The organism is bacterium (assembly GCA_026129405.1).
Classification (GTDB): Bacteria; Desulfobacterota; Binatia; order DP-6; family DP-6; genus JAHCID01.
This window is the reverse complement of sequence record JAHCID010000001.1, coordinates 225158-339840: the sequence shown is the minus strand read 5'-3', so window position 1 is coordinate 339840 and position 114683 is coordinate 225158. Positions and strand designations below refer to the sequence as shown.

Annotated in this window: 99 protein-coding genes (2 of these 99 running past the window's edge); 58 read left to right on the top strand and 41 right to left on the bottom strand. The window is 73.0% G+C overall.

From position 1 onward, the window contains the following. Positions 1-974, bottom strand: partial view of a cytochrome ubiquinol oxidase subunit I gene (locus tag KIT14_01555; GenBank protein ID MCW5889217.1) — the 5' portion only. 559 nt of this gene lie to the left of the window's left edge; only the first 974 of its 1533 coding nucleotides appear in the window; it begins with the start codon at positions 972-974; the stop codon falls past the left edge of the window. Between the two features lie 14 nt (positions 975-988). Beyond that, positions 989-1174 carry a hypothetical protein gene (locus KIT14_01550; protein MCW5889216.1) on the bottom strand — a complete coding sequence of 62 codons (186 nt, stop codon included), beginning with the start codon at positions 1172-1174 and terminating at the stop codon, positions 989-991. A 193-nt stretch (positions 1175-1367) separates the two neighbouring features. Between KIT14_01550 and KIT14_01545 the strand changes: the two genes are divergently transcribed. The 3 genes from KIT14_01545 (at position 1368) to ppc (ending at position 5663) form a co-directional block, all read left to right on the top strand. Then, positions 1368-2111 (top strand): nuclear transport factor 2 family protein, encoded by a 744-nt coding sequence (locus KIT14_01545; GenBank protein ID MCW5889215.1) that lies wholly within the window; start codon positions 1368-1370, stop codon positions 2109-2111. Beyond that, a complete protein-coding gene (locus KIT14_01540) occupies positions 2108-2707 on the top strand; it encodes a glutathione S-transferase family protein (GenBank protein MCW5889214.1) in 600 nt (199 codons plus the stop codon). Before KIT14_01545 ends, KIT14_01540 begins: the two co-directional genes overlap by 4 nt. Positions 2708-2882: 175 nt before the next feature. After that, the gene (gene ppc / locus KIT14_01535; GenBank protein MCW5889213.1) at positions 2883-5663 is read left to right on the top strand and encodes a phosphoenolpyruvate carboxylase; all 2781 of its coding nucleotides are present in this window, start codon (positions 2883-2885) and stop codon (positions 5661-5663) included. A gap of 18 nt (positions 5664-5681) precedes the next feature. On the opposite strand, the gene KIT14_01530 is transcribed toward ppc, so the two are convergent. The 5 genes from KIT14_01530 to KIT14_01510 form a co-directional block, all read right to left on the bottom strand. After that, positions 5682-6533: a zinc metallopeptidase gene (locus KIT14_01530; protein ID MCW5889212.1), complete on the bottom strand. Its 852-nt coding sequence runs from the start codon at positions 6531-6533 to the stop codon at positions 5682-5684. A gap of 42 nt (positions 6534-6575) precedes the next feature. After that, positions 6576-7727 carry a HupE/UreJ family protein gene (locus KIT14_01525; GenBank protein MCW5889211.1) on the bottom strand — a complete coding sequence of 384 codons (1152 nt, stop codon included), beginning with the start codon at positions 7725-7727 and terminating at the stop codon, positions 6576-6578. Beyond that, positions 7724-8590: a SurA N-terminal domain-containing protein gene (locus KIT14_01520; GenBank protein MCW5889210.1), complete on the bottom strand. Its 867-nt coding sequence runs from the start codon at positions 8588-8590 to the stop codon at positions 7724-7726. The genes KIT14_01525 and KIT14_01520 overlap by 4 nt, the downstream gene beginning before the upstream one ends. Positions 8591-8609: 19 nt before the next feature. Then, positions 8610-10841, bottom strand: coding sequence for a DUF3604 domain-containing protein (locus KIT14_01515; GenBank protein MCW5889209.1), 2232 nt, complete (start codon positions 10839-10841; stop codon positions 8610-8612). A 96-nt stretch (positions 10842-10937) separates the two neighbouring features. Further along, on the bottom strand, positions 10938-11624 hold the full coding sequence (locus KIT14_01510; GenBank protein MCW5889208.1) for a TetR/AcrR family transcriptional regulator: 687 nt from the start codon (positions 11622-11624) through the stop codon (positions 10938-10940). Between the two features lie 93 nt (positions 11625-11717). Here KIT14_01510 and KIT14_01505 point away from each other — a divergent pair, with 93 nt between their 5' ends. From KIT14_01505 to KIT14_01495, 3 genes are all read left to right on the top strand, one after another. Beyond that, the gene (locus KIT14_01505) at positions 11718-12845 is read left to right on the top strand and encodes a nitronate monooxygenase (protein ID MCW5889207.1); all 1128 of its coding nucleotides are present in this window, start codon (positions 11718-11720) and stop codon (positions 12843-12845) included. A gap of 4 nt (positions 12846-12849) precedes the next feature. After that, the gene (locus KIT14_01500) at positions 12850-14037 is read left to right on the top strand and encodes a cytochrome P450 (GenBank protein MCW5889206.1); all 1188 of its coding nucleotides are present in this window, start codon (positions 12850-12852) and stop codon (positions 14035-14037) included. A gap of 199 nt (positions 14038-14236) precedes the next feature. Next, positions 14237-16645 (top strand): hypothetical protein, encoded by a 2409-nt coding sequence (locus tag KIT14_01495; GenBank protein ID MCW5889205.1) that lies wholly within the window; start codon positions 14237-14239, stop codon positions 16643-16645. Between the two features lie 3 nt (positions 16646-16648). Here KIT14_01495 and KIT14_01490 read toward each other — a convergent pair whose 3' ends face one another. Continuing rightward, a complete protein-coding gene (locus KIT14_01490) occupies positions 16649-17047 on the bottom strand; it encodes an MGMT family protein (protein ID MCW5889204.1) in 399 nt (132 codons plus the stop codon). An 88-nt stretch (positions 17048-17135) separates the two neighbouring features. Between KIT14_01490 and KIT14_01485 the strand changes: the two genes are divergently transcribed. The 3 genes from KIT14_01485 (at position 17136) to KIT14_01475 (ending at position 19535) form a co-directional block, all read left to right on the top strand. Beyond that, a complete protein-coding gene (locus tag KIT14_01485) occupies positions 17136-17996 on the top strand; it encodes a pirin family protein (GenBank protein MCW5889203.1) in 861 nt (286 codons plus the stop codon). A 325-nt stretch (positions 17997-18321) separates the two neighbouring features. Then, positions 18322-18948, top strand: coding sequence for a DUF4160 domain-containing protein (locus KIT14_01480; protein MCW5889202.1), 627 nt, complete (start codon positions 18322-18324; stop codon positions 18946-18948). Positions 18949-19061: 113 nt separating this feature from the next. Further along, on the top strand, positions 19062-19535 hold the full coding sequence (locus KIT14_01475; protein MCW5889201.1) for a VOC family protein: 474 nt from the start codon (positions 19062-19064) through the stop codon (positions 19533-19535). Positions 19536-19541: 6 nt separating this feature from the next. On the opposite strand, the gene KIT14_01470 is transcribed toward KIT14_01475, so the two are convergent. Then, a complete protein-coding gene (locus KIT14_01470) occupies positions 19542-20960 on the bottom strand; it encodes a 3-oxoacid CoA-transferase subunit A (protein ID MCW5889200.1) in 1419 nt (472 codons plus the stop codon). Positions 20961-21342: 382 nt separating this feature from the next. Here KIT14_01470 and KIT14_01465 point away from each other — a divergent pair, with 382 nt between their 5' ends. Beyond that, positions 21343-21507: a hypothetical protein gene (locus KIT14_01465; GenBank protein ID MCW5889199.1), complete on the top strand. Its 165-nt coding sequence runs from the start codon at positions 21343-21345 to the stop codon at positions 21505-21507. Continuing rightward, the gene (locus KIT14_01460) at positions 21507-21692 is read left to right on the top strand and encodes a Cys-Gln thioester bond-forming surface protein (GenBank protein ID MCW5889198.1); all 186 of its coding nucleotides are present in this window, start codon (positions 21507-21509) and stop codon (positions 21690-21692) included. Before KIT14_01465 ends, KIT14_01460 begins: the two co-directional genes overlap by 1 nt. Positions 21693-21937: 245 nt before the next feature. On the opposite strand, the gene KIT14_01455 is transcribed toward KIT14_01460, so the two are convergent. Next, positions 21938-22708, bottom strand: coding sequence for a methyltransferase domain-containing protein (locus tag KIT14_01455; GenBank protein ID MCW5889197.1), 771 nt, complete (start codon positions 22706-22708; stop codon positions 21938-21940). A 76-nt stretch (positions 22709-22784) separates the two neighbouring features. Between KIT14_01455 and KIT14_01450 the strand changes: the two genes are divergently transcribed. Beyond that, entirely contained in the window at positions 22785-23705 is a 921-nt protein-coding gene (locus KIT14_01450) for a pirin family protein (GenBank protein MCW5889196.1), read from the top strand. A 3-nt stretch (positions 23706-23708) separates the two neighbouring features. Here KIT14_01450 and KIT14_01445 read toward each other — a convergent pair whose 3' ends face one another. Next, positions 23709-24518, bottom strand: a complete 810-nt coding sequence (locus KIT14_01445) for an amino acid ABC transporter substrate-binding protein (protein ID MCW5889195.1) — start codon at positions 24516-24518, stop codon at positions 23709-23711. Positions 24519-24624: 106 nt separating this feature from the next. On the opposite strand from KIT14_01445, the gene KIT14_01440 reads away from it, so the two are divergent. Further along, positions 24625-25302 carry an HAD family hydrolase gene (locus KIT14_01440; protein MCW5889194.1) on the top strand — a complete coding sequence of 226 codons (678 nt, stop codon included), beginning with the start codon at positions 24625-24627 and terminating at the stop codon, positions 25300-25302. Positions 25303-25404: 102 nt separating this feature from the next. After that, complete coding sequence (locus KIT14_01435) at positions 25405-27330, top strand: hypothetical protein (GenBank protein ID MCW5889193.1); 1926 nt, start codon at positions 25405-25407, stop codon at positions 27328-27330. Positions 27331-27409: 79 nt separating this feature from the next. Here the strand turns inward: KIT14_01435 and KIT14_01430 are convergent, their stop codons facing one another. From KIT14_01430 to KIT14_01410, 5 genes are all read right to left on the bottom strand, one after another. Beyond that, positions 27410-28915, bottom strand: coding sequence for a DegQ family serine endoprotease (locus tag KIT14_01430; GenBank protein MCW5889192.1), 1506 nt, complete (start codon positions 28913-28915; stop codon positions 27410-27412). A gap of 115 nt (positions 28916-29030) precedes the next feature. Then, complete coding sequence (locus tag KIT14_01425) at positions 29031-29864, bottom strand: RluA family pseudouridine synthase (protein MCW5889191.1); 834 nt, start codon at positions 29862-29864, stop codon at positions 29031-29033. Further along, entirely contained in the window at positions 29861-31219 is a 1359-nt protein-coding gene (locus KIT14_01420) for a C40 family peptidase (GenBank protein MCW5889190.1), read from the bottom strand. Before KIT14_01420 ends, KIT14_01425 begins: the two co-directional genes overlap by 4 nt. 5 nt (positions 31220-31224) lie before the next feature. Beyond that, positions 31225-32634, bottom strand: a complete 1410-nt coding sequence (locus tag KIT14_01415; protein MCW5889189.1) for a HAMP domain-containing protein — start codon at positions 32632-32634, stop codon at positions 31225-31227. Next, a complete protein-coding gene (locus KIT14_01410) occupies positions 32631-33332 on the bottom strand; it encodes a response regulator transcription factor (GenBank protein ID MCW5889188.1) in 702 nt (233 codons plus the stop codon). The genes KIT14_01415 and KIT14_01410 overlap by 4 nt, the downstream gene beginning before the upstream one ends. Positions 33333-33429: 97 nt before the next feature. Here KIT14_01410 and KIT14_01405 point away from each other — a divergent pair, with 97 nt between their 5' ends. After that, complete coding sequence (locus tag KIT14_01405; GenBank protein ID MCW5889187.1) at positions 33430-34440, top strand: aldo/keto reductase; 1011 nt, start codon at positions 33430-33432, stop codon at positions 34438-34440. Positions 34441-34561: 121 nt separating this feature from the next. Then, complete coding sequence (locus KIT14_01400; protein ID MCW5889186.1) at positions 34562-35578, top strand: glycerate kinase; 1017 nt, start codon at positions 34562-34564, stop codon at positions 35576-35578. Positions 35579-35582: 4 nt separating this feature from the next. Here the strand turns inward: KIT14_01400 and KIT14_01395 are convergent, their stop codons facing one another. Then, positions 35583-37802, bottom strand: a complete 2220-nt coding sequence (locus tag KIT14_01395) for an alkaline phosphatase D family protein (protein MCW5889185.1) — start codon at positions 37800-37802, stop codon at positions 35583-35585. A gap of 277 nt (positions 37803-38079) precedes the next feature. Beyond that, positions 38080-38541, bottom strand: coding sequence for a hypothetical protein (locus KIT14_01390; protein MCW5889184.1), 462 nt, complete (start codon positions 38539-38541; stop codon positions 38080-38082). Positions 38542-38807: 266 nt separating this feature from the next. Here KIT14_01390 and KIT14_01385 point away from each other — a divergent pair, with 266 nt between their 5' ends. Both KIT14_01385 and KIT14_01380 read left to right on the top strand, forming a co-directional pair. Next, positions 38808-39098 (top strand): hypothetical protein, encoded by a 291-nt coding sequence (locus KIT14_01385; protein ID MCW5889183.1) that lies wholly within the window; start codon positions 38808-38810, stop codon positions 39096-39098. A 48-nt stretch (positions 39099-39146) separates the two neighbouring features. Then, a complete protein-coding gene (locus KIT14_01380; GenBank protein MCW5889182.1) occupies positions 39147-40607 on the top strand; it encodes a M48 family metalloprotease in 1461 nt (486 codons plus the stop codon). Here the strand turns inward: KIT14_01380 and KIT14_01375 are convergent, their stop codons facing one another. Continuing rightward, entirely contained in the window at positions 40608-41039 is a 432-nt protein-coding gene (locus KIT14_01375) for a hypothetical protein (GenBank protein MCW5889181.1), read from the bottom strand. Positions 41040-41173: 134 nt separating this feature from the next. Further along, positions 41174-42208: a type I glyceraldehyde-3-phosphate dehydrogenase gene (gene gap, locus KIT14_01370; GenBank protein ID MCW5889180.1), complete on the bottom strand. Its 1035-nt coding sequence runs from the start codon at positions 42206-42208 to the stop codon at positions 41174-41176. Positions 42209-42330: 122 nt separating this feature from the next. Between gap and KIT14_01365 the strand changes: the two genes are divergently transcribed. The 3 genes from KIT14_01365 (at position 42331) to KIT14_01355 (ending at position 46827) form a co-directional block, all read left to right on the top strand. After that, on the top strand, positions 42331-43893 hold the full coding sequence (locus KIT14_01365; GenBank protein MCW5889179.1) for a glycerol-3-phosphate dehydrogenase/oxidase: 1563 nt from the start codon (positions 42331-42333) through the stop codon (positions 43891-43893). Continuing rightward, positions 43890-45197 (top strand): pyruvate kinase, encoded by a 1308-nt coding sequence (gene pyk, locus KIT14_01360; GenBank protein ID MCW5889178.1) that lies wholly within the window; start codon positions 43890-43892, stop codon positions 45195-45197. The genes KIT14_01365 and pyk overlap by 4 nt, the downstream gene beginning before the upstream one ends. A 187-nt stretch (positions 45198-45384) precedes the next feature. Beyond that, positions 45385-46827 (top strand): DUF1254 domain-containing protein, encoded by a 1443-nt coding sequence (locus KIT14_01355; protein ID MCW5889177.1) that lies wholly within the window; start codon positions 45385-45387, stop codon positions 46825-46827. A gap of 84 nt (positions 46828-46911) precedes the next feature. Here the strand turns inward: KIT14_01355 and KIT14_01350 are convergent, their stop codons facing one another. The 5 genes from KIT14_01350 to KIT14_01330 all read right to left on the bottom strand — a co-directional run bounded on the left by KIT14_01350 (position 46912) and on the right by KIT14_01330 (position 51065). Further along, positions 46912-47544, bottom strand: coding sequence for a membrane integrity-associated transporter subunit PqiC (locus tag KIT14_01350; GenBank protein MCW5889176.1), 633 nt, complete (start codon positions 47542-47544; stop codon positions 46912-46914). Then, positions 47544-48500 (bottom strand): MCE family protein, encoded by a 957-nt coding sequence (locus KIT14_01345; protein ID MCW5889175.1) that lies wholly within the window; start codon positions 48498-48500, stop codon positions 47544-47546. The genes KIT14_01350 and KIT14_01345 overlap by 1 nt, the downstream gene beginning before the upstream one ends. Then, positions 48497-49291 carry an ATP-binding cassette domain-containing protein gene (locus KIT14_01340; protein ID MCW5889174.1) on the bottom strand — a complete coding sequence of 265 codons (795 nt, stop codon included), beginning with the start codon at positions 49289-49291 and terminating at the stop codon, positions 48497-48499. Before KIT14_01340 ends, KIT14_01345 begins: the two co-directional genes overlap by 4 nt. Next, the gene (locus KIT14_01335) at positions 49291-50424 is read right to left on the bottom strand and encodes an ABC transporter permease (protein MCW5889173.1); all 1134 of its coding nucleotides are present in this window, start codon (positions 50422-50424) and stop codon (positions 49291-49293) included. The genes KIT14_01340 and KIT14_01335 overlap by 1 nt, the downstream gene beginning before the upstream one ends. Positions 50425-50507: 83 nt before the next feature. After that, complete coding sequence (locus KIT14_01330) at positions 50508-51065, bottom strand: superoxide dismutase family protein (protein ID MCW5889172.1); 558 nt, start codon at positions 51063-51065, stop codon at positions 50508-50510. Positions 51066-51189: 124 nt separating this feature from the next. Between KIT14_01330 and KIT14_01325 the strand changes: the two genes are divergently transcribed. The 9 genes from KIT14_01325 (at position 51190) to KIT14_01285 (ending at position 60183) form a co-directional block, all read left to right on the top strand. Next, positions 51190-53520 (top strand): acetylxylan esterase, encoded by a 2331-nt coding sequence (locus tag KIT14_01325; protein ID MCW5889171.1) that lies wholly within the window; start codon positions 51190-51192, stop codon positions 53518-53520. A gap of 98 nt (positions 53521-53618) precedes the next feature. After that, positions 53619-55922, top strand: coding sequence for a DUF4040 domain-containing protein (locus KIT14_01320; GenBank protein MCW5889170.1), 2304 nt, complete (start codon positions 53619-53621; stop codon positions 55920-55922). Then, positions 55919-56329 carry a hypothetical protein gene (locus KIT14_01315; protein MCW5889169.1) on the top strand — a complete coding sequence of 137 codons (411 nt, stop codon included), beginning with the start codon at positions 55919-55921 and terminating at the stop codon, positions 56327-56329. Before KIT14_01320 ends, KIT14_01315 begins: the two co-directional genes overlap by 4 nt. Before the next feature lie 2 nt (positions 56330-56331). Beyond that, positions 56332-56667 (top strand): Na+/H+ antiporter subunit C, encoded by a 336-nt coding sequence (locus KIT14_01310; GenBank protein ID MCW5889168.1) that lies wholly within the window; start codon positions 56332-56334, stop codon positions 56665-56667. Then, complete coding sequence (locus KIT14_01305) at positions 56660-58165, top strand: Na+/H+ antiporter subunit D (protein ID MCW5889167.1); 1506 nt, start codon at positions 56660-56662, stop codon at positions 58163-58165. Before KIT14_01310 ends, KIT14_01305 begins: the two co-directional genes overlap by 8 nt. Continuing rightward, the gene (locus KIT14_01300; GenBank protein MCW5889166.1) at positions 58162-58656 is read left to right on the top strand and encodes a monovalent cation/H+ antiporter subunit E; all 495 of its coding nucleotides are present in this window, start codon (positions 58162-58164) and stop codon (positions 58654-58656) included. Before KIT14_01305 ends, KIT14_01300 begins: the two co-directional genes overlap by 4 nt. Continuing rightward, positions 58641-58910, top strand: a complete 270-nt coding sequence (locus tag KIT14_01295; GenBank protein MCW5889165.1) for a K+/H+ antiporter subunit F — start codon at positions 58641-58643, stop codon at positions 58908-58910. Before KIT14_01300 ends, KIT14_01295 begins: the two co-directional genes overlap by 16 nt. Further along, positions 58903-59274, top strand: coding sequence for a monovalent cation/H(+) antiporter subunit G (mnhG, locus tag KIT14_01290; GenBank protein MCW5889164.1), 372 nt, complete (start codon positions 58903-58905; stop codon positions 59272-59274). The genes KIT14_01295 and mnhG overlap by 8 nt, the downstream gene beginning before the upstream one ends. 39 nt (positions 59275-59313) lie before the next feature. After that, complete coding sequence (locus KIT14_01285) at positions 59314-60183, top strand: GFA family protein (GenBank protein ID MCW5889163.1); 870 nt, start codon at positions 59314-59316, stop codon at positions 60181-60183. A gap of 7 nt (positions 60184-60190) precedes the next feature. On the opposite strand, the gene KIT14_01280 is transcribed toward KIT14_01285, so the two are convergent. Next, the gene (locus KIT14_01280) at positions 60191-60826 is read right to left on the bottom strand and encodes a GNAT family N-acetyltransferase (protein MCW5889162.1); all 636 of its coding nucleotides are present in this window, start codon (positions 60824-60826) and stop codon (positions 60191-60193) included. Positions 60827-60875: 49 nt separating this feature from the next. Further along, entirely contained in the window at positions 60876-61259 is a 384-nt protein-coding gene (locus KIT14_01275) for a flagellar basal body-associated FliL family protein (protein MCW5889161.1), read from the bottom strand. Positions 61260-61618: 359 nt separating this feature from the next. On the opposite strand from KIT14_01275, the gene KIT14_01270 reads away from it, so the two are divergent. Next, on the top strand, positions 61619-62050 hold the full coding sequence (locus tag KIT14_01270) for a GAF domain-containing protein (protein ID MCW5889160.1): 432 nt from the start codon (positions 61619-61621) through the stop codon (positions 62048-62050). On the opposite strand, the gene KIT14_01265 is transcribed toward KIT14_01270, so the two are convergent. Continuing rightward, positions 62051-62863, bottom strand: a complete 813-nt coding sequence (locus KIT14_01265) for a carbon-nitrogen hydrolase family protein (GenBank protein MCW5889159.1) — start codon at positions 62861-62863, stop codon at positions 62051-62053. It abuts the gene before it with no gap. 354 nt (positions 62864-63217) lie between these two features. Here KIT14_01265 and KIT14_01260 point away from each other — a divergent pair, with 354 nt between their 5' ends. From KIT14_01260 to KIT14_01220, 9 genes are all read left to right on the top strand, one after another. After that, complete coding sequence (locus tag KIT14_01260; GenBank protein ID MCW5889158.1) at positions 63218-63478, top strand: hypothetical protein; 261 nt, start codon at positions 63218-63220, stop codon at positions 63476-63478. A gap of 112 nt (positions 63479-63590) precedes the next feature. Next, the gene (locus KIT14_01255; protein MCW5889157.1) at positions 63591-64649 is read left to right on the top strand and encodes a polysaccharide biosynthesis/export family protein; all 1059 of its coding nucleotides are present in this window, start codon (positions 63591-63593) and stop codon (positions 64647-64649) included. Positions 64650-64652: 3 nt separating this feature from the next. Continuing rightward, positions 64653-66992, top strand: a complete 2340-nt coding sequence (locus KIT14_01250) for a polysaccharide biosynthesis tyrosine autokinase (protein ID MCW5889156.1) — start codon at positions 64653-64655, stop codon at positions 66990-66992. Next, on the top strand, positions 66989-69601 hold the full coding sequence (locus KIT14_01245) for an O-antigen ligase family protein (protein ID MCW5889155.1): 2613 nt from the start codon (positions 66989-66991) through the stop codon (positions 69599-69601). The genes KIT14_01250 and KIT14_01245 overlap by 4 nt, the downstream gene beginning before the upstream one ends. Continuing rightward, positions 69591-71003 (top strand): glycosyltransferase, encoded by a 1413-nt coding sequence (locus KIT14_01240; GenBank protein MCW5889154.1) that lies wholly within the window; start codon positions 69591-69593, stop codon positions 71001-71003. Before KIT14_01245 ends, KIT14_01240 begins: the two co-directional genes overlap by 11 nt. Then, positions 70903-71847, top strand: a complete 945-nt coding sequence (locus KIT14_01235) for a GDP-mannose 4,6-dehydratase (GenBank protein ID MCW5889153.1) — start codon at positions 70903-70905, stop codon at positions 71845-71847. The genes KIT14_01240 and KIT14_01235 overlap by 101 nt, the downstream gene beginning before the upstream one ends. A gap of 217 nt (positions 71848-72064) precedes the next feature. Next, positions 72065-73582 (top strand): hypothetical protein, encoded by a 1518-nt coding sequence (locus KIT14_01230; GenBank protein ID MCW5889152.1) that lies wholly within the window; start codon positions 72065-72067, stop codon positions 73580-73582. Between the two features lies 1 nt (position 73583). Next, positions 73584-75125, top strand: a complete 1542-nt coding sequence (wzy, locus tag KIT14_01225) for an O-antigen polysaccharide polymerase Wzy (GenBank protein MCW5889151.1) — start codon at positions 73584-73586, stop codon at positions 75123-75125. Further along, positions 75125-76453, top strand: coding sequence for a hypothetical protein (locus KIT14_01220; GenBank protein MCW5889150.1), 1329 nt, complete (start codon positions 75125-75127; stop codon positions 76451-76453). Before wzy ends, KIT14_01220 begins: the two co-directional genes overlap by 1 nt. A 77-nt stretch (positions 76454-76530) precedes the next feature. Here the strand turns inward: KIT14_01220 and KIT14_01215 are convergent, their stop codons facing one another. After that, complete coding sequence (locus KIT14_01215) at positions 76531-77676, bottom strand: glycosyltransferase (protein ID MCW5889149.1); 1146 nt, start codon at positions 77674-77676, stop codon at positions 76531-76533. Positions 77677-77995: 319 nt separating this feature from the next. Between KIT14_01215 and KIT14_01210 the strand changes: the two genes are divergently transcribed. Continuing rightward, on the top strand, positions 77996-78841 hold the full coding sequence (locus KIT14_01210; GenBank protein ID MCW5889148.1) for a class I SAM-dependent methyltransferase: 846 nt from the start codon (positions 77996-77998) through the stop codon (positions 78839-78841). Here the strand turns inward: KIT14_01210 and KIT14_01205 are convergent. The 3 genes from KIT14_01205 to KIT14_01195 form a co-directional block, all read right to left on the bottom strand. Continuing rightward, positions 78802-80028 carry a DUF222 domain-containing protein gene (locus KIT14_01205; protein MCW5889147.1) on the bottom strand — a complete coding sequence of 409 codons (1227 nt, stop codon included), beginning with the start codon at positions 80026-80028 and terminating at the stop codon, positions 78802-78804. The two genes, KIT14_01210 and KIT14_01205, sit on opposite strands and share 40 nt — an antisense overlap. A 428-nt stretch (positions 80029-80456) precedes the next feature. Continuing rightward, the gene (locus KIT14_01200; protein ID MCW5889146.1) at positions 80457-82115 is read right to left on the bottom strand and encodes an FAD-dependent oxidoreductase; all 1659 of its coding nucleotides are present in this window, start codon (positions 82113-82115) and stop codon (positions 80457-80459) included. 103 nt (positions 82116-82218) lie between these two features. After that, positions 82219-83397: a cytochrome P450 gene (locus KIT14_01195; GenBank protein MCW5889145.1), complete on the bottom strand. Its 1179-nt coding sequence runs from the start codon at positions 83395-83397 to the stop codon at positions 82219-82221. Positions 83398-83525: 128 nt separating this feature from the next. On the opposite strand from KIT14_01195, the gene KIT14_01190 reads away from it, so the two are divergent. The 3 genes from KIT14_01190 to KIT14_01180 are packed head-to-tail and all read left to right on the top strand — an operon-like array spanning position 83526 to position 89358. Beyond that, positions 83526-85658 (top strand): hypothetical protein, encoded by a 2133-nt coding sequence (locus KIT14_01190; protein MCW5889144.1) that lies wholly within the window; start codon positions 83526-83528, stop codon positions 85656-85658. Next, a complete protein-coding gene (locus tag KIT14_01185) occupies positions 85658-86779 on the top strand; it encodes a hypothetical protein (protein MCW5889143.1) in 1122 nt (373 codons plus the stop codon). Before KIT14_01190 ends, KIT14_01185 begins: the two co-directional genes overlap by 1 nt. Then, positions 86779-89358, top strand: a complete 2580-nt coding sequence (locus KIT14_01180; protein MCW5889142.1) for a hypothetical protein — start codon at positions 86779-86781, stop codon at positions 89356-89358. Before KIT14_01185 ends, KIT14_01180 begins: the two co-directional genes overlap by 1 nt. On the opposite strand, the gene KIT14_01175 is transcribed toward KIT14_01180, so the two are convergent. After that, the gene (locus KIT14_01175; protein ID MCW5889141.1) at positions 89355-90917 is read right to left on the bottom strand and encodes an alkaline phosphatase; all 1563 of its coding nucleotides are present in this window, start codon (positions 90915-90917) and stop codon (positions 89355-89357) included. The genes KIT14_01180 and KIT14_01175 overlap by 4 nt on opposite strands. Before the next feature lie 89 nt (positions 90918-91006). Between KIT14_01175 and KIT14_01170 the strand changes: the two genes are divergently transcribed. Further along, positions 91007-91999: a hypothetical protein gene (locus KIT14_01170; GenBank protein MCW5889140.1), complete on the top strand. Its 993-nt coding sequence runs from the start codon at positions 91007-91009 to the stop codon at positions 91997-91999. A gap of 195 nt (positions 92000-92194) precedes the next feature. Continuing rightward, entirely contained in the window at positions 92195-93313 is a 1119-nt protein-coding gene (locus KIT14_01165; GenBank protein ID MCW5889139.1) for an HtaA domain-containing protein, read from the top strand. Between the two features lie 85 nt (positions 93314-93398). On the opposite strand, the gene KIT14_01160 is transcribed toward KIT14_01165, so the two are convergent. From KIT14_01160 to KIT14_01145, 4 genes are all read right to left on the bottom strand, one after another. Continuing rightward, positions 93399-94859, bottom strand: a complete 1461-nt coding sequence (locus KIT14_01160; GenBank protein ID MCW5889138.1) for an NAD(P)/FAD-dependent oxidoreductase — start codon at positions 94857-94859, stop codon at positions 93399-93401. Positions 94860-94864: 5 nt separating this feature from the next. Continuing rightward, entirely contained in the window at positions 94865-96730 is a 1866-nt protein-coding gene (locus KIT14_01155; GenBank protein MCW5889137.1) for a hypothetical protein, read from the bottom strand. Between the two features lie 362 nt (positions 96731-97092). Next, positions 97093-98214 carry an amidohydrolase gene (locus tag KIT14_01150; protein ID MCW5889136.1) on the bottom strand — a complete coding sequence of 374 codons (1122 nt, stop codon included), beginning with the start codon at positions 98212-98214 and terminating at the stop codon, positions 97093-97095. A gap of 7 nt (positions 98215-98221) precedes the next feature. Continuing rightward, on the bottom strand, positions 98222-98860 hold the full coding sequence (locus KIT14_01145; protein ID MCW5889135.1) for a TetR/AcrR family transcriptional regulator: 639 nt from the start codon (positions 98858-98860) through the stop codon (positions 98222-98224). A gap of 189 nt (positions 98861-99049) precedes the next feature. Between KIT14_01145 and KIT14_01140 the strand changes: the two genes are divergently transcribed. The 10 genes from KIT14_01140 to KIT14_01095 all read left to right on the top strand — a co-directional run bounded on the left by KIT14_01140 (position 99050) and on the right by KIT14_01095 (position 111417). Continuing rightward, on the top strand, positions 99050-99982 hold the full coding sequence (locus KIT14_01140) for a hypothetical protein (GenBank protein ID MCW5889134.1): 933 nt from the start codon (positions 99050-99052) through the stop codon (positions 99980-99982). A gap of 114 nt (positions 99983-100096) precedes the next feature. Next, on the top strand, positions 100097-104374 hold the full coding sequence (locus tag KIT14_01135) for a hypothetical protein (GenBank protein MCW5889133.1): 4278 nt from the start codon (positions 100097-100099) through the stop codon (positions 104372-104374). A gap of 67 nt (positions 104375-104441) precedes the next feature. Next, complete coding sequence (locus KIT14_01130) at positions 104442-104951, top strand: methyltransferase domain-containing protein (GenBank protein ID MCW5889132.1); 510 nt, start codon at positions 104442-104444, stop codon at positions 104949-104951. Between the two features lie 46 nt (positions 104952-104997). Then, positions 104998-106017: a creatininase family protein gene (locus tag KIT14_01125; GenBank protein ID MCW5889131.1), complete on the top strand. Its 1020-nt coding sequence runs from the start codon at positions 104998-105000 to the stop codon at positions 106015-106017. A 350-nt stretch (positions 106018-106367) separates the two neighbouring features. After that, positions 106368-106619 carry a hypothetical protein gene (locus KIT14_01120; protein ID MCW5889130.1) on the top strand — a complete coding sequence of 84 codons (252 nt, stop codon included), beginning with the start codon at positions 106368-106370 and terminating at the stop codon, positions 106617-106619. Between the two features lie 48 nt (positions 106620-106667). Next, a complete protein-coding gene (locus KIT14_01115; GenBank protein ID MCW5889129.1) occupies positions 106668-107513 on the top strand; it encodes a DUF692 domain-containing protein in 846 nt (281 codons plus the stop codon). After that, the gene (locus tag KIT14_01110) at positions 107491-108279 is read left to right on the top strand and encodes a putative DNA-binding domain-containing protein (protein ID MCW5889128.1); all 789 of its coding nucleotides are present in this window, start codon (positions 107491-107493) and stop codon (positions 108277-108279) included. The genes KIT14_01115 and KIT14_01110 overlap by 23 nt, the downstream gene beginning before the upstream one ends. Before the next feature lie 172 nt (positions 108280-108451). Then, entirely contained in the window at positions 108452-108748 is a 297-nt protein-coding gene (gene groES / locus KIT14_01105; protein ID MCW5889127.1) for a co-chaperone GroES, read from the top strand. Between the two features lie 28 nt (positions 108749-108776). Continuing rightward, positions 108777-110408, top strand: a complete 1632-nt coding sequence (gene groL, locus KIT14_01100; protein ID MCW5889126.1) for a chaperonin GroEL — start codon at positions 108777-108779, stop codon at positions 110406-110408. A gap of 109 nt (positions 110409-110517) precedes the next feature. After that, positions 110518-111417 (top strand): LysR family transcriptional regulator, encoded by a 900-nt coding sequence (locus KIT14_01095; protein ID MCW5889125.1) that lies wholly within the window; start codon positions 110518-110520, stop codon positions 111415-111417. A gap of 16 nt (positions 111418-111433) precedes the next feature. Here KIT14_01095 and KIT14_01090 read toward each other — a convergent pair whose 3' ends face one another. The 3 genes from KIT14_01090 to KIT14_01080 all read right to left on the bottom strand — a co-directional run bounded on the left by KIT14_01090 (position 111434) and on the right by KIT14_01080 (position 113407). After that, on the bottom strand, positions 111434-112486 hold the full coding sequence (locus KIT14_01090) for a TerC family protein (protein MCW5889124.1): 1053 nt from the start codon (positions 112484-112486) through the stop codon (positions 111434-111436). 100 nt (positions 112487-112586) lie between these two features. Further along, on the bottom strand, positions 112587-113123 hold the full coding sequence (locus KIT14_01085) for a YbhB/YbcL family Raf kinase inhibitor-like protein (GenBank protein MCW5889123.1): 537 nt from the start codon (positions 113121-113123) through the stop codon (positions 112587-112589). After that, entirely contained in the window at positions 113120-113407 is a 288-nt protein-coding gene (locus KIT14_01080) for a hypothetical protein (protein ID MCW5889122.1), read from the bottom strand. The genes KIT14_01085 and KIT14_01080 overlap by 4 nt, the downstream gene beginning before the upstream one ends. Positions 113408-113538: 131 nt before the next feature. On the opposite strand from KIT14_01080, the gene KIT14_01075 reads away from it, so the two are divergent. After that, on the top strand, positions 113539-114009 hold the full coding sequence (locus KIT14_01075; protein ID MCW5889121.1) for a GtrA family protein: 471 nt from the start codon (positions 113539-113541) through the stop codon (positions 114007-114009). A gap of 10 nt (positions 114010-114019) precedes the next feature. Here KIT14_01075 and KIT14_01070 read toward each other — a convergent pair whose 3' ends face one another. Next, positions 114020-114529, bottom strand: coding sequence for a hypothetical protein (locus tag KIT14_01070; protein MCW5889120.1), 510 nt, complete (start codon positions 114527-114529; stop codon positions 114020-114022). Positions 114530-114613: 84 nt separating this feature from the next. Here KIT14_01070 and KIT14_01065 point away from each other — a divergent pair, with 84 nt between their 5' ends. Continuing rightward, a protein-coding gene (locus KIT14_01065; protein MCW5889119.1) for a cytochrome P450 crosses the window boundary here: on the top strand, positions 114614-114683 show its start. The gene runs 1187 nt beyond the window's last position; 70 of the gene's 1257 nt are visible here — the first part of the coding sequence; it begins with the start codon at positions 114614-114616; its stop codon lies beyond the right edge, outside the window.

Genomic DNA, 114683 nt, shown 5'->3' with positions numbered 1-114683 from the left:
CGGTCCTGCGGCCGGAAGCGGTCGAGGCCGACGACGGGCGCGTCGAAGCTGCCGTGGACGAGGAACGAGAGGCCGCCGGGGATGGCGAGATCGAAGCGCATCGACTCCGTCGCCGGATCCGGCCAGCCGACGACGCTCATGTCGGCGGGTCCGGTCCGGAAGTGGGCCTCGAACGCCGCGAGCTTCGCCGGCTGATGGCGGTAGACCATCTCGGCGTTCCCGTGCCCGGTCACGAGCGCGCCGAGCGAGGCGAGCGTCGCCAGCGCCAGCGCCCCGCGGAACGAGCGCTCCGCGAACGCACGATGCCGCCCGCGCAGGACGTACCAGGCGGAGATGCTCATCACGAAGAAGCTGCCCATGATGAAGCAGCCGACCCACACGTGCAGGAGCCGGTGCACCGACGACGGGTTGAAGACCATCGCCCAGAAGTCGACGATCTCCGCGCGCAGCACCGGCACGCCGTTCACGATCCACGGCACGCCGTCGCGCAGCACCGGCACGACGTGATGCCCCGCGGGCGTCTGCTGCCACGAGTTCGCGACCACGATCCAGATCGACGAGAAGATCGAGCCCAGCGCGACCATGCAGGTCGCGAAGAAGTGCATGCGCGGCCCGACCCGGTCCCAGCCGAAGACCAGGATCGCGAGGAAGCCCGACTCGAGGAAGAACGCGAAGATGCCCTCGGCCGCGAGCGCCGAGCCGAAGACGTCGCCGACGAAACGCGAGTACGTCGCCCAGTTGGTGCCGAACTGGAACTCCATGACGATCCCGGTCGCGACGCCGATCGCGAAGTTGAGCGCGAAGATGCGCGTCCAGAACCGTGCCGCCTGGCCGTAGACCGGGTCGCGCGTCCGCAGCCACATACCGTCGAGGTAGACGAGCACGACGCCCATCCCGATCGTCAGCGGCGGGAAGATGTAGTGCACCATGATGGTGAGGGCGAACTGGAGGCGGGAGAGGAGGGCGACGTCCATCGTCCGTGACCTCGTCAGACGCCGGCGCCCGCAGGGGGCACGCAGGCCATCCGCCGGTCGGGGACGCGGTCGCTGCGTGCCGCGATGCCGGCCGCGCCGCCGCGGCTGCCGGCGCGGCGGCCCGGTCGGACGAGCCGCAGGGCCGCGCCGGGACCGATCCGTACGCCGGCCGCGACGCCCGGCACGAGACACGCGTCCATCCGGCAGGGCGGAGCACGATCCGGGCCACCGGGAACGCCCGCGGCCACGCCGCGACGATCTCACGGATGCGGCGTTCGCAGGGTGCCGAATCCCGCATTCGCGAACGCGGGCGCCACGTCCCGAAAGTGGCCTCGGCCGGTCCGTCGGAAGTGGATTCTTGTGAGAGGCCACTCTCGCGTCTACGGCGGAGCCATGGACCCGTCCGAGAAGGTCGTTGCGCTCGTCACCCAGACGCAGGCCGTGCTCGAGGCGCAGCGCAGCCCGTTCGAGGCGCTGAACGCGCTCTTCGCCGGCAAGTCGCCCGCCGAGCAGCAGTCGCTGCTGGAATCGCTGGAGCGCGCGGGCGCCGGCGTCTACCGCCGCCTGGCCGAGGTCGCGCCCGATCCGGAGGTCCGCCGCGCGCTGCTCGAGAGCGCGGCGCGCGAGGAGGCGAACGCCGAGACGCTTGTACGGCTGCGGGGGCCGGTCGTGACCGGCGCCGTGCCGCACGCGGCCCGCACGCCGGCCGAGTTCGTCGACGCCTTCGCCCGCTTCTGGGCGGCCCCGTCGCCGGCGGGACTCGACGCGCTGCTGCGGCCGGACGTCGTGCTGACGCAGCCGCTCTCGCCGCCGGTCCACGGACGGCCGGCGGCGGAGGCGTGGTTCCGAACCCTGCTCGGGTGGATCCCGGACGTGCACGCCGAGATCGACGCTTGGGGCGGCACCGCGGACGCGCTCTTCATCGCGTTCCGGCTGATCGGGACGCTGGGCGGGCGCCCGATCGTCTGGCCCGCCGTCGACCACCTCGTGCTCGACGACGCCGGCATGGCGCGCTCGCGCGCGTCGTACTTCGACCCGCTGCCGCTCCTCGCCGCCACGGCGGCACGGCCGCGCGGCTGGCCCGCGCTCGTGCGCTCGGGCGTGCTGGCGACGATCGCCGGCCGGGGAACGCGATGATCACGCTGTGGTTCGCGCCACGCACGCGGGCGGTGCGCGTCCGCTGGGTCCTCGAGGAGCTGGGCGTGCCGTACGAGCTCCGGCGCGTGACGTTCAACGTCCCCGCGCGCGTGTTCGCGCAGGACACGCCGCTCGGCAAGCTCCCGGTCCTCGAGGACGGGGACACGACGATGCTCGAGTCGGGCGCCATGATCGAGTACGTGCTCGAGCGCTACGGCGACGGCCGGCTCGCTCCGCAGATCGGCTCGCCGGAGCGGGCCGAGTTCCTCCAGTGGATGCACTACGCCGAGGGCACGGCCTTCCCGCCGGTCGCCGTCATCGTCTGGCATCGCCTGTACCAGGGCGACGCCGACGCCGTCCCCACGGTCATCGCGAGCGCGCGCGAGCGGGCGCGTGCGGCGTTCGCGCTCGTCGAGCGCACGCTCGCGGACCGCGAGTACCTCCTCGCGAGCGGCTTCTCCGCCGCCGACTGCATGATGGGCTTCTCGCTGATGGCGGCGCGCCTCCTCGGCGTCCTGGGCGACGACTTCCCGAACGTGGCGCGGTACCTCGCGCAACTCGAGGCGAGAGCTGCATTGCAGCGATCGCTCGAGTGACGCCGTCCGTGGTGTCCGTCGCGCACAGCGTGCTAGCTGGTCACCAACCGTGGCAGGCACGCGACGCCGTCGCCGCGGCCGCGCGCGGGTGTACCGCGGCCGGCGTACGGGTGGGGGGCCCGTGCCTGGACGCGGTACACCCGCGACGCTACACCCGAGCCGCGAGGGCACGTCGATGCAGCTCGGAAACGTCTCACCCGTCGCTCCGCGCGAGGACGAGCGCGAGAAGGAAGCGCCGCTCCGCGACGACATCCGCCTTCTCGGGCGCATCCTGGGCGAGGTCATCCTCGAGCAGGCCGGCCCGCGCATCTTCGAGCTCGTGGAGTCGACCCGGCGCGAGGCGGTGGCCGCGCGGCGCGCCGGGACCGGCGAGGACGCCCTGGCCGCGCACCTCGACGCGCTGGAGGAGCGCGACGCGCTCCACACCATTCGCGCCTCGATCCTCTTCCAGCTGCTCGCGAACATCGCCGAGGACGTGCATCACGGCCGCCGGCGCCGGCATCACCAGCTGGCCGGCTCGCCGCCGCAGCCGGGCAGCCTGCGTTGCGCGTTCGACCGGCTCCGGGGCGAGGGCGTGTCCGGTGCGCACGTCGCCGAGGTGCTCGCCGGCGCGCTCGTCAGCCCCGTCATCACCGCGCACCCGACCGAGGTGCGGCGCAAGACGGTGCTCGACGCGCAGCGCGAGATCGTGGGCCTGCTGGCGCGACCCGACCGCCTCGTGCTGCTCGACGAGGAGCGCGTGGTGTGGGAGCGGAGCCTCCGGCGCCACGTCCTACTCCTCTGGCAGACCGCCATGCTGCGCCTGTCGCGCCTGCGCCTGCGCGACGAGATCAACGAGGCGCTCGGCTACTATCACCTGTCGCTGTTCGAGGAGGTGCCGGCGGTCCACCGCGTCCTCGTCGACGAGCTGGCGCATCACTGGCCCGATGCGCCGCCGCCGCCGCGACCCGTGCTGCGTATGGGCTCGTGGATCGGCGGCGATCGCGACGGCAACCCGTTCGTCACCGCCGACGTGGTCCGGCACGCGATCGACCGGCAGGCGTCGACGGCGCTCGCGCACCACCTGCGCGAGCTCGATCGCCTCGCGGTCGAGCTGTCGATGTCGACACGGCTGGTGACGCCGTCGCCCGAGCTGCTCGCGCTGGCCGAGGCGTCGGAGGACCATTCGCCGTTCCGGCGGGACGAGCCGTATCGGCGCGCGCTGCGCGGCATGTACGCGCGGCTCGCGGCGACGGCCGTGCGGCTCACGGGGCAGGTGCCCGGGCGCGCGCCGCACACCGTGCTCGCGGCGTACGCGACGGCGGACGAGCTGGCCGCCGATCTCGCCGTCGTCGACGCCTCGCTGCGCGGTCATGGGGCGGGGCTCATCGCCGACGACCGCCTGGCCTCGCTGCGCCGGGCCGTGGCGGTGTTCGGCTTCCACCTGTGCAGCCTCGACCTGCGGCAGAACGCCGAGGTGCACGAGGCCGTCGTCGCCGAGCTGCTCGCGCTCGCCGGCGTCACGACCGACTACCGCCGTCTCTCCGAGGACGCGCGCGTGCAGCTGCTGCTGCGCGAGCTGGCGACGGCGCGCCCGCTCACCGGCCCGCACGCCGAGCTGTCCGAGCAGACCGCGGGCGAGCTGGCGATCCTGCGCGCGGCCGCCGAGACGCTCGATCGGGTCGGACGCGACGCCCTGCCCAACTACGTCATCTCGAAGTGCGACGCGGTGAGCGACGTGCTCGAGGTGGCAATCCTCCTGCGCGAGGTGGGCATCGTGCGTCCCGGCGCCGCCGTGCCGCTGCCGATGCAGATCGTGCCGCTGTTCGAGACCATCGACGATCTCACCCGTGCCGGCGCGACGCTGCGCAAGCTGCTCTCGGTCGAGCGCTGGCGCCGCTGGGTGCTGGCACGCGACGGCGTGCAGGAGGTGATGCTCGGCTACTCGGACAGCAACAAGGACGGCGGCTACCTGACGGCGAACTGGGCGCTCTATCGGGCCGAGCTCGACCTCGTTGCGGCGGCGCGGGCGCACGACGTCCGGCTGCGCCTGTTCCACGGCCGCGGCGGCACGGTCGGCCGCGGCGGCGGCCCGAGCTACGACGCCGTCCTGGCGCAGGCGCCGGGCAGCGTCGCCGGCTCGCTGCGCATCACCGAGCAGGGCGAGATGATCGCCGCCAAGTACGCCGAGCCCGAGCTGGCGCGCCGCAACCTCGAGGCGCTCGTCGCCGCGACCGTCGAGGCGAGCTGCCTCGACGTCGAGGGGCTGGGCGAGGAGGCGACCATGGCATACGCGCTGATGGACGAGCTCGCCGAGCGGGCGCGGGCGGCGTACCGGCTGCTCGTCTACGAGACGCCGCGCTTCGTCGAGTGGTTCCGCGCCGCGACGCCGATCGGCGAGATCGCCGAGCTCAACATCGGCAGCCGACCCGCGTCGCGCAAGGCGTCGGACCGCATCGAGGATCTGCGCGCCATCCCGTGGGTGTTCAGCTGGAGCCAGTCGCGCATCATGCTGCCCGGCTGGTACGGCGCCGGCACGGCGTTCGAGTCGTGGGTCGAGGGCCACGCCCACCGGCTGGCACGCCTGCGCGACCTCTACGACCGCTGGCCGTTCTTCCGCACCGTCCTCTCGAACATGGGCATGGTGCTCGCGAAGACCGACCTCGGCATCGCGGAGCGCTACGCCGCGCTCGTGCCCGACGAGGAGCTCGGCCGGCGCATCTTTTCGCGCATCGTCGCCGAGCATGCGCGCACGGTCGACATGCTGCTCGCGATCACGCGTCAGCCCGCGCTGCTCGCCGACAACCTGCCGCTCGCGCGCAGCATCCACCATCGCTTCCCGTACCTCGACCCGCTGAACCACCTGCAGGTGACGCTGCTCCGCCGCTGGCGCGGCGGCGACCGCGGCCAGCTCGTCCAGCGCGGCATCCAGCTGACGCTGAACGGCCTCGCGACCGGGCTGCGCAACAGCGGCTGAAGGGCGGGGGCTCCCCCGTCACCCGCCGCCGAACGTATCGCACGCCTGCGGGTCGCCCGAGCGCAGCCCCTTCTGCAGCCACTCGACCCGCTGCGCCGACGAGCCGTGCGTGAACGACTCGGGCTGCACCACGCCGCCACCCATGCGCTGGATGCGGTCGTCGCCGATGGCGGAGGCGGCGCGCAGGCCCTCCTCGACGTCGCCGGGCTCGAGCACGTCGCGGCGGTCGGCGGCAAAGCCCCACACGCCGGCGAAGCAGTCGGCCTGGAGCTCCATGCGCACCGACAGCTCGTTGCGGAGGTCCGGGCGCTGCTGCTGCATCCGGCGTACGCGGCCCTCGACGCCGAGCACCTTCTGCACGTGGTGGCCGATCTCGTGGGCGAGGACGTAGGCCTGCGCGAAGTCGCCCGGTGCGCCGAAGCGGCGCTTCAGCTCCTCGTAGAAGCCGAGGTCGATGTACACCTTCTCGTCGCCGGGGCAGTAGAACGGGCCGGTCGCCGACTGGGCGAAGCCGCATGCGGACTGGACGGCGTCGCGGAAGAGCACGAGCTTGGCGGGACGGTAGCGGCCGGGGAGGAGCTTGCCCCAGGTGCCCTGCGCGTCGTCGAGCACGAAGGAGACGAAGTCGACCTGCTTCTCCTCTTCGGGCGTCGACTGGATCGGACCGCTGCGCTCCTCCTGCCGGGCCCCGCCCTGGGTCATGTCCTGGAACGTCGGATCGGAGAGGATCGCGAAGAAGTTCTGGCCGGTGAGCAGGCTGAGGGCGCCGAGGACGAGGATGCCGCCGACGCCGATCGGGATGCCGCGCCGGACGATCGTGCCGCGGCGGTCTTCGAGGTTCTCGCTGCGTCGCCCCGGCGTCCAGCGCATGCCCGGTCGATAACAGGAAGCCCCCGCTCTGCACAGAGGTTTCTAGCCGCCGCCGTAGGCGCGGCTGACGAACCAGAAGACGCCCAGGCCGGCGACCGCGGCCGAGCCGGCGTCGACCAGCGCCGGGCGCCAGCTCCCGGCGCGGGCGAGGAGCGGCACCACGAGCAGCACCAGGGCCACCTGACCCAGCTCGACGCCGAGGTTGAAGCCGAGCAGCACGCGGGCGAGCGCCGCCGGCGGCAGCGCCGCGTCGACCAGCACGGCGGCGAAGCCGAAGCCGTGCAGCAGCCCGAAGGCGAACGCCGCCGTCCAGCGCAGGCTGAGCGGATGGGCGGCGCGGCCGAGGCGGATCATGTGGCAGGCGGCGAACAGCGCCAGCCCGGCGAGCGCGAGCGGCGGCACCGTGCCGCCGCCGAGCGCGGCGAGGGCGAGCAGCAGCCCGGCGACGCCGAGCGGCAGCGCGAGCGAGCGGGCACCGCCGGCGAGCCAGACGTTCTCGGCGGCGACGAGGGCCACCGACAGGCCGATCAGCGCCTCGACGGGCGCCTGCTCGGGACGCACCCAGCCGAGCGTCGCGAGCGCCAGCGTCACGCTGTGCGCGATCGTGAAGCCGGTGACGAGGCGGACGGTCTCGCCGAGCGTGCCGCCGAGCAGCAGCAGCGCGAGCACGAAGGCGAGGTGGTCGACGCCGGTCGCGATGTGCTCGACGCCGAGCGCGACCGCGCCGAGGAACGACGGCGGCTCCGGATCGACCAGCGACCAGCCGCGCTCGCCGTCGGACAAGAGCCGCTCGGCGCTGCGGCCGTCGGGCCAGCGGACGCGCGCGAAGTGCACGTGCGAGGGGGCGACGTCGAGGAACGCCGTGCTGCGGAGCCGGGTCGGTGCGCCACCGTCGCAGCGCACGTGCCACTCGAGCGCGAGCCGCCCGGCCGACGCGGCCAGCGCGCGCGGCGGCGCGTCGGGAACGCACGGCGTCTCGTCCGCGAGGAGCAGGAGATGCGCGGCGAGGTAGTCGCCGAGCTTCGCCGCGTCGCCGACCGGCCAGGGCAGGCGCGAGGCCTCGAGCGTCGTCAGGCGCACCGTGACGTCGGCGCCGTCGGCGCCGAGCACCCAGGTGGAGAACGACGTGCTGCGGTCGTGCGCGTGGACCGCCGTCGCGAGCAACGCCAGCAGCGCGGCGAGGCGGAGGATCACGGCGCCGCCGCCACCTGGACGTCGGCGCGGGCCCGCAGGCCGTCGAGGTACGCCCGCAGCGCGCGCTCGCCGGCGCGGCGCTTCCACTCGGCGCGCACCTCGTCGCCGATGGTCTCGAGCGGCGGCGGCTCGCCCGTCTCGCGCGCGACGACCATGAGCACGGCCTGCCCGCCGCTGGTGCGCAGCGGCGCGCTGACGCCGCCCACAGGCAGCGTCAGCGCGCTGCGCAGCGCGCTCGAGCCGAGGTAGTCGGCGAGCTTCGCCGGCGGCAGCAGCGCGTCGGGCAGCGGCGTCGGCTCGGGGTCGCCGACGGCGGCACGCACGGTCGCGACCTCGTCGCCGGCGCGCAGGCGGGCCGCGGCCGCGGCCGCACGGTCCGCGGCCGCGCCCGCGGGTCCGCGACGCCGCCGGCGTCGTCCGCGATCCAGACGCTGCACCTGCACGCGGGCGGCGCGGGCGAAGAAGCCGCGCTCGGCGGCATAGAACGCGGCCAGCTGGTCGGGCGTCGGATCGGGCGCGTCGCCCGGCTGGGCGATCGCGGCCGCGATCACGGCGGCGGCCAGCTCGCGCCGCACGCGCGGGTCGACCTGGGCGAGCCCCAGCTCGAGGCCGCGCTGCACGAGCAGCTCCTCGTCGACGAGCCGCTCGAGGACGTGGCGGCGGAGCGCGCCGTCGGGATCCTCGCGCCGCCCGTCGGCGACGCCCGCGAGCGCGCGCTGGTAGTCGTCGGCGCGGATGGCGACGCCGTTCACGCGCGCGACCGCGCCGTCGGCCGCGTCGTGCGCGCCCGGGCGCCCGGAGCGCAGCAGGCCGGCCGCGGCCACGGCGAGCCCGATCGCCGCCCCCAGGCCGAGCAGTCGCATGCCGCGGTCGGCCACGACGTCACCGCCGCACGAAGATCGGCGACGACCAGGCGCGCTCCTCGGCGGGCGCGAGGCAGTCGTCGTCGTACGGCGTGCGGTAGTCGCCGAAGCACGGGTTCACCGAGACGCAGGCGCCGCTGGCGTCGTACTGGCAGCGCAGCCCCGCCGCGTTCACCGCCTGCGTCGGCTCCTGCACGGCGCGCGCGTAGTAGACGAACTCGCGGTCGCCGGCGGCGAACTCGGGATCGTCGAACTCGACGACGCAGCCGGCGGTGTTCGCCGGGCACTCGACGCGCTTCCACGGATCCTCGATGAGGCCGCCGACGTCCTCGCCCGGCGTCGCCTGCGGGCGGATGCGGACGATCTCGACGCGGGTGATGCGGTGGCGTGCGTCGCCGGGGTTGTAGCACTCGCCGCGGCAGAGGTGCTCCAGGCGCTCGGCGCCGATCCGCTCGGCGGCCCAGTCGGGGCAGCCGGGCTGCTGTACGAATGCGCCGCTCGCGCGTACGCGGAAGCGCGGCGCTTCCGCGAGCGTCACCTCCGAGCCCATCGGCGCGACGCCGCTCGGGGCGTTCAGGAGGTCGAACCACAGGAGGATGCGCGGCCCGCTGGTCGCGTAGACCTCGCGCCGCTGGAGGCCGTCCCAGATGCTGTCGCGGTCGCGGCCGGCGGCGTGGACGGCGACGAGTCCGCCGGTCATGAAGAACGACGCCTGCCGCTCCATGTCGAGGATCTGGAAGGCCATGGGGCCGTCCTCGTCGCCGGGCTGGGTCAGGACGAAGGGCCGCGACACGTCCGCGGGCGGCGGCGGCGTGCCCATCACGCGCGCCTGCCAGGCGGCGTCGCGGGCGCCGGCGGCCTCGGTGTTGATGCGCCGGCCGAACTCCTTGTAGCCGGTGCCGCCGCGCGCGGAGTGGTTGTCGCTCGAGCCGATGAAGCCGAAGCGGAAGCGGCGCGGGCTCTTCGTGGGATCGTCGAAGTTCGAGATCGCGAGCGCGTACTGGGCCGAGCTCTTCGGGCGCGTGTTGAAGGCGGGCAGGAAGCAGTCACGGCACTGGCCGCAGTCGAGCCACTCCTCGGCCGTCGCCCACGGCTGCGTCTGCCGGCCGGCGACGCCGGCCTGGATGAAGTTCCGCTGCGCGTCGACCACGCGCTGCTCGCACTCCGCGGCGGGGATGTCGCCGCAGCGCCGGCGGATCAGCTCGCCGGCCTGCCAGCAGCACGGCAGATACTCCTTCGTCGGTGCGGGACACACGGGATTGCCCTGCGCGTCGAGGCCCTCCGTCTCCCAGGCACGGTACTCCTCCGAATTGCCGTGGCCGGAGTAGACCTCGATGAGCGTCTGGCGGGTGGGATCGTGCTGGTCGCCGACGAGCTGCTTGTCCCAGCTCGAGCCCGGCGGCGTGTAGAAGCCCCACGTGTTGCCGTGCGGGATCACGATCGCCTCGTGGTGCCACTGGGCGAGCTTCTCGAACAGCTCGCGCGGGGTGTTCGCGGACTCGAGGCAGTCGGCGGGGAGATCGTGGACGTCGACGCCCTCGGGGCAGATCGGGGTGGCGCGTACCTCCTCGATGAAGACGCCGAGGTCGAGGTAGCGCTGGCGGTTCTGCCAGTCGAGCAGGGGGAACTGGACGCGCTGCCACAGCGGGGGGCGGCGGCGCAGCGCCCCGATCAGCTGCGGGCTCAGCGCGGCGATGGGGCGGGTCGGGATCTTGTCGTCGTCGGTGTGGCGCAGGACGACGTTCTTGTGGCCGTAGTGGTCGTCGGGCGTCTGCCCCACCTGCGTCCACTCCCAGCCGAGGAACGAGACCAGGTCGGGGTTCTTCGGGTCGCCGGCGACGGCGTTGCACTGGCGGATGGCGTCCTTCGTCTCCTGCCAGTGCTGCGGGGTGAGCGCCTCGGCGTGGTCGTTGATGCTCCAGAAGTCGAGCGCGGAGCAGTAGCGCGCGAAGTCGCAGGCGTCGGCCGGCGGATGCGCGCCCTCGCCCTGGAGCATCGGCAGGCTGCGCATGAAGGCGTCGGCGGAGAACGTGGTGTGGACGTGGAGGTCGCCGAAGAGGACCTGCTTCTCGGCCTCGGGCGTGCCGCCGAGGCCGGCGAGCGCGGTGCGCTCCGCGCTCGCGCGCGCGGCGATCGCGGCGTCGGGCGGGCGGGACGTCGCGGCCTCGCCGGGGCCTTCGTGGTGACCACGGCAGGCGGCGACGAGCAGCGGGACGGCGGCGAGGACGACGAGTCGCGGATGCGTGCGCATGGGCCCCTCCTTCTGGCGAGGCGCGACCATGCCAGCTCGGTAGTTGCACAGTCAATGCAAGTAGGCCGAGACGCCCGGGCGTCGGGCCGCGAGGCGCTAGCGCCGGGGCGTGCGGCCCGGCCGCGGCCCGGTGAACGCGCCGAGCATGCCGGTTACGCCGCGCGTCGCGTCGCGGACGGCCTCGTCGCGCGTCAGGCCGCCCGCGTACCAGAGGTCGAGCACCGCCCGGCCGGCGGCGACGATCATGCGCGCCAGCGCCGCGACCTCACGCTCGCTGGCGCCCGTGGTGGCCGCGATCCGCGCGTACCACGGCTCGACGAGCCGGTCCTGGATGGCCTGGCCGAGGCGCGCGATCTCCGGGTCGGGGCCTTTCGCGTCGAGGAGCTGCCACGCGCCGATGCCCTTGGTATCGATGGTGTCGCAGACGGCCTCGACGAAGATACGGGCGGCGTCGCCGAGGCTGCCGGGGATGATGCGCGTCGCGCCTTCGCCGAAGCGGCGCGTCAGCTCGGCCGCGAAGTCCTCGAGCACGGCCATGACCAGCGCCTGGCGGTTCGGGAAGAAGCGGTAGACGAGCTGCCGGGTGACGCCCGCCGCCGCCGCGACCTCGGCGAACTGCACGGCGTCGACGCCCTGCGCCGAGAGGAGGCGTGCGGCCGCGTCGAGGAGCGCCTGGCGGCGCTCGCCGGCGGCGAGACGCAGGCGGCGCGGCGTCGCGTCCGGGCGCACGGCGCGGCCGCGCAGGGCGAGCTTGCCGCGTCGGGCCGGGCCGGGGGAGCGCACGGGCAGGGCATGCGACATGGTTGACAACCTGTCAACACCTATTTTACAGCCCGTCACATCGCGGCCGCGGCCGCCCTCGGGAAGGAGACCCACGTGCGTACCCCGCTCTGCTCGAAGCTCGGCATCGAGTTCCCCATCTTCGCCTTCAGCCATTGCCGCGACGTGGTCGCGGCGGTGAGCCGCGCCGGCGGCTTCGGCGTGCTCGGCGCGGTCGGCTTCACGCCGGAGCAGCTCGAGGTCGAGTGCAAGTGGATCGACGAGCACGTCGGCGACAAGCCGTACGGCGTCGACGTCGTCATCCCCGGCAAGTACGAGGGCATGGGCGAGGTCGATCCGGCCAAGCTCGAGGCGATGCTGGTCGCGATGATCCCCGAGGAGCACCGCAAGTTCGCCGACCGCGTCCTCGAGGAGCACGGCGTGCCGAAGCTGCCGCCGGACGAGAAGCCGATCGGCGAGCTGCTCGGCTGGACCGCGGCCACGGCCAACCCGCAGCTCGAGGTCGCGCTGCGGCACCCGAAGGTGCGCCTCATCGCCAACGCCCTCGGCACGCCGCCCGCCGACGTCATCGAGCGCGTGCACGAGTCGGGCCGGCTCGTGGCCGCGCTGTGCGGCGCCGCCAAGCAGGCGCGCTCGCATCGCGACGCGGGCGTCGACATCGTCATCGCGCAGGGCACCGAGGGCGGCGGCCACACGGGCGAGATCGGCAGCATGGTGCTGTGGCCCGAGGTGATCGAGGCGGTCGCGCCGACGCCCGTGCTGGCAGCGGGCGGCGTCGGCACCGGCAAGCAGATCGCGGCGGCGCTGGCGATGGGCGCGCAGGGCGTGTGGACCGGCTCGATCTGGCTCACCGTCGCCGAGGCCGAGGCGCCGCCGGCGCAGCGCGACGCCTACCTCGCCGCGACCAGCCGGGACACGGTCCGCTCGCGCTCCTTCACCGGCAAGCCCTGCCGCATGCTGAAGAACGACTGGACCGAGGCCTGGGAGGCGCCGGACAACCCGAAGCCGCTCGGCATGCCGCTCCAGTTCATGGTGACGGCCGACGCCGTCGCCCGCACGCACCGCTACGCCGACAAGGCCAAGGCCGTGATGTTCAACCCGGTGGGCCAGATCGTCGGCACCATGAACACGGTGCGGCCGGTGAAGGACGTCGTCTACGGCCTCGTGCAGGAGTACCTCGAGTGCGTCGAGCGGCTCCAGCAGCTCTCCGACGCCGGCGCCTGAGCCGATGACGCCGAACCTCACCGACGCCACCTTCTACGCCGGCGATCCGTACCCCACCTACGCCTGGCTGCGCGCCAACGCCCCCGTCTACCGGGACGCGGCGAGCGACCTCTGGGTGCTCTCCAGGTGGGAGGACGTGGTCTCGACCTCGAAGAACGCCGAGGTGTTCTCCGCCGCGCAGGGCGTGCTGCCCGAGACCGACACGCCCGTGTCCATCGTCTGCATGGACGACCCGCGCCACAACCGTCTGCGCAAGCTCGTCAACCGCGGCTTCACGCCGCGCATGGTGGCGATGCTCGAGCCGCGCGTGCGCACGCTGGCCGCGGAGCTGATCGACGCCGTCCTGCCGCAGGGCCGCTGCGACCTCGTGCGCGACCTCGCCGTGCCGCTGCCGCTCTACATCATCGCCGAGATGCTCGGCATCCGCCGCGAGGACTTCGCGCGCTTCCACGACTGGTCGAACCGCCTCATCGCCGTCGCCGGCAACTACGACGACCCGGTGAAGATGGCGGACTCGACCTGCGCCTACGTGGAGTACGGCACCTACCTGAAGGAGGTCTTCGAGAACCGCCGCGTGTGCCCAAAGGACGACCTCGTCTCCATCCTCGTCGCCGCGCAGCAGGACGGCATGCTCGCCGAGGACGAGGAGGCGATGGAGAACGACGAGATCGTCATGTTCATGACCCTGCTCCTCGTCGCCGGCAACGAGACCACGCGCAACGCCATCTCCGGCGGCATGCTGGCGCTGATGGAGCACCCCGCCGAGCGCGAGCGCCTGCGCCGCCACCCCGAGCTGATCGACGGCGCGGTCGAGGAGATCCTGCGCTGGGTATCGCCCATCGTCTGCTTCCGCCGCACGGCGACGCGCGACACCGAGATCCGCGGCCAGGCGATCCGCGCGGGCGAGCGGGTGCTGATGCTCTACCAGAGCGCCAACCGCGACGCCGGCGTCTTCGCCGACCCCGACACCTTCGACATCGCCCGCGACCCGAACCCGCACGTGGCCTTCGGCATCGGTACCCACTTCTGCCTCGGCGCCAACCTGGCGCGCATGGAGCTGCGGGTGATGCTCCCGGCGCTGCTCGAGCGCCTCGCCGACATGCGTGTCGCACCCGGGTCGTCGCCCGCCCGGGAGGCGTCGACGCTGGTGCGCGGCATCGCCAGCCTGCCGGTGGAGTTCGCGCCGGCCTGAGGCGGATTTCGTCCCCCGTGCGGGTGGGTTCGTGCTACGGGGCGGCCATGCGCCCCGCGCCCGCTCCGCGACAAAAGGGCTTCCCCTCCGCGACGGCGATGCTAGCGAAGGAGATGTCCAGAGTCCCTCACGGGCGCCCCGGTGCTCGCGTCCCCAGCCGAGCCCGGGGCGCCGTCCCCCGCCGGTGGACGGTGTGGCGGTGAGGCGCCGGACCTTCCTGCGGCTGGCGACCGTGAGCAGCGCCGTGGTCGCGACTCGTGCCTGGCCCGCCGCGGCGGCCTCCGGCGGCGGTTCCGACGGTCGCTGGGGGCGCTGGGTGGTTCGCGGCGGGCTGCCCGCGTTCGTCTACCTCGCGGATCAGGAGGCGGTCCCCGAGGCGGAGTGGGATCCGATCGCGGCGCCGCGCACCCGGCGGCACTGGGTGATGCTCGGGAACCGCGCGCTCTCGATGCAGGTCGCGAACGACGGCGGCGTCGCCGTCTTCGACGAGCGTCACGGCCTGCGCTGGCTCACCGCGCCCGATCCGACCGGGACCGGCGTCTCGGTGCTCGACGACGCCGGCGTGCGCTGGGGCAGCGCGTTCGCGGATCGGGCCGGCGCGTCGCCGTCGCGGCGCACGTTCGGGCCTACGTGGTTCATGGTCGAGGACGCCCGCGACGGCCTTGCGCTCGAGCGCACGGTGCTGCTGCCCGACGGCGACGTGCCGTGGCTGCTCGTGCGCGTCCGTCTGACGCTCGCCCGCGGCGCTCGCGGCCCGCGCACGCTGCGCCACGTCGAGCGCTGGGCGCTGCGCCCGCGCTTCCTGAACCTGCTCGAGTCGGAGGCGCAGCGGCGCACGCGCGCCGGGCTCGCCGTCTCCTACGAGGTCGCGCCGACGGCCGCGGGACTCGTCGCAAGGGAGCGCTTCGCGACGCCGGGCACGCCCGGACCTGCCGGCGCCGCCGCCGCGTTCCTGATCGGGCCGCCGGCGACGCTCGTGCTGGAGCGTCTCGGCGCTACGGCCGGGACGTCGCGCCTCGTCCCCGACACGCCGCATCCGACGCTCGAGATCGAAACGCCGCTGGCGCTCGGCCCGGGCGACGCCCGCGAGCTGTGGTTCCGCTTCGGCCACGCCGACGCGGCGCCGATGGGCCCGCCGCGTCGCCTCTTCGCGACCTCGCTGCGCGCGCTCGCGCGCCGGCTGCCCGCGGCGCGTGCGCGCCGGGCGCCGGAGGCGCGACGCGAGGTGCCGTGGCACGCGGCGCTCCTCACCGGCGGACTCGGCGTCGATCGCGTGATCGGCGGCCATACGCTCGACCAGGCGTCGGCGTACTCGTTCCTGCTCGGCTTCAACGGCGCCGCGCGCGACCCCCTCCAGCACGCGCTGCCGCTCTGCTACCTCGAGCCCGACCTCGCGCTCTCCGTCCTGCGCAACACCTCTGCCTGGGCGACGCCCGACGGCGACCTGCCCTATGCGCTCGACGGCGCGAAACGGCCGACGAACATCATCTTCCGTCCCTCCGACCAGAACCTGTGGGCGCTCTGGCTCGCCGCCGAGTACGCCGCCGCGACCGGCGATCTGGCCGCGTTCGACGCCCCGCTCGCGTATCATCCCGCGCGCAGCACGCCCGCCGTGCCGCTGCGCGAGCACCTGCGCCGGCAGTTCCGCTTCTTCGTCGACGGCGTCGGCCGCGGCGAGCGCGGCCACGTACGCATCCTCAACGCCGACTGGAACGACGTCGCCATCGCCGAGTCGGGCGTCGATCCCGCGGTGATGATCGAGCACGGCGGCTCGGTGCTGAACTCGGCGATGGCGGCCTGGGTGCTGCCGGTGTTCGCCGCGCTCGCCGAGCGGCTCGGCGAGGCGGCGCTCGCCGCCGAGGCGCGCGCGCAGGCGGACGCGCTGCGCGACCTCGTGCGCCAGGCGTGGAACGGCCGTTGGTTCCACCGCGCCTACGCGCCGGGCGTGCCGCCGGTCGGCGAGGACGACTGCTGGCTCGAGGTGCAGCCGTGGGCGATCCTCTGCGGCGCCGCCGACGCGGATCAGGCGCGCGCGCTCCTCGCCACCATCGACGCCGGCAACCGCGTCCGCTCGCCGCTGGGCGCGCGCGTGCGCTGGCCCCCGTCGCCGGAGCAGCTCGCGAACGGCACCTTCGGCGAGGCGACGTCGGGCGGCATCTGGTACGCGATCTCGATGACGCTGGTGTGGGCCGCGGCGCGCGTCGACCCCGCGCTCGGCTGGGACGAGTGGCGGCGACAGTCGCTCGCCAGCCACACGGCCGCCTACCCCGACGTGTGGGAAGGCACGCTCTCCGGCCCCGACAGCTGGAACGCGCCCGAGTCGCGCCGGCCGGGCCGCACCTGGGGCACGCCGGCGCTGTCGATGCAGGCGTTCCCGGTGAACAACCTCCACAGCCACGCGCAGCCGCTGCTCGGCTACCTGCGTCTCCTCGGCGTCGAGCCGACGGCGCGTGGCACGCTCGCCGTCGGGCGGGGCGGGCGCTTCGCGAGCCGCACGTTCCGCGTCGCGGCGACCGGCCGCGGGCGGATGGAAGCGCGCGGACCGGTGACGCTCGAAACCTCGCATGGGCGGGTGTCGGGCAGCGGGCCGGGCCCGGTGCGCTGGTAGCGCTCACAGCTCGCGGCGCAGCTTCGTCACCCACTCTCGCTTCGGCCCCGCCCAGCGCACGCGTTTCAGGTCGACGTGACCGCGCGCGTCGAAGACGACGCCCTCGCGCTCCAGCAGGTCCTGCTGCACGCCGGCCATGAAGCCGTCGCGGTGGCTGCACCGGCCGGCGGCGTTGATGACCCGCTGCCAGGGCACGTCGTCGGCCATGCCGGGCCGCAGCGCTCCCAGCGCCATGCCGACGGCGCGGGCGCCGCGCGGCTGACCGAGGATGGCGGCGATCTGGCCGTACGTCGCCACCTTGCCGCGCGGGATGCGGCGCACGAGGCGCCATACCAGACGGTAGAACCGGGGCGGCACGTCGCGCGTGCGCCGCGGCGGCACCGGCGCTCGGCGTCGCTCCATCGTGCGCGGCATGCTGCCAGCGGGGCGGGCGCGGCGGTAGGGGGCGTCCCGGCTTCCCCCGGCCCGCCCGCGGCGTTAGCACGGAGCCATGCGGAAGCGGCTCCACGACGTCCTGCGCACGATCGACCGCCACTGGGTCGGCGACGGCTTCCCGGTCCGCACGCTGCTCGCCTACCCGGGCCAGGCGGCGACGATCAGCCCGTTCCTGCTCCTCGATTACGCCGGGCCCGCCGAGTTCGCGCCGACCACCGCGCGTCGCGGCGTCGGCGAGCACCCGCACCGCGGCTTCGAGACGGTGACCATCGTCTACGCTGGGGAGGTCGAGCACCGCGACTCGTCGGGCGGCGGCGGCCGCATCGGGCCGGGCGACGTGCAGTGGATGACCGCGGCCTCGGGCCTCGTGCACGAGGAGTTCCACGGCCGGCGCTTCGCGCAGACCGGGGGCGCGTTCGAGATGGTGCAGCTCTGGGTGAACCTGCCGCAGAAGGACAAGAAGGCGCCGCCGGGGTACCAGGGCATCACCAGCGACCGCATCCCGACGGTGGCGTTCCCCGGCGGCCACGCGCGCGTCATCGCGGGCCGCCTCGGCGACGCGACCGGGCCGGCGCGCACCTTCACGCCGATCGACGTGTGGGACCTGCGCCTCGACGGCGCCGGCCCGATCGACCTGCCGGTGCCCGACGGTCACACGACCCTGCTCGTCGTGCTGCGCGGCACGGTGCGTATCGACGACGGCACGACCCTCGGCGCGGCCGAGGTCGGCGTCTACGACCGCGCCGGCGAGGGTCTCCGGCTCGCCGCGGCCGAGGGCGCGACCGCGCTGCTGCTCGCCGGCGAGCCGATCCGTGAGCCCCTCGTCGGGCAGGGGCCTTTCGTCATGAACTACGCCGGCGAGATCAAGCAGGCGATGCTCGACTACCAGAGCGGCCGCATGGGTCACCTGAGCTAGAGGGCCGCGTCGGAAGGCTCGGGACTACGGCGTCGGCTCCCCTCGTGCGGACGCCCGAGGTCGATGGCCCCGCGGCGCGCGCGGCGTGCCGCGTGCTCGGCCGCCCGCCGCGCCGGCGGCCGAGCCTGTTCCGCACGAAGGGGTAGACAGCTTTTCGCGGGGCGCCTGCTTCTTCGCCCGTCCTCACACCAGACGCCTCTTCCCGCGCACGCAGCACGACGCTTGCGCGCGCGCTCGCGCAGCGCCGCTGGCGCGAACCCATTCGGCGCCCGCGTCCCGCTCGCGCCATCGGACGGCGTCCGGAACCCCATGCTATGCCTCGTGCATGACCTACGCCGACAAGGAGCGCCTCGGCGACGAGATCGCCGCCCACCTCGACGCCGCCACCCATCGCCTCCTCGTCCTGATCGGCGACTTCGACGCCGCACACCTTCGTGCACGAGTACGGGATGCGGGTCGTGGCGGGCGAGGCGGGGACGCTGCAGTTCCTGCGGCGGGACGGCACGCCGGTGCCGGCGTGCGACCAGCGGGACGGCGGCGGCGCGGAGGCCGTCGCCGCGCTGCGGACGGGGAATGCCGGCGTCGCGATCGATGCGATGACGGGGTCCTCGCAGTGGGACGGGCGGCGGCCCGACTATGCGCACATCGTCTGGGCGCTGCTGCCCACGCCGCCGGCCCCGGCGTAGCGCCGCGGTGGGCGAGGAGCGACCGGCCCGAACCGGCCCATGTGCATGTCGAAGGCCGCGGGGGAATCGCCGAGTTCTGGCTTCGACCGATTCGGCTGGCGGCAAGTCGCGGTCGCTCCCGCCATGAGCTATCTCGACTCGCAGGCATCGTCGCGAAGCACCAAGGCCACTCCGTGAGAGCGTGGAATGATTACTTCAAGGTGGCTAGAGAGCCGAGGCCCGAGCGCGAAGAAGCGGATGCAGCCGGCGCGCGCGAAGGTCGGTAAGGCCGTGGCGCGTCGCCGAGCGCGCCGGTGACTCGGCACGTCGTCACGTGGTGCCGTTCTCGCTCTGACACATGACGACAGTCGCACTGGTCTTCGCCGCCAAAGGAGCCACCATGACCGTCAAACGTCTCGACAACGTCGGCATCGTCGTCGAAGACCTCGACGCCGCCGTCGCGTTCTTCACCGAGCTGGGTCTCGAGCTCGAGGGGAAGGCCCCGATCCAGGGGGAATGGGCCGACGGCGTCACCGGGTTGCGCGACATGCGCGTCGAGATCGCCATGATGCGTACGCCGGACGGTCACGGCCGGCTCGAGCTGTCGCGGTTTCTCGCGCCGGCGGTGATCGCGGATCATCGCCGCGCGCCGGTGAACTCACTCGGGTATCTCCGCGTCATGTTCGCCGTCGACGACCTCGACGAGACGCTCGCGCGGCTCGGGAAGCGCGGCGCCGAGGTCGTGGGTAGGGTCGTTCAGTACGAGGACTCCTACCGGCTCTGCTACGTCCGCGGGCCGGAAGGAATCCTCATCGGGCTCGCGGAGCAGCTCGGGCAGCAGGCGTCCCGCACCAATCCGCTCGACGACGCGTAGGGGCGCTCAGCCGAACGTCATCTCGCCGACGTCCGACGCGACCCGCAGCGGTGCGCCCGTCGCGGCGCGGATGTCGTCGACCGTCAGGCCGGGGGCCAGCTCGCGCAGGAGGAAGCCGTCCTGGTCGACGTCGATCCAGGCGAGGTCGGTGACCACGCTGGTGACGCAACCGAGCGCGGTCGGCGGGTAGGTCAGCTTCTCGACCAGCTTCGAGCGGCCGCCGCGCTCGAGCTGCCAGCAGACGGCGATGACGCGCGCGCCGCCGGCGGCCAGGTCCATCGCGCCGCCGATGCCGCCGCCGACCTGGCCGGGGATGCTCCAGTTCGCGAGGTCGCCGTTCTGCGCCACCTGGAAGGCGCCGAGGACGACGGTGGAGACGCGGCCGGTGCGCGCCATCGCGAACGAGACCGTCGAGTCGAAGTACGCCGACCCCTCGAGCGCCGACACCAGCTGGCCGCTGGCGTTGTAGAGGTCGATGTCCTCCTCGCCCTCGGGCGGGAAGGGGCCGTAGCCGAGCATGCCGTTCTCGGCGTGCAGGGTGACGCCGCGGCCCTCGATGAAGTTCGAGACCATCGTCGGCAGGCCGATGCCGAGGTTCACGTACTCGCCGTCGCGCAGGAGCGCGGCGACCTTCATGGCGACGAGGTCCGGCGGTAGGCCGCTCGGGCCGCCCTCGCGGATGGCGCGGCCGCCGGCGTCCGTGGTGCGGCCGACCATCATGAGGATCTGGCGCAGGACGGCCGGGTCGAACGCCTGCGTCGTCTGCACGATGCGGTCGACGAAGATGCCGGGCGTGACCACGGCCTCGGGGTCGAGGGCCCCCGTCGGCACGATCTCCTTCACCTCGGCGATGGTCGTGCGCGCCGCCATGGCGAAGGCGGGGCCGAAGTTCCGCATGCCGCGGCGGTAGACGAGGTTGCCGGCGTGGTCGGCCTGGTGTGCCTGGAGCAGCGCGTAGTCGCCGCGGATGGCGCGCTCGAAGACGTGCGGGCGGCCGTCGAACTCGCGCACCTCCTTGCCCTCGGCCGCCTTCGTGCCGACGCCGGTGGGCGTGAAGAAGCCGGCGAGCCCGGCGCCGCCGGCGCGGACGCGCTCGATGAGCGTGCCCTGGGGCACCATCTCGAGCTCGATCTCGCCCGCCTGCACCTGGTCGCCGATGGGGGTCGTGAAGCTCGGATTGGCGACGAAGCTGCAGATCAGCTTGCGGACCTGCTTCTTGTCCGCGAGGACGTTGAGCGACGTCGGGCCCCCGGCCGGGGTGTTGCAGACGACCGTCAGGTCCTTCACGCCGCGCTCGGCGAGGGCCAGCAGGCAGTCGGTGGGCCATGCCTGCGGCGGGCCGAAGCTGTGGACCAGCAGAGTGGCGCCGTCGGGAACGTCGGCGACGGCGGTGGCGGCGGTATCGCAGATGGTCTTCGAAGCCATGGCCCCCCGCGCTTTCCACGCCGGAGCGGCACGGTGCAAGGGTCGGCGCGGCGGGTGCGGGCGTGGCGCTGGCATCCCGAGCCGGAGCGCCGGCGGGCGGAGCGCGCCGGGTTCCCGGGGCCTGCGGGGCGCCGGCGGTGCGTTCATGCAGAAACCGCTTGACAGGAGGGCGGAAAAAGCAAGTTAGCTCTTGCTAACTAGTGATATCCCTAACTCGTGGCATACGGCATTGGGGGCTCCATGCTCCGCGGGCGGATGTGTGCGAGGGCGCTGTCATTGCTGGTGCTGGGCGGACTGCTCTCGGCCGGGGCGGCGCTCGGGGCCGACGCCAAGATGGTCGGCCTCAGCCAGGGCACGGCGATCAGCGGCACCATCGGTCGGTATGACGGTCGAGAACGTCGGCTTCGCCGGCACGTTTCTCATCGAGATCGGCCCTCCCTTCGGCGGGCCCGACAACCCGGCGTACTGCGTCGACATCCACAACCCGATCGGCACGGGCGACATCGTGCCGCAGGTCCCCTTCGACTACCCCTGCGAGGTCGCCTGATGGTCAGCAACGCCTATCCGAACGCGGCGCCGGTCCTGGCGGTCGCGAAGGAGGCGGCGGCCGTGCAGGCGGCGATCTGGTTCTTCACCGACGGCTTCACGATCACCTCGCCGAGCGACATCAAAGCGCGCGCCGAGGAGCGGCGCCCGCGTCTTTCGCGACCACAGGCGGACCGCTGCGGCTGAACGTCGGCGGCCGCAAGGTGCGGCTCAGCCAGGGGCGATCCTCGAAGCCGCGGTCGTAGCCCCGAACGCGCAGATGACCTTCGGACGGTGGGCGGTGCTCGACGGCTGCTTCTGCGCCGGCCGCGGCAAGACCGACAAGGACATCCGGCTCCAGTGCACGCACCCCTGAGCAAGCCTCCGGGACGGGTGCGGCGTCGCCGCCGCCCTCGTCCCGGGAGGCCGCGCTCCGGACCGGGCGCGCTTCGTCAGCCGCGCTTGGTGGCCTTCCACACCTCTTCGCTCGGCCAGCGCCGCGCCCAGTCGAGGTCGGCGAAGGCGTAGCGCGTCGTCGCCGTCGCGGGCGGCCGCACCTCGATGAGATCGTCGACGACGAAGCCGCTCCCGCGCAGCAGCCGGACCCAGTCGCCGTGGAGCAGGTGGAACTCGACGCCCGGATCGCCCGTCCACTGCACGCGGTGCATGCCGAAGCCCGGCCGCAGCAGCTGCGTGTCGACCGTGCCGTCGGCCGCGTCGGGCAGGCAGAGCGTGAGCAGGATGCCGTTGGTCAGGAAGACGAGCCGGCCGCCCGGGCGCAGGAGCCGCGCCGCCTCCGGGACCCAGCGGTAGGGGTCGGCCCACAGGCAGGCACCGTACTCGGAGATCGCGAGGTCGAAGCTGGCGTCGGGGTAGGGCACCGCCTCGGCGTTGCCGTGCAGCAGCGGAAAGTCGAGTCCGTGCTCCGCCTGGAGCCGGCGCGCCGCCGCGAGCTGGGCGGTGGAGTTGTCGATGCCGACCGGTCGCGCCCCGCGCCGCGCCAGCCACGCGGACACGTAGGCGGTGCCGCAGCCGAGCTCGATCACGTCGCGGCCGGCGACGTCGTCGAGCATGCGGAGGTCGGCTTCGGGCACGCCCCAGATGCCCCACGTCGGCTCGTTCGTCGCCCAGTTGTGCTCGCCGGGCTGGACGTACTGCGCGGCCCACTCGTCCCAGGCCTCGCGGTTGCGGCGCACGTGCTCGGGCAGATCGTCGGTGCTCATGGCGCGAGCCTCGGTCATCGTGGCGCGCGGATCAACGGCGGCTTGCCTCGCGTCCCGCGACACGAAACACGAAGACATGAGCTGGCAACCTGCAGAGCCGCCCGACGTCGAGCCGCGCGGCTGCCCCGCCCTCGAGCTGGTCCTCGCGCCGCGCGAGCGCGACCTCGGCGGTTTCTCGGTACGGCGTGCGCTGCCCGCACCGCAGCGCCACATGGTCGGCCCGTTCATCTTCTGGGACCAGATGGGGCCGGCGCGCTTCGCGCCGGGGCGGGGCATCGACGTGCGCCCGCACCCGCACATCGGGCTCGCCACGGTCACGTACCTCTTCGAGGGCGAGATACTGCACCGCGACAGCCTCGGCACGGTGCAGCCGATCCGGCCCGGCGCGGTGAACTGGATGACCGCCGGCCGCGGCATCGTGCACTCCGAGCGCACGCCGCCCGCAGCGCGGGCCGCGGGGCCGGCGCTCTCGGGCATCCAGGCCTGGGTGGCGCTGCCGCGCGAGCACGAGGAGACGGCTCCGGCCTTCAGCCACCATGCGGCCGAAGCGTTGCCGGTCCTCGACGACGCCGGCGCGAGGGTGCGCGTGATCGCCGGCACCTTCGCCGGGGCGCGCTCGCCGGTACCGGTGCGATGGGAGACGCTCTACGTCGACGTCCAGCTCCGCCCGGGCGGGCGCTTCGCCCTGCCGTCCGAGCACGCGGAGCGCGCGCTGTACGTCGCCGAGGGCCGCGTCGTCATCGCCGGCGACGACGCGCCCGCCGGGCGCATGCTGGTCTTCCGGCCGGGCGACACGATCGTGATCGCCGCGCCTGCCGACACGGCCGCGCGCGTGCTCTGCCTCGGCGGCGCGCCGATGGACGGTCCGCGCCACGTGTGGTGGAACTTCGTGTCGAGCTCGCGCGAGCGCCTCGACGCCGCGGCTGCCGACTGGGAGGCGGGACGCTTCCCCGCCGTGCCGGGCGAGACCGAGCGCATCCCCCTGCCGGCGCGCTGAGCCCTACCGGGTGCCGCGGGAGCGGTCCTGCTCCGGAATCCAGCGCACCAGGATGCGGGCCAGCGTGCCGTCGTCGCGCATGCGCGCCAGGGCGGCGTTCGCGGCGTTGCGCAGCTCGACCTCGCCAGGCCGGAAGGCCCACGCGAGCGACTGCACGCCGAGCTGGGTCTCGACGACCTCCAGCTCGGCCGACGAGCTCGACGACAGCCAGCGCAGCACGGGGGCGTCGTGGACGACGGCGTCGACGCGGCGCTGCCGCAGCTCGAGCACGGCGTTGGCGGCTTTGGGATAGAGGCGCGGGATCACCGCCGGGCAGCGGTCGCGCAGCTCCATCTCCGGCACCGAGCCCATGAGCACGCCGACGTCGATCGGGCTCGTGCAGACGGCGGCGCGGTCGCGGAACTTCTGCCGGTCGGTGCGGCGGATCAGCGCCGCGGTCGCGGCGCGGAAGTAGGGATCGCTGAACGCGAAGCGCACCTGACGCTCGGGCGTGATGGTGATGCCCGCCATCGCCACGTCGATCTTGCCGGCCTCGAGCGCGTTCAGGAGGTCGTCCCAGGCGATCGGTACGAACGTGATGGGACGGCCGGTCGCCTGGAACAGGCGCTGCGCGAAGTCGATCTCGAGACCGACGAGCTCGCCGTCGCGGCGGAACGCGTACGGCGGCGAGTCCTCCAGCGTGCCGATGCGGATCGGCGGCGGCGGAGGCGGCATCGCCGGCTGCGGCGCCGCGCCGCCCGTCGAGCAGGACGTCGCGCCGAGCACGACGAGGAGCGAGACGACGCCGAGGGCGAGCCGCTGGCGAAGGCGCATGCGCGTTCATACGGACCGGACCCCGGGTGGGCAAGTGCGAGGCGGAGCGGCGCCGCCGGCGGCGGCTTGACCCGCTCCCGGCCCGGTGCGAAGCGTGCGCCCGCCGATGCCCCGTGCGCCCGTCGTCTTCCTCGTGGACGTGGACAACACCCTCCTCGACAACGACCGGCTTCTCGCCGACATGTGCGCCCGGGTGACGCGTGCGGAAGGCGCGGCGGGGTTGCGGCGCTTCTGGGAGCATGTCGAGGCGCTGCGGGCGGAGCTCGGCTACGCCGACTACCTCGGCGCGCTCCAGCGGCTGCGCCGCGAGCGTCCCTATGCGCCGAGCCTGCTCGCGATCGCCGATTGGATGCTCGACTACCCGTTCGAGCGCCGCCTGCATCCGCACGCGCTCGCGGTGCTCCGTCATCTGCGCCGGCGCGGCCGCACGGCGCTGCTCACCGACGGCGACGTCGTCTTCCAGCCGCGCAAGGTGGCGCGCTCCGGACTGCTGCACGCGGTCGGCGGGCAGGTGCTCGTCGCCGTGCACAAGGAGCGCGAGCTCGACGCCGTGGCGCGGCGCTGGCCGGCGCGCCACTACGTGCTGTTCGACGACAAGCTCCACATCCTGGCCGCCGCCAAGGCGCACTGGGGAGCGCGCCTGACCACCGTCTTCGTGCGTCAGGGGCAGTACGCGCACGACCCGGCGATCGTCGGCGCGAACCCTCCCGCCGATCTCTCGATCGCCCGCATCGGGGCCGTGCTGCGGCTCGGGACGGCCGAGCTGATCGCTGCCGCGGGCTGACGGCGAGCATCCTGCCCGCGCCCGCGCGGATGCGGGGTGGTGTGGCCTGATACCCCATGGTAGCCGCGACGGTTGCGCAGGAGGTTTCCGTTGACCCGTTCCGTGCTCGCGTCCGTGTTCCTCGCCCTCGTCGTCGTTGCGGCCCCCGCGGCAGCCCGCAAGAACCCGCCGTGTCCCGACGGTCGCTTCCTCGTGACCCAGGGCGGCTCGCTCGTCACCGGCTCGCGGCCCGGCGGCGCGCCGGACGCGGTCTCCGTCCGCGGCAGGGTGCTGTCCATCGACAGCGGCTGCGCGGCGCGCAGAGGCGTGGTGCAGGGGGGACGAAGCGCGACCAGGATCGCCGGCGCGTGGGCCCGCTGCGGCGAGGCGCGCAAGGTCCGCCTGAAGGCACGCATCGCCTCGCCCGACTGCTCGACGCTCACCGGCACCGTCAAGACGAAGGGCCAGAAGAAGCCGTCGCCGTTCACCGCGGTGCGCTCGTTCTGCGGCGACGGCCGCCACGACCCGAACGGCGCCGAGGCGTGCGACTTCGGCGGCTGCGGCGCCGGCACCACCTGCGCGCCCGACTGCACCTGCGTTCCGCTCGAGACGACCACCACGACGAGCACGACGCTGCCCGGCGCGACCACGACCACCACCATCCCGCCGCTCTCGGGCGACCCCACCTGGGAGGCCCTGCGCGCGGCCGCGGCGGCGGTCGCCGGCGGCGCCGACGCCACGGCGCTGACGCCGGACGGCGTCACCTGGACGTATGCCCGCACGCGCTCGAACGGCGAGATCACCGGCGAGACGCTGCGTCACGCCGGCGTCGTCGTGCTCCAGTGGGCGCATGCCGGCGACGAGACGCAGGGCGCGGCCGACCAGAACGAGGACGGCGTCTTCGAGCGTCGCTGGCACGTCGTGCGCACGCCGCCCGACGCGGCGGTCGGGATCGTCACCGACGATCCCGAGGACGACGGCACGCCGGTTCGCCGCGTCACCTACACGGTCGCCGGCACGGCGCTGGGCGTCGTCATCGAGGAGGACACCGGCAGCGGGCTCGAGAAGGTGGAGGCGTTCGACACGACGACGATCCAGACGAACGCCGGGGCGGGCGTCGCCGCCGCCGCGGCCGACTGCACGGCCGCCCAGCAGCAGCAGCTCGAAGCGCAGTGGAGGCAGGCATGGGAGCGGGGCAAGAAGTGCTTCCGCGACCTCGGCCTCGATCAGACGCTCAACTTCCTCATCTGGAAGCTCGGCACCGACGGCATCGCGATCACCTGCGGCGAGCTCACGGGCGACAACTGCGCGCAGATCGACATCAGCGACAGCCTCTTCTTCGGCGCGCTCCCGGTGTCGGTCGGCGTCACCATCGATCCGCGCACCTTCTTCAACTCGCCGATCTGCGTCGCCAACCAGCTGAACGTGCTCTGGCACGAGGTGCTGCACGTCGCCCACGGTCCGCACGCGCCCGGCTTCACCGCGACGAACGACGAGACCTACGCGTGCACCGCGCTCTGCTTCAACGAGGTCGGCCGTCCGAACGCGCCGGCGGCGACGAAGTGCCAGTGCGCGACCTGCCTCGACACCGACCCGTGCGATCCGCGTTGCGCCGTCTTCGCCGACTGCGGTCAGGACTGCTCGCTCGCGGTGACGATCGACCAGGCCGTGTGCACGACCACGGCCTGCGGCCTCTGCGGCGGCGGCCCCGGCCGCGTCGACACGCAGACCGCGTCGGGCCGCGTGAACGGCCCGGTCGGCACGATCCTGCGGGTGAACGCGCCGAAGGGTTTCGGCGGCCGCATCGCGTGCCCGGGCTGGACGCCGGTCCCCTGCCCGATCAACGACCTCCTCGTGTGCTGCAAGCGCGAGCGCGCCGACCAGCCCGCCGCCATCGGCTACGAGGCCGCGTTCGACATCCCGCCGCCCGGCGGTCCGGGCGGCCAGTGCACCTGCGGCCCGCCGGCCCCGTCGCACGACTTCGTCGCCCAGGCGATCGGCACGACGACGGGCGTCGAAGACCTCGAGACCGCGACGCCCTGCCTCTGACCCCCGACGCACGACGGCGGGGGCGGCCCGAAGACCGCCCCCGCCGCCGTGCGGGTGGGGGGGAGTGGACGGACTGCTCTCAGCGGGCGGCGAGTGCCGCGAACCGCGTCGAGCCGTCCTGCGGGCGGACGAGGAGCAGGAGCGGCTTGCCCTTCGCCGTCGCATTCACCGCCGCGCGCGCCTCCTGCACGGAGCCGACCGGGGTGCGATTCACCTCGACCAGGACGTCGCCGGGCTTGATGCCGGCCTCGGCCGCCGGGCTGTCCGGCGCGACGTCGGCCACGAGCACGCCCTCGTCGCCGCCGAGCTCGCGCTGCGAGCGCTGCTCGGGGCCGAGCTCGCGCAGCGCGAGGCCCCACTGGCCCTTCGCCGGCGACGAGGTGTCGACCGCGACCTCTTCCTCCTCGAGCTTCCGGATCGTCACCTCGACGGTCTGGGTCTTGCCGTGGCGGACCACCTCGACGGGGACGGTCGCGCCGACCGGCGTGTCGGCCACCAGGGTCGGCAGGCTCGACTGATCCTTCAGCGGCTTGCCGGCGAAGGTCGTGATCACGTCGCCCGCCTGGATGCCGGCCTTGGCGGCCGGGCTCTTCGGCGTGACCTGCGCCACCAGCGCGCCGCGCGTGTTCTCGAGCCCGAGCGACTCGGCGAGGTCGGGCGTGATCTTCTGGATCGCGACGCCGAGCCAGCCGCGGGTCACGTGGCCCTTCTCGAGCTGCGGCACGAGGCGCTTCGCGAGGTTGATCGGGATCGCGAAGCCGATGCCGACGCTGCCGCCGTTCTGGCTGAAGATGGCCGTGTTGATGCCGATCACGTTGCCGTCCTCGTCGAGCAGCGGGCCGCCCGAGTTGCCGGGATTGATGGGGGCGTCGGTCTGGATGAAGTCGTCGTAGGGACCGGCGCCGATGGCGCGGCCCTTGGCGCTCACGATGCCGGCGGTGACGGTGTTGTCGAGGCCGAACGGGTTGCCGATCGCCACCACCCAGTCGCCGACCGAGACCTCGTCGGAGTCGCCGAGGCGGGCGACCGCGAGGTCGTGGGCGTCCACCTTGATGACCGCGAGGTCGGTCTTCGGGTCGTGCCCGAGCACCTTCGCAGACAGCTCCCTGCCGTCGGCGAAGGTGACGGTGATGTCCTTCGCGTCCTCGACCACGTGGTTGTTGGTGACGATGACGCCGTCCGCGCTGATGACGAAGCCGGAGCCCGACCCCTGGCGCTTGAACTCCTGCGGGGCGCGCTCGCGCCCGCGCGGCATGCCGAAGCCGCGGAACGGGCCGTTCGGGCCGAAGGGGCCGTCCTCACCGAACCACTCGGGCGGGACGCCCTGCATGCCGCCGGGGCCGGCGGTCTTCACCACCGACGTCACCTTGATGTTGACCACCGCGGGCGACGCGCCGCGGACGAGGTGCGAGAAGCCGCGGGTCGGCGGCGAGCTCGGCGCCGGGGCGGCGTCCGCCGCCGTCGCGGCGTGCGCCGGGGCGACGAGCGAGCGCTCGGGGCGGCTGGTGCAACCCGCGAGCACGCCGGCGCCCGTCAGGGCCACGGCCGCCGTGCCGGCGATGAGGGTGCGCAGGGTCCGATCCATCGTGTCCGTTCCTCCGTCGAGCAAAGAGATTCGAGGCTAGAGACGGATGAACGGGCGGAAAGCTCGTGAGCCGCCGGTGAGAGTTCGATGAGAACCCTCTCATCGAGCCGCGGCCTCAGCCGAGGCGCAGGAAGCCGGCCGGTACGGGGCTCTCGAACGCCCGCGGCTCGCCGTCGTCGACGAAGCCCAGGCGGGTGGCATGGAGGCAGATGCGGCGCAGGGGATCGCGGCTGCTGCCGTAGGCGGCGTCGCCGACGATGGGATGCCCGAGCCCGGCGAGCTGGGCCCGGATCTGGCCCCGGCGCCCGGTGGTGAGGCGCAGCTCCAGGCGCGTCGTGTCCTTCCCGCGGGCGAGCACGCGCCAGTGCGTGATCGCCTCGCGGCCGTCGGCGGGCCCGCGGGCCTCGCGCACGCGCCGGCCCGCGTCCTCGCGCAGATGGCTGCGCAGCGTGCCGCGGTCGGGTCGCACGACGCCCTCGACCACGGCGACGTACACGCGCTCGACGCTCCGCTTCGCGAACTGCTCCTGCAGCGTGCGCTTCACCGCCGGCGTGCGGGCGAAGACGAGCAGGCCCGAGGTCTCGCGATCGAGCCGGTGGACGACGAAGAGCGGCTGGCGGCGGTCGCGCGGCCCGGCGGCGGCGGCGAGGTGGACGCTCAGCTGGCGGTAGGCCGTCTTCTCGCGCTCGCGCTTGGTGGCGATGGTGAGGAGGCCGGCGGGCTTGTCGACGACGAGCAGGCGGTCGTCCTGGTGCACGATGCGCAGCGGACCGCGCAGCGGCGGCGGCGCCGGCTTGCCGAGGACGACGCGGTCGCCGGCGGCCACGGTCGCGGTGCCGCGGCGCTCGACGGTGCCGTTCACGCGCACGCGGCCGTGGGCGAGCCACTGCTTCAGGCTCCGCCGGGAGGCGTCGGGGAAGAGGGCGGCGAGGCGGTCGTGCAGGGTCATGGAGGGGCAGCGGTGGAGGGGCCGAACACGGCCAACGTGTCGAGCCGTTCGAGGAGCGATCCTTCGCGCGTTCCCGCCCCCAGGTCGAGCCGGCTGACCACCACCCGGCGCACCACCTGGCGCGTCTCGCCGCGGCCGTCGGGACAGGGCGTGCGGTAGCTGCCGAGCGCGTGCAGCGTCATCGGCACGCCGTCGGCGTTGCGTCCGAGATACAGGGCGACGTGTCCCGGGAGGTGCAGGAGCACGAGGCCGCGCGCGTCGGCGGCGTCGAGACGCACCTGACGCTGCGCGGGCGTGAGCCCGCGCAGATCGACGCTTAGGACGCCCGCGCGCGCCTGGTCGGCGCTGTGGCGCGGCAGCGCCACGCCGGCGGCGGCGAAGGCGTCCTGCAGCAGCGCCGAGCAATCGATGCCGCCGGCGCCGCCGAGGCCGTACGGTTGCCCCAGCGCCGCGAACGCCGTCGTGAGCACGGCCCGCCGGGTCGGGATGCGCGGCACCGCACGCAGACCCGCGGGACGCCGTGCCTCCGCGACGCCGTCGCGGGTCGCGATCAGCACCCGGTCGGTGCGCCCCGGCGCGAGCGGCAGCAGCGTTCCGGCCGGCACCTCGATGCGGCCGCGCGGCGGGCCTGGAGCCGCAGCATAAATCGCGGCGCGGACGCGGCGGTCGCCCAGGAACGCACGCCCGCGGCGACGTCCGGCGCCAGCGGGCGGCGACAGCGGCGCGTCGGCCGCGATCCAGCCGAGCGCGGAGCGCGTGCGCGCCAGCCGCAGCGTCCCGGGTCCGTCGGCCAGCGTCTGCACGGCCTCCTGCGGGGCGACGGCGCTGCAGGCGTTCACGTCGTCGGTGCGGTCCGCGTCGCCGGCGTCGCGCAGGGCACGCGGTAGGGGCATGCAGCGCAGCAGCGTGCGCGCGAGCGCCACCCGCACGTGCGGCGCCAGCACCAGGCTCGCGGCATCGGCCCGTGGCAGGCGCGACGTATCGAGGGGATGGCCGCTCGCGTCGAGCCAGCGTCCGCGCGCGGCGCGCTGGTGCAGCAGGTCGAGCAGCGACGCGACCTGCGCCCGCACGGCGCGCTCGTCGGGCGGGGCGAGGAGGACGCCGGCGTCGGCGCCGAAGCGTGCGGCGACGGCCTTCTGGCGGGCCGCGTCGCGGGCGTGCAGGAGCGGCCGGTCGAGATCGTGTCGTGTGCCGGTGACGCGCAGCCAGTACGCGAGCGTCTCCTGGGCGGGCGTCACGCCCGGCAGGCGACCCGTGACGGCGCGGCGTGCGGGACATCCGCTGGCATGTGCCCGCGGCGCCGTGAGCACGGCCGCGATCAGCACGGCGAGGACGACGGCCGCGACCCGGCGCATCGCGGTTACGCGAGCGGCAGCCGCACGCGGAAGCGGCTGCCGCGGCCGGGCGCGCTGTCGACCTCGATCGTGCCGTGGTGCAGCTCGACGATGGAGCGCACGAGGGCGAGGCCGAGGCCGGTGCCTTCGCCGCTGCGCGCACGGTCGGCGCGATAGAAGCGGTCGAAGATGCGCGCCTGGTCCTCGGGCGCGATGCCCACGCCGTCGTCGGCGACGGTGAGCACGGCGTCGCTGCGGTCGCGGACCGCGTTGACGCCGACGTGCACGCCGGCACCGCCGTGCCGGGTGGCGTTGTCGACGAGGTTCAGGAGCACGCGCAGCAGCATCGGCACGTTGCCGTGGACCGGCAGCGCCTGCGGGCTCGGCATGCGCACGACGGTCGCGCCGCGCTGCTCGCCGAGCGCCTGGAGCGCGGGCAGGGCGTCGTCGACCACCGCGCGCAGGTCGATCGGCTCGGCCGCGAGCGTCATGGCGCCGGCGTCGCTGCGCGCGAGGAAGAGCAGGTCCTCGACCAGCCCGCTCAGCCGGTCGACCTCCTCGCGCAGGCTGCCGAGGACCCGCCGCGACTCGCCGGGCGACGGCTCGCCGCGCAGGGCGACGTCGATCTCGCCCTTCAGGATCGTGAGCGGCGTGCGCAGCTCGTGGGCGGCGTCGGCGCTCAGCTGGCGCGCCGTCGCGAGCGAGCGCTCGAGCCGCGCGAGCATGTCGTTCAGGACGGCGGCGAGGCGGCCGAGCTCGTCGTCGCGGCCGTCGGCCGGCACGCGCAGCGCGAGGTCGCCCTCGCCGATGCGGCGCGCCGCGGCCGTCATCGCGTCGACCGGGGCGAGCGCCCGCCCGGTGAGGAGCCAGCCGCCGACGGTCACGCCGGCGAGCGCGATCGGCGCGAGCCCGAGCAGCACGAGCAGGAAGCGCTTGCGCGCCGCCTCGACGGTGGAGAGCGGCATCGCGACCTGGACCACGTCGACCAGCCGGCCGCGCTGCATCACCGGCCAGGTGAGCACGCGCACCGGGCCGCGCTCGGGGATGGGGATCGTCTCGAAGGTCTCGCGGCCCTGCTCGGCGTTGGCGAGCGCCGTCGCGCCGAGCGGCAGCGCGAGCGCCCGCCGCGGGGTGAAGCGCGGGCGGCCGAGCGGGTCGAGCAGCTGGAGGAACTGCTCGGCGCCGATCGGACCGAGGAGACGACCGAGCCGCTCCTCGAGCTGCGCCGCCGTCGCGGCGCCGGCGCTCTGGTGCGCGCGCACGACCGCCTGCGCCATCGATTCGAGCGACTGGTCGACGTTGGCCCGCAGCCCGCGGTCGAGGAGGTGCAGCGCGGCGACGCCGAGGAGCACGAGCAGCGCCCCGAGGGCCGCGGTGTAGCCGAGCGTCAGGCGGGCGCGCAGGCTCCGGGTGCGCCGGCGGCCGGGCGCCGTCAATCGGCGCCTCGTGCCGGCGCTTCCCGGCTCGCATCCCTCAGCACGTAGCCCACCCCGCGGACGGTGTGCAGCAGCTTCACCGCATGGCCGTCGTCGATCTTGCGGCGCAGGTAGTTGACGTAGACGTCGATGACGTTCGTGAAGGTGTCGAAGCTGATGCCCCACACGTGCTGGGCGATGACGGCGCGCGAGAGCACGCGGCCCGGGTTGCGCAGGAAGAAATCGAGCAGCGCGAACTCGCGCGGCGTCAGCTCGATCGCCTGGCCGGCGCGGGTCACGCGGCGGGTGGCCGGGTCGAGCGAGAGGTCGGCCAGCACGAGGACGAGCGGCGTGCCGGGCACGCCGCGGCGGAGCAGCGCGCGCACGCGCGCGAGCAGCTCGGTCCAATCGAACGGCTTGGTCAGGTAGTCGTCGGCGCCGAGGTCGAGGCCGGCGACCTTGTCCTCGGTGGCGCTGCGCGCCGTCAGCAGGAGGACGGGCACGGTGCGGCTCTCGCGCCGCAGCTCGCGCAGCACGGCCATGCCGTCGCGGCCCGGCAGCATGACGTCGAGGAGCAGCAGGTCGAAGGGCTCGCTCAGCGCGCGCGCGAGGCCGGCGTCGCCGTCGTGGGCGACCTCCACCGAGTAGCCCTCGGCCTCGAGCCCCCGCTGGAGGAAGCTCGCCACCTTGCGCTCGTCTTCGACGACCAGGATGCGCATGCGCGACGTGTCGGCCGAGGATAGCCGACGGCCGGACGACGTGCGACGCGGCCGTGGTGGGCTTTCCTCGGTGCCCGGACCTGGGTAACCCGAACGCATGTCCGCCCTTCCCCTGCGTCCGCTCGGCACCGACGGTCCCGCGATCAGCACGCTCGGCTTCGGCTCCTGGGCGGCGGGCGGCGGCGGCTGGGCGTTCGGCTGGGGTCCGCAGGACGACGCCGAGTCGGTTGCCGCGATCCGCCACGCGGTCGCGCGCGGCGTCGGCTGGGTCGACACCGCCGCCGCCTACGGGCTCGGGCACTCCGAGGAGGTTCTCGGGCGCGCGCTGCGCGAGATCCCGGTCGCCGAGCGCCCGCTCGTGTTCACGAAGTGCGGACTCGTCGGCGATCCGGCGAAGCCGTACGACGCGCCGGTGCGCTCGCTGCGGCCCGAGTCGATCCGCGCCGAGTGCGACGCGTCGCTGCGCCGGCTCGGCGTCGAGCGCATCGACCTCTACCAGTTCCACTGGCCCGACGCGTCCGGCGTGCCCGTCGAGGACTCGTGGGGCGAGATGGCGCGGCTGGTCGCCGCCGGCAAGGTGCGTCACGTCGGCGTCTCCAACTTCGACGTCCCGCTGCTCGAGCGCTGCGCGCGGATCCGTCACGTCGACTCGCTCCAGCCGCCGTTCTCGCTGATCCGTCGCGAGGCCGCGGCCGAGCTCCTGCCGTGGTGCGCGGCGCACGGCACCGGCGTCCTCGTCTACAGCCCGATGCAGGCGGGGCTCCTCACCGACGGCTTCGGCCCCGAGCGGCTCGCCGCCATGGCCAACGACGACTGGCGGCGGCGCAACGTCAACTTCCGCGCGCCGGCGCTGGCGCGGAACCTCGCGCTGCGCGACGCGCTCCGTCCCGTCGCCGCGCGGCACGCCACGACGGTCGCCGCGGTGGCGGTGGCCTGGACGCTCGCCTGGCCGCAGGTGACGGGCGCGATCGTCGGGGCGCGCACCCCGGCGCAGGTCGACGGCTGGGTCGCGGCGGCGTCGCTGCGGCTCGACGCCGCGGACCTCGACGCGATCGCGGCCGCGATCGCGCGCAGCGAAGCCGGCGACGGTCCCGGCCGGCCCGGATGAGCCGCGACATGCGCATCCTGCTGGCGCCCGACAAGTTCCGCGGCAGCATGACGGCGCGCGCGGCCGCGACGTATGGCGCGCGGCGTCCAGCGCGCGCAGCCTCGGCGCCGCCAGCGTCGCGCTGCCGATTGACCGGCGAGGGACGCTCGACGCGCTGGTCGACGCGACCGGCGGGCGCGTGCGACGGGTGCAGTGCGTGGATCCGCTCGGGCGGCCGTCGTACGCGCGCATCGGCGTCCTCGGCGACGGCGTCACCGCCGTGGTCGAGATGGCCGAGGCGAGCGGCCTCGCCCGCCTGACGGCCGCCGAGCGCGATCCCGAGCGCACGACGACGCTGGGCACCGGCGAGCTCGTGCGCGCCGCGCTCGACGGCGGCGCGCGCACGCTGGTCGTCGCCATCGGCGGCAGCGCGACGAACGACGGCGGCGCCGGTCTGCTCGCGGCGCTCGGCGCGCGGCTGCTCGACGCCGAGGACCGTCCGCTGCCGCCGGGCGGCGCCGCCCTCGCGCGGCTCGCGCGCGTCGATCTGTCCGGGCTCGATCCGCGCCTCGCCGGCGTGCGGCTGCGCGTCGCCTGCGACGTCGACAATCCGCTCTGCGGGCCTCACGGCGCGAGCCGCGTGTTCGGGCCGCAGAAGGGCGCGGACCCCGCGGCGGTCGAGCGCCTCGACGCCGCGCTGGCGCGCTACGGTGCCGTGCTCGCACGGGCGATCGGTCGCGACGTCGCGACGGTAGCCGGCAGCGGCGCGGCGGGCGGGCTCGGCGCGGGCCTGCTCGCCTGCGGCGCCGAGCTGGAGCGCGGCGTCGACCTGGTGCTCGACACGCTGCGCTTCGACGAGCACCTGCGCGGCGCGGCGTGGGTGTTCACCGGCGAGGGGCGGCTCGACGCCCAGACGGCGGGCGGCAAGACGATCGCGGGCGTCGTCGCGCGCGCGAAACGGGCCGGCGTGCCGGCGATCGCCTTCGCCGGCGCGTTGGCGAAGGGGTGGGAGGCGCTGCTCGACCGCGGGCTCGTCGCCGCCTTCGGGATCGGCGCCGAGCCGCGGTCGGTCGACGCGAGCCTGCTCGAAGGCCCGGCCGACCTCGAGCGCACGGTCGCCCAGGTCGTGCGCACGATCGCCGCGGCCTCGGGAGGCTAGTGTCTCACCGCTCCCATCTGCCCGTGCCGCGGCGGATGGTGAGGCGGACCCCGAGCTCCTCGTCGTCGGCCCGGGTGAGGATCGGCGAGTACCAGATCTCGCCGATCACCCGCTCCGCCGTGATGTCGAGGATGCCGTAGCCGTGACGGGTGATCTCCAGGTAGCGCGCATGCGGGTTGCGCGGCAGCGTGTCGCCGATGACGAATGCATACACCTCGGGCGGCGCCGCCGCGCCGAGAGCCTCGTCGAAGTTGCCGCGCGAGATGCTCGTCGGCAGCAGCTCGACGCCGACCGAGGCGTTGCTCGTCGTCGGATCGTACGGATGGTCGGGGTTGGCGGGGTCGTCGACGAGATCGCCGGCGATCGAGATGTGGGAGTCGCCGCTCACGGCCACGTTGTCGTCGCCCTGCTCGCCGAGCAGGGCGAACACGCGCGTGCGGTCGGCGGGGAAGCCGTCCCAGCTGCCGCGGTCGAACACGTCGCGGCGCTCGCCGTCGAATATCTCGGTGAAGTCCGGATTCACGCGCGCGGTCGCGACCAGCTTCTGGCTTCCGAGGATGCGCCACGCCGCGGTGGAGCGGCGCACCTCGGCCGCAAGCCAGTCGAACTGCGTGCTGCCGAGGATGCTCGGCTCGAGCGTACCCGGCACCAGCTCCTGGTTGCGGTGGAGCAGGGTGTCGAGCAGCAGGACGTCCGCGAGCGGTCCGAACGCGAGGGTCCGGTAGATCGTCTCGGGGCGAGCGGGCGGGACGTCGCGCAGGGGGATCCACTCGCGGAACGCCTGGACCGAGCCCTCGTAGTCGGGCGGGCGGGCGTACTCGACGTCGTGATTGTCCCAGACGACCGCCCAGGGATGCCTGGCCCGTGCCCAGCGGAGGTCGGGATCGAAGAGGTAGTAGGCGTGCCGGGCACGCCACTCGGCGAGGTCTGCGGGCTGCGCGGGGAACGGCGTCGGCACCCGCACCTGCTCGTCCGGGTCGACGAAGTCGTAGAGGTAGTCGCCGAGGTGGATGACGAGGTCGAGATCCGTACGCTCGGCGATGCGCCGGTACGCGTTGAAGTAGCCGGAGTAGATGCTGCTGCACGAGGCGACGGCGAAGCGCAGCCGCTCGCCGGCCGCGAGCGGCGCCGTGCGGGTGCGGCCCGGCGCCGAGACGCGGCCCTGGGCGTCGCGGAACCGGTACCAGTACGTGGTGGCGGCGGCGAGCCCGCCGACGTCCACCTTCACGGTGAAATCCCGATCGGCGTCGGTCTCGACCACGCCGCCGGCGACCGGCGTCGCGAACGCCGCGTCGGCGGCCATCTCCCAGGTGGCGGAGGCTCGCTGAGCGCCGCTCCCGGGCGTGAGTCGCGTCCAGAGAACGACCCCGTCGGCACGCGGGTCTCCCGAGGCGACGCCATGGCGAAAGGGGGCGCAGTCGGGGGCCATGCCGTTCGCGAGGCCTGCCTCGCGAGGGGCGGGCTGGACGGTGAGCGTCACCTCGTCGGCGGCCTCGTTGCCGTTGCGGTCGATCGCGACGACGCGCACGTGCACGTCGGTTGGGACCGCGACCGCCGGCGCCTGCACCACCGCGGTCGCGCCGCTGGCCGTGAGCGCGACCGGCGGAACCGTGGTGACGGCTTCCCAGCGCAGGCTCGCGACGTCTCCCCCGACGCTGGCGGCGAGCGTCACCGTCTCGCAGGCCGTGGCGCTCCGATCGGGACCCGCGTCGACCCCGAACGCGCCGCAGGACGCGGGTGCCGGCGCTGCATCGGCGCGGAAGCGCACGCCGGGCCGGTGTACGGTGCGGCCGCCGAAGCGAAAGCAGAAGCGCTCGTCACCGAGCCGCAGCACGACGTCGACCGGCTTCGGCGACGCGGCGAGGTCGAGCCTGACGCCCTTGCCGACGATGCGCAGGCGTCCCGGCGCCAGGAGGAGCGACCGCAGCGCACGGCTGCGGAAGCGGTAGCCGCCGGTGCGTACCGGTCGCCAGCCCGACGCCGGCAGCGGTATGGCGAGATCCACCCCGGCCCCCGTCGCGATCCACAGCTCGCCGTCACCGGGGGGCGCGGTCGGAGGCGCGATCGTCGCGTCGTGCGAGCGGAGGTGCAGCGAGCCGGCGGGTCGCTGTCTCAGGCGCAGGGTCGTGCCTTCGAGGAGCCGATCGGCGGCCGCGGCCGGGAGGGCGACGAGGAGCACCAGCAGGGCGATGCCGAGCGTGAGCGGGCGGACGTGGAGCGACATGTGGAGACCTCGCGGGTGGCGGACGTGTCGCAGGCTGGACGACCACGCCGCTGCGACAGCGGTCAAGGAACCGTGGCCGGGTAATGGAAGCTTCACCGTCGCGCGCCTGCCTTGCACTCGTCACCGAGCGGTCACCCCGGCCGCGCGCGGGAGCTGCTAGGAAGCTCGTGGCGCAGGGGCCGGCACGCATACCAAGTCGCCAAATCGCCCCGCTTGAGACCCCGGAGGAACCTGTAGCCGGCCCCTGCGCCCCCCACCTCGCTCGCGCGAGGTGCAATCAGCGGTCACGCAGCACGACGTGCAGTGCGCCGCGGCGGGCCCGGCCCTGTGCCACGGGCGCGGCCGTCCCCGGCCGGCCGCCCTCCGGCGGCGAGCTCCAACGCGTGCCCCCCTCGCGCAGCGGCGTGATGCCGAGGAGACGACGGATGCGCACCGGATCCAGCTCGAGCGCATCGCAGAGGGAGACGAAGGCGAAGGGCCAGTCGCGCGCGTCGGACGCGAACCATGCTGCGGCCCGCCGCACGACGCCGTGCTGCCGGATCGCGCGCGGCTCGGCGAGGCGCGTCGTGCCGCGCCGGCGACCGAGGGCGAGGTCGTCGAGCGCTTGAAGGACGACGGCGGCCGCGAGCCGGCGGGCGGGCTCGGCATGGCGCGCTTCCAGCAGACGGGCGATCGGGTCGGGTGCCTCTGGTGCCCTGGCCTCGGTTGCGGCCGCCGGGGTCGACGCTGCCTCCTGCATGCGAGGGCCATAGCGTCGCTGTGTACCGGGCGGGTGAAGCGCGCGTGACCGCTGCTCGATCGCGCTCCGCACCTCGCGCTGCGCGGATCGTCACCTGGCCTTCACCGTGCCGCGACCGACGGCTGCTACGAGGTGCAGGCGTGCGAACCGAAGCGGTAGCGAGGCCGAGGGCCTTCGCCGGACTCCCGGGTGGGGCGCGTGACGGCGGGGCGCCCTGGGAATGGGGCGGCGCGCCGGCACCGACCCTGTCGTTCGCGAAGCAGCCGATGACGCCGTCTTTGCGCCTCGCCTGGGCGGTCCTCGATCAGGCGCTGGCGGATCTCGAGCGGGCGCGGCGTGCGGTTCGCAGCCGGCGCGACCCGACGCTGGCGGAGATCGAAGGATGGTTCCGCGGCGGGCCTCGCTGGTGGCCATTCACGTTCGAGGCGATCTGCATGCACGTGCGGCTCGATCCGAGCGCCGTGCGGCGCGCCCTGCGGATCACCGACGCGCCGCCGGCGGAGCGTCGTCCGCCCAGTCCGGTCGCCTATCTCGAGCGACGCTACCGTCGCGCCTGACGCCGCCCGCATTGCCGTGATCGGATCGGCGCGGCACCTTCGACGGCGATGCGCGCGCTCCTCTTCCTCTTCGTCCTGGCGTCCGCCGTCGCGTGCGCCGTCAACCCCGTCACGCGGCGGCCCGAGGTGACGCTCATCTCGGCGTCGCGCGAGAAGGAGATCGGGCAGGAGCAGGCGCAGATCGTCGCGGAGTCGATGGGCATCGTCCGCGACCCGCAGTTGACCGCGTACGTCGCGCAGGTCGGGGCGCGGGTCGCGGCGCGCTCGCCGCGGCGTGACGTCACCTACGTCTTCCAGATCGTCGACAGCGACGAGCCCAACGCCTTCGCGCTGCCGGGCGGCACCGTCTACGTGTCGCGCGGCATGCTGGCGTTGCTCGAGAGCGAGGACGAGCTGGCCGGCGTCCTCGGGCACGAGATCGCGCACATCGCGGCCAAGCACGCGGTGCAGCGGGTGTCGCGTGCTGCGCCGCTCGGGGTCGTCACCGGCCTTGGGGCCGCGGTCACGGGTCTCGTGAGCCCGCAGCTCGGCAACCTCGTCGCCGGGGCGGGGCTCGCGGCCAACGAAGCCATGCTGGCGCCCTACGGCCGCGCCCAGGAGCTCGAGGCCGACCGCGTCGGTGCGGCGATGGCGGCGGACGCCGGCTACGACCCCGCGGCGCTCGTGCGTGCGCTCGCGGCGCTCACGCAGGACGACGAGCGGCGCGGCGACGACCGTCGTCCCGACTGGTTCACCACCCATCCGCCCCTGCCGCGCCGCGAGCAGGAGGCCGCCGCCGAGGCGACGCGACTCACGCGCGCCGCGCCGGATCCGGTCGCGGCGACGCCGGCCGATTTCCTGCGCCGGCTCGACGGGCTCGTGATCGGGGACGATCCGGCCCAGGGCGTGATCGACGGCAGCCGCGTCCTGCACCCGCTGCTGGGCTTCGCCCTCACCTTCCCGCAGGGCTGGGAGCTGGAGAACGCCCCGACGAGCATCGGCGCCCGTCCGCCGCGGGGCACGCAGGCGGCGCTCGTGCTCGCCGGTGCGGGACAGGGCGACGATCCCGCCGCGGCGCTCGAGCCGGGCGTCCGCGCCCAGGTCGGCACGCCCGGCGGCATCACGCGCACCACGATCGACGGGTTGCCGGCCCTGCACGTGGTCGGGCTGACGCAGGCGGAGGACGGCACCCAGGTCGTGATCGACATCACGCTGATCGCGTTCCGCGGCGCCATCTACCAGGTGGCGGGCGCCGCCACCCGACGCGACTACGCGGCCACGCGCGGCGACTTCGAGCGCACCGCGGGTTCGTTTCGCGCGCTGACGCCGGCGGAGCGCGCCGGCATCCGGGTGACGCGGCTGCGGCTCGTCCCGGCGCGCGCCGGCGAGACCGTGGCGCAGGTGAGCGCGCGCGCGAAGAGCGTCTGGAAGGGCGCCGACGCCGCGGCCCGCAACGGCCGCGATCCCGGCGAGCGGCTGCCGGCCGGGACGCTCGTGAAGGTCGCGGTCTCCGAGCCGTACCGCGGCTGACTACTTCATCTGGCGCAGCGCTTCGCCGATCGGCGGCGCGCCCATGACCCAGTCGCGCGGCCAGCCGACGGGGGTGCCGCCGTACCAGTAGTCGCCGATCTTGCGCCACTTCGAGTCGTCGGTGGCGAGCGACGGGTTCTTCGCGAGCGCGTTCTCGTAGACCAGCTGGAGGCGGCTCAGCAGCGCGTTCGGCACGCCGGCCTCGGACATGCTCGTCGACTGCGCGGGGGTGAGGCGGTAGACGGTGCCCGAGCGCTCGATCTCGCCGTAGATGTCGCTCGGGTTGGTGCCGGCGAGTGCCCACTGGACGATCGTGGGCACGGTGATGATCCCGGCCGGCTGTGCGAGCTCCCGACGGCGCGGTGCACAGGCCGCCAGCACACACAGCGCCACGGCCACCAGGGTCACCCGTCGCAGCGTCCTCGTCGTCATCGCAGTCCCCCTTCGCGCCGCCCGGCGGCCAGCGTTCTCGCGTGTCGTCGGCGCTTACTCGACGGCGCGCGGGGAGGTCAAGGATGGCGGGACGATCCGTCGTGGAACGGGCCCCGACTGCCGCGGGCGTCGGCTCAGCCCGCTTTCTTCGCCATGTGCTCCATGAGGTCGACGCAGCGGGTCGCGTAGCCGGCCTCGTTGTCGTACCAGCTGACGACCTTGAAGAAGCGGTCGTTCAGCTCGATGCCGGCGGCGGCATCGTAGATGGAGCTGCGACGGTCGCCGATGAAGTCGCTCGAGACGACCTCCTCGTCGGTGTAGCCGAGGATGCCGCGCAGGGGGCCGTCGGCGGCGGCCTTCACGGCGGCGTTGATGTCCCGGAGGCTGGTCGCCTTGCCGCTGCGGAAGGTCAGGTCGACGACCGAGACGTCCATCGTCGGAACGCGGAACGCCATGCCCGTCAGCTTGCCCTTCAGGGCGGGGATCGCGAGCGTCACCGCCTTCGCGGCGCCCGTCGCGGCGGGGATGATGTTCTGGTAGGCGTTGCGGCCGCCGCGCCAGTCCTTCTTCGACGGGCCGTCCTGGGTCGGCTGCGTCGCCGTGACGGCGTGCACCGTCGTCATCAGGCCTTCGTCGATGCCGAAGGCGTCGTTGACGACCTTGGCCACCGGGGCGAGGCAGTTGGTGGTGCAGCTCGCGTTGCTGACGACCGTGTGCTTGCCGGGGTCGAAGGTGTCGGAGTTGACGCCCATGACGAAGGTCGGGACCTGATCGGGGCCGCTCTTGGTGGGCGCCGAGACGACGACGCGCTGGGCGCCGGCCGTCACGTGCTTGTGGGCGCTCTCGAAGTCGGTGAAGAGCCCCGTCGACTCGAGGACGAAATCGACCCCCATGGACTTCCAGGGGAGCTTCGCCGGGTCGCGCTCGGACATGGTGGCGGTCTTCCTGCCGTTCACCGTGAATCCGTCCTCGCCCACCGCCTGCACGTCCGCGAGCTTGCCGTCCAGCCGAAAGCGGCGGTGCGTGGTGTCGTAGGAGAGGAGGTAGGCGAGGTTGTCGGCGGGAACCAGGTCGTTCACCGCGACGACCTCGTGCCCGCGCTCCGCCGCTACACGGAAGAAGAGCCGCCCGATGCGTCCGAAGCCGTTGATGCCGATCCGGAGTCCCATGCCTGTTTGGCGTACGCCAAACCCTCGCCCCTGTTCAAACGCTTGCGCGGTGCCGTGCGCTCGGCCCGATTCGGGCTGGACACCCGGACCTTCGCGCGCGATACCCGACGCAGCGTGTCGCAATGAAGCGGGACGAGATGCTGAGCCGCGTGCAGACGCGGCGGTCCCCCTGGGACATGGTGATCGTGGGCGGCGGTGCGACCGGCGTGGGCGTCGCCGTCGACGCCGCCGCGCGCGGCTACGAGGTGCTGCTTCTCGAGCAGCACGACTTCGGCAAGGGCACGTCGAGCCGCTCGACCAAGCTCGTTCACGGCGGCGTCCGCTACCTCGAGCAGGGCAACGTCTCGCTGGTGATGGAGGCCCTCAAGGAGCGCGGCATCCTACGCCAGAACGCGCCCCACCTGGTGCGCGACCTCGCCTTCGTCGTGCCGAGCTACGAGTGGTGGGAGGCGCCGTTCTACGGGCTCGGCCTGAAGGTCTACAACGTGCTGTCGGGCAAGTACGGCTTCGGAGCGTCGAAGATCCTGTCGAAGGAGAAGACGCTCGCCCGCCTGCCCAACATCCGCACCGAGGGCCTGCGCGGCGGCGTCGTCTACTACGACGGCCAGTTCGACGATGCGCGTCTGCTCGTCAACCTCGTCGCCACCGCCTGCGACCAGGGCGCGACGCTCTGCAACTACACCGAGGTGACGGCGATCACGCGCGACGACGAGGACTTCGTCGACGGCGTCGTCGCCCGCGATCGCGAATCGGGAACGACGTTCACCGCGCGCGCCCGCGTCGTCGTCAACGCCACCGGCCCGTTCTGCGACCGCATCCGCAACATGGCCGACGCCCAGGTGTCGCCGATGATCGCGCCCAGCCAGGGCGTGCACCTCGTCTTCGACCGCTCGTTCCTGCCGGGCGATACCGCCGTCATGGTGCCGCGCACCTCCGACGGCCGCGTGCTGTTCGCGATCCCGTGGCACGAGCACACGCTCGTGGGCACGACGGACACGCCCATCGCGACGATCGCCCTCGAGCCGCGGCCGATGGCGGAGGAGATCGACTTCATCCTCTCGACCGCCGGCGAGTACCTGGCGAAGGCGCCGACGCGGGCCGACATCCTGTCCACGTTCGCGGGCATCCGCCCGCTCGTGCGCGCCGCCGACGCGAAGAACACCGCCGCGCTGTCGCGCGACCACACCATCCACATCGACGAGTCGGGCCTGCTGACGATCGCCGGCGGCAAGTGGACCACGTACCGCAACATGGCCGAGGACTGCGTCGACCAGGCGGCGACGCTGGCGCGCCTGCCCGACCGCCCGTGCCCGACGAAGACGCTGCGCGTGCACGGCGCGCACGGCGACGCGGCGAGCTTCGGCGCGCTCGCGATCTACGGCGCCGACGCCCCCGCCATCCAGGCGCTCGCCGAGGCCGAGCCGGCGCTGGCCGAGCCGCTGCACCCCGCGCTGCCGTACGTCGGCGCCGAAGTGGTGTGGGCCGCCCGCGTCGAGATGGCGCGCACGCTCGAGGACGTGCTGGCGCGGCGCACCCGCGCGCTCTTCCTGAACGCGCGTGCCGCGGTCGCGATGGCGCCGCGCGCCGCCGCGTTGCTCGCCCGTGAGCTGGGCCAGGACGCCGCCTGGGCGGCGGCCGAGGTGGCGGCGTTCACCCACGTCGCGCGCGGGTACATGGTCGCGTGACGGCGACGCCGCGCACGCGCATCCTCGCGACGCTCGGCCCCGCGTCGGCCGGCGAGGACGGCATCCGTGCCCTGCTCGAGGCGGGCGTCGACGCCTTCCGCCTCAACTTCTCGCACGGCACGCACGCGGAGCACGGACGGACGATCGCGGCGATCCGCCGCGTCGCCGCCGGGCGGCCGATCGCGATCCTCCAGGACCTCGGCGGCCCGAAGCTGCGGCTCCGACGCCCCGTGCGCGGCGAGCCCGGCGACGTCGTCGAGATCGCGCTGCCGGCGAGCGTCGTGCCCGGCGACCCGGTGCTGCTCGCGGATGGGGTCATGCAGCTCGAGGTGGTTGCGCCGGGGCGGGCCCGCGTGGTCACCGAGGGCGACATCCCGGCAGGCAAGGGCATCAACCTGCCGTCGTCGCGGCTCGACGACGTGCCGTCGCTCACGCCCAAGGACGAGGCCGACCTGCGGTTCGGCGTCGAACAGGGCGTCGACTGGGTGGCGCTGTCGTTCGTGCGCCGCGCGAGCGACCTCGCGCCGGTGAAGGCCACCGGCCTGCCCGTGGTCGCGAAGATCGAGAAGGCGCACGCGGTCGAGAACCTCGACGAGATCGTCGAGGCGGCCGACGCCGTGATGGTCGCCCGCGGCGACCTCGGCGTCGAGATACCCATCGAGCGCGTGCCGACGGTGCAGAAGCGCCTCATCGCCGCGACCAACCGCGCCGGCAAGCCGGTCATCACCGCGACCCAGATGCTGCGCTCGATGGTCGAGAGCCGCCTGCCGACGCGCGCCGAGGCGACCGACGTCGCCAACGCCGTCCTCGACGGCACCGACGTCGTCATGCTGAGCGAGGAGACGGCCATCGGCGCGCATCCGTCGCTCGCGGTCGCGATGATGCGGCGGATCGTGCTCGAGGCCGAGCGCATCCTGCCGCCGCGCCTCGCCCCCGCCGACGCGTCGGTCGACGACCTCATCGCCAGCCAGGCCTGCGAGGTCGCGGCCCGCCTCGACGCGGCGGCCATCGTCGTGCCCACGCGCACCGGCTTCACCGCGACGCAGGTCGCGAGCCATCGCCCCGGCGTGCCCATCGTCGCGCTCACGGTCGACGAGGCGCTGCGCCGCCGCCTGGCGCTCGTCTGGGGCGTCACGGCATGCACGACCACGTTCCCCGACGACGCGGGCGCGGGCCTCGCCGCCTTCCGCGCCGTCGTGCGCGGCCTCGGCATCGCGCCGGCGGGCGCGTCGATCGTGCTCGTCGGCGGCTGGCCGTTCGGCGCACCGGGCGGGACGAACCTGCTGCACGTCGCGCGGCTGTGACGTGCGACGAGGGGGAGGCTCGGCGCGACCATCCGAGGCGCCGTGCGCCCGCGAGCAACCCCGCCCCGTCCGTCGTCGGCAGGTGATCCTCTCGGATCCCCGCGACCACCCGGACACGAACGCCGGCCCCGCTCCGCTCGACAAGCGCCACGCGACGTCACATTGGAGCACCTCCGGAGGAGTCGACATGCCCCTGCGTTCCCTCGTCTGCGTCCTGGCGCTCGGCTTCGCGTGGTCCGCTCGCGCGGCGGAGCCGGCGCGCCCCTACGACTTCGAGCGCGGCTATCCGTCGGGCCCCGCAGCCACGCAGGCGCGCGACGACGCCGACTTCGCGCGCGCGATCGCGGCGTATCGCTTCTGGTACCCGACGGTGTCGATGGAGGGCGTCATGGCGGGCTTGCGCGCGAGCGGCGCCGTCGACGGCTCGTCGTTCATGTTCTTCGCGGCGAGCCCCGTCCAGACCGCGTTCACGGCGAACTCGGACACGCCGTACGGCGCCGGGACAGTCGACCTCCGCAAGACGGGGCCGCTCGTGATCGACCTGCCGCCGGGGCCGTTCATCGGCGTCGTCGACGATCACGACCAGCAGTGGGTCATGGACGTCGGCCTGCCCGGGCCCGACGCGGGCAAAGGCGGCAAGCATCTCGTCGTGCCGCCAGGGTGGGACGAGGCGCCACCGGAGGGCTACTTCGTCGGGCGCTCGCCGACGAACCGGGTCTACGTCGCGCTGCGCGCCATGCCGGTCGCCGGCGATACGGCGAAGGCGATCGCGGCGCTGAAGACGGTGCGCGTCCATCCGCTCGACGACGCCGACGCGCCGTTCTCCTGGATCGACGGCACGAACCGCCGCGTCGACGCGACCTGCCTCCAGGTCGAGGACAACATCGGCTTCTGGCGCTGGCTGCACGCGGCCATCGAGGACGAGCCGCTCCGCGTGGGCTGGGAGGGCATGTACGGCCTCCTCGGCACGCTCGGCCTCGCGAAGGGCAAGCCGTTCGAGCCCGACGCGCGCATGCAGCGCATCCTCGGTCGCGCTGCCCGCGCGGCGCGCGACCAGATGCTGGTCTCGGGCTTCGACAGCGCGCGCCCCGATCGCATCGTGTGGCCCGACCGCCGTTGGGAGTGGATCGGCCTCGTCGCCGACAACGGCGCGTTCGAGACGCCGTCCGGCCCCGATCTCGAGGCGGCCGATCGCTGGTTCATCCAGGCGATCCTGACGTCCCCGGCGATGTTCCGCCGCTCGGCGGGCGCGGGCTCGCTCTACTGGCTCGCGGCGCGCGACGCGACGGGCGCCTGGCTCGACGGCGGCAAGCACTACCGCCTGCGCGTGCCGGCGCCGGTGCCCGCGAACCTCTTCTGGTCGGTGACGGCGTACGACTCGCAGACCCGCTCGCAGGTGCAGACGAGGCAGGACAAGGCGGCGCTGCGCTCGCTCGTCGAGAAGCTGACGCCCGACGCCGACGGCGTCGTCGAGCTGTGGTTCGGCCCCGAGGCGCCCGCCGGCAAGGAGGACCGCTGGATCCAGACCGCTCCGGGCCGCGGCTGGTTCGCCTACTTCCGCATCTACGGCCCGCAGGACGAGGCCTTCGACGGAAGCTGGAAGCCGGGCGACTTCGAGGCGGCGCCGTAGTCCGGAACGGTCGCCGCCGTCTCGTCCGGAGACTCGGCACGCTGCGCGCCGATGCGATGCGACGGGTCGATCGCGCCCTTGCGCTCAGCGTGGGCCTTCTCGCCGTCTGAGCTCCGCGTAGGGCGCCGGCTTGCCGAGCGCCACGAGGTCCGCGGCGATCGCCTGGGCCAGCGCCGCGAGCGCGCGGTTCGCCGCCTCGACGCTGCCCTCGGCGTCGTTCGTCGGCGGCTCCTCGTGCAGCAGCTTCACGCCCGCGCGGAGCAGCTCGCGAGTTTGGCCGTGGCGGATGCGCCAGCGCGCGTCGACGGTGAAGGTGCCGGAGGTGTCGCGCTCGAAGACGTCGATGTCGACGGCGACCGTCCAGTCGATGCGGCTGGCGGCGGGCCAGGGAAAGGCGACGACGTCCTCGGTGCCGAGGGCGGCGCTCAGGTCGAGCGTCAGCACGCGCGCCACCCCCTCGCCGATGGGCTCGGCCCAGCGGTCCGAGCGGCTGAAGTCGATCTGACCGTTCGAGACGCGCGTCGCCATCTCGGCGCGGTCGAGATAGGTCGGCAGTCGCACGGGGCCGAGGCCGACGGCGAGCCGCGTCGACGTGCTCGTCGGCTCGGCGGCGGCGCGCAGCGTGTAGAAGTGCCACGGGTCCGAGATCGGGGGGCCGAGGATGGAGCAGCCTGCGAGCCCGCAGGCGAGGAGCGCTCCCAGGAGGAGATGCCGCATCAATCCGCCTTCCTGCCCCGGATGAGGGCGCTGGGGTTGCGCTCGAGCTCGCCGGCGAGGAGTCGGACCGAGCGTGCCGCACCGCTGATCTCGTCGAGCGCGTCCTGGAGCTGGACGGCGAGGGGGGCGGAGGGATCGAGGAGGTCGCGCACCGTGCGCAGCGACGTGTCCATGGTCTCCAGCGTGACGCGCGTCTGCGCGGCGATCTCCTCGACGCTGCGGCCGAGGGTGCCGGCCTTGGCCCCGAGCTCGTCGGAGAGCCTGCGCACGCTCGCGAGCGTCTCGTCGAGGTTGGCCATCGTCTTGTCGAGGTTCTGCGCCGCCTTCTGCACGCCGTCGGCGTTGACGATCCGCTTGATGCCCTCGACCGTCTCGGCGATCGCGTCGAACAGGCGCTGGAGGTTCAGCTTCTCGATGTCGCTGATCACCTCGGCGAGCGCCGTCTGCGCTTGCTCGAAGACGTTCGGGATCGTCGGGATCTCCAGGTAGGGGCTGTCCGGTCCCAGCGTGAAGTCGGCCGCGGTGTCGGGATGGAAGTCCAGCTCGACGAACAGCAGCCCGGTGACGAAGCTCTGCGCGTTCAGCTGCCCGCGCAGGCCGGCGTCGACGAGACGCTCCAACGTCGCGCGGTCGGCGATGTCGACGCGGACGCCCCGCGCGAGCACGCGGTCCTCGTCGATCTCGATCACGACCGGGACGCGCGTGCTCGGCCCCTCGGCGTTCTCGTCGGCGTTCAGCGAGAGGCGGATGTCGGTCACCGAGCCGACCTCCACGCCCTTGAACTTCACGGGCGCCCCGACGGACAGGCCGTTCACCGAGCCGTTGAAGGAGAGCACGAACGGCACGGTCGACTTGAAGAGCCGTCCCGAGCCGAAGACGACGACGCCCGCGACGAGCAGCGCGACGGCGCCGAGGACGAACGAGCCGACGAGCGTCGGGCTGGCCTTCTTGCTCATCGCGGCGCCTCTGCCGCCTCGCCGCCCGGCTCCTCGCCGTCGCGGGTGAGGAAGCGCCTCACGTTGGCGTTGCCGCTGCGCAGCAGCTCTTGCGGGGGACCCAGCGCGGTCATCGTGCGCGTCTCCGTGTCGAGGAAGATGGCGCGGGAGCCGATGGCGAAGATGCTCGCGAGCTCGTGCGTCACCACGACGATGGTCGAGCCGAGGCTGTCGCGCAGCTCGAGGATGAGGTCGTCGAGCAGCTTCGAGCTGATCGGATCGAGGCCGGCGGAGGGCTCGTCGAAGAAGAGCACCTCGGGATCGAGCGCCATGGCGCGGGCGAGGCCGGCGCGCTTCTGCATGCCGCCGCTGATCTCCGACGGGTAGTATTCCTCGAAGCCCTTCAGGCCGACGAGCGCGAGCTTCAGCGACGCGACCTCGGCGACGTCGGCCGGGCGGAGGTCGGTGAACTCCTGTAGCGGCAGGGCGACGTTCTCGATCAGCGTCATGGAGCTCCACAGCGCGCCGCTCTGGTAGAGGACGCCGAAGCGGCGCAGCAGGCGTTCCTTCTCCTCGGGCGGCGCAGCGTCGATGTCGACGTCGCCGTACAGGATGCGGCCCTTCGCGGGCGTGATGAGGCCGATCATGTGGCGCAGCAGCGTGCTCTTCCCGCAGCCGCTGCCGCCCATGATGACGAAGATGTCGCCGTGGTTCACCGTGAAGTCGAGGTCCTTCATCACGACGAAGTCGCCGAACGCCATGGTCAGGTTCTCGACGACGATGTGCGGCTCCCCCGCGGCGGGCGCTCCCATCAGATGTCCAGGATGTAGAACAGCACCGAGAAGATGCCGCAGGCGCTGATCACGAGCACGATGCTGGTGACCACCGCCGAGGTCGTGGCCTCGCCGACGGCCGCGGAGCTGCGTCCGCTCTGGATGCCGCGCAGGCAGCCGGCGATCGCGACCAGCGCCCCGTACACCGAGGCTTTGAAGATGCCGCCGATCAGGTCGTCGATGCCGACCGCGTGCATCGTCTCCTGCCAGTAGACGAGCGGCGCGAGCTTCAGCATGCCGACGCCCACGAGCGCGCCGCCGGCGATGCCGAGCGCGTCGGAGTAGAGGCAGAGGAGCGGCATCATCGCCATCAGCGCCAGCATGCGCGGCAGCACGAGGAACTCGACGGGAGAGACGCCCATCGTCGAGAGGGCCTCGGTCTCCTGGGTCGCGTTCATGCTGCCGAGCTGCGCGGCGTAGGCGGCGCCCGTGCGGCCCGCCATGACGATGGCCGTCATCATGGCGCCCATCTCGCGCACCATCGCGATGCCGACCAGGTCGGCGACGTAGATCGAGGCGCCGAACTTCTCGAGCTGCACGGCGCCGACGAAGCCGAGGATCTGCCCGACGAGGAAGCTGATCAGCGTGACGATGGGCAGCGCCTGTACGCCGGCCTCCTGCACGAAGAGGAGGAAGTCCGAGCCGCGCACGCGCGCCCGCCCGCGCAGCAGGTTGCCCATGGCGATCGTCACCTGGCCGAGAAACTCGACGAACCCGAGGGCGTCGTGCCAGAGGGCGAGCCACGTCTTGCCGACGCGGGCGAGGAGCGGCGTCTTCTCCTCCTTGCGGCGGGCGCCCTCCTTCTCGGGCACCGCCTCGGCGAGGTGGAGCAGACGGCGCACGCCGTCCGGCAGCCCGCTCGCGTCGACCTCGAGGCCGGCGTCGCGGGCGAGGTCGCCGACGCGGTTCAGGAACGCGAGCAGGGCCGAGTCCCAGTCGTCGAGGCCGCGGGCGTCGAAGCGGACGAGGCGCGGCGCCGGCTTGCTGGTGAGCGCCTGCTCGACGTCGTCGAGCGGCGGCAGGCCGCCGGCGAGCCGCCACGGACCGGACACCTCGAGGACGATCTGCCCGTCGTCGGCGCGCGCGACGGCGAGATGTCCACGATCGACCATGCGCGACGGGGGTTAGCATCCCGTCGTGGGGCAGGCCACCGCGGCGGGTGCGGGCGGAGCGCCGCCGCCCGCACCGGCGCCGGTCAGCTGGCCGGCTTGGCGACGCCGATCACGCCGCAGGCGGCGCGGCCGCCGGCGTTGCCGGTGGGCTGGGTCGTGAAGTCGTCGGGCTGCGTGTGGACGATGAGGCCGCGGCCGATGATCTGCGAGCCGCCCGTGGCGATGCCGAGGCCCCCGGCGGAGATATCGACCTTCGCGGTGCCGGTGGCGTCGGCCTCGAGGTTGCCGAGATCGCCGGCATGGTGGTGCGGCGCAGTGGGCGCCCCGTGCGGGTTGCCCTCGGGCGCGAAGTGGCCGCCGGCGCTGGTGCCGTCGGGTGCGGAGCAATCGCCGAACTCGTGGATGTGGAAGCCGACCTTCGAGTCGGGTGCGAGGCCGGTCACCTCGCCGGTGATGCGCACGCCGTCGCCGGCCTTGCGGAAGCGGATGGTGCCCGCGACCTTGCTGCCCTCCGTGGGGGCGAGGACGGCGATGGCGTCGTTCACGGCGGGGCCGACCGCGGTCGGCGGCGGCGGATCCGCGGCGAAGGCGAGGGCGGCGAGGCCGAGGGCAGGGAGCAGGAACGTCGCGCGTGACGGCATGTCGGGTCTCCTCTCCCGCGGTTCTAACCGGCGTCGGCCGGCCCGGCCAGCCTTCCCGGGACGACGCGTCACACGCACGTTTTCGATCTTGCCGGTTTCGCGAGCCATGCCGTAAGGTCCGCCGATGCGGACTCTGGTCGCGGCGCTCGCGCTGCTCCCCTTCCTCGTTCCGGACGTCGCGCCGGCCGCGCCGGTGGCCGCGGTGTTCGGCGGTCGCATCCCGTGCGTCGTGCAGCCCTCGGGCGTCCAGCTGTGCAACGGCTCGGTCGCGAGCCGCGTCGAGAGCTGGGACGGCGTCCCGCTCGACGTCGCGGTGACGCTGCCGCCGCCGGCGCAGACGGGGCCGTTCCCGCTCATCGTCGACCTGCACGGCTGGGGCGGCTCCAAGTCGGGCGGCGCGCAGGTGGCGCGGGCGCAGGCCGGCTACGTGGTGCTGAGCTACACCGCCCGCGGCTTCCAGCAGTCGTGCGGCTTCCCCGCGTCGCGTGCGCCCGATCCGTCGCTCTCGAATCCGAACGTCTGCGTCGAGCGCGGCTGGGTGCATCTCTCCGACGTCCGCTACGAGGCGCGCGACACGCAGTGGCTGGCGTCGCTGCTCGCGGACGAGGGGCACGTCATCCCGGATCGCGTCGGCGTCACCGGCATCTCGTACGGCGGCGGCCAGTCGGCGATCCTCGGCATGCTGCGCGACCGCGTCGCGCTGCCCGACGGCACGCTGGTCCCGTGGGTGAGCCCGGGCGGCAAGCCGATGCGCATCGCCGCCGCGGCGCCGCTGATCCCGTGGACCGACCTCGGGCAGGCGCTGACGCCGACCGGCCGCAACCTCGACTACCTCGCCGACAACCCGTACGGCGCCCGCGCCGGCATCCAGAAGGCGTCGTGGAACGCGGCGCTCTACGCCAGCGGCCTCGCGACCGCCTACTATGCGCCGGACGGCGCCGATCCGTCGGCCGACCTGCCGGGCTGGAACGCCCGCATCTCCGCGGGCGAGCCGTACGACGGCTCGCCCGAGACGGCGGCGCTGATCGAGGAGATCACCCGCCACCACTCGGCGTACTACGTCGACGGCGGCGTGCCCCCGGCGCCGCTGCTCATCTACAACGCCTGGACCGACGACCTCTTCCCCGGCGACGAGGCCGTGCGCCTGTGGCGCAAGGTGACGACGCGCCATCCGAGCGCCGAGGTCGCGCTCATTCTCGCCGACGGCTTCGGGCACCCGCGCGCCGGTGCCGGCAGCTCCGCCGTGCCGGTGTTCGAGCGCGTCGACGCCTTCTTCGCGCGCCATCTGAAGGGCGTCGGCGGCCCGCTCGAGAAGGTCGAGGTGTGGACGCAGGGGTGCCGTGACGCCGCCTCCGAAGGCCCGTTCTTCGCCCCCACCTGGGACGCCACACACCCCGGCGAGGTGCGCTTCCGCGACGCCGGCCCGCAGACGTTCGACGAGAAGGGCGGCAGCGCGGCCAACGCGGCGGCGACCGATCCGCTGAGCGGCCCCGCCTGCCGCACGGTGCCGGCGGCGACCGATCCCGGCGCCGCGACCTGGGTGTTCCCGGCGGCGACCGGCGCCGGCTACACGCTCATGGGCGCGCCGACGATCGTCGCCGACTACGCGGTGCGCGGCAGCTACGCGACCATCGCCGCACGGCTGTGGGACGTCGCGCCCGACGGCCAGCAGACGCTGGTCACGCACGCGCTCTTCCGGCCGCGCACCGACGACGTCGGCCCGCTGCCGATCCAGCTGCACCCGAACGGCTGGCGCTTCGCCGCCGGCCACCGGCCGAAGCTCGAGCTGCTCGGCCAGAGCGCGCCCTACGGGCGGGCGTCGAACGGCGTCTTCACCGTCACCGTGTCGAACCTCGAGCTGCGCCTGCCCGTGCGCGAGGCGCCGGGCGGCGCAGTGCAGGCGCCGGTCGCACCGGTCCTGCCGCCGGCGGCGCCCGAGCCGCTCGACGCCGGCCCGCCGGCCTGCGCGCCGGCGCCGGGCGCGTGCGTCGCGACGCACGCCGGCAAGCTCGCCGTCGCCGGCCAGCGGCTCACGTGGAAGTGGAGCGGGCGGGGAGCGGGGCCGTTCGGCGATCCCGCGGCGACGAACGCGTACTCGCTGTGCGTGTACGACGGGATCGGCGCCCTGCGCTGGCGGGCCGAGGTGCCCGCCGCCGGCACCTGCAACGCGAAGCGGCCGCGCGCCTGCTGGTCGCCGAAGCGCGGCGGCGGCTGGGCGTATGCGGATCCGGAGCTGACTCCCGACGGCGTCGAGCGGCTGGCGCTCGCGACCGCTCGCGGCCGCTCGACGATCACGCTGAAGGCCCGCGGCGGCGCCGTGCGGCTGGGCCCGTTCCCGCTGCCGCAGCCGGTGCGCGTCCAGCTCCAGAGCGCCTGGGGCGGCTGCTGGGAGGCGAGCTACTCCGCCCCTGCGCAGCGCAACCGCGGCGACCGCTTCGTCGATCGCGCCGACTGACGGCGGATGCCGCCCCGGCCGGCCGCCCCACGCCGGGGCGGCCGGCCGGCGAGGTGGTAAGTGCGCCTCGATGTGCTAGCGAAGGGCGCCGCGCGTCGATGTCTTCGCTCCTCGCCATCCCCGCGCTGCCGCTGCTCGCCGCGGCGGTCCTGCCGTTCGCCGGCATCCTCGGACGAAGCGGCCTCGCCCTCGTGAGTGCGGCCGTCGCCGTCGCGGTGCTGGGCCTGACGGCGGCGCTCGCCGGGCCGGTGCTGGGTGGCGGGGCCGCGACGGCGTCGGTCCCCTGGATGCCCGCGTTCGGGCTCGCCGTCTCGCTGCGGCTCGACGGGCTCGCCCTGCTCTTCGTGCTGCTGATCGCGGGCATCGGTCTCCTCGTCGTCGTGTACGCCCGCTGGTACCTCGGCGCGCACGAGGCGCTGCCCCGCTTCTACGCCTCGCTGCTGCTGTTCATGGCCGCGATGCTGGGCGTCGTGCTCGCCGACAACCTGCTGCTGCTCGTGGTCTTCTGGGAGCTGACCAGCATCGCGTCGTTCCTCCTGATCGGCTTCTGGGACGAGCGGGCCGACGCGCGCGCCGGCGCCTGGCAGTCGCTCATGGTGACGGGGATGGGCGGGCTCGCGCTGCTCGCGGGCGTGCTCGTGCTGGGGGCCGCGGCGGGCACCTTCGAGCTGGGGCCGCTGCGCGATCGGGCCGTGCAGGTCCGCGGCCTGCCGGCGGCGCCGATCGCGCTGGCGCTGATGCTGGTCGGCGCGTGCACGAAGTCGGCGCAGGTGCCGTTCCACTTCTGGCTGCCGAGCGCGATGGCGGCGCCGACGCCCGTCAGCGCCTACCTGCACTCGGCGACGATGGTGAAGGCCGGCGTCTTCCTCCTCGCACGACTGTGGCCGATCTTCGCGCCGCTCGCGCTGTGGCAGCACGCGCTGCCCGTGATCGGCGGCGCGACGATGCTCGCCGGCGGCTGGATCGCGCTGCGCCACACGGACCTGAAGCGCATCCTCGCCTACTCGACGGTGAGCCAGCTCGGCTTCATCGCGCTGCTCTACGGCCTCGGCACCCCCGAGGCGGCGGTGGCCGCGACGCTGCACGTGCTCTGCCACGCCGCCTTCAAGGCGCCGCTGTTCCTCGTCGCCGGCATCGTCGACCACGAGTGCGGCTCGCGCGACCTCGCCCGCGTCTCCGGCCTGCGCACGGCGCTGCCAGAGACCGCCGCGCTCGCGATCGTGGCCGCGGCGGCGATGGCGGGCGTCGCGCCGCTCTCGGGCTTCGTGTCGAAGGAGATGGGGCTCGAGGCGCTGCTCCACGGCGGCCGGCCGGTGTGGCCGCTGGTCGCCCTCGCCGGCAGCGTCTTCACGACGGCCTACGCGCTGCGCTTCGTGGTCGGCGCGTTCTTCGGCCCGGTGCGCTTCGGCGAGGCGCACCACGCCCCGCACGAGCCGCCGCTCGGCATGCGGGTGCCGGTGTACCTCCTGGCCGCGTTCTGCGTCGCGGCGGGGGTGGCGCCGGCGCTGGTCATGGGGCCGCTCGTCGCCGCCGCCGCGGGCGCCGTCACCGGCGCGCCCGTGACGACGCACCTCGCGCTGTGGCACGGCCCCACCGCGGCGCTCGGCCTCAGCCTGGCGGCGCTCGCGGGCGGCACGGCGTGGTACGTCGCGCGGCGCGCGACGGCGCGCACCGTGCTCCCGGTGTGGCTCGGCCGGACGGCGAGCGCGCGCTACGACGCGACGGTGAAAGGCGTGCTCAGCGTCGCCGGGCGCATCACCGACGGCATCCAGACCGGCGTGCTGCGCCGCTACGTCCTCGTCGTGCTGTGCTTCCTCGTGCTGCTGGTGGCGGCGGGGTTGCCGTTCGGCCCCGCCGGCCCCGCCGCCGAGCCGCCGACGCCGATCCCCGCCGGCGCGACGACGCTCGCCGTCGTCACCATCGCGAGCGCGATCGCGGTCGCGGTGCTGTGGCGGCAGCGCTGGCCCGCCGTGCTCGCGCTCGGGGCGACGGGGCTCCTCGTCGCAGTCTACTTCGTGTGGCTCGGCGCGCCCGATCTCGTGCTGACGCAGGTGCTCGTCGAGGCCGTCACGACGATCCTGCTCGTGCTGGTCCTCTACTTCCTGCCCAAGGCGACGCGGCTGCCGGAGCCGCGGCGACGGGTCGTCTTCGACGCCGCGTTCGCGCTCGCGCTCGGCTGCGGCGCCGCCGCGGTGGTCTACGGCGTGATGCGCCGGCCGTTCTCGTCGATCTCCGGCTACCATCTCGCGCGCAGCCTGCCCGACGCCGGCGGCGGCAACGTGGTGAACGTGATCCTCGTCGACTTCCGCGGCTACGACACCATGGGCGAGATCACGGTGCTGGCGATCGCGGCGCTCGGCGTCGTGGCGCTGGTGCAGGCGGCGCGGAGGCGCGCGGCGTGATCTCGCCCTTGCTCCAGGCGGTCGCGCGGGTGGTCATGCCGCTGGCGCTGCTGGTGGCCCTGTGGTTGCTCGGCCGCGGCCATCACCTACCGGGCGGCGGCTTCGTCGCCGGGCTCGTCGTCGCCGCCGCGGTGATCCTGCAGTACGTGGCGACCGGGCGGCGACTCATGCAGGAGGCGGTGCGCGTGCCGTCGGAGGCGCTGGTCGCGATCGGGCTGCTCGTCGTCGTCGGGACCGGGCTCGGGGCGCAGGTCGCGACACTGCCGTTCCTCACCAGCGCGCACGGCCATCTGCACCTCCCGCTGCTCGGCGACTTCCCGCTGTCGTCGGCGGGCCTCTTCGACGTCGGCGTGTTCCTGGTCGTTACCGGGTCGACGCTGCGCATCCTGTTGGCGATCGAGGAATAGGGATGGAGCTGCTCGTCGCCTGCACCGTCGGCGCCCTTCTCGGCACGGGCGTGTTCCTCATGCTCCGGCCCGTGGGCTTCGCGGTCGTGCAGGGGCTGACGCTCGTGAGCCACGGCATCAACCTGCTGCTCGTCGCCATGGGCCGCGTGCGGCTGGGCGCCGCGCCGATCGCCGGCGCGCACGTGCCGGGGCAGGCGGCCGACCCGCTCGCACAGGCGCTGGTGCTCACGGCCATCGTGATCTCGTTCGGCATGACGGCGTTCCTGCTCGTCCTCGCATGGCGCGGCTACCGGCGCACCGGCAGCGAGCGCGTCGACCTCGAGGTGTCCGGTGGCTGAGCTGGTGCCGGCGCCGGTCGTCTGGCCGATGCTGACGGCGATCCTGTTGCTGGCGCTCGGCAGCCATCCGCGCGCGCAGCGGCTGGTGAGCCTCGCGTCGCTGGCCGGCCTCCTCGGCGTCGCCGTCGCGCTGGCCGTCGCGACCGCCGACGGCACCGTGCTGGTGCACCGGCTCGGCAGCTGGCCTGCGCCCTTCGGCATCGTGCTCGTGGTCGACCGCCTCGCCGCGGTGATGCTGCTGCTCACCGCCGGCACCGGGCTCGCCGTGCTGCTCTACGAGGCCGCGACGCGCGATCCGCGCCTCGAGCGGCTGCCGTTCCTGCCGCTGTTCCAGTTTCTCGTCATGGGGATCGACGGCGCGTTCGTCACCGGCGACCTCTTCAACCTGTTCGTGTTCTTCGAGGTGCTGCTGATCGCCTCGTACGGGCTCCTGACGCTGGGGGCGTCGGCGCGGCAGCTGCGGGCGGGCCTCCAGTTCGTGGTCCTGAACCTGCTGGCGTCGGCGCTGTTCCTCTTCGGCGTCGGCGTGCTCTACGGCCTCACGGGGACGCTCAACCTGGCCGACCTCGCCGTGAAGGTGCCGGCGGTCGCGGCCGGCGACGGCGCCGGGCTGCTGCACGTGGCGACGATGACCCTGCTCGTCGTCTTCGCCACCAAGGCGGCGCTGCTGCCGCTGGCGTTCTGGCTGCCCGACGCCTACCCGGCGCCGCCCGTCGCGGTGTCGGCGATGTTCGGCGGCATCGCCACCAAGGTCGGCGTGTACGCGCTGCTGCGCGTGTGGACCACCGCCTTCGACGGCGTGCGGGCGTCGGGCGCCGAGGTGATGCTGGCGCTGGGGACGGTGTCGATGCTGGTGGGCGTGCTGGGCGCGGTTTCGCAGACCGAGCTGCGCCGGCTGCTGTCGTTCCACATCGTGAGCCAGATCGGCTACCTCGTCTTCGGGATCGGGCTCTTCACCGTGGCCGGGGTCGCGGCGGCGATCGTCTACCTGGTGCACTACACGATCGTGAAGTGCGCGCTCTTCCTGCTCGCGGGGGCGACCGAGCGCGTCGGCGGCTCGCCCGAGCTCGGGAGGCTGGGCGGCGTCGCCCACGTCTCGCCGGCGCTCGGGGCGCTGTTCCTCGTCGCCGGGCTGTCGCTCGCCGGCCTGCCGCCGACGAGCGGCTTCGTCTCGAAGGCGCTGCTCGCGGGCGCGGGCATCGGCGCCGAGCGCTGGCTCGGCGTGACGGTCGTCTTCGTCGCCGGCCTGCTCACGTTGTTCTCCATGATGAAGATCTGGACGTCCGCCTTCTGGGGCACGCCGGCGCAGCCGGCGGCCGCGCCGCCGCGCGCGGGTGCGCTTCTCGCCGTCGGCCTGCTGGTGTCGTTCTCGGTGACGCTGGCCGCGGCGGCCGATCCGCTCTGGCGCTATGCCGAGGCGACGGCGACGCAGCTCCTCGACGTGCCCTCGTACGTCGCGGCGGTGGCGCCGGCGCTGCCGGCGGGAGGGGGGCGATGAGCCCGTTCCATCGTCCCCTCTACACGACGCTGCTCGCGCTCGTGTGGGTGATGCTCCAGGCCGACTTCACGCTCGGCCAGCTCGCGCTCGGCTATCTCGTCGCCGCGGGCATCGTGTGGGCCTGCGGCAACTTCGCGGCCCCGCAGGTGACGCTGCGACGGCCCACGGTCGCGCTGCGGCTGGCGTGGGAGTTCGTGCGCGAGGTGGTGATGGCGAATCTCCAGGTGGCGTGGATCATCGTCCAGCCGCGCCCGCCCATCCGTCCGGCGTTCATCGTGGTGCCGCTCGACCTGCGCGACGACCTCGAGATCACCGCCTTCGCGAACATGATCACGCTGACGCCCGGAACGTTGACGGTCGACGTCGCGCCCGACCGCTCCGCGCTCTACGTCCACTGCCTGGCCGTCGACGACGTCGACGCCGTCCGGGCCCAGCTCAAGCGGCAGTTCGAAGCGCCGCTGGCGCAGGCGGTGACGTGCTCGCCGTCGTGACCGCGATCACGGCATCGGGCCTGGCGATCTCGCTGGCGCTCTGCCTGTGGCGGCTGGTGATCGGCCCGGCGACGGTCGATCGCCTGCTCGCGCTCGACACGATGACCATCAACGTGATCGCGCTGCTGGCCGTGCTGTCGATCCACCTGCGGACCGACGTCTACATGGGCGCCATCCTCGTCCTCGGGCTGCTCGGCTTCGTGGGAACGGTGGCCATCGCCAAGGCGCTGATGCGAGGGCGCATCATTGAGTGAGCTCGACGAGCTCGTCGCCAGCGTGCTGCTGCTGGTGGGGCTGTTCTTCACGCTCGTGGGCTCGATCGGCCTCGTGCGCCTGCCCGACTTCTACACGCGCATGCACGCCCCGACGAAGGCGGCGACCCTCGGAGTGAGCACGATGCTGGCGGCGGTGGTGGTGGCGCTGCCGGAGCGCTCGCCGTCGGTCGCGTTCCAGGCGGCGCTCGCGATCGTCCTGCTCTTCGTGACGGCGCCCATCGGCGCCCACATGCTCGCCCGCGCCGCGCGCGGGGCCGGCGTGCGCGCGTGCCCCGAGACGCACGTCGACGAGCTGCCGCCGGCGGAGCCGGAGCGGGCGGGCGAGGGTCCGGCCGGGCGCTGACGGCTTGCGACGGCCGAGCCTCCGGGCGACACGGGGGGCATGGCGCGCATCCACTCGAGCTGTCTCTGCGGCGACGTGGCCTGGTCGGTCGACGGCCCGCTCGCCTTCGTCCACCATTGCCACTGCCAGCGCTGCCGGAAGGCGCACGGCACCGCGTTCGCGACGTTCGGGCTCTTCCCGGCGGCGTCGCTGCGCTGGGAGCGCGGGCAGGACGGCGTCGTGCGCTTCGCCTCGTCGCCCGTCTACACGCGTGCCTTCTGCGGCCGCTGCGGGACGATCGTGCCGAGCGGGGCCGCCGCCTTCGAGGATCTCGCCGAGACGCCGCTCGGTCCGCTCGACTCGGGCGTGACGGCGCGACCGGAGTCGCACATCTTCGTGGGCTCGAAGGCGCCCTGGTACCGGATCGACGACGGCCTCGTGCAGTTCGAGACGTATCCCGGCGGCGTCCCCGACACGCCGGCGCCGCAGCCGGACCTCGTCTCGCCGGCGCCGTCGGGCGAGGGCACGCGCGGGAGCTGTCTCTGCGGCGGCGTCGCATTCGTCGCGCCGGGCGCGCCGCTGCGTGCGGCGAGCTGTCACTGCGGGCGCTGCCGCAAGGCGCGCGCCGCGGCGCACGCGGCGAACTACTTCACCACGCGCGACGGCCTGCGCTTCACACAGGGCGAGGAGCTGCTGGCGTCGTACAAGATGCCCGCGGCGCGCTACTTCATGCAGGTGTTCTGCCGGCGCTGCGGGGCGAAGATGCCGCGCACCGACGCGGAGCGGAACATCGCCGTGATCCCGCTCGGCAGCCTCGACGACGCGCCGCCGATCGTGCCCGAGATGCACATCTTCGTCGCCTCGAAGGCGCCCTGGTTCGAGCTCCCGGCGGACGGCCTGCCGCGCCACGCCGAGGGCATGCCCGCGTAGCGTGGCGCTACTTGCGGCCGGCGCGCGGCTTCGCCGGCGTCGCGCCCTTGATGCGCGTGCGGCGCGCGGCGTCGCGGGCGGCGATCTTGCGCGGCGGCAGCAGCTCGGGCTCGGTCTCGATCTTCTGGGCGAGGAAGATGGCGGCGTCGAGCTTGTAGAAGCTGCGCTTGCGGTACCAGCGCAGCGCCGCCTCGTTGTTCTCGGCGACCTCGAGCACGAGGTGCGTGCAGCCGCGGACGCGGGCGAGGTGCGCGAGCTGCTCCAGCATGAACGTACCCACGCCGCGGCCCTGGTAGTCGGGGTGCGCCGCCAGCTCCTCGACGTAGAGCGGGCGCATGCCGCGCTTCTCGAAGTAGCGCGGGTTGATCCACGAGTCGTCGCCGCCGACGTCGGACGCGCACTCGGCGTAGCCGACGATGCGGTCGCCGACCTCGAAGACGAGCTGCTCGACCTCCTCGTCGTCGTAGACGTCCTCGAAGTGCCGTTTCGAGAGGGGCCGCTGGTACTCCACCGTCTCGCGGTTCACGTCCCGGAAGCAGAGCTTCAGGAACTCCCACGTGCGGTTGAGGTCGCGCCGGTGCAGGCGGCGGACGCGGACCTCGACCGGGACGTGGGCGGCGTCGGGCGGCGGCGATTTCGGCATGGAGCGGGGTCGAGCCTGCCACCGACCCCCGGTGCGGTTCAATCCGCCGTCAGAAGACCACGAACTGCGAGAACTGGATCTCGCGCGCGATCGGGCGTCCGGCGACCCGGTTCACCTCGGCCACCATCTGCAGGCGCAGCGACTCCCGCGCGACGGGAGAGCTCACCATGTAGCGGCTCTTGGTGCGCATCAGGGCCACGAGCGCCTTCTTGATGTCGAGGTAGTTGCGGTTGAACGAGAGGTCGCCCCAGCGGCCGCTCAGCTGGACGTCGGCCGCGAAGACGCAGCCGCCGTCGAACAGCGGCGCGCGCGTGCGCGACACCCGCCCGACGTGCTCGCCGGGCATGCCCGTGCTCGGCGGACGCTGGCCCCAGTAGGCGAGCGCGACCGCGACGACGAGCGCGATGGCGCTCCAGGCGATCGGTCCGGGCATGCGGTCTCGGCGCACGGCGACGTCGGAAGCAAGGCGTGCGCCACGTCGGGAACCCGTCGACACGGGGCGTTGCGCGCGCCCGGAGCGACGGGAACGCGACGCCGGGTGCGTCCGTGTGCCGCTCGCGTGCCGCCGGCGCGGGCGTCGTGCACGGATTTGTCCGGCGCGCCGCGGCGGGGCGGTCCGCCCCGCCGCGCCACGCGCGGAGTCACCCATCGTTGCGGGCAGGCTCACCGTTCGCCGGACTTCCCGAAATCACCAAGTGCGGGTTCAATCGGCGGCGAAGAGGAGGTTGCGTGATGGGACCGACACACCTCGACGAGTGGCTTCCTGCGACGGCTTCCGAGCCGCGTCGGCGGGTGACGACCCGCCCGGCGATTCCCCGGGAGCGGTCGGACGCCGAGCGTGCGCTCGGTCGCGCACGGCTGGCGCTGTGGCGGCTCGAGCGGACGATCCTTGCCCGCGACGAGCGCATCCGCGGCGCCGTCGACGCCGTCGCGGTCGCGGCGGCGGAGCTCGGCCATGCCGATGCGGTCGTGCTGTCGCTCGCCGGCGGCGCGCAGCGCACGATCGCTTCGGCGGGGCTGCGGCCTGCGTTGCGCGATCCGGCGGATCCGCCGGACGCGGCGGTGGCCTACGCCGTGCCGGTCGCGAGCCATGGCCGGACGCTGGGCGTCCTCTGGGTGGGGCGCGAGCGCCACTATCCCTTCACCGCCCGCGAGCTGGAGCGGATGGGCGTGCTCGCCGAGGCCCTCGCGCTCGCGCTCGTGCGCTCGGACCCGGAGGTCTGATCAGAGCCGGCGGTGCTCGAGGCAGGGCATCTCGCGGCGCACGCGCACGACGTAGTCCCGATCGATTTCCGCCATGGCCAGCCCCTCGCCCTCGGGGGCTTCGGCCAGGACCGTGCCCCAGGGGTCCACGATCATCGAATGACCGAAATCCAGATGACCGTGGGCACTGGGGCCGGTCTGGTTCGCCGCCAGCAGATAGCACTGGCTCTCGATCGCCCGCGCCCGGCAGAGCACGGCCCAGTGCGCCGCGCCGGTGACGAACGTGAAGGCCGACGGCAGCGTCAGCAGCTCGGCGCCCGCCGCCACCTGACGGCGAAACAGCTCGGGGAAGCGCAGATCGTAGCAGACCGCCATGCCGATCGTGCCGAGCTCGGTCGAGACCGTCACGACCTGGGTGCCCGGCGCGCGCGCGTCGGACTCGCGGACCGACACCCGTCCCGGCAGTTCGACGTCGAACAGATGGATCTTGCGGTAGGACGCGGCGATCTCGCCGCTGGGTGAGACGAGCACGCTCGTGTTCCAGCTGCGGCCGCCGCCGTCGTGCGGACCGCGCTCGAGCACCGAGCCCATGCAGAGCCAGACGCACGTCTCGCGCGCGACCGCGGCCAGCGCGTCGCTCGTCGGCCCGGGGATGGTCTCGGCCTGATCGGATTCGGCCTCGCGCGGGCCGCGCCAGGCGAACACCTCGGGCAGGACCACGAGCCGTGCCCCGCGCGCGGCGGCGGTGCGGACGAGCTCGCTCGCGCGTCCGACGTTGCGTGCGCGGTCGGCTCCGGAGGCCATCTGCGCGACCGCGGCGACGAAGCGACGCATGCGCATCCGCGTAACGAGCCGTGCCGCGCGCGTCAAATGAATCGCGACCCGCCCCCCGACCGGGTGGCGCATCCAGTCCCGCTTCGTGGATTGCCTTCCAAACGCGACTCCTTCCTTGACAACCGGCACGTCGTATAGTTTTGACGTTTTCGCGGTGGGAGGTGTGGTCGTGGAGAGGCCGCGCTGGCTCGGAGGAGCCGCGCACCGGTCGTGCTTTGGAGTCACTCGCGGAGCGCTCGTGTGCCGTCCGCCGTGGCTCGAGGCGCCACGACGCGTCGCCGTCCGCTGATTCGGCAAGTGCCGGCAGGAGGGGTTGGGATGGACGTGATGAACCGGTGGGGACGAACGGGGTTGGTGGGACTGCTGGCCGGGGCGTTGCTCGCGGCGGGACTCGCCATAGCCCAGCCCGCGGCGGCCCAGGGCATCTGCAACGCGCGCAACTGCGGCAAGAAGCAGACGCGCGTGAGCCTCGACTGCAAGACCTGCAAGCCGAACAAGAAGCGGCCTGCGATCCAGGTCTGCCGTGCCGTCTGCCAGAAGCCGAACGGCAAGCTGAAGAAGAAGAAGTACCCGAAGTGCCCGAAGAAGTCCCCGTCGACCGGATGTACCAACTGACGGGGCGATGTCCGGCGTAGCACCATCCACGTGGAAAGCTCCGAGATCGTCCCGGCGTCGTGAAGCGGGGGGGCGTCTGCCCCCCGTCTCCGGGCGCGGCGTCTGTGCCCTCGTGTGCTTCGGGCTCGCGCTCGGCGGGGCCGGATGCGGCCTCCAGCGCGACGTCGGGCTTTCCACGCCGCCGGAGAACGTCGCCGTGCGCGACGTCGTCAGCGAGCGTGATCGCGAGCGCCTCCAGGCGCTCGCCGCGGAGCGCAGCGGCGGCGATCCGCGCCGCGGCTACCGCATCGGACCCGACGATCTGCTCGAGGTCCGCATCCCCGAGCTGCTCGAGTCCGGCAACAGGGGACCGGCCGAGCTGTCGCGCGGCATCGTCGCGGCCACGGTGCCCGGCGTGCCGACCTTCACCCAGGGCTTCCGCGTCGGCGCCGACGGCGTGATCACGCTGCCGCTCCTCGGGCCGGTGCGGGCCGAAGGGCTCACCACCAGCGAGCTCGAGGCCCTGCTGGCGCAGCGGCTGGTCCGCGCCGACATCCTGCGCAAGCCGCAGGTGACGGTCAGCCTCGCCGAGTACCGCAGCGGCGTCGTGGCCGTCATGGGGACGGTCGAGAAGCCGGGCCTGTATCCGGTCACGCGTCCCGGGGCGACGATCGCCGACGTGGTCTGGGCCGCGGGCGGTCCGACGAAGGAGGCCGGCCGCATCGTCGCCTTCACGCCGGCCGGCCAGGCCGACCCGATCCGCCTCGATCTGGAGACGCTGATCCAGCCCGACAGCGACGAGGAGCGCCGCATGAACGTGCGCGTCGCCGCCGGCGACGTGGTGAGCATCTCGCCCGCCGGCAACGTCCTGGTCGACGGCTGGGTCGAGAAGCCCGGCGCCTACCCGGTGACGCGCGGCCTCACGCTGGCGGGCGCGATCGCCGCCGCGGGCGGCAACCACTTCGCCGCCGATCGCCGGCAGGCCGTGGTGAAGCGCAGCGTCGGGCCGAACGAGCAGAAGATGTACGTGGTCGATCTCGACGCCGTCGCCAGCGGCGCCGCGCCCGACATGCCGCTCGCCGACGGCGACGTCGTCAGCGTGCCGCCGTCGACCGCGCGCCTGATCCCATGGGGCATGTGGAAGGTCACGACCGGCATGGTCGCCATCGGCGCCAGCATCCCGATCTTCTGAGCCATGGCCCGCAACGCGATCGTTCCCGCGAACGGTGGGCCGCCACCCGGACGGCCGCGGGCAGCGGTGGCCGCCGACGTCATCGACGCCGAGTTCGCCGACGCGCCGCGCGTCGACCTGCGCGAGTACCTGCGCATCCTGCACAAGTATCGTTGGCTGGCGGCGACCTGCTTCGGGCTGACGCTGGCGCTCGCGATCCTGGTGACGCTGATCACCCCGCGCACCTATACGGCGACCACGCGCCTCCAGGTCGCGAAGCAGTCGCCGATCCAGCTGAAGCTCGCGGAGAACGTGCTCAGCGTCGGCGACGACGAGCGCAACGTCGCCGGCTCGTCGAGCTTCCTCGCCACGCAGGTGGCGATCCTGAAGAGCCGCGACCTCGCCGAGCGCGTCATCCGCACGCACCGGCTCGACCAGAGCGAGGCGTTCCGCGACCCCGGCTCGGGGCGCGGCGGGCTGCTCGAGGTGAGCGGTCGCCTGCTCAACCTGCTGCGGCCGCGCGGCTGGGAGGGACCGACGCAGCTCGCCCAGTTCGGGGAGCCGCCCGGAGCGGTCGAGGTCGCTCCCGAGCTCATCACCACCTATCTCGACTACCTCGGCGCCGCCGAGGTCCGCGGCACGGATCTCGTCGACATCACCTTCTCGACGCCCGCCCCGAGCCTGTCCGCCTTTCTCGCCGCCGCCCACACGCAGGCCTACATCGAGGCCAACGACGAGGCCCGGCTGGTGACCAACGTCACTGCGAAGGCGTTCCTCGGCGAGCAGCTGCGCGAGGCGCGCGACAAGATCGACCGCGCCGAGGCGGCGCTGCGCGCCTTCGCCGCCGAGCACCCGAGCGTCGCGATCGATCAGGAGCACAAGGTCGTCACGCAGCGCATCGTCGAGCTGTCGACCCTGCTGACGAAGGCCGAGGGCACGCGTCTGGCGTTCGAGACGCGCTACGAGTTCCTCACCCGCAAGGACGCCGATCCGACCGCGTACTTCCTCGACGCCGCCGGCGTGCAGAAGCTGCGCCTCGCGCTGCTCGATCTCGACGCGCGCCGGGCCTCGATGGCCGACCGCATCGGCGCGAACCACCCGGAGATGGTGGCGCTCGACCTCCAGCGCGCCGCGCTCGCGAAGCAGCGCGACGCCGAGGTGAAGCGCGAGGTCGCCGCCGTGCGCGCGAAGCACCAGGCGCACGAGCTGCGCGAGCAGCGCCTGCGCGAGAAGGTGGAGCAGCAGGAGCTGGCGGCGCTCAAGCTGCAGGGCATGGCGGCCCGCTACGAGCTGCTCAAGAAGGACGTCGGCACGGCCCGCTCGCTGCGCGACTCGTTGCTGAAGCAGCAGATGGAGACCGCGGTGAACTCGGAGCTGACGCCGACGAACGTCCGCATCGTCGACCGCGCCGAGGTGCCGCTGTTCGCCGCGAAGCCGAACGTGAAGCTGAACGTCGTGCTGGGCGCGTTCCTCGGCGTGCTGTTCGCGGTCGGCGCGACCCTGGTCGCCAACTACTTCGACTCGAGCGTGAAGAGCAGCGAGGAGGTCGAGACGCTCCTCCAGCTGCCGACGCTGGCCGTGATCCCGAGCTTCGAGCGCCGCGCGCCCGTGGCGCGGCCGGCGGCGGACGTGCCGGCGCCTGCGGGCGCGCGCGCCGCCGACCTGGTCGTGTTCCGCGAGCCGAAGTCGATGGTCGCCGAGGCGTTCCGCTCGATGCGCACGGCCGTGCTCTTCTCGACGCCCAACGCGCCGCCGCGCGTGCTCGTCGTCACCAGCGCCGCCGCCAGCGAAGGCAAGACGTCGACCAGCCTGAACCTCGCGAGCACGCTCGCGGCGTCGGGCTCGCGCACGCTGCTGATCGACGCCGACCTGCGCCGGCCGTCGTGCCACCGCGCCTTCGGCATCGCGAACGACACCGGCCTGTCGCGCTACCTCGCCGGCCAGGTGGAGCTCGACGACGTGATCCGGGTGCTCGACGTGCCGAACCTGCTCTTCGTGCCCGCCGGCCCGACGCCGCCGAACCCGGCCGAGCTGGTCGGCTCGGAGCGCATGCGCGACACGCTCGAGAGGCTGCGCGACGACTACGACTTCGTCATCGTCGACTCGCCGCCGACGCTGCCGGTGACCGACGCCGTGCTCCTCGGCCGCGAGGCCGACGGCGTGGTGCTGGTCGTGAAGGGCAACGACACCCCGCGCGAGCTGGTGAAGCGGGCGCGCGACCAGCTCCAGCAGGCCGGCGTCCACATCCTCGGCGCGCTCGTGAACAACGTGCAGGGCGGCTGGGGCTCGCTCTACGGCTACGGGCGCTACTACGGCGGCTACTACGGCTACGGCGTGGGGCCGGGGGAGGCGCAGGCGTCGTGATCGACCTGCGCGGCGAGCGGCTCGACCGGCTGGTGCTGCTGGGCCTGCAGGGCCTCGTCGTGGTGGTGCCGCTCCTCCTCGGCGGCGTGCACGAGCGCACCCTCCAGCTCGCCTGCCCGATCGTCCTCGCGCTCCTCGCCGCGACGGTGTGGCGCCGGTGGCAGCTCGGCACGACCGACGGCGCACCCGGCGTCGCGGCGCTGGCGGCGTTCGTGCTGCTCGGCGTGCTGACGACGTTGCCGCTGCCGCCGCTCGTGCTCGGCTGGCTCGCACCCGGCGCCGAGGCGCTGTTCCGCGCCAACCTGCCGGGATGGCCCGACGCCGGCGGGTGGGCCGCGTGGCGCGCGACCGCGCTCGAGCCGTTCGCGGTGTCGGTCGAGCTGCTGCGCTTCGCGATCGGCTTCGGGACCTTCGCGGTGATCGTGGCCTATCCGTGGAGCGAGACCGCGCACGGCGAGCCGGGGCGCACGCGGACGTTCCGCGTCCTCTTCCTCACGCTCGCGGCCACCGCCCTCGGGCTCGCGGTCGTCGCCTTCGCGCAGGAGGCGGTGGGCAACGAGCAGGTCCTGTGGGTGATGCCCGCCGAGCGCGCGCGGGCACGCCAGGCCGGTCCCTTCGTCAACCCGAACCACTTCGCCGCCTGGCTCGAGATGGTGCTGCCGGCGCTGGTCGCCTACGCCTGCGCCGTCGAGCGGCGGGTGCGCCGCCGGGTGCTCGACGCGGTCGACTCGGGCCGCGGCGTCGGCGTGCAGGCGCGGCGGGCCTGGGCGGCGGCGCTGATCGCCAACCAGGGACGGCTGTGGCCGCCGATGGCCGCGATCGCGGTCGTCGTCGTGGTGCTCGCCGCGCACCTCGCGACCGACTCCCGCGGTGGCCGCGCGGCGCTGCTCTCCGGCCTCGCGGTGGTCGGCGTCGGCGTCCTCGCGCAGCGCGGTCCGAAGCGCCTGCGGGCGCCCGTCCGCCGCGCGGCGCCGCTCCTGGTCGCGGGGCTGGTCGTGGCCTCCGTCGGCTCGTTCGTCGTGCTCGGCTTCGGCGGGGACGAGACGGGCGCCGAGGCCGTGCTCGAGCAGGCCGACGTCGGCCTCGGCGAGCGGCTCGCGGTCGGGGTCCAGGGCCTCGGAGTGGTCGCCGAGCATCCGATCGTCGGGGCCGGGCTGGGCTCGTGGATGCACGCGTATCGCCCGTTCCAGGCGCCGCCGGTCGAGGACGGCATCTGGGATCACGCCCACGACGACTACCTGGAGCTCGCCGCCGAGACCGGGGTCGCGGGGGTGCTCGTGGCGCTCGTGTTCGCCGTCGCCGTGACGCGCGCCTTCCGCCGCCGGGCGACGCCCCCGGGCGAGCGCCGCCGCCGGCGCGACGTGCCCCGCTTCGACGATCCCTTTGCCGACGCCGACTGGCTGGCGGCGCTCGGTGACGTCTCGCTGCTGCGCTGGGGTCTCGTGGGCGGCGTGGTCGCGATCCTCGTGCACAGCTTCGTCGACTTCGGCCTGCGCATGCCGGCCAACCTGCTGCTGCTGATGGTCGTGCTCGGGCTCCTCGTGCTCTCGGTGCCGCCGCGCCCGGCGCCGCGCATGGTGCTCGCCCCGGCCGCGCTGCTCGCGACGCTGCTCCTCGCCGCGATCCCGGTGGTGCGCGAGGACTGGCGCGGGCTCACGGGCGACGCCCCGCGCTCGGTCGACGGTGCGCTCGAGGCGGTCGACGACCTGTCGCTCGAGGACGACGACGCGGCCACCCTCGCGATGGCGCGCCGGGCGCTCGAGCTGTCGCCGGCGAGCCGCGAGGTGCACGAGGCCTTCGCGGAAGTCGTCGGTCCGGGCGCGGACGGCGACGCGGCGCTGCGGCGGGCGGTGGCGCTCGAGCCCTGGGCGCCGGAGGTGCGCGACCGCCTCGGGCTCCAGCTCTGGGCGCAGGGCAAGCGCGCCGAGGCGCTCGCGGAGCTCGAGGAGTCGATGTTCCGCTACCCGCACCTCGACACCCACGCCTACCTCGATCCCGAGAGCGACTTCTTCCCGCCCGCCAACGCCGAGCAGCTGCGCAAGGAGCTCATCGAAGGCGAGACGGTGAGCGCGCGGCTGGCGCAGCTCGATCCCGACATGACCGCCGCCGTCGAGCGCGGCCTCCAGCGCGCGCTCGCCGAGCACCCCGGCGGCAGCGACCGCACGGCGGTGATGCAGAACGTCATCACCCTGCTCGAGGCGCGCCAGCGCTGGCGCGAAGCGGCCGAGGCGCTGCGCGGCCAAGCCGCCCAGCGGCTCGACGACACCGAGGCGCTCGCCCGCGCCGCCCGCAACTTCCTCAAGGTGGACGACTACGCCGCCGCCGAGGAGACGCTCCTCACCGCCATCACCCGCTCGCCCGAAGAGGGCGGGCTGTACCGCAAGCTCGCCGTCGACGTGTACGCACGCCGCGGCGACTTCGATCTGGCCGACACCATCCTCGAGGCCGGCGAGCGCAACGCCGTCGACCTGACGCCGGTCTACCGCGGCGTCACCGACGTCCTCACGCAACGAGAGATCGCACGTCCGTCACCGACAGGCGCGTCCGACTTGCACGACGATCCCCTCCTCATCGGGGAGGGGGATGCGGAGGAGCTCGATGCGGAATGAACGGCCGTTGCGGGTGCTGCGGATCATCGACCGGCTGAACGTCGGCGGCCCGACGAAGCACGTCACCTGGCTGACGGCGGGCCTCGCGTCCGCCGGTGCAGAGACGACGCTGGTCACGGGCACGATCGCGCCGGGCGAAGGCGACATGAGCTGGTTCGCGCGCGACGCGGGCGTCGCCCCGGTCGTGCTGCCGACCATGAGCCGGGCCCTCGGCCTCGCCGACGTCCGGGTCGCGTGGCAGCTCTATCGCCTGATGCGCCGGCTGCGGCCGGACGTCGTGCACACGCACAAGGCCAAGGCCGGTGCGGTGGGCCGCGCGGCCGCGCTGCTGTACCGCTGGACGACGCCGTCGGCCCTCGTCGGCCGGCCGCGGCCCCTGGCGGTGGTGCACACGTTCCACGGCCACGTCTTCCACGGCTACTACGGGCGGCTCGCCTCGCGCGCGTTCGTGTGGATCGAGCGCGTGCTCGCACGGCTCGGGACCGATCGCATCGTCACCATCAGCGCGCAGCAGCGCAGCGAGGTCGTCGGCCGCTACGCCGTCGGCACGCCGCAGCAGACCGTCGTGGTGCCGCTCGGGCTCGACCTGCCGGAGCCCGGCGACGGCGCGCGCGTGCGCGCCGAGCTGGGGATGGCCGACGGCGAGGTGCTGATCGGCATCGTCGGGCGGCTCTGCGAGGTGAAGGACCACGCGACCATGCTCGCCGCGTTCGTGCAGCTCGTCGCCGGCGGCGTGCACGCCCGCTTGGCGATCGTGGGCGACGGCCATCTGCGCGCGGAGCTCGAGGCCGCGGCGCGCGCGGCCGGCGTCGCGGAGCGGGTGCATTTCCTCGGCTTCCGCGACGACATGGCCGACGTCTACGCGGCGCTGGACGTCTGCGCGCTGACGTCGGTGAACGAAGGCACGCCGCTCACGCTGCTCGAGGCGATGGCCTGCGGGCGGCCGGTGGCGGCGACGGCGGTCGGCGGCGTCGTCGACATCCTCGGCGCGCGCCAGCGCAGCGCCGACGGGGTGGCGATCTGGGAGCACGGCGTCACCGCGCCGGCGGGCGACGCGGCGGCCTTCGCCGTGGCGCTGCGCCACCTGGCTCTGCGGCCCGCGGCGCGGAGCCTCATGGGCGCGAGCGGGCGCGCCTGGGTGATGGCCAACATGACGGCCGATCGCCTGATCCGGGACATGGGGCGGTTGTACGAGCGGCTCGCCAGAGAGCGGGCGATCGTGCGGGAAGGGGTGTGGGATGCGGGTGCTGATCACGGGCGGAGCGGGGTTCATCGGGTCGCATTTGACCGAGCGCTACCTGATGCGCGGGGACTCGGTGTGCACGATCGACGATCTGTCGACGGGGTCGATCGAGAACATCCGGCCGTTCAAGGACCATCCGCGCTACCGCTACCACATTGATTCCGTCCAGAACGTTCCCCTGACCGCGGAGCTGGTCGACGAGGCGGACGTCGTCATCCACCTCGCCGCCGCCGTCGGCGTGCGGCTCATCGTCGAGAGCCCGGTGCGGACGATCGAGACCAACATCCAGGGCACCGAGGTGGTGCTCTCGCTGGCGGCGAAGAAGCGCCGCCGCGTGCTGATCGCCTCGACGTCGGAGGTGTACGGCAAGCGCGTCGAGGTGCCGTTCCGCGAGGACGACGACCTCGTCATGGGCCCGACCAGCAAGGGCCGCTGGAGCTACGCCTGCTCGAAGGCGATCGACGAGTTCCTGGCGCTCGCCTACTGGAAGGAGAAGCGCGTCCCGACCACGATCGTGCGTCTCTTCAACACCGTCGGCCCGCGCCAGACCGGCCGCTACGGCATGGTCGTGCCGACGATGGTGCGCCAGGCGCTGCGCGAGGAGCCGATCACCGTCTACGGCGACGGCACCCAGAGCCGCTGCTTCGGGCACGTGTCCGACGTGGTCGGCGCGCTCGTGGCGCTCGCCGAGCACGAGCAGTCGATCGGCGAGGTCTTCAACGTCGGCAACGACGGCGAGATCACGATCGGCGAGCTGGCCGCGCGCATCAAGCGCATGACGGGGTCGCCGTCGCCGATCGAGCTCGTCCCCTACGAGCAGGCGTACGAGGCGGGTTTCGAGGACATGCTGCGCCGCGTGCCCGACCTGACGAAGCTGAAGCGCCTCGTCGACTACCGCCCGCAGTACGATACCGATCGCATCCTCGAGAGCGTCATAGGCTACGAGGTGGAGAAGATGACCCGCCGGAACGTTCCGGCCGTGCACTTCGGCGTCCACGTGTGAGTGCATGGTCCGCGTCCTCGCCGCCGCGCTGTCGACCCTCGTCCTCGGTCTGATCCTCGTCCCCATGGTGCGTACCCTCGCGCGGCGCGTGGGTATGGTGGCGGCGCCCCGCAAGGACCGCTGGCACTCGCAGCCGACGGCGCTGCTCGGCGGCGTCGGCATCTTCGTCGCGTTCGCGATCGGCGTCGCCGTCTTCCACGACGACCTCGGCGAGGCCGTGCCGATCCTGGCCGCGTCGGCTTTCCTGTTCCTCGTCGGCCTCGTCGACGACGTGGTGCAGATCCGGCCGCTCACGAAGCTCGCCGCACAGGTGCTCGCCGCCGGCGGCATCGTCGCCTCCGGCCTCGTGCTGCCCTGGGCGCACGAGCCCGCGGTCGACGCCGCGCTGGCGATGCTGTGGATCGTCGGCATCACCAACGCGGTGAACCTGCTCGACAACATGGACGGCCTCGCGGCCGGCATCGCCGCCATCGCCTGCGTCTTCCTCGGCATCACCTTCGCGACCAACGGCCAGTGGGACATGGCCGTCCTGCCGGCCCTCGTCGCCGGCGCCGCCGCGGGCTTCCTCGTCTACAACTTTAAGCCGGCGTCCATCTTCATGGGCGACTCCGGCTCGATGTTCCTCGGCTGCCTCCTCGGCGGTTTCGCCCTGCTCAGCAGCTACGGCCGCTCGCGCAGCGTGGCGTCGGTACTGCTGACGCCCGTGCTCATCATGATGATCCCGATCCTCGACACCACGCTGGTGGCGATCACGCGCCGCCTGCGCGGCCAACCGGTGTCGGTCGGCGGGCGGGATCACACCTCGCACCGGCTGGTGGCGCTGGGCGCGTCGGAGCGGCGGGCGGTGCTGATTCTGTACGCGGTCGCGGCGGCGTCGGGCGCGGTGGCGGTCGTCGTGCGCGAGCTGCGCGTCGATGCGCTGCTGGCGGTGATCCCGGGCTTCGCGCTGGCGGTGCTGTTCTTCGCGCTCTACCTGGGCATGGTGCCGGTGCGGGAGCGGTCGGCGGTGGGGGGCGGGCCGGTCGTCATGCCACAGCGGCGCGCGACGATGGTGATGCTCGATGCCGCACTATGCGCTCTCGCCTACGTATCGGCCTTCGCGATCCGGTGGGACTGGGACCTTCCGCCGGATCAGACCGACGTTCTCGTCGGCACGCTCCCTATGGTGGTGGTCGCGGAGATGAGCGCGCTGTGGCTGGGCGGCATGTATCGCGTGCGGTGGAACGAGCCGAGCGTCGACACCATCGCGGTGATCGGGCGCTCGGCGATCGTTGCGGCAGCGATGGCCGGAATCGCGGTGCTCATGGCGTATGGGTTTTCCGGTCCGTCGCGCGGGGCGCTCGTTTTGAACGGATTGCTCGTTCTCATCGCCGTGACTGGAAGCCGGCTCGCCGTGGCGATACTCCAGCGTCTCATCGCGGGAGACACTGGGATGGAGCAGCGTACACGTTCCGTGGTCATCTTCGGCGCGAGCGAAGATGGTGCGTTCCTGGCTCGCGAGATGGCCAAGAATCCGGGGTATCAGCGGGTTCCCGTCGGATTTCTTGAGCACGATACCGCGCGAGTGGGGGACGTTTTCAGCGGATTGCCGGTTCTGTCCGCGAGCCAGGTAACCCAGATGCAGGGCCTGGCACGCGTCGACGAAGTCCTCGTTTTCTCCCGCTCCGATGTCGCATCGGACGAGCTTCCGACCATCGGTATCCCGATCCGGCGCGTCCGGCTTCGTGTGGACTGACATGGAGCCGACGGCTCCCGGCACCGCTCCCGTCTACTCGGTTCCCGCTCGCCGGCTGTTCTCCGAAGACTTTTGGCTCGGGGCGCTGTGGTTCGCGACTCTAGTGCAGGCGGTCGTGGTCGCGACCCACGCCCCTGCCGGGCGTAGCGATCACGGCTTCGAGTTCGCCCTAGCCAATGTCCTGGTCGTGATCGGCCTGTTCAGCCACTGTGCGCTGTCTCTGCGCCGCGGACATCTCGAGATGCCCTGGCTCGGCTTCCTGTTTCCGCTGGCGTTCGTTCTCTTCCACTTCGGGACATTCGGCCTCGATCATCGCTGGTACGCGCCAGAGTTCTTCGGCTACGCCTGGCAGGTCGCCAGTCTCGGTCTGCTATCGTGGCTCTGCGGTTACGATCTTACGCGCGGGAGGCGGCGCATCCGACGGCGCCCAGTGTTCACGATCGGAGGTAGGGCGATCAGTCCTCTTCAGGCGGGGACGGTGTTGTTGGTCGCCAAGATGGGCTTCGTCCTGTCCGTCGCACTGCAGGCGTCGCTCCCGTTGAGCTATGGCGCCGTGGCGTTCTTCACCCGAGTCTACGGGAAGGAGGCCCTCACCCCTACTGGCGATAACTGGCAAGCGTACCTCTATGCCCTTGGGGGCATCACGATGGCGCCATCGCTTGTCACGCTTGCTGTGGCTAGCGTTGGGGCTTCCGGCAGGCTTTTCCCAACCCGTCGCTGGGCGATTGCTGTCGGCCTCTACCTCGCAACGTTCCTGCTCGAGGGGGATCGTGGGGAGCTAACGGCAGCAGTGCTACCGCTGGTGTTCGTGCGTCACTATTGGGTGCGCCGCATTCCCTGGAGGTACGGCGTCATCCTTGTCGCCGTAGGCCTGACCATGTTCGGGACCCTCAAGCTGTACAGGGGGAAGAAGGATGTGGTCGCGGCGGTTACCCAGACGTTCCAGGTCTCGACGTACGAGATGCTGATGCACGAGATGGGGAACACGCTCGATACCGTGGTGCGGTCGATGGCGCTGGTGCCAACGCGCGAGAACTACTTTGCTGGAAAGACCTACCTGTGGGCGCTCGCGCGCGCGCTGCCGAATGTGTCGCTGCAGCCGCGCGATTGGGGGTTCGTCTCTTCGGTCTGGATCGTGGAGAAAACGGCACCCGACGTCGCCGCGCGGTTCGGCGGCTTCGGGTACTCAGTTGTCGCAGAAGCCTACATCAATTTCGGGGGGGTGGGGGCGGGGGCATTCCTGTGTGTCATTGGATTGCTGACGGGCACCCTAGAGAGAAGGCTCGCGGGGCCTCGTGTGAGCATCTGGGCCATTGTGCTCGTGCTTCTGTTCGAGATGGCGCTGCTGATGCACGTGCGGAATACGGCCGTGATCTTCGTGCGTGGGTTCATCTGGACGGCCGCGATCGTGCTCATGCTGCGCGCGACCAGTAGTGTCTTGTTCGTCTCCCGTCCCCGCCGCCCCCTAAAACACTCGGTGATGGGATCAGGGCGGGAAATAGCGGCCGGGAACCCGCCACTAGTGGAGGGGGCTACGACCTGATGTCCCCCGGTCTGCCGTTGTGGGGCGGCGCGATAATGGTAGGCGCGGCTGGGGTGGCGCAGGGCCTCGACCTCGTAGCGACTCTTCTAGTCACGCGTGCCCTCGGGTTGGACCTGTTCGGGGCACTGGTCGCCGCGCGGGCGGTGACGGGCCTTCTCGCCGCCGTCCTTGGCTTTCGGGGATGGGAGGGCGTGCTAGCCTTCGCTCCCCGTCTTGAGCGCGACGGTGACTACGCAGGCGCGCGAGCGCTCGTGTCGATGGCCCTGCTGGCCGAGGGATGCGTCGCCGCGGTAGGCGCCGTGGTAGTTGTCGTTGCCGGCTGGGCTTTGGGTGGTGCGTGGCTGGGACAGGCGGGCGGTGTGGCGGTTCTCTTGCTAGCCTATGCCAGGCACGGGGCCGGGAATCTCATCGAAGTGCACCAAGCCGCCTTCCGGCTGCGCGAGGACTACACGGCGTCCGCGTTGCAGGGAGTGGTCGCCCCCGCTGTGCGAGTCGTCGGATTCGCCGTCTTCCTTCACGCCGGGACGGATACGTTGCTTCCGTTCGCCGCGGTCGACGGGGGGGCGTCCATCATCGCCTGGGCGCTCGGTCTCACTGGTGGCGTGCTTACGGGGCGGTTGCCGATGGGAATCGGCATGCGGAAGGTTATGAACGCCCACGGTGCGGAGGTGCGACGGTTCTGCGCGCACAACTGGCTTGCCGGGGCCGTGAAGGGCCTGAGCGCGTACGGGGCGGAGTTCATCCTGAGCATCGTGGCCACGTTCACTGCTGTAGGCGCTTTCGGCATGGCACGCCGGCTCGCAGGCGTCGTTGGCTTCGTTCTCTCGCCCTTCCTCTATTTGGTGACACCGTGGGTGTATCGTGCGGCGGCAACGGGGGACGCCGCGGCAACGCGGCGATTGTTGGGCAGGATAACTCTCTGGTCCCTTGTGCCGATCCTGATCGCCGACGGCATCCTCGTTGGCGGGGGCGAACGCTTGCTGGCGCTGTTGATCGGAGGAGATACCCAAGAAGCGTGGCGACCGCTGCTCGTGCTCATGGCAGCGTTCTCTCTGCAGTTCGCATGCAGCTGGGCGCGCCCGGCTGCGCTTGGGCTCCACCTTTCCGGTGTCGTCCTCGTGTCGCAGGCGTTGGCGGGGTCCGCGTTGGTCGGAGGTACGCTACTGCTGGCTTCCTACGCCGGCGCCAGCGGAGCGGCATTGGCAGTCTTAGTCGCGTACGTCTTGGACGTAGGCGTCCTCTCTACCGCGGTGCTCTATCGGCTTTCGCGCGAGGCGGAGGTCACGCCTTCGTTAGACTCATGGGCCACCGCGGTACGCCCAAAGTAGAGATGGGCTCCTCCGGAGCCTACGTGTCCTGTCCTTGCGGCGCCGTGAATGCAGTGGGGAGCATCGTCCGGCGCGGCTTAGGGTCCGCTAGGTCGGCGGGCGCGAAGGAGCTCCTCATAGAGGGCGAATGTCCGGTCCGTTATCGCTTCCAAGCTGTACAACTGTGAGACCCGATCTCGAGCACGGTGGCCCAGCTCTCGTCGGTCTCGCTCGGGCAGTTCGAGGAGTTCGACGATTGCCTCCGCCAGCGCGTCGGGAAGTCCGCTTGGCACCACACGACCCGTATCGCCAACAATCGCCTGGGAGTCACCAACAGCGGTGACGACACACGGGACTTCGCATGCCATCGCCTCACCGATTACATTCGCGAACGCCTCGGTAGTCGAAGACGAAACTGCCACGTCGAGTCCTGCCGTTATGCGCGGAACATCGGCGCGATAGCCTAGGAGATGCGTGCTGGGTGCCAGCGAGTGTTTGAGGACCTGTGCCCAAAGCTCAGGTGTGTCGCGGGTAATACCGGTCCCAGCCAGTAGAAAGTGTGTTCCGGGGAGACGTTCTCGGACAAGGGCCGCTGCGCGGAGAAAGGTTGGATGGTCCTTCGCGACGTCCATGCGGCCAATCAAGCCGACGAGTCGGGTTTCAGGATGAAGATCGAGTTCGCGGCGAAGGCTCGCGTACGCAACGGCGTCTTTTCGAAAGGCAGTGGTGTCGAATCCATTGGGGATCACCATCGATAGCCCTTCGCTGTAACCCAGGCGCGAGTGTTCTCGCAGGCTAGCCGTGGCGTTGAAGAGGATGCGTGATGGAAGGGTGGAGGAGAGCAAGCCGCCAGCGCGAGCGACCACGAGAGTTGAGGGCTTGAGGCTGTGCCGCGTTAGATCCGTATGCCGTACAGACCACACGACAGAGGGGACACGTGCGGCGCGAGCAGCGAGTCCCCCGAATAGATTGGCGTGGTACATCCAACAGTGAGCGATGTCTGGAGCCTGATCCCTGAGGAAGTTGACCAGGCGTGAGAAGCCGGCAATCGGGAATGTCTTCGAGAGGCCCAGGGGAATGACCTGAATGCCAGCATCGTGGAGCGGCTCGGAGAGAGGCCCGGGGGTGGTGAGTGACACGACGACGTTGTGCGCGTGTCGGTTGCTTAGTCCTGGAAGAAGCTTGACGAGCATTCGCTCACTGCCACCAGGTTCAAGGCCAACTGTGACGTGGACCACCTTCATGCGTAGCGTCCCAGGGCTAGCACGAATTCTGCGAGGACATGCGGCCTTAGTAAGCGCTGCCGGCTGGGGGAAGTTCTGCGGTTTCGGGAGCGGCGGAATGCCGATCGGTGTCGATGTACCCAGCCTTGCAGCGATCGAGGATACCGCCTGGCAGATGAGAATGGCCGTGGCTAATGTCCGCAGGAGAGCGGCAGACCCGAGCGGCGGGATCTGAGCGGGAGGAGTGGTCGTGGTGGACGCCCGAGCGGCAGCGATCGATGCGGCAGGAGAGCAGGTGGCAGGCCCCCGATGCCCAGTATGCCTGGATGGCGGGGCACGGATGCTCGGATTCACGAGCAACCAGGAGTTTGGACGCCTCCCCGTCGCGGAGTGTCTCGCGTGCACGCATCGTTTTCTCCCTCATCCGCCGACTGCCACTGCCCTTGCCGCCTTCTATGATCGCTTCTACGACGACGCGCGATCGTCCGCGCGTGCTCCGCGACCTGGCCTTCGAGATCGCGCGCTGGTTCGCACGTTGCGCCAACGCCTGCCCCGCAACGCGCGCGTTCTGGACATCGGCGCGAACCGCGGTGCGACCCTCAGTGCCTTTCCTGAGGGGTGTCGTCTGGAAGGTGTCGAACCGTCGGTGACGGCTGCCGCTGTCGCAGCTCGCGATCCGCGATTGACCATCCACAACGTGCCGGTCGAGGCTCTCGATCTCCCGGAGCGGACGTTTGACTGTGTCGTGTCGCTAGCCGTCATCGAGCATGTTCGCGACACCCGTGGGTACCTGCGCACCATCGAACGACTCCTGGCGCCCGGCGGCTGTGCGGTTCTGATGACCGGCGACTGGGCGACCTGGCAGGGGCGGCGCATGGGGCCACAGTGGCACCTCTATCATTCAGATGGACACCTCCATTTCTTCTCCGCCCGCTCGCTCGAGACCGCACTCGGAGCGGCCGGTTTGCGCGTGCGTGACCGGATGTGGGTGGGACCGAACCCGATCTCTTCGCGGCTGCCGAAGGCGTTGGGCCGCGCGCTGCATTGTCAGACGACCACGCTGATGGTTCCTGCGCTGTTCGGGCGCCGCCCCCTCGGTGACCATGTGTACGTCTGGGTCGAGCGCGCGGCGCCCTGCCCGCCCGCTCACGCCGTCGGCATCAGCGACCACACGATCGTCCCGTAGTCCGGCGGCGTCCCGTCCCACCGCGGGTACGCCGTCATCGCGTCGATCCCCTCGCCGGCGTTGCGCGCCTGCAGCACCGCGGCGGGGTCCGGTGCGACCTCGGGGCGCGCGTCGTAGGGCGACACCACCGTGCCGTTCGGCCGTACGAAGCGGAGGCCGGCGGCGGCGGCGTCGGTCACGATGCGCATTCCGTACTCGTGCACGTAGCCGTGGTGCCGGCGGCAGAGCGAGACGAGGTTCTGCAGCGACGTCGGCCCGCCCCGCGACCATGGCACGACGTGGTGGCCGTCGACGCGGCGGTTCGTGCAGCCCGGGAAGCGGCAGCCGCGGTCCCGCAGGCGCAGGGCGCGGCGCAGCAGCGTCGGGATGCTGCGGCGCCGCCGGCCGACGTCGAGGACGTTCCCGCGGGAATCTTCCGTCACCGTGACGATCGTCGCGTCGCACGCGAGGCGCTCGCCGGTGGCGGGCGGCAGCGCGGTGCCGTCGTCGAGCGTGGCGCCGGCGTCGGTGTGGACGACCAGCTCCACGGGCGGGGCGCCGTCCACGTCGCCCGCGAGGTACGACTCGAGCACGGCCATCAACGCGTCGGTGCGGCGGCACTGCGCCGCGCGCGTTCCCGCGGGAACGTCGTCGCGGGTCCAGGCGCGTTCCGTGGCGACCTCCAGCGCGCGGCGCAGGAGCGCGGCCTCCTCCGTGCGTAGCTGGATGTCGAAGCGCACGAAGCCGGTCCCGGTGTCGCCCTCGCGCAGCCAGCGCTCGTCGGCTTCGTCTTCGGGGCGCGCGTCGTGATCGCGCGTCGCGCGCCGGTAGCCGCGGCAGATGCGCTCGAGCTGCGACGCCGTCGAGGCGCGGGCCATCGCGAGGAGCGTGGCCTCGGTGTCGGGGGTCGCGACGCGGGTGAGCGCGCGCACCTTGGAGTAGCTGACCTGGCCGCGGCGCAGGGCGTCGCCGATCTGCGGGAGGTCGCGCAGCGCGCGCGCGACGCGGACGTGCTCGCGGGCCGCGCCGAGCTCGAGGCCGATGCGCCAGCCGAGCCAATGGGCGCAGGTGAGCGCGCCCTGGTCGGCCCAGCCGCCGGAGGCGTCGAACTCGCCGATCAGGACGAGGAGGCGATGCGTGGCGGCGTCGAGATGGGCGGCGAGCTCGGCGATCTCGTCGCCGAGGCGCTCCTTGTCGGCGTACATCATGCATGTGTCGTAGCATGGGGTTTTCGGGCGGCTTCTCGCGGCGCTGCGCGGGCGCGGAGGCGGTGGGGGGCCGGCGCAGGACGGGGTGGCGACGAGGGGCGGCCATGGGACGGCTGCGCGCGTTGCGGGGCACGTGTCGTTGGCGCCCGGGATCGCAGACCGGCGTCGCGCGGAAACCTGTCAATATCTTTCTCGGGATCATCGCCGCGCCCTGCGCGGATTGCGGATCGCCCGGCGGTGGTAGTTGGCCGCGAGTCGTTCGTCGTCCGGGACGCGACTCCGTGGTCCCGGACGGCTCACCGTGCAATGCCCGGCGGTCCGGGCTCCCCGAGCGGGCACGTCCATCGACACCAACGCGGGTGCCGAGCTGCTGTCCTACGACGAGCACTGTCGTGAGAAGCCGGCCGGACGCGCCTCCCCCCTGAGTATCACCCCGGCCCGAGCACGCGGTGCACGGCCGACACCACGATCGACCCTTCGCCGACGCCCGACGCCACCCGCTTCACCGATCCCGCCCGTACGTCGCCCACCGCGAACACCCCGGGGATGCTCGTCTCCAGCGCGTTCGGAAGCCGGTCGACGGTCGGTGACGCGAAGCCGGCGCCGCAGCGCACGAAGCCCTTGTCGTCGAGGTCGACGCAGCCGCGCAGCCAGTCGGTGTTCGGGACGGCGCCGAGCATGAGGAAGACGTTGCAGATCGGGCGCGTCTCGCTCTCGCGGGTGCGGACGTTGGTCCAGGTGACGCCTTCGAGGCGCTGGGTGCCGTGGAGAGCGGTGATCTCGGTGAAGGTGTGGAGCGTGATGCGCGACGAGCCTTCGATGCGGTCGATCAGGTAGTTCGACATCGACTCCGCGAGGCCGGCGCCGCGGACGAGCACGTGGACGTGGGCGGCGCGGCGGGAGAGGAACACCGCCGCCTGGCCGGCCGAGTTGCCGCCGCCGACCACGATGACCTCGAGGCCGGTGCACACGCGCTCCTCGAACGCGGTCGCCGCGTAGTGCAGGCCGTTGCCCTCGAACTGGTCGAAGTTCTCGAGGTCGAGCTTGCGGTAGCGGGCGCCGCTGGCGACGACCACCGCGCGGGCGCGCACGCGCAGGCCGTCGTCGAGCTCGAGGGCGAACGGCTGGACGTCGCAGTCGAGCCGCACGACGCAGCGGGCGACGGCGAAGTGGGCGCCGAACTTCTGCGCCTGCACGAAGGCGCGGCCGGCGAGCGCCTCGCCCGAGATGCCGGTGGGGAAGCCGAGGTAGTTCTCGATCTTCGAGCTGGTGCCCGCCTGGCCGCCCGGCGCCTCGCTCTCGAGCACGATCGTCTCGAGGCCCTCCGAGGCGCCGTAGACCGCGGCCGCGAGGCCAGCGGGGCCGCCGCCGACGATGGCGAGGTCGAACACCGCGTCGGGCTCGAGCGGCTCGAGCAGGCCGAGGGCGGCCGCGAGCTGCGTGTTCGTCGGCTTGCGCAGGACGCCGCGCCCGGGAACCACGACGACGGGAGTGTCGTCCGGCGCGAGATCGTGCGCGTGCAGGCGCGCGGCGCCTTCCTCGCTGGCGGCGTCGAGCAGGCGGAACGGGTAGCCGTTGCGCGCGAGGAAGCGCTCGATCCGCAGCGTGCGGCCGTCGGCGGGGGGGCCGACGAGCAGCGGGCCGGCCTGATCGTGCTTCATGAACCCCACCCGACGCAGGATCGAGGCGCGCATGACGATCTCGCCGATGCGCGGATTCGACGCGAGGAACGCGCGCACCCGGATCCTTGGGATGCGGATCACCCGCGTGTCGACGAGGGCCCGCGCCCCGACGAGGACCTCACGGGCGTTCAGCAGATCGGTCTCGCCGGTGAACTGGCTCGGGCCCAGCGTCGTGATGCGTCCCTCGCCGTCCGGCGTCTGCTCGTAGATGTCGATCTCGCCCGTCAGCACGACGAAGAGATCGACGGAGCGGTCGCCGCGCTCGAAGAGGACGGTTCCTTTGGGGAGGTCCTCCTCGACGCCGAAGGCCCGCGCGTGCTCGACCTGCTCCTGCGTCAGGCGCGGCATGATCTGGTCGAGGCGGAGGTACGGATCGGTCGGCTCGGCGGCGTCGGTCTCGCTCATGGCCTCCGACTCATACGGGGCGCCGGGGGTCAGGCAACGGGGGCTCGGCGCGCGAAGACGAGCTGCCTCCTCCCCATCCGACCGTCGGGGTCTCCATCATGGGTCATGCTGCCCGCACCGGCAGACGTCGCAGCCCGTTCATCACCGTCGACGGCAGCACCTCCGCCGCACCCGCGAGCGCGAGGTGCTCCCACCGCGCCAGCACGCCCTCCAGCATGCACCGCGCCTCCAGCCGCGCCAGGCTGGACCCGATGCAGAAGTGCTCGCCGAACCCGAACGCCAGGTGCGCGGGATCGACGGGACGGTCGACGCGGAGCTCGCCCGCCGTGTCGCCGAAGGCGGCCTCGTCGCGGTTGCCCGACGCGTAGAGCAGCACGAGCGACGCGCCGGACGGGATCGGCACGTCGCGCACGGCCGTGTCCTCGGTCGCGGTGCGGATGAAGGCGCGCACCGGCGACACCCAGCGCAGCATCTCCTCGATCGCCGCGGGCAGCAGTGCCGGCTCGGCGCGCAGGCGCGCGAGCTGGCCCGGATGCTCGAGCAGCGCGCGCACGCCGCCGGCGACGAGGTTCCGCGTCGTCTCGTTGCCGGCCACGAGGAGGGTCATGCAGAACATCAGGATCTCCTCGTCCGACAGCCGGTCGCCGTCGACGACGCCCGTCACCAGGGCGGAGAGGAGGTCGTCGCGGGGGGCGGCGCGGCGCTCGGCGAGCATGCCCATGAAGTACGAGAACAGCTCGACCACCTCGGCGACCGTCGCCGACGGGTCGGGCGCGTCGGCCGCGGCGATGACGGCGTCGGACCAGCGCCGGAAGGTCGCGCGGTCGCCGGCGGGCACGCCGAGCATCTCGGCGATGACGAGGAGCGGAACCGGGGCGGCGACGTGATCGACGAAGTCGAACGGCGCGCCGCTCGGCACCGCGTCGAGCGTCTCCTGGACCAGCTCGCGGATGCGCGGCTCGAGGCCCGCGACCATGCGCGGCGTGAACGCGCCGCTGACGAGGCGCCGGTAGCGGCCGTGCGCGGGCGGGTCCATGTGGATGATCGACGGCGGCGTCGACAGCGTGCCGGCGAGACGGATCGGGTCGTTGATGATGACGCCGCGGCTCGAGCAGAAGAGCGCGGGCTGCTTCGAGACGCGCTGGATGTCGGCGTAGGTCGACAGGACCCACAGCCCGGCGGCCTCCGACCAGTACACCGGCGCCTCGCGCCGCAGGCGCGCGTAGGTCGGCGCGACGTCGCCCAGGTAGAAGGACGCCTCGTGGATCGGCAGCGACTCCATGGCGTCGCGCGTAGCACCTGCTTCTCGCGTGCGACAAGCATGCGCGTTGCCCGGGCGACTGCGCCACGACATACGCAAAAGTTCCGATCGCCGCCGAACAGGACGCTCCGGTACGCTCGCGCACGGCCATGGTTCCGCGTTTCCTGTCGACCGTCCTCTTCGTCGTTCTCCTCGCCACCGCCGCGCGCGCGGCCGGACCGCTGCCGCCGCTGCCGCCGCCCGACCCCGAGTGCACGCTCTACACGCTCGCGAACCTGGGCGAGGACTGCATCTACCAGACGCCGACCGTCGTCGAGACGACGACGCAGAATCCGAAGTTCGCGCTGGCCCACGACGTCGGCATCGCCCGCTTCGGGACCGCGAACGTCTGCGGCGACCTCGCCTGCTCCTACTGGGGCGTCGGCTGGCGGCTCTTCGGCTCGGGGCTGAGCCTCGACCCGGAGGGCGTGTGCACGAGCTACGCGGGCCTCGAGAGCGCCGGCACGCCGACGCGTCCCATCACCGGCACGCCGGGCTCCTGCGCCCTGCGCTACGATCCGTCGAACTTCGACATGCGCTCCCCGGGGCAATGGAAGCTGGTGAACTTCTTCCTCACCTCGGGCAGCTCCCCGCAGCAGGCGGCCAGCTATCTCGTCGGCGTCCGCCCCGAGCTCTGGAAGCTCAGCCTCCAGACCTCCGATCCCATCGACGGCCGTCCGGCGGGCGGTGCGCTCGCCGTCCGCCACGACGCCGACCCGGTGCGCTCCGCCTGCATCAGCCCCATCAGCTGGCTGCCGGACCGCATCGTGCCCGAGTGCGTCGTCATGCAGGGCTCGCAGCCGAGCTACTCGAACTGGCTCCCGAACGGCGCCTGGGACGTCTACACCTTCCACGGCTCGCTGCCCGCCGCCGGCGCGAAGGTGCGGCAGGCGCTGACGCCGTGGCCGCCGCGCGCGGTGACGATCGCCGACGCCGACAAGGAGCTCGCCGTCCAGCGCGTGCCGCGTCCGCAGGTCGCGGTGACGATCGAGCTGCTCGGCGGCGACGATCTGCTGCGCGTCGACGAGGACGGCACGGTCCGCGTCATCGTCGCCACCACGAGCGCGGGCGTCGCGGGAACCATCGACGAGCTCACCTTCTACCCGGCGACGACGCAGGTCGTGCAGCTGAATCGGCCCTCGGGCGGCGGCTTCGCCGAGATCACGGGCAACGCGACGCCGGTGCCGCAGCAGCCGGGCTTCTCGATGGGGCCGGGCGAGGTGCGCACGTTCGACACGCCGATCCGCGGCACGGGGCCGGGCGCGATGAACCTCCGGGTCACGCTGTACGGGCGCAGCCCGTTCTTCGACAGCCGTGACGTCGTGGCCACGAAGCAGATCCAGATCATCCCCGTCGGCACGCCGACCACGACCACGCCGCCGCCGACCGAGGCGTGCGGGCAGGAGATCGTGACCTTCGTGAAGCAGACGACGACCGGCAGCGCGCTGCCGGTGAAGTCGGCGGCGGGCATCCAGCTCGGCGACGAGCTGATCGTCGATCCCTGCACCGAGAACGCGGAGCAGATCACCGTCGCGGGCGTCACCGGCGACGTGCTCGCCGTCGGCCCGGCGCTGGTCAGGATCCACCTCGCCGACGAGCCCATCATCCGCGCCGACCCGAACGGCACGATGCTGAAGTCGCCGGCCGCGGCCGGCGACGCCGAGCTCGACGTCCTCGACTCGTCGATCTTCACCGTCGGCGACGCGGTCCTCGTCGACCCCGGCACGTCGAGCGAGGAGCGACGCTTCGTGACCGGCTTCGGCTCGATCCTCATCGACCAGCCGCTCGCCTACGCCCACGGCGTCGGCGCGGCGGTCGTCCTCGAGGTGCCGAGCGTCTCCACCACCACCACGGTGCCGCCCGGCGGCACGACCACGACGACGCTGCCGGATCCGGGCTGCGAGGCGGGAGCCACGCTCGACGCGGCGGCGTGTCGGGTGGCGGCGCTCTTCACGCAGACGGAGGGGCTCGCGGCCGGCAAGCCGCGGACGCAGCTCCTCGCCAAGGTGAAGGCCGCCGGCGCGGCGATCGAGAAGGCGCGGGTGCACCTCGGCGCCGGCAAGACGAAGCCGGCCCGGGCGTCGCTCCGCAAGGCGGCCAAGGCACTCACGGTGTTCGGCAAGAAGCTGCGCTCCAAGAAGGTGGCGAAGGCGCTGCCCGAGGCGGAGCGCGCCCGACTCGCCGAGGCGCTCGGGACGCTGGTCGCCGACCTGAAGGCGCTCGGCCGCACGGCCGCACCGTGATGCGCCTCGCGCTCCTGCTGCTCGTCGTCGTGCACGCCGTCCACCCGGCGGTCGCGGCGAAGCGCCCGAAGCCCGAGCCGTGTGCGGGCGGCCGCTTCCTCGTCCTCGAGGGCGGCCCGCTCGTCGCCGAGGCCGGCTCGCCGCGCTTCGACGCCGTCGCGATCGCCGCCGGGCAGGTCGGCATCGACAGCGGCTGCGCGCCCGCGCGCGTCAAGCTGAAGGCGACGAAGAAGGGCACCGTCGTCCGCGCGCGCTGGGCCCGGTGCGGCTCCGCGCGGGCGGTGAAGCTCCAGGCGACCATCGCCGCGCCCGCCTGCGACACCATGACCGGCGTGCGCAAGGCGAAGAAGCAGAAGGCGGTGCGCTTCCGCGCCGTGCGCTCGCGCTGCGGCGACGGCGCCGTCGACACCGCCGGGGGCGAGGCCTGCGACCAGGGTGCGGGCTGCACGGCGGGGCAGACCTGCGACGACGCGCGCTGCGCCTGCGTCGATCCGCCCGCGACCACGACCACCTCGTCGACGCTGGCCCCGGCGACCACGACGACGTCGACCAGCACCAGCACGACCACGACCCTGCCGGCCGGCGTCTGCGGCAACGGCACGATCGATGCGGGCGAGCCGTGCGACCTGTTCGCGGCGCCGTCGGGCTGCGCCGGCGGGCAGCAGTGCGACCTCGCCGCGGGGCAGTGCGCGTGCACGGCGATCCCGGCGAGCATCGGCAAGACCGTCGCCTTCTCGCTGCCGCCGCCGCCCGATCCGTCGACGCTGCCGCTGCCGCAGACCGAGGACGGCACCCGCTACCTGAACGTCGGCCCCGGCGGCATGCTGACGGTGCCCGACGCGCCGGCCGATCCGCTGACGGCCGTCGCACGCTGCACCGGCTGGATCACCGCGTGCGTGTCGCCGCCCGACCGCGTGCTCGACGACTGCGCCCGCTCCGCGCCGCACTGCACGACCGGGCAGCCGTGGCTCGAGACGGAGCGCTGCTGCCCGGCGGCCTGCTTCGCGGCCTACGAGGCGCAGCGGCAGGCCGGCGCCTCGGCGATGCTGGCATTCCGCACCACCTACTTCACCGACGCGTCCTGCTTCCCGGGCGTCGCCGCGCTGCTGGGGAACGACTGATGCGTCGCGCGCTGATCCTCCTCGTCCTCGCGCTCGCCGGGCCGGCCGGCGCCTACGAGTCGAAGTGCAACGCACCCGCGCCGTGCGAGCAGGGCTTCCAGTCCGCGCGCGGCCGCTGGATCGACGCGCACGACGAGCATCGCCAGCTCTGGGTGAAGACGGTGGAGCTGGCGGGGCTGCCGGCGGCGGCGGCGGAGCCGTTCACGCTGCGCGCCTTCACGGGCAACGAGACCGTTCCCGTCGCGGGCTCGCCGGAGCCGGCGCTGTGGCCGGTCGACTTCCGCCAGGCCAAGCGCGTGCTCGACCGGCCGGGGCCACGCACCGCCGGCGAGTTCGCGCAGCTGCCGGACTTCTCGTACTCGCTGTGGGACTGGGCGCGCGGCAACGAGGACTGCCCGCTCGGCCCCGGCGCGAACGGCCCCATCGCGCCCAACGTCTGCCACACCTTCGAGACGCACATGGGTGCGCTCAACTCGAACCACTTCCCGCCGCAGTCGGGCGAGTTCTACGCGCACTATCACGCGCTCGCCGTGGCCCGGGCGAAGGAGTGCCGGGCGGTCGCCGAGCGGCTCGGCACGGCGCGCAACCGCTTCACGGACGTCCTCGTCGCCTGCGAGAAGGAGGCGCTGGTGCTCGAGGCCGTCGGCCACCACTTCCTGCAGGACGCCTGGTCGATGGGCCACATGTGGGAGCGCTGGGGGTCGCCGGATCCGCCCGAGTTCCACGCCGACCCGTGGGGCGAGCTGGCGGTGGGCATCTTCTCGGGTCTGATCCACGGCGCGCGCGGCTCGCTCGAGGGCAAGCTCGGCAGCGAGGTGAACGACGCCATGTGCGCGCCCGACTTCGAGGTGCGCTGGCGGCGTCCGCACCAGCCCGTGCCGATCCCCGCGATCGGCGACGACTACCTCGTCGAGCTCTTCGGCGGCGGCTACCCCGAGCAGTTCCACGAGCTGTTCTCGTGCACCGCCTCCGGGGTGCGGGACGTCTACGAGGCCTTCGGCACGGCGGCGCTCGGCGCGGCCGAGCCGATGGACCCGTCGCTGCGGCGGGTGAACGTCGTCACCGACTGCTTCGCGCAGCGCGCGACGAACCGTGCGCTGCGCGCCGGGGCGGCGCTCGACTACAAGGACGAGAACGGCTTCCAGCAGCACATCACGCTCGACATCGACCTCATCGGCAAGGCCATCCCCGCCATCGTGAGCGGCCTCGTCCCGGACTGCACCGGCGATCCGGCCGCCTGCGCCCAGCGCGTGCTGCGTCACCGCATGGATCTCATGAAGGTGCTCGGCGAGATCCAGCTCTGGTCGGTGATGGACCCGACCGGGCTCCAAGCGGCCAGCGGTGCGCTGCCGGCGATCCTCGATTTCGCGCCCAACGGCCGCTACGCCGGCAAGACGCCGCTGTCGTCGTTCATCGATCCGCCGCTGCCGTGGCCGACGTCGGCGGTCGCCGACGTGCCGTCGACGAGTCTCGCGCGCGTCTTCCACGAGGCCCACGCCGCCGACTGGTGCCGCGAGATGTCGCTCGACTACCTGAAGGGTCTGCAGGCGAGCGTGGGCGCTGCCGGCAACGCGGACGAGGCGGAGGCGGCGATGGAGGCGTGCACGACCTTCGCCGCGCGCCACGTCCGCGGGCGCAACCTCGCGGGGATCCAGGTGGGCGAGCAGCCGTTCTGCGCGCTGGCGACGCCGGCGCCGCAGACCGTCGCGTACGTCGACGAGCTGGTGAAGGACGGCGTCACGACGTCGGCGGCCGCGGCGAGGTCGTGGTGCGGCTGCGGCGACGGCGTCTTCGACGCGAGCGTCGAGGAGTGCGACGCGTCCGCGATCGACGGCGACGAGGCGTGCCCCGGCCGCTGCCGCGCGCCGGCGCACACGACCACGCTCGGCGCGACGGCGAACGTCTTCGACGACTGCAGCTGCGGCACGTGTCTCAGCGAGAACCGCGCCCCGGCGGGCTATCTGGGCTCGGAGAACTTCGGCCCCGTCCCGCCCGCGTGCGCCGCGCCGATCGTGTCGAAGCTGACGGACCCGTCGCAGCCGCACCACTATCTCATCAACCCGATCGTGGTCACGGGGGCGTCGTCGACCGGCTGCATCCCACCCAGCAACGGCCAGGTCGCCTTCACGGTGACCGACGTGCGCCGCCCCGGCGGCCTCAACCCGGGCGCGCCGCGGAACGACTGGCGCGACCAGGACATCGCCATCGACTTCACCGTCACCACGACGCCCGTCAGCTTCGGCAGCGACGGCACCGCGCAGTGGTGGGCGATCGACATCGGTGAGAACTCGACCGGCATCATCGGCGGCCGCGGCATCGGGCTGAAGACGTTCCTCACCTGCGCCGACGCGACCGTGAGCGGCTCCCGCCTCTTCCTCGCGAACGGCCAGACCACGGCGCACTGCACGGTGCACTACGACGACTTCTTCGTCGCCAGCCGCCCGGCCCTGTGGATCCGCATCGTCGCCTCGGCGACGGGCTTCGTGCCGAGCTCCGACATCCTCGTGTGGGCGATGGCCGGCGAGGCGATGTACCTGCCGACCTGCGAGGGGAAGTTCCCGGACCCGGAGGAACCCTAGCGATCGAGCCCCAGCGCCGCGGCCATGACGTGGTAGACGTAGCTCTGCTCGCGGGTGCCGTGGAACAGCGCCGCGCTCGGGCCGCCGGCCCAGACGACGACGTCCTCGCCGCCGTGGGTCTCCGAGCCGAGCGGCACCGTCGCCTCCTGCAGGTAGCCGGGCGCCGTCGTGTCGACGTGGGTCAGGTCCGGCCGACCCCTGGTGACCCCCTGGAACGACTTCGCCGGGTGCGGGAACGTCTTCGGGCCCTCGGGCTGCGAATCGGAGGCGCCGGGGTAGCCGGGGCCGTTGGCGTAGCTGAGCGTCGTGTACGGCTTGCCGGTGAGGTCCTTCGCCGGGCCGGGGCTCGGACCGCCCTCGCCGGACGAGCCCGAGACCAGGCCGAGGATCGGGTTCCCGCGCCGCGGGTAGCCCGCCATGCTGAGCGTGTGCGAGTGGTCGGCGGTGACGACGATCAGGGTGTCGGTGCCCTGCGTCTTCTCCAGCGCCACGCGCACGGCGTTCGACAGCTCGATCGTGTCGCCGAGCGCGCGGTGGGCGTTGCTGGCGTGGTGGCCGTGGTCGATGCGGCCGCCTTCGACGAGCAGGAAGTAGCCCTTCGGGGCGCGCGACAGCAGCGTGATGGCCGCCGCGGTCATCTCGGACAGCGACGGCTCGCCCGCCGCGTCGCGGGCGCGGTCGTCCTCGAACTGCATGTGGCTCGGCTCGAAGAGCCCGAGGACGCGGGTGGCCTGGCCGAGGTCGAGGGCGAGGAGGCCCTCGCGGTTCCAGACGTAGGCGCTGCCGGGGCGCTTCGCCTGCCACTCGCCGACGAGGTCGCGACCGTCGAGGCGGGTGCCCGTGCGCTCGGGGTATTCGGGATCGGCGGCCGTCGTCGGCTGGAAGAAGGCGCGGCCGCCGCCCAGCACGATCTCGGGGCCGTCGCCGTGCGGGGACTCGACGAGCTGGCGGGCGATGTCGGGGAAGCCGGCGGCGCGCGCCGCCTCGGGCATCTTCGCATCGCCCTCCCAGTCGCGGTCCGGGGTGTGGGCGTAGGTGCCGGCGGGCGTCGCGTGCGTGACCGTCGTCGTGGTGACGACGCCCGTCCACAGGCCGGCGTCCTCGGCGCGCTCGAGCAGCGTCGGCACGCTCGCCGCCTCGGTGCCGGCGAAGTCGCCGCGGGCGATCGAGTCGTCGATGCCGAGCACGCCGGCGCGCGTCTTCACGCCCGTCAGCATCGCCGTGATCGTCCCCGCCGAGTCGGGCACCTGGTAGTCGGTGTTGTAGGTCTTCGACAGCGCCGTGAACGGCAGGCGCTCGAAGGCGAGGAAGTTCTCCTCGCCCGTGCCGCCGCGGAGCTGGCCCTGACGGATGCGCGCGGCGGTGACGGTGGCGATGCCCATGCCGTCGCCGACGAACAGGATGACGTTGCGGGCCCGCTTCGTCGTGCCGACCTCGGTGCGCGCCCGGGCGACGGCGGCACGGCCGTCGCGGAACCAGGGGTTCTGCCCCGGATCGGCGGCGTGGGTCGCGGCGGCGAGCAGCAGGAGCAGGGTCGCGGTGCGTATCGGGCGATGCATCGGCGCAGGGATCCCTGCCCGCGCCCGGCATGCAAGCGGTGACGCGTCGCGGTTGACGGCGGGACGCCATCTGGCCGAGGTTCGTTCGCATGTCGATCGTGCCCGCTGCCTTTCGCGCCGCCTGGGAGGACGCCGTCGCGCGCCCGTCGTCCGACGTCGCGCCGCTGCGCGCGGCGTCGTGCGCCGCCGACCCGCAGCTCGGCGACACCGTCGATCCGGCGGTGTTCGACGAGCAGCTCGCGGCGTCGGTCCTGCTCGCGCGCGTCGCCTGGATCGATCCGCACGAGACCATCGCCGTCTACGACGACATGGCCGCGCGCTGGCTCGACGGCACGCCGCTGCGCTTCGATGGACCGCCCGCCGGCGCCGCGACCCTCGCCCGCCTCGCGACCCCGGCCACCCTGCCGGACGGGCTCGGTGCTGCGCTGTGGCAGCTCACCGAGGACGGCATCGACCCGGCCACCATCACCCCTCGCATCGCGGCGTTCGGGGCCCTCTATCCCCCGGCCCACCGCGACGCGCTCGCCCGTGCCATGGAAGGGCATCCCGGGTGGCCCGAGCTCAGCCGCAAGACGCCCATGCCGCGCACGCGCCTCGGCGACGTCGAGGGGTGTGCACCGGGCACGCTCGGCCACGCGTTCCACCGGCTCATCGTCGACAACGGCTTCGATCTCGAGGTGCTCGATCCCGACTCGGTGGTCGGCTTCCATCCCGCCATCGACCCGAGCAGCCGGCGCATCCTGCAGACGCACGAGATACTGCATCTGGTCGGCGGCTACAGCACGAGCGCCCTGCACGAGGTCGCGATCTCGGGCTTCCAGCTCGCCCAGTTCGGGCACAACTACTCGCGCGACTTCCTCGCCGCCGCGTTCACGCTCACCGTGGTGCGCACGCCCGCCGTGGCGCCGGTCGTGCTCCAGGTGATGCTCGAGGGCTGGCGCCACGGCCGGCAGACCCGGCCGCTGATGCTGGTCGACTGGCACGAGGTCTGGGACGAGCCGCTCGACGCCCTGCGCACGCGGCACGCCGTGCAGCCCTACGCGAGCCTCGTGCCGGACCTGCCGCCGGCGCCGGCAGCCTGAGCGATTTCGAGCACGCGGATCCGGCTTGGACGTTTTTCGGCGGTGCGCGGAAACTCGTCGCTGGCTCGCGAAAGCGATGGAGCCGCGCGCCCCGGCATAGTAGCGGTGGGCAGCGCGTCGTTGCCGCGGCGCGATCACACGCGCGTCTGCGACCACCGGTCGAGTGGCTGACGCCGCCACGAAAGGGGTCGAACGATGCGTTTCCGTCCTGCTCTCCTCGCGCTCGCCGTCACGGCGGCCGCCGTCTCGCCCGCCTGGTCGGCCGACGAGATCGACTGGGGCTTCCGCAGCGCCTTCCGCGCCTACATCTACAGCGGTACCGGCGCGCCGCCGATCACGGCCGGCGCCGGCGCCACCTGTACGCCGAATCCGAACGTCACCCGGGGCGGCTGCGATCCGAAGATCGGCGCGTCCAGCGGCGTCTTCGGGTGGACGGCGGCGGCCTACGGCTACAGCCTGTCGGCGGGGACCGCGAGCGTCACCGGACAGGGTACGGTGGTCTTCAGCCATCCCACGCACTTCTTCGTCTTCAGCCTGATCGATCCGTCCTTCACGATCGCCGGTGGCGAGGTGACCGTGTCGGGCCGCATCGTCGTCGACGTGACGCTGCCCGGTGGCACCAACACCGACGTGACCACGGTCATCGGGACGTTCCCGCTCACCGGCCCGCCGGCGGTGACGCCGGCCACGGTCACCTGGACGACCGGCGCCGGCGCCGTGACGGCCGAGGCGGCCACGGCGCTCGGCGGCTTCCTCAGCGCCGGAGATGCGCTCGATCCGGTGACCATCGTGCTGCCCTTCGAGGAGTCGACGCCGGCCGGCGTGCCGGTGGCGTCGAAGACGGTGCTGCTGAAGGACGCGGCCGGCAAGCCCGCGAAGCGCGGCCTCACCGTGGCGGTGAGCAAGCAGGCCGCGGTCGTCGCCACCAGCTTCGATCCGGTGGCCGACGGCGCCACGCTCCGCGTGGTCAGCAACGGCTTCGACGGGAGCTACCTGCTGCCGGCGTCGAACTGGGTGGCGATCGCGAAGAAGGGCGTCGTCAGCGGCTACAAGTACGCCGACTCGAAGCTGCTCGTCGGCCCGATCAAGAGCGCCACGCTCGTGAACGGTCAGCTGAAGATCAGCGGCAAGGGCGCGGGGCTCGCGCACTCGCTCGCGAGCCAGCCGACGGACCTCGCCGTCGTCTTCTCGTCGGGCGGCGCACCGTCGCTCTGCCTCGGCACGGGCGGCAAGGTCGCGTTCAAGGCGGGATCGAGCTTCAAGGCCGCCAACAACCCGGCCCCGGCGGGTTGCCCGGGCGCCCCGGCGAACTGAACCATGGGCGCGGGGCGGCCGGTCGGCCGCCCCGCGCCGCCGCGCGGATCGTCGGGGCAGCGGCGCGAGCCCGAGTACGCGCGCCTCAGGCGCGCAGGCGCTGCGGGACCTGGCGCAGCCCGCTCGCGCCGCAGCCCGCGTCCTCTTCGATGTACTCGGCGTCCTGGTTGACCCGCCACGGATCCCAGCGCGGCTCCCCGGTGAGGACGTTCTCGACCGTGAGCATCGCCGTCATCATGGCGTGGTCCTGGTTGTTGTAGCGGTGCATGCCGTTGCGGCCGACGAGGTGCAGCCCCGGCAGGCGTGCGGCCAGCTCGTCGCGTAGCGCGGCGACGTGCGTCGCGTAGTCGGCGTCGTACACGGGGTAGGCGCGCGGCTGCCGCTCGACGCAGCCGCCGACCACGTCGCCGGGCGCGACCAGCTTCAGCGTCTCGACCTCCGAGGTGGCGAGGGCGACGAGCTGCGCGTCGCTGCGGGCCCAGAGGTCGTCGTGCTCGAAGCAGAAGTACTCGATGCCGAGGGCGGTGTGGCCGGGGAGTGGGATCAGCGCCTCGGACCAGGAGCGGAAGTTCTGGATACGGGCCGCGTGCACCTCGGGGTCATGGATGTAGAGCCAGTGATCGTCGAACAGCCCGCGGTCGCGCACGAAGAGGATGACGGTGCAGAAGTCGCGGTAGCGCAGCGCCTCGGCGTGGTGGCGACCGTGCAGCTGCGATTCCAGCATCGGCGCCAGGTCGCGCATCGCGGCCGACGAGATCACGTCCGGCGCGGTGAGGGCCGCGCGGGCTCCGTCGGGCCCGGTCCAGCCGACGCGCCAACCGTCGGCGAGGCGGGTGAGCTCGGTGACGCGGCAGCCGAGCCGGACCTCGCCGCCGAGCCGGCGCGTGCGCTCCGCGGCGGCCTCCCACATCGTGCCGGTGCCGCGCCGGGGATAGCGGAACGTCTCGATGAGCGACTTCACCGCCTGCGGCCCGCGCTTGGGTACGACGGCGTTGCGGATGGCGGTGCCGAGCGACAGCCCCTTGATCCGCTGCGCGGCCCAGTCGGCCGAGATCTCCGTGCAGCGCATGCCCCAGACCTTCTCGGTGTAGGTGCGGAAGAAGGTCTCGAAGAGGCGGCGCCCGAAGGCGTTCGACACCCAGTCCTCGAACGAGCGCGGATCGCGCACCGGGAAGGCCTGTGCGCGCAGGAACGACAGCCCGGCCAGCGCCGACTCGCGCACGCCCATGCGGCGCAGGGCCTCGGTGGCGTCGAGCGGGTAGCTGAAGTAGCGGCCGCGGTAGTGGATGCGGGTGCGGCGGTCGATCGAGAGCATCTCGCCCGGCAGCAGCTCGTCCCACAGCGCCTCGACCTCGGCCGCCTTCGAGAAGAAGCGGTGCGGGCCGACGTCGAAGCGAAAGCCCTGGTGCTCGACGGTGCGGGCGATGCCGCCGACGTGGACGGGGTCGGCCTCGAGCACGGTCACGCGCCGGCTCGCCTTGGCGAGGAGATACGCCGCCGTGAGGCCCGCCGGCCCCGCGCCGATCACCACCACGTCGCGATCCATCCGCGTCATCCTCCGTCGGGCTGCGGCGCGTCGGCGCGGCGGCCGATCACGAAGCCCTCGATGTCCTCGACGGGGTGATACGTGCTCGTCACCGCGGCGTACAGAGCCGGGACCCGCGCGGCGTTGGGGATGCCGTCGATGGCGTTGGGCCAGCCGGGCGAGCGCAGCAGGACGTGCGACGGGCGCCAGGTCTCGAGATCGTGCTGGAGGGCGGCCTGGAACGGCGCCGCCGACACGAACCAGACGATGAAGTAGCGCCCGCAGGTCGGCTTCTTCACGAGGTACGGCCAGGCGCCCTCGCTGGTGAACGTGAAGAAGCAGGGGTCGTCGGCGGTGAGGGCGCGGAGGCGATCGCGCACGCGGCGCTCGAGCGGCGTGAGCCAGGCGTCGTCCGGGGCGGCGGCGAGCTGCCGCAGCCGTGCCGGGGCGGTCACGACGCGGCCGAGGTCGACCCGGGGCACCCAGAGCATCAGACCGGCGGCGAGCGCCGCGGCCGCGAAGGCACCCGCGAGGCTGCGCGCGAGCACCGGCCGCCGCGCGACCGCCTCGCCGGCGAGGTTGCAGAGCGCGTAGGCGAGGCCGACGACGGCGAAGAAGCTCGCGTAGCGCACGTGGCCTGGGTCGGAGCGGCCGAGGCCGGAGCGGAAGTAGACGAACGCCAGTAGCGCCACGAGGACCTGTGCGGCCACCGTCTCGCGCGGGCCGCCGCGCCACAGCAGGCGCGCCGCGAGCAGCAGCTGGACGGCGATGCACATGGGCGCCGTCGCGTGCAGGCTCGGCGGCAGCAGCACGGGCTTCGGGTAGACGTAGCTGTCGAGGAGATCCTTCGTCGCCATGAAGAAGCGGGTCGTCTCCACGAAGCTGCGGAACTCGGCCGGGCCGACGGCGACGGCGAACACGGTCCAGCCGAGCACCAGGCCCGCAAGGCCCCACAGCATCGTGCGTGCGAGGGCGCGCGGCTCGCGCAGCCAGAGGAGCACCGCCGTCGCCCCGGTCGCGACGGTGAAGTAGGCGCCGCGGTCGATGGCATAGAAGAACGCCAGCGCCGAGCACGTGCCGGCGACGAAGACGCCCGACGGCCGGCGCAGACGGATGCCGAAGAGGAACGCCGCCACGCCGACGAGCAGCGGCACGTCGCGACGGTTGAGCGTCTGGAGCGTGTTTACGGTGGTGACGTCGGCCACCACCAGCACGAGGACCACCGCGGATATCCAGGCGGCGGGGCTGCCCCGGCCCGGGCTCGCGCACAGCGCGAGGGCCACGAAGACGACGCCCAGGCTCGGGGCGATCAGGAGCGACAAGCCCTCGTTGAACGCCTGCACGGCGCCGATCGTGCGCGCGCCGAAGAGGTCCCAGGCGAGCGTGGTGCCGACGGCGTCGAAGAACGCGCCGTGGATGAAGAGCGAGCCCGTCCACAGGCCGCGTCCCTCGGCGAAATTCCAGCCTGGGGTCAGCCATTCGCCGGTGTGGAAGAAGTCGAGGGGCTGCACCGCGAAGGGACGGGACAGCACGGCGAGTCCGCTCGCCACCGCGGCGACGAGGGCGAATCCGGCGGCGGCGAGCGCGACCGAGCCCGCGCGCCGCGCCGGCGCGTCGTCCGCCGCCGCCGGGGCGGCGCGCCGCCCGGCGAACGCCGCGAGGGTCGCGTAGAGGAGCGCCGGCGTGAGGACGAAGACGAGATAGCGCGCGAGGTTGCTGAGCGGATTGAACTCGCGCAGCGTCAGCGGCCCGACGATGCCGAGCGGATTCGCGAACGGCAGCACGATCCGGTCCCACGCCCACAGGGCGAAGGCCCAGCCGAGCCCGAGCGCGACGGCGATCGCGAACGCGTCGTGAGCGGGCGGCAGGCGCCGCGGGGCGGGAGTGGGCATGGCGGTGTGCGACCGTATCCTTTAGCGCCGGCGCGCATCACGGGCGACGAAGGCGGGATGCTCCCCGAGCGGGCACGCATCGCGCGTGGGAAGCCGACGGGCTGCTCGACCTGATCGCGCATCGCGAGGCCGGCGCCGACCGATCGGCGCCCCGCTGATCGGCGCGACGGCAGCAAGGCGCCTCCCGCGTGTGCATCGGTGACGCGCTGCGACCGCGCATCGCGGCCGATCACGTGGCACGCCGCCTGCAATCGGCACGTCGCCGTCGTTCCGACGGCGGTCCCGTCGACACGGGCCGGTCGTGGCGCTCCCCCCGCGGTACGGCCGGTCCGTGTCGCCGGCTCCTTCGCGCGACGGCATGCTCAGGACGCCGGTCCGAGCGCCGTCACGTCGATGCGGTACAGCTCCGCGACGTTGTCGCAGAGGATCGCCCGCCGCTGCGCGGGCGTCAGCGGCGCCGCGTGCTCCGCGAGCATCTGCTGCGACCAGGGCCACGTCGAGTCGCTGTGCGGAAAGTCGTTGGCCCACATGAGCCGGCGCCAGTCGAGCATGTCGACGCTGCGGAACGCGACCCAGTCGTCCTGGAACGTGGTGTAGACGCCGGCGGCGAAGTACTCCGAGGGCAGCTTCGAGAGCGTCTGCCCCGCGGGCAGCCAGTTCCGGTGCCGCTTCCAGGCGTGGTCCATCCGGTACATGTAGTGCGGAACCCAGCCCGCGTCGGCCTCGACGCAGGCGACGCGGAGCTTCGGATGCCGCTCGAAGACGCCGCCCAGGACGAGCGTGCCCATGATGTCCTGGCAGCCGCGGATCACGGCCAGAAACGCGTTCATCTTCGGGCCGCGGATCGGGCTCGTCTCGCGCGTCGTCAGGATGTGGAACGAGAGCGGCAGCCCGATCGCGATCGCCGCCTCCCAGAGCTCGTCGTAGGCGGGCGAGTCGTAGTCGTCGACGACGGGGTTGCCGGGCATCATCACGCCGCGCAGCCCGAGCGCCGCGATGCGCTCCAGGTCGCGGATGCCCTCGGCGGGCGTGCGCACCGCCGTCTGACCGACGCCGAGGAGCCGCGCCGGGGCGTGCGCGCAGTACTCCGCCAGCCACAGGTTGTAGGCGTCGAAGCAGGCCTTCTTGTAGTCGGCGTCGGGATGGTTGCAGAGGACCATGCCGACGGTCGGGTAGATCACCTCGGCGGCCACGCCGTCGCGGTCCTGGTCGCCGAGCCGCGCCGCCGGATCCCAGCCGCCGCGGTGGAGGTCCTCGAAGCGCGTGCCCATGATGCGGATCTCCTCCGCGGGCTTGCCGGCGGCGGCGACGATGCCCATCGGCACCGGCGTCTTCATGCCGTCGATGAGGAACACGTCGCCGGCGCCCTCGATGTGGTGGAGGCGCGGAGCGCGGTCCCGGAAGGCGGGGTCGATGCGGTCGCGGTAGGTCCCCGGCGGCTCGGTGACGTGCGAGTCGGCGGAGATGATCGGGTGGTCGGTCATGACGTCCTCACGGTCGCAGCGTGCGTTCGACGGCCTCGGCGACGGCGTCGTACAGACTGGCGACGTCGACGCCGCGCGGGTCGAGGAGCCACTGGTAGGCGGCCCCGCGCACCATGGCGAGGAAGAGCGCGGCCGCGCGCTCCGGGTCGACGTCGGCGCGCACGCTGCCGGCGGCGACGCCCGCCGCGATCCGGCCGGCGATCTGCTTGCGCTCGCGGCGGTGGAACGCGGCGACCTTCGGGCGCAGTACGTCGAGCGGCCCGAGCGACTCGAAGAGCAGGGCGTAGAACGCGCGCATGGTGCCCGGCGCCTGCTGCATGGCGGTGCGCATCGCCGCGAGCGTCGCGTGCAGCGCCTCGACGCCGACCCGGTCACCGAGGCGCGGCGCCAGGCTCTCGGTGCGCCAGGCGGCGAACGTGCGCTCGCACATCGCCCAGAGGAGGCCTTCCTTCGAGCCGAAGCGGTGGCTCACGAGCCCGCGGCTGTAGCCGGCCTCGTCGCCGATGGCCTGGAGCGAGGTGCGATCGTAGCCGCGCTCGACGATCAGCTTGAGCGCCGCCTCCATGAGGCGGTCTTCCGAGAGCGCGCTGCGCTCCGCCTGCGTGCGCCGCGGGCGCTTGCGGACGGGCGAGGGGACGGCGGCCATGCCACCGGGCTTAGCCCACTTGTTGAACACCCGGCAAGTAACTGCCGGCGCGCGACCGGGTCCACGGTCCCCGCTCGGCGCCTGCCGGCGCGAGCCGGGTGGGGTCGCGAGCCAACGGTTTGACAGCTCCCGGGCGCAAGACGCACATGCCGGGCGGCGCCGCGGCGCCGACCACGAGGAGAGTCGACGATGCGCGAGACGCTGCTGGCGCTGCTGATCCTCTGTTCGCTCGGCCTTCCGGCCGTCGCCGGGGCGAAGGTCGTGAACGTCGAGTTCAACTTCACGCCGTACACGGGGGACGCGAAGGCGGACAAGGTTCGCAGCGTGGCCGGCATGACGACCGTCTCCATGAACGGCGTCTTCGTGGCGCAGCAGGCGATCGAGCAGGGCGATCTGCCGGTCCTGTTCGAGACGCGCGAGATCGCGCCGGCGGTGTGGATCCCGGTCGAGTCGCTCGGCTCGATCCTGCGCAAGGGCAAGAACACGTTGCGGATCGAGTTCGCCCCGACGAGCGAGACGGTGCCGTACAAGGCGCGATTGCGCTGGGCCGCGGTCACCGACGAGGTGCGCGAGGAGAAGGCGCCCGGCGGCAAGCGTGCGACCAACCAGGCCGACGCCGGCAGGGACGAGAAGGAGGCGACGGGCCGCGTCGTCATGGAGCGGGAGTTCGTCGCGGACTTCGCGAAGCCGCAGGCGTGGCATGCGTATCCGCCCGTGGTCTCGATCACGTCCGACGACGAGCGGAAGCTGGCCGCGCTCGTCGCCGAGCGCCCGGCGTGGTTCAAGCCCGACTTCGCGAAGATGTACGCGCTCATCGCGAGCAACGAGCGCCTCGACGTCGACGAGGTGAAGGAGGCGCGCTGTCTCGACGCTGCGTACGCGGCGGGCGTCCGGCTCAGGGCGGCGCCCGAGGCCCAGCTCGAGTTCTCGACGACGGGCGGCCCCGAGGTGGTGGTCCGCCGCCGCGACGGACTGCTCTTCGAGACGGAGCGGGCCGCGTTCGAGCGCATCGCGGGCGGCGAGGAGATGCAGATGTGCGCGGGCATGGCGCTCAGCGTCGTTTTCCCGGCCCGCCTCGTCGCCGTGCGCCGGCCGGACGGGACCTGGGAAGCGCTGCCCTGACGGGCCATCGCGTCAGCATTCTGACGCGGGTCACTGGGGTATTCATTGTCGCGTCCTGAAGGCGGGAGGGCATGCTGACGATACTCGTGAATAACACCTTCGATCGGCTCACGCGTGATGATTCGTCGTCGCCTGCTCGTCGCCCTGGTGCTCGTCTCGGTGCATGCACCGCCGCCCGCGATCGCACAGACGATCGCCGGTCTCGCCGCGACGAAGAACCCCGGGAACAGCGCCGACAGCCTCCAGACCGGCGTCCTCGTCGCGGAGGAGCAGCGGAAGACGACGGTCGGCGTCTCGTCGTCGAGCGCGACGACGTTCACCGTCCGCTACGCCGAGATCGTCGGGGCCCACGTCGACCTCCTGAGCGTCGGCGCCACGACGGTCACCCAAGCCTCCGACTACGCGATCACGTTCGAGGTGACGGCACCCGGCGCCTACTACCTGACGGTCGACACCGCCCTGAACGGTGCGATGACGCTCGTGAACACCGGCTCGTCGGCCGCGGCCAGCGTCGGCGCCGTCACCGGGTCGCCGAGCGGCGGCAGCCTCACGTCGGGCAGCCTGTCGCTGGCGGCACCCGGCACGCTCAGCGGCAGCAACGGCGGCAACACCCCGTTCGCGCAATCCGCGAGCGCACGCATCGACGGCGTCAGCAACGGCGTCGCCCAGGCGCACACGCTCCAGTTCACCTGGAGCGCCTCGTGCACGTCGACCGGCCTGCTCAACGTCCTCCTCGGCGACGAGTGCGCCGTGCGCCTCGGTCTCCCCACCGACTACACGAGCGACAGCGCCGGCGACTACCCCGGCGTCGGCGGCCGCACCCAGGCGAACGACGGCCACTTCGTGACCGTCAGTCTCACCTCGCTGTGCGGCAACGGCGTCGTCGACGCCGGCCAGGGCGAGCAGTGCGACGACGGCAACACGACGAACGGCGACTGCTGCTCCTCCACCTGTCACTACGAGTCCGCCGCCACGACCTGCCGCACCGCCGCCGGCGCCTGCGACGTCGCAGAGACCTGCACCGGCTCGAGCGGCACGTGCCCGGCCGACGCCGTCGCGAGCGCGGGAACGACCTGTCGGGCAACGGCGGGGAGCTGCGACGTGGCGGAGGTGTGTGACGGCGTCGCGACGGCGTGCCCGAGCGACGCCGTCGTCGCGGCAGGGACGACGTGCCGAGCCGCGGCGGGGGCGTGCGACGTGGCAGAGGTGTGCGACGGTACTTCGACGGCGTGTCCGAGCGACGATGTCGTTACGGCGGGCATGACGTGTCGCGCCGCGGCAGGGGCGTGCGACGTGGCGGAGGAGTGCGACGGCGTCGCGACGGCGTGCCCGAGCGACGATGTCGTTGCGGCGGGGACGACGTGCCGGGCGGCGGCGGGCGCCTGCGACGTGGCGGAGGTGTGCGACGGCGCATCGACCGCGTGCCCGGCCGACGCCGTCGTCGCCGCGGGGACGACGTGTCGAGCGGCGGCGGGAGTCTGCGACGTGGCGGAGACGTGCGATGGAGCATCGGCCACGTGCCCGGTGGACGAGGTGGCAAGCGCGGGGACGACGTGTCGGACCGCAGCGGGCCTCTGCGACGTGGCGGAGGAGTGCGACGGCGTCACGACGGCGTGCCCGATCGACACGGTTGTTGCGGCGGGGACGACGTGCCGAGCCGCGGCGGGCGCCTGCGACGTGGCGGAGACGTGCGACGGCGTCGCGACGGCGTGCCCGAGCGACACGGTTGTTGCGGCGGGGACGACGTGCCGGGCGGCGGCAGGGGCGTGCGACGTGGCGGAGACGTGCGATGGAGCATCGGCCACGTGCCCGGTGGACGAGGTGGCGAGCGCGGGGACGACGTGTCGGACCGCGGCGGGGGTCTGCGACGTGGCGGAGGAGTGCGACGGCGTCGCGACGGCGTGCCCGAGCGACACGGTCGTTGCGGCGGGGACGACGTGCCGGGCGGCGGCAGGTGCTTGCGACGTGGTGGAGGTGTGCGACGGCGCGTCGACCGCGTGCCCGGCCGACGACGTCGTCACGGGGGGGACGACGTGTCGGGCGTCGGCGGGGGCCTGCGACGTGGCGGAGGAGTGCGACGGCGTGACGACGGCGTGTCCGAGCGACGATGTCGTCGCGGCGGGGACGACGTGCCGAGCCGCGGCGGGCGCCTGCGACGTGGCGGAGACGTGCGACGGCGTCGCGACGGCGTGCCCGAGCGACACGGTCGTTGCAGCGGGGACGACGTGCCGGGCGGCGGCGGGTGCGTGCGACGTGGCGGAGGAGTGCGACGGCGTGACGACGGCGTGTCCGAGCGACGACGTCGTCGCAGCGGGGACGACGTGTCGGGCGTCGGCGGGGGGCTGCGACGTTGCGGAGACGTGCGATGGAGCATCGGCCACGTGCCCGGTGGACGAGGTGGTGAGCGCGGGGACGACGTGTCGGACCGCAGCGGGCCTCTGCGACGTGGCGGAGGAGTGCGACGGCGTGACGACGGCGTGCCCGAGCGACACGGTCGTTGCAGCGGGGACGACGTGCCGGGCGGCGGCGGGCGCGTGCGACGTCGCGGAGGTGTGTGACGGCGCGTCGACCGCGTGCCCGGCCGACGTCGTCGTCCCGGCAGGGACGACCTGTCGGGCTGCGGCGGGGGCCTGCGATGTGGCGGAGGTGTGCGACGGCGTCGCGACGGCGTGTCCGAGCGACGACGTTGTCATGGCGGGGACGACCTGTCGGGCGTCGGCGGGGGTCTGCGACGTGGCGGAGACGTGCGATGGAGCATCGGTCACGTGCCCGAGCGACACGGTCGTTGCGGCGGGGACGACGTGCCGGGCGGCGGCGGGCACTTGCGACGTCGCGGAGGGGTGCGACGGCGCGTCGATCGCGTGTCCGAGCGACGACGTCGTTGCGGCGGGGACGACGTGTCGAGCTGCGGCGGGTTCCTGCGACGTGGCGGAGGTGTGCGACGGCGTGACGACGGCGTGCCCGAGCGACGATGTCGTCTCGGCGGGGACGACGTGCCGGGCGGCGGCGGGGGCGTGCGACGTGGCAGAGGTGTGCGACGGCGCGACGTCGGCGTGTCCGGTTGATGGTGTCGTCCCGGCGGGGACGATGTGCCGGGCGGCGGTGGGCGCTTGTGACGTCGCGGAGGTGTGTGACGGCGCGTCGACCGCGTGCCCGGCCGACGACGTCGTCCCGGCAGGGACGACCTGCCGGGCGGCGGCGGGGGCCTGCGACGTGGCGGAGACGTGCGATGGAGGATCGGCCACGTGCCCGGTGGACGAGGTGGCGAGCGCGGGGACGCCGTGTCGGGCGGCGGCGGGGGCCTGCGACGTCGCGGAGACGTGCGACGGCATTACGACGGCGTGCCCGAGCGACACGGTCGCCACGGCGGGAACGACGTGTCGGGCGGCCGCAGGCGCCTGCGACGTGACGGAGGTGTGCGACGGCGTGTCGGCCGCGTGCCCGGCCGACGCCTTTGCGACCACGGGGACGACGTGTCGCGCGGCCGCCGGCGCATGCGACGTCGCCGAAAGCTGTACCGGCGACTCCGCGGAGTGTCCCGCCGATGCGTTCGCCGCGGCGGGCGTCGAGTGTCGCGCCGCGGTGGGTGCCTGCGACGCGGCCGAGGCCTGCACCGGTACGGCTGCGGCGTGTCCGCCGGACGCGCTCCTCGCCGCCGGCACGCCGTGTCGCCCCAGCGTCGATGAGTGCGACCTCGTGGAGCTGTGCGACGGCAGCGATCCGGAGTGCGGGCCCGACCTGCGCTCGCCCGACGGCGACGGCGACGGCGTCTGTGATGCCGTCGACATCTGTCCTGCGGTGCCGGACCCGGAGCAGCGCGACGCCGACGGCGATGGGCTTGGCGACGCTTGCGATCCGTGCACGAACCTGGCGCCCGCCCTGGGCGAGCGGGTGCGTCTCGCGGCGGCGCGCATCGAGCCGCCGATCGGCGACGATCGCATGCGGCTGACGGCGCAGTTCGTACTGCCGGAGCCGTATGCGGCGTTCCTGGCACCGCTGGAGCGCGGCGTACGGCTGCTCGTCGAGTCGCCGTCCGCAGTCCTGATGGACGCCTACCTCGCGCCGGGCGCGTTCGATGCCCGGCGCGGCGTCGGATGGCGGCTCGGAGCGCGTGGCCGGGCGTTCGTGTTTCGCAACCGCGGCCGCACGCTGCCGCTCGTGACGACGCCATCGCTGGTGGCGCTCCGCCGGGTGCGCGACACGCCGCTCGTGAAGCTGAAGCTGCGCGGCCGGCGCGGGGCCTACGTCTATCAGCCCGCCGCGTTCCCCCTGCACCTGACCCTCGTGTTCGATCCGCCGCAGGCGGCGACGGGCGGCTGTGCGGAGGTGCACATCGGCCGGACGGACTGTGCGTGGCGCAACGGGTTCGCGTCGGTCCGCTGCAAGCGCTGACACGCGACTGGGCGCGCTCGATGGCGCGCTTCCGCACCGAGGCGGCGGCTGGCACGATCGCGGCGGCATGCGCCACGACGTCGCCGCCCCGTCCGACTGGATCGTGCGCTTCGCACCGCGCGTGCGCAGCGGCGGCTCCGTGCTCGACGTCGCTGCCGGGGCGGGGCGGCACGCGCGCCTGTTCCTCGCGCGCGGGCATGCGGTCACGGCGATCGATCGCGACGTCGCCCGGCTCATGCCGCATCCGGCGCTGCGCGCGATCGCGGCCGACCTCGAGGACGGGTCGCCGTGGCCGTTGCCGGGGGCGCGCTTCGACGCCGTCGTCGTGACGAGCTACCTGTGGCGACCGCTGCTGCCGGTGCTCGTCGACGCCGTCGCGCCGGGCGGGCTCCTCCTCTACGAGACGTTCGCCGTGGGCAACGCCCGCTTCGGCAAGCCGTCGAACCCCGACTTCCTCCTGCGCCCGGGCGAGCTGCTCGAGGCGGTGCGCGGGCGGCTCGTCGTGGCGGCGTACGAGCACGGCGAGGTCGTGTCGCCGCGTCCCGCGGTCGTGCAGCGGATCGCGGCGACTGCCTGAGCTGCACGGGTTGCCGTGCTCGGTGCGGGCGGGCTAACGACCCGTCATGCCCGTCGTGCGTGCCGAGGAGCTGACCTACACGGCGATCCGGCGTCTCGATGCGAGCCGCGCCGTCGCCTTCCTGCCCGTCTCCGCGCTCGAGGTGCATGGGCCGCACCTGCCGCTCGGGATGGACGTCTACATGGCGCGCTGGATGGCCGAGGAAGCCGGACGGCGCTTCGCGGCGCGCCGGTCCGACTGGACGGTCGTGCAGCTGCCGGCGCTGACGATCGGGGCCGACGAGCTGCCGCTGCGCGGGACCATGAACGCGCCGGCGGGCGTGGTCCATCGGACGCTGCTCGCGCACGGCCGCTCGCTCGCGCGCGCCGGCTACCGCTTCGTCGTGGTGACGAACGGGCACGGCGGGCCGCGCCACGCGGCGGCGCTCGAGGCGGCGTGCCGCACCGTCTCGCGGCGGACCGGCATCGCGATGTGCACGCCGTCGATCCTGGTGCTCCACCGCATCATCACCGGCGGGCGGCTCGCGCGCACCGAGGAGCTGCTCGGGCGTGCGCTCACCGGGCCCGAGCGCGCGGCGCTCCTCTGCGGCGAGCACGCCGGCGCCTGGGAGACGTCGTTCATGCTGGCGCAGCACCCGGAGCTGGTCGAGCCGGACTGGACGCGGCTCGGCCGGCTCGCGCCGCCTGCGCTGGCGCCGCTGCACGGGCTCGGCACGCGCGTCGCTGCCTGGCGCGAGCGGCGCGGCGCCGACGTCACACGGCTGCGCACCGCGGTCGACGCCATTGCCGGGGGCCTCGGCTGGCTCCTCAACGCGCGCTTCGGCTACGGCGGCGCGGAGGTGTCGTACAAGGGCGACCCGTCGGCGGCGTCGGCCGAGATCGGCCACGCGTTCCGGGAGATCCTCGCGGCGGACTGCCTCGAGATCGTCGAGGCGGTGGTCGACGGGCGCCTGCGTGCCGAGGAGGTGCGCAGCGTCGCGTCGGATCACGCCTTGATCCAGCCGCGCTTCTGGCCGCGCGTCGGCATGGCGGCTGCCGCGGCGGTGCTGCTGCTGGCGCTGGGCTGAGCCCCGGGTGGGGGGCGGGAGCGGCGGTGTTGCGGACCGCCGCTCCCGCGGGTGGTGATGGTGATGCCGGACGGGGGAGGAGTGGAGTGGTCGCGTCTGCGTGAACGCGAGCGAAGATCTGCCATCGCAAGCGGCGTGCCGCGCTCGGAGCCTGCATCCGCGGTGGGCGCCGTGGGCGGGCGTGTGTCAGCATGCGCCGGCGCGTGGGCGCGTGTGCCGTTCGTGCCAGCGCCGGGGCACCTCGCCCCGTCTCGCACCTCCCGGGACGATGCGGTAGCTCGGTGAGCGAAACGCCGTCCGGTTGCCGGTATCGAAGCCGGCAAACCAGCTCCCCCAAGGAGGAGAACGCGATGAAGGTGAACCAGGGCATGCTGATCGCCAGCGCGGCCGCCGTGCTGGTCCTCTCGGGTGCGGTCCAGGCGAAGGCGGAGGACAAGGCCGCGGACCAGGTGAAGTGTTCCGGCATCAACGAGTGCAAGGGGCAGGGCACCTGCGCCGGCGCGGGCGGCTCGTGCGCCGGCCAGAACTCCTGCAAGGGCAAGGGCGTCGTCATGGTCCCCAAGGCCGAGTGCGACGCCAAGGGCGGCAAGGTCGCCGATTGATCGGGTCGGGGCCCCAGGCGCCGGCCGGGGGCCCCATCCGCCGATCCCATGGCGCCGAGCTTCCCCCATCTCGGTCACGGCATCGGGCTGCGCACGACGCACTATCCGCGCGTGGTCGACGACGGCGTGCGTGCCGACTGGTTCGAGGTCATCTCGGAGAACTTCATGATCCCGGGCGGCTGGCCGCTGCGCGTGCTCGAGACCGTGCGCGCCGACCGGCCCGTCGTGCTGCACGGCGTGTCGCTCTCGCTCGGCGCGACCGACCCGCTGAACGACACCTATCTCGCCGAGCTGCGGGCGCTCGCCGACCGCGTCGAGCCGGCGTGGGTGTCGGACCATCTCTGCTGGGGCAGCTTCGGGCGGCACTACGCCCACGACCTGCTGCCGCTGCCCTATACCGAGGAGGCGCTCGCGCACGTCGCCGGGCGCATCGCGGCGGTGCAGGAGCGGCTCGGGCGGCGCATCCTGGTCGAGAACGTATCGAGCTACGTCGCCTTCACGCATGCGACGATGGCCGAGTGGGAGTTCCTCGCGGCGGTCGCCGAGCGCGCCGACTGCGGCGTCCTGCTCGACGTCAACAACGTCTACGTGAGCGCGCGCAACCACGGCTTCGATCCCGAGGCGTATCTGGCCGGCGTGCCCGCCGGGCGCGTCGGCCAGATCCATCTCGCCGGCCACACCGACCACGGCACGCACGTGCTCGACACGCACGACGCGCCGGTGCGCGACGAGGTCTGGGCGCTCTACCGCTCGGCGGTGCGTCGCTTCGGCGGCGTCGCGACGCTGGTCGAGTGGGACGACCACATCCCGCCCGTCGAGGCCGTGCTCGCCGAGGCCGAGCGGGCGCGGGCGATCGAGACCGAGGTGCTGGGTGCCTGCGCCCGTTCTGCGTGATCTCCAGGCGGGCTTCTTTCGCGCCGTGACGCGCGGCGAGGCCGAGCCGGACCTGGTGGCCGTGGTCGGCGCGACGGCGGCGCTGGATGCGCTGGATGCGATGGACCGGCTCGGCATCTACGCCGGGATGTACGTCATGCGCCTCGAAGGCGTGCTCGCGGCCGACTTTCCGCGCCTGGCCGCAGCCCTCGGCCACGACCCGTTCGCGGCGGTCGTGCGGGGGTACCTGGCCGAGCACCCCTCCGAGCATCCGTCCGTGCGGCACGTCGGGCGTCGGCTCGCGGCCTGGCTCGCCGGCACGACGGCGCCGGTCGACCTGCCGCCCTGGGCGGCGGATCTCGCGGCGCTGGAGTGGGCACGGGTCGAGGCGTTCGACGTTCCGGACGAGGTTCCGATCCGCCTGGCCGACCTCGCCGTGCTGCCGCCCGGGGACTGGCCCGGGCTGCGCTTCCGGCCGGTCGCGTCGCTCCGGCGGCTCGCCTCGCACTGGCCCGTGGATCGCCTGTGGGCCGAGCCCGAGGTCATGCCGGCGCCGCACCCCACGGCCGTCCGGGTGTGGCGGCAGGACCACGTCGTCTACCACTGCGCCGTCGAGCGGGCCGAGGACCTGGCCCTCGCCCGCCTCGTCGCCGGCGAGCCGTTCGCCAGCGTTTGCGAGGCGTTCGCCGAGGTCGGCGACGACGGCGACGGCGAGGCGGCCGCGGCCCGGGCGGGGTCCCATCTCGTCCGTTGGCTCGAGGACGGGCTCATCGCCGGCCGGCGATGAGCCCGGTCGCGGGAATTTTCACGGGGCGCCCCCTTGACGTTCTGCGGTGAGCGCCTTAGGTGCGCCCGCGCGCGGGCGAACGCAGCAGCACGCCCGCGTCATACACACATATCCGCCGATCACAGCGAATCCGGGCCACGGGGAGACGGGGGCCCGGGAGGAGGACGTTTCCATGGCAACCAAGATCCGGCCCCTGGCCGACCGGCTCATCGTGAAGCGGCTCGAGGAGCAGGAGACGAAGAGCGCCGGCGGGATCATCATCCCCGACACCGCCAAGGAGAAGCCCCAGGAGGGCAAGGTCATCGCGGTGGGCAAGGGCCGCGTGAACGACGAGGGCAAGGTCCTGCCGCTCGACGTGAAGACCGGCGACCGCATCCTGTTCGGCAAGTACTCCGGCAGCGAGATCAAGATCGACGGCGAGGAGCACCTCATCCTGCGGGAAGAGGACGTCCTCGGCGTCGTCGAGTAACGGCAAGCAGTAGAAGGAGAAGACAGCAATGCCTGCAAAGATCGTGAAGTTCAGCGAGGAGGCGCGCGCGAAGGTGCTCCGCGGCGTCAACGTGCTCGCCGACGCCGTGACCGTCACCCTCGGGCCGCGCGGCCGCAACGTCGTCCTCGAGAAGTCGTGGGGCGCTCCCAACGTCACCAAGGACGGCGTGACGGTGGCCAAGGAGATCGAGCTCTCCGACAAGTTCGAGAACATGGGTGCCCAGATGGTGAAGGAGGTCGCCTCGAAGACCTCCGACGTCGCCGGCGACGGCACCACCACCGCCACGGTGCTCGCCCGGGCGATCTTCACCGAGGGCGCCAAGATGGTCGCCGCCGGTCACGACCCGATGAACCTGAAGCGCGGCATCGACGCGGCCGTGACGCAGATCATCGAGGAGCTCCGGAAGAACTCGAAGTCCACCAAGGGCAAGGACGAGATCGCCCAGGTGGGCACCGTGTCCGCCAACGGCGACCGCACCATCGGCGACATGATCGCCGAGGCGATGGAGAAGGTCGGCAAGGAAGGCGTCATCACGGTCGAGGAGGCCAAGGGCCTCGAGACGCAGCTCGACGTCGTCGAGGGCATGCAGTTCGACCGCGGCTACCTCTCGCCGTACTTCGTCACCGATCCGGACCGCATGGAGGCGGCGATCGAGGACGCGTTCATCCTCATCCACGAGAAGAAGGTCTCGTCGATGAAGGACCTGCTGCCGCTGCTCGAGCAGGTGGCGCGCGCCGGCAAGCCGCTGCTCGTGCTCGCGGAAGAGGTCGAGGGCGAGGCGCTCGCCACCCTCGTCGTGAACAAGATCCGCGGCACGTTCTCGTGCGTCGCGGTGAAGGCGCCGGGCTTCGGCGACCGCCGCAAGGCCATGCTCGAGGACATCGCCATCCTCACCGGCGGCAAGATGATCGCCGAGGAGCTGGGCCTGAAGCTCGAGAACGTCACGCTGAAGGACCTCGGCCGCGCCAAGCGCATCGTCGTCGACAAGGACAACACGACGATCATCGACGGCGCCGGCAAGAAGGCCGACATCGAGGCGCGCATCAAGCAGATCCGCGCCCAGATCGAGGAGACGACGTCCGACTACGACCGCGAGAAGCTCCAGGAGCGCCTCGCGAAGCTGGTCGGCGGCGTGGCGGTCATCCGCGTGGGTGCCGCGACCGAGATCGAGATGAAGGAGAAGAAGGCGCGCGTGGAAGACGCCATGCACGCGACACGCGCCGCGGTCGAAGAGGGCGTCGTGCCCGGGGGCGGCGTCGCGCTGCTCCGCTCGCAGGCCGGCCTCGACAACCTCACGGTGGCCCCGGAGCTCCAGTTCGGCGTCGCCATCGTGAAGCGGGCGATCGAGGAGCCGCTGCGCTGGATCTCCCGCAACGCCGGCCTCGACGGCGCCGTCGTGGTCGACAAGGTCCGCGGTCAGAAGGGGTCGAACGGCTTCAACGCCGCCACCGACACCTACGAGGACCTCATGAAGGCCGGCATCATCGACCCGACGAAGGTCGTGCGCACGGCGCTGCAGAACGCGGCGTCGGTGGCCGGCCTGCTCCTCACCACCGAGGCGATGATCGCGGAGAAGCCGAAGGAGGAGAAGGCGCCGGCAGGTGGCGGTGGCCACATGCACGGCGGCGAGGACTTCTGAGTTCCGCTTCCTTCGCGTGACGCACACGGGGCGCCGTCCGGGTGGACGGCGCCCCGTCGTCGTTTCGGGGGAGGCGGCGCCGCGACCGCGGGCGCGATATGGGAGGCACGTGGAGTGGCTGAACTACCATCACCTCCTCTACTTCTGGCTCGCGGCGCGCGAGGGCGGCGTCACTCGCGCCAGCGAGGAGCTGCGGCTCTCGCAGTCGACGGTGAGCGCGCAGATCCGGCTGCTCGAGTCGGCGCTCGGCGACCGGCTGTTCGTCCGCCGGGGCCGGCGTCTCGAGCTGACCGAGCTCGGCCGTCTCGTCTACCGCTATGCCGAAGAGATCTTCGGGCTCGGCCGCGAGCTGCTCGACGCGGTGAAGGGGCGACCCACGGGGCGCCCGACGCCGTTCGTGGTCGGCGTCGCCGACGTCGTGCCGAAGCTCATGGCGCACCGGCTGCTGGCGCCGGCGTTGCAGGTAGAGCCGCCCGTGCACCTCGTCTGCCGCGAGGGCAAGCCCTCGGAGCTGCTCGCGGCGCTGGCGCTGCATCGCCTCGACCTCGTGCTGGCGGACGCCCCCGTCGGGCCCGGCATCGAGGTGAAGGCGTACGACCATCTCCTCGGCGAGTCGCCCATCGAGGTGTGGGCCGCCCCGGCGCTGGCCGCGAGCCTGCGCCGGCGGTTCCCGCGCTCGCTCGACGGCGCGCCGATGCTCCTGCCGACGGTCGGAACCCAGCTTCGCCGCTCGCTCGACCAGTGGTTCGACGAGGTGGGGGTGCGTCCCGTCGTCGCGGCCGAGATCGAGGACAGCGCGCTCCTCAAGGTGTTCGGCGCCGAGGGCCGTGGCGCGTTCCCGGTGTGCGCGGCGATCGGCCGCGAGGTGCGACGGCAGTTCAGGGTGGCGCGCGTCGGCGTCGCGGGGACGGTGCGCGAGCGCTACTATGCGATCTCGATCGAGCGGCGTCTCACGCATCCGGCCGTGGTCGCGCTGTCGCGCGCGGCGCGGGCGAGCCTCGAGAGCTGAGCCCGGCCCGGCGCGGTCAGGCCGCCGCCTTCCCCTGATCGCCGTCCCGGCCGTGCGACCCCGGGTGCCCGGGCGGCCTCAGCCACGATGCCAGGACGGCGCCGGCGAGGATGCCGGCGATGATCCCGAGCGACCACCCGATCGGGAACTTGCCGCCGAACGCCTCGTTCAGCCACGTCATCTTGAGACCGACGAAGATCAGGATCAGACCGAGCCCGTACTTGAGGTAGTGGAACCGCTCCACCACCCCGGCGAGCAGGAAGTAGAGCGAGCGCAGGCCGAGGATCGCGAAGATGTTCGACGTGAACACGATGAGCGGCTCGGCGGTGATCGCGAAGATGGCGGGCACCGAGTCGATCGCGAAGACGATGTCCGAGAACTCGATGAAGGCGAGCGCCAGGAAGAGCGGCGTCGCGTAGCGCACGCCGTCACGGCGGACGAAGAAGCGCGGGCCTTCGATGGTCGGCGTCACCGGCAGTATCCGCTTCAGCAGGCGCAGGAGCGGGTTCGCGCCGGGGTCGGGCGCGGCGTCCGGGGTGGCGAGGATCTTGAGGCCCGTCAGGATCAGGAACGCCCCGGCCACGAGGACGACCCAGTGGTACTGGAGCAGCGTCGCGCCGAGGGCGATGAACACGGCGCGGAAGACGAGCGCACCCAGGATGCCGAAGAAGAGGACGCGGTGCTGATACTGCGCCGGGATGGCGAAGTACGAGAAGAGCACGACGAAGACGAAGATGTTGTCGACGGCGAGCGACTTCTCGATGACGAAACCGGTGAGGAACTCGAGGGCGACCTGCCCGGCGGCCGCGTCCGGATCGAAGCCGGGCAGACTCGTCAGCCGGGGGTTCCCGGCGAACGTCCACGCCGCGTAGAAGTACAGCCCGACGTTGAACGCGAGCGCCAGCGAGATCCAGACGGCGCTCCAGGCGGACGCCTCCTTGATGCTCACCGCGTGTGCCTCGCGATGGAAGACGCCGAGATCGAGGAGCAGGAGGAGGACGACCCCGGTCGTGAAGGCGGCGTAGAGCCACCAGTACTCGGCGAACGGGAACAGCAGCGGCGCGCTCATCGCGCCAGCGGGTGAGACGAGTTCGACATGGCCCCGGCGTAGCGGCGGCGCTACCCGGGGACAAATCGATAATCAGCGCCGCGAACGACCGGAAAACCGATCAGCGCGAGGCGGTGGCCGCCTTTCCGTAGAGCCCGGTCAGCTCCGCCGCCTGGAGAACGTGTCCGCGCATGTGTGCCTCGACGTCGGCGCGCGTCGCCGCGTCGCCCAGGTCGCCGAACGTCGTGTCCACCGCGTAGAGGCGGAACACGTAGCGGTGCCGGCCGCTCGGCGGGCACGGGCCGTTGTAGCTGCGGCGGTTCCAGCCGTTCAGCGCGACGCGGGCGCCCTTCGGCAGCTGCTTCGGCTGGACGCCTTCGGGCAGCGACGTGGCGGTCGGCGGGATGTCGTAGACGAGCCAGTGGGTCCAGCCGCCGGTGGCGTCGGGGTCGTCGACGATCAGCACGAGGCTCTTGGTGCCGTCGGGCACCCCCGTAAAGGTGAGCGCCGGGGAGACGTCGTTCCCCTCGCAGGTGTGGACGGGCGGGATCGGCGACTGGGGCAGGACCGCGGGGGAGGTCAGCATGAGCGCGCGGGCGGGCGTCCCGGCGGCGAGGACGGCGCCGAGGGCGAGCGCCACGCGGACGGCGCGCGTCATCGCGGCCTCCGCACGCGCGACGCGATGTCGCGCTCGTACTCGGGGAAGTAGCGGGTGATCACCGGCAGATCGAAGGCGCTCAGGATGGACTCCTTGGGCTCGCGCTCGAGCAGGAACTCGAACGAGCGGCGGATCAGCTCGGCCGGCTCGACCGCGCCGCCGGTGAGGCGGGCGTGGTAGGCCGGGTCCAGCGTGACCAGGTGGGTGCTGTGCGCGCCGCGCTCGGTCACCGTCACCCGATAGGTGGTGGCGTCGACCGGCGCGACGTCGATTCCGGCGCGCATCCTCGCCATGTCATCCGGATCGGCCGGTGGGGTCAATCCCGGACGGGGCGCGTGAGGGGGCGCACGGCACCCGCCGCACGGAATGGGCTGGCGACGCGCGGGCGGGACGGGTTAATCTCCGCGACCCACCCATGACGCTCGCCGCCGTCCGCCGCCTCCCCCAGCGCCGTGGGGTGCGCCAGTTCGTGAAGTTCTGCCTCGTCGGGGCGACGAGCCTGTTCATCGACAAGCGGACGCTCTGGTTCCTCCTGAACGAAGGGCTGCCGCGCTCGCCGTGGTGGATCAGCGCCACGCTGTCGTTCATGCTGGCGGTCACGAACGGCTTCGTGTGGAACCGCACGTGGACGTTTCGCGCCGACACCCACGCGCATCGCCGTCGCACGCAGTACGGCATGTTCTTCGCGACCAACCTCGTGGGGCTGGCGCTGAACCTCGCGCTCACCCAACTGATCCTGACGCTCTTCGCGGATCACCTGCCGTACATCGGCGGCACGCCGCACGCGAGCGACGTGCTGCTCGCGTCGATCCTGTCCGTTCCGATCGTGGTCGCGTGGAACTTCGCGGCCAGCAAGTACTGGACGTTCCGCACCACCCCGGCCTGACGGCGGGGCGCTACCTCGCGACCGCAGCCCCGTCGCGGACGCGGACGGCGGCGGCGGCCAGCTCGTTCGCGTGCCGGCGGGTCGCGTCGACGGCCTTCGCGGCGGGCTCCTGCTCCTCGCCGTCGATCAGCTCCTTCGCGCCCTGGAGGTCGCCGTCCTCGCTCCAGGTGACGGTCAGGTTCTTGCGCACGTAGCGGCCGCCGCCGACGTGCACGCGGCGGCCCTCGCGGGCGAGGAACAGCCGGTCGTTCTCGTAGAAGTACTCGCCCGAGACGGTGTCGCCGTCGGCGACCGTCCGGGCGTCGCGCACGTAGATGATGTGGTCGCCGTTGAAGTAGGCGGTGAAGGTGCCCGTGCTGCCGTCGCGGTCCCACTTGCCGTCGACCGGCTTCAGGCGCGCGATCGTGTAGGTGATGTCGTTCGCCTTCACCTCGGACATCGTCACGCCGAAGGAGGTGCAGGCGCCGATGAGCAGGGGGAGGAGCGCCAGGAGCGGTTTGGCGGTGCGCGTCGAAGGCATCGGGCGCCGTCCTAGCCGACCCGGAGCCGTCCAGCCACACCGGGGCTTGCACACAAACGCACGTTTGGGTACGGCCCGACTGTCATGCCCGCCGCCGCGCAGGTCCATCCGTACGGGGCCGACCTCTCGAGCCCCGACACCTTCGTCGAGGGAG

Excerpts from the sequence above, each read along its gene's own strand:
- KIT14_01550 (MCW5889216.1), bottom strand. The coding sequence starts at position 1,174 with ATGGACGCGTGTCTCGTGCCGGGCGTCGCGGCCGGCGTACGGATCGGT.
- KIT14_01545 (MCW5889215.1), top strand. The coding sequence starts at position 1,368 with ATGGACCCGTCCGAGAAGGTCGTTGCGCTCGTCACCCAGACGCAGGCC.
- KIT14_01540 (MCW5889214.1), top strand. The coding sequence starts at position 2,108 with ATGATCACGCTGTGGTTCGCGCCACGCACGCGGGCGGTGCGCGTCCGC.
- ppc (MCW5889213.1), top strand. The coding sequence starts at position 2,883 with ATGCAGCTCGGAAACGTCTCACCCGTCGCTCCGCGCGAGGACGAGCGC.
- KIT14_01530 (MCW5889212.1), bottom strand. The coding sequence starts at position 6,533 with ATGCGCTGGACGCCGGGGCGACGCAGCGAGAACCTCGAAGACCGCCGC.
- KIT14_01520 (MCW5889210.1), bottom strand. The coding sequence starts at position 8,590 with ATGCGACTGCTCGGCCTGGGGGCGGCGATCGGGCTCGCCGTGGCCGCG.
- KIT14_01515 (MCW5889209.1), bottom strand. The coding sequence starts at position 10,841 with ATGCGCACGCATCCGCGACTCGTCGTCCTCGCCGCCGTCCCGCTGCTC.
- KIT14_01500 (MCW5889206.1), top strand. The coding sequence starts at position 12,850 with ATGACGCCGAACCTCACCGACGCCACCTTCTACGCCGGCGATCCGTAC.
- KIT14_01490 (MCW5889204.1), bottom strand. The coding sequence starts at position 17,047 with ATGGAGCGACGCCGAGCGCCGGTGCCGCCGCGGCGCACGCGCGACGTG.
- KIT14_01485 (MCW5889203.1), top strand. The coding sequence starts at position 17,136 with ATGCGGAAGCGGCTCCACGACGTCCTGCGCACGATCGACCGCCACTGG.
- KIT14_01480 (MCW5889202.1), top strand. The coding sequence starts at position 18,322 with ATGACCTACGCCGACAAGGAGCGCCTCGGCGACGAGATCGCCGCCCAC.
- KIT14_01475 (MCW5889201.1), top strand. The coding sequence starts at position 19,062 with ATGACCGTCAAACGTCTCGACAACGTCGGCATCGTCGTCGAAGACCTC.
- KIT14_01470 (MCW5889200.1), bottom strand. The coding sequence starts at position 20,960 with ATGGCTTCGAAGACCATCTGCGATACCGCCGCCACCGCCGTCGCCGAC.
- KIT14_01465 (MCW5889199.1), top strand. The coding sequence starts at position 21,343 with ATGACGGTCGAGAACGTCGGCTTCGCCGGCACGTTTCTCATCGAGATC.
- KIT14_01460 (MCW5889198.1), top strand. The coding sequence starts at position 21,507 with ATGGTCAGCAACGCCTATCCGAACGCGGCGCCGGTCCTGGCGGTCGCG.
- KIT14_01455 (MCW5889197.1), bottom strand. The coding sequence starts at position 22,708 with ATGAGCACCGACGATCTGCCCGAGCACGTGCGCCGCAACCGCGAGGCC.
- KIT14_01450 (MCW5889196.1), top strand. The coding sequence starts at position 22,785 with ATGAGCTGGCAACCTGCAGAGCCGCCCGACGTCGAGCCGCGCGGCTGC.
- KIT14_01445 (MCW5889195.1), bottom strand. The coding sequence starts at position 24,518 with ATGCGCCTTCGCCAGCGGCTCGCCCTCGGCGTCGTCTCGCTCCTCGTC.
- KIT14_01440 (MCW5889194.1), top strand. The coding sequence starts at position 24,625 with ATGCCCCGTGCGCCCGTCGTCTTCCTCGTGGACGTGGACAACACCCTC.
- KIT14_01430 (MCW5889192.1), bottom strand. The coding sequence starts at position 28,915 with ATGGATCGGACCCTGCGCACCCTCATCGCCGGCACGGCGGCCGTGGCC.
- KIT14_01425 (MCW5889191.1), bottom strand. The coding sequence starts at position 29,864 with ATGACCCTGCACGACCGCCTCGCCGCCCTCTTCCCCGACGCCTCCCGG.
- KIT14_01420 (MCW5889190.1), bottom strand. The coding sequence starts at position 31,219 with ATGCGCCGGGTCGCGGCCGTCGTCCTCGCCGTGCTGATCGCGGCCGTG.
- KIT14_01410 (MCW5889188.1), bottom strand. The coding sequence starts at position 33,332 with ATGCGCATCCTGGTCGTCGAAGACGAGCGCAAGGTGGCGAGCTTCCTC.
- KIT14_01405 (MCW5889187.1), top strand. The coding sequence starts at position 33,430 with ATGTCCGCCCTTCCCCTGCGTCCGCTCGGCACCGACGGTCCCGCGATC.
- KIT14_01395 (MCW5889185.1), bottom strand. The coding sequence starts at position 37,802 with ATGTCGCTCCACGTCCGCCCGCTCACGCTCGGCATCGCCCTGCTGGTG.
- KIT14_01390 (MCW5889184.1), bottom strand. The coding sequence starts at position 38,541 with ATGCAGGAGGCAGCGTCGACCCCGGCGGCCGCAACCGAGGCCAGGGCA.
- KIT14_01385 (MCW5889183.1), top strand. The coding sequence starts at position 38,808 with ATGACGCCGTCTTTGCGCCTCGCCTGGGCGGTCCTCGATCAGGCGCTG.
- KIT14_01380 (MCW5889182.1), top strand. The coding sequence starts at position 39,147 with ATGCGCGCGCTCCTCTTCCTCTTCGTCCTGGCGTCCGCCGTCGCGTGC.
- KIT14_01375 (MCW5889181.1), bottom strand. The coding sequence starts at position 41,039 with ATGACGACGAGGACGCTGCGACGGGTGACCCTGGTGGCCGTGGCGCTG.
- gap (MCW5889180.1), bottom strand. The coding sequence starts at position 42,208 with ATGGGACTCCGGATCGGCATCAACGGCTTCGGACGCATCGGGCGGCTC.
- KIT14_01365 (MCW5889179.1), top strand. The coding sequence starts at position 42,331 with ATGAAGCGGGACGAGATGCTGAGCCGCGTGCAGACGCGGCGGTCCCCC.
- KIT14_01355 (MCW5889177.1), top strand. The coding sequence starts at position 45,385 with ATGCCCCTGCGTTCCCTCGTCTGCGTCCTGGCGCTCGGCTTCGCGTGG.
- KIT14_01350 (MCW5889176.1), bottom strand. The coding sequence starts at position 47,544 with ATGCGGCATCTCCTCCTGGGAGCGCTCCTCGCCTGCGGGCTCGCAGGC.
- KIT14_01345 (MCW5889175.1), bottom strand. The coding sequence starts at position 48,500 with ATGAGCAAGAAGGCCAGCCCGACGCTCGTCGGCTCGTTCGTCCTCGGC.
- KIT14_01340 (MCW5889174.1), bottom strand. The coding sequence starts at position 49,291 with ATGGGAGCGCCCGCCGCGGGGGAGCCGCACATCGTCGTCGAGAACCTG.
- KIT14_01335 (MCW5889173.1), bottom strand. The coding sequence starts at position 50,424 with ATGGTCGATCGTGGACATCTCGCCGTCGCGCGCGCCGACGACGGGCAG.
- KIT14_01330 (MCW5889172.1), bottom strand. The coding sequence starts at position 51,065 with ATGCCGTCACGCGCGACGTTCCTGCTCCCTGCCCTCGGCCTCGCCGCC.
- KIT14_01325 (MCW5889171.1), top strand. The coding sequence starts at position 51,190 with ATGCGGACTCTGGTCGCGGCGCTCGCGCTGCTCCCCTTCCTCGTTCCG.
- KIT14_01320 (MCW5889170.1), top strand. The coding sequence starts at position 53,619 with ATGTCTTCGCTCCTCGCCATCCCCGCGCTGCCGCTGCTCGCCGCGGCG.
- KIT14_01310 (MCW5889168.1), top strand. The coding sequence starts at position 56,332 with ATGGAGCTGCTCGTCGCCTGCACCGTCGGCGCCCTTCTCGGCACGGGC.
- KIT14_01300 (MCW5889166.1), top strand. The coding sequence starts at position 58,162 with ATGAGCCCGTTCCATCGTCCCCTCTACACGACGCTGCTCGCGCTCGTG.
- KIT14_01285 (MCW5889163.1), top strand. The coding sequence starts at position 59,314 with ATGGCGCGCATCCACTCGAGCTGTCTCTGCGGCGACGTGGCCTGGTCG.
- KIT14_01280 (MCW5889162.1), bottom strand. The coding sequence starts at position 60,826 with ATGCCGAAATCGCCGCCGCCCGACGCCGCCCACGTCCCGGTCGAGGTC.
- KIT14_01275 (MCW5889161.1), bottom strand. The coding sequence starts at position 61,259 with ATGCCCGGACCGATCGCCTGGAGCGCCATCGCGCTCGTCGTCGCGGTC.
- KIT14_01265 (MCW5889159.1), bottom strand. The coding sequence starts at position 62,863 with ATGCGTCGCTTCGTCGCCGCGGTCGCGCAGATGGCCTCCGGAGCCGAC.
- KIT14_01250 (MCW5889156.1), top strand. The coding sequence starts at position 64,653 with ATGGCCCGCAACGCGATCGTTCCCGCGAACGGTGGGCCGCCACCCGGA.
- KIT14_01240 (MCW5889154.1), top strand. The coding sequence starts at position 69,591 with ATGCGGAATGAACGGCCGTTGCGGGTGCTGCGGATCATCGACCGGCTG.
- KIT14_01235 (MCW5889153.1), top strand. The coding sequence starts at position 70,903 with ATGCGCGGGGACTCGGTGTGCACGATCGACGATCTGTCGACGGGGTCG.
- wzy (MCW5889151.1), top strand. The coding sequence starts at position 73,584 with ATGGAGCCGACGGCTCCCGGCACCGCTCCCGTCTACTCGGTTCCCGCT.
- KIT14_01220 (MCW5889150.1), top strand. The coding sequence starts at position 75,125 with ATGTCCCCCGGTCTGCCGTTGTGGGGCGGCGCGATAATGGTAGGCGCG.
- KIT14_01215 (MCW5889149.1), bottom strand. The coding sequence starts at position 77,676 with ATGAAGGTGGTCCACGTCACAGTTGGCCTTGAACCTGGTGGCAGTGAG.
- KIT14_01210 (MCW5889148.1), top strand. The coding sequence starts at position 77,996 with ATGCTCGGATTCACGAGCAACCAGGAGTTTGGACGCCTCCCCGTCGCG.
- KIT14_01205 (MCW5889147.1), bottom strand. The coding sequence starts at position 80,028 with ATGATGTACGCCGACAAGGAGCGCCTCGGCGACGAGATCGCCGAGCTC.
- KIT14_01200 (MCW5889146.1), bottom strand. The coding sequence starts at position 82,115 with ATGAGCGAGACCGACGCCGCCGAGCCGACCGATCCGTACCTCCGCCTC.
- KIT14_01195 (MCW5889145.1), bottom strand. The coding sequence starts at position 83,397 with ATGGAGTCGCTGCCGATCCACGAGGCGTCCTTCTACCTGGGCGACGTC.
- KIT14_01190 (MCW5889144.1), top strand. The coding sequence starts at position 83,526 with ATGGTTCCGCGTTTCCTGTCGACCGTCCTCTTCGTCGTTCTCCTCGCC.
- KIT14_01185 (MCW5889143.1), top strand. The coding sequence starts at position 85,658 with ATGCGCCTCGCGCTCCTGCTGCTCGTCGTCGTGCACGCCGTCCACCCG.
- KIT14_01180 (MCW5889142.1), top strand. The coding sequence starts at position 86,779 with ATGCGTCGCGCGCTGATCCTCCTCGTCCTCGCGCTCGCCGGGCCGGCC.
- KIT14_01175 (MCW5889141.1), bottom strand. The coding sequence starts at position 90,917 with ATGCATCGCCCGATACGCACCGCGACCCTGCTCCTGCTGCTCGCCGCC.
- KIT14_01170 (MCW5889140.1), top strand. The coding sequence starts at position 91,007 with ATGTCGATCGTGCCCGCTGCCTTTCGCGCCGCCTGGGAGGACGCCGTC.
- KIT14_01165 (MCW5889139.1), top strand. The coding sequence starts at position 92,195 with ATGCGTTTCCGTCCTGCTCTCCTCGCGCTCGCCGTCACGGCGGCCGCC.
- KIT14_01160 (MCW5889138.1), bottom strand. The coding sequence starts at position 94,859 with ATGGATCGCGACGTGGTGGTGATCGGCGCGGGGCCGGCGGGCCTCACG.
- KIT14_01155 (MCW5889137.1), bottom strand. The coding sequence starts at position 96,730 with ATGCCCACTCCCGCCCCGCGGCGCCTGCCGCCCGCTCACGACGCGTTC.
- KIT14_01150 (MCW5889136.1), bottom strand. The coding sequence starts at position 98,214 with ATGACCGACCACCCGATCATCTCCGCCGACTCGCACGTCACCGAGCCG.
- KIT14_01145 (MCW5889135.1), bottom strand. The coding sequence starts at position 98,860 with ATGGCCGCCGTCCCCTCGCCCGTCCGCAAGCGCCCGCGGCGCACGCAG.
- KIT14_01140 (MCW5889134.1), top strand. The coding sequence starts at position 99,050 with ATGCGCGAGACGCTGCTGGCGCTGCTGATCCTCTGTTCGCTCGGCCTT.
- KIT14_01130 (MCW5889132.1), top strand. The coding sequence starts at position 104,442 with ATGCGCCACGACGTCGCCGCCCCGTCCGACTGGATCGTGCGCTTCGCA.
- KIT14_01125 (MCW5889131.1), top strand. The coding sequence starts at position 104,998 with ATGCCCGTCGTGCGTGCCGAGGAGCTGACCTACACGGCGATCCGGCGT.
- KIT14_01120 (MCW5889130.1), top strand. The coding sequence starts at position 106,368 with ATGAAGGTGAACCAGGGCATGCTGATCGCCAGCGCGGCCGCCGTGCTG.
- KIT14_01115 (MCW5889129.1), top strand. The coding sequence starts at position 106,668 with ATGGCGCCGAGCTTCCCCCATCTCGGTCACGGCATCGGGCTGCGCACG.
- groES (MCW5889127.1), top strand. The coding sequence starts at position 108,452 with ATGGCAACCAAGATCCGGCCCCTGGCCGACCGGCTCATCGTGAAGCGG.
- groL (MCW5889126.1), top strand. The coding sequence starts at position 108,777 with ATGCCTGCAAAGATCGTGAAGTTCAGCGAGGAGGCGCGCGCGAAGGTG.
- KIT14_01090 (MCW5889124.1), bottom strand. The coding sequence starts at position 112,486 with ATGAGCGCGCCGCTGCTGTTCCCGTTCGCCGAGTACTGGTGGCTCTAC.
- KIT14_01085 (MCW5889123.1), bottom strand. The coding sequence starts at position 113,123 with ATGACGCGCGCCGTCCGCGTGGCGCTCGCCCTCGGCGCCGTCCTCGCC.
- KIT14_01080 (MCW5889122.1), bottom strand. The coding sequence starts at position 113,407 with ATGCGCGCCGGAATCGACGTCGCGCCGGTCGACGCCACCACCTATCGG.
- KIT14_01075 (MCW5889121.1), top strand. The coding sequence starts at position 113,539 with ATGACGCTCGCCGCCGTCCGCCGCCTCCCCCAGCGCCGTGGGGTGCGC.
- KIT14_01070 (MCW5889120.1), bottom strand. The coding sequence starts at position 114,529 with ATGCCTTCGACGCGCACCGCCAAACCGCTCCTGGCGCTCCTCCCCCTG.